This is a genomic window from Chloroflexota bacterium (genome assembly GCA_009840355.1).
In the GTDB taxonomy this organism is placed as follows: Bacteria; Chloroflexota; Dehalococcoidia; order Lucifugimonadales; family JADFKI01; genus Bin90.
The window spans coordinates 1-89,969 of the sequence record VXNZ01000003.1 but is presented as its reverse complement, the minus strand read 5'-3'; the positions used below and the strand labels follow the sequence as shown (position 1 = coordinate 89,969).

Genomic DNA, 89,969 nt, shown 5'->3' with positions numbered 1-89,969 from the left:
GTGGTGAACACCGAGACCTACACCGACGAATATATCCTGCCGGAGGGCAGCAGCCTGATGGTGGACGACGGCGACCTCGTGAGCATCGGCGACACGCTGGCGGCGTTGGACTTCGACGAAGATTCCGACGAAGCCGCGCTCGCGCAGAACACGCCGCACGACATTCTGGCGCGTGTGTCCGGCATGGTGCACATAGACGGCGACTTGCTCTCCATCAGCTGGACTGACGACGACAAGCGCGAGTACCAGATTCCGGCGGCGTCGGCATTGATAGTCAACTCGGGCGACGAGGTTGCGGCCGGCGATCCGCTGACGGCAGGTCCGAAGAGTCCGCAGCGCATCCTGAGTTTGCAGGGACGCGAAGCAGTTCAGCAATATCTCATAGACGAAGTGCAGAATGTGTATCGCTCGCAAGGTGTTACCATCCACGACAAGCACATCGAGGTGATAATCTCGCAGATGCTGCGCAAGGTTCAGGTGGAAGACTCCGGCGACACAAACCTGCTGCCGGAAGACCAGATAGACCGCAAGCAGTTCGAAGAGCAGAACGCCGCGGTGCTGGCAGAGGGTGGCGAGCCTGCGACGGCAAGCCCTGTACTGCTGGGCATCACGCGCGCATCGCTGAAGATGGACAGCTTCCTTTCCGCGGCGTCGTTCCAAGAGACGACACGCGTGCTGACCGAGGCCGCCGTCAACAGCGACATCGACTACCTGCGCGGGCTGAAGGAAAACGTCATCATCGGCAGGCTCATACCCGCGCGGCTCGACCTGACCGAAGAGGGCAGAGCATTCCTGGACATCCCGGAAGACGAAGAAGTCGTCGATCCTTTCAGCATGCTGAAGGGGCCGGTTGACGAATTCGAGACTGAGATGGCGCAGGGACCGTTCGGGCTGGGCGTGGAAAACGCGTCAGAAGATGTGGTAGCGACGGGTGCGATGTCCACAGAGGAATTGGTGGAGGCGCAGGCGACAGTCGGCGACGACTAGATAAACCTGACGACATAAACGGATAAGATATGCAGGATGGGCGGGATGCTGTGGAAAGATGGCGTCCCGCCCATTTTGCTTGCTTAAGAGATGATTTCACAAATTCCTAATGTTGTCATTCCTCACTTCGTTCGGAATCTGAAATCGTTGCATGCAAATCTGTTTCCGACTTTAGATTTCGAGCGAAGCGAGAAATAATAGGTGTAAATTGCATTTGTGAAATCGTCTCGATTAACGAAAGAACAAGGGGCGGAATGTCCATCAGAAAATGGGCTGTCTTGAATACATTGCTGCTTGTCGGGCTGCTGGCATGCGGCAGCAATGAAAACGCGATAGCGCCTTCCGATGCTGTGACGCTATTAGCGGATGCTTCCAACAAGGTAGCCGCGGGTAAGTTTTCGTATCATTCACGCAGCATGTTCATAGTGGATACAGGTGACGGCGAGCAAGAGCAAATTTACTCTACTGCCGACTCCTACATAGACCCTGACAAGGGCTGGTTTTCTGACGGCGAAACGAATGACTTAGTTTCTGAGCCGCAGCGCATTAGCATTGTCAGGATTGGGCACAGAGCCTATCATTTCGTAGAGACGCGAAGCTGCTATGTAGATAATCCTGCCATTAGCTATAACCCTCTCTCTTTCTTTACGCTTGAAGAACTTCGTGCACGGCAAGACTACATCAGCGGAGAGCGAATCATTGCAGACGGTAAGAATACGGAAAGGATTACTCTGGAGTTACCGAAAGAGACGATGACTATGACGATTCAGGACGGCTTGCTAGTCGAGCAGACTGCCTATTCGGACGAATTTCACTACGGAGGGGCAGTCGGCGACAGTTTTGAAGGCAAAATCATCGCCAACAAAATCACGGCGCGCATATACGACATCGGTGTGGAGAAAGAACTGCCCACTCCGGAGCCGATTTGCCGCTAAATTAGGAATTACCGCTGTTCACTGCGGACAGCGATGCCTTGTTCCACAACTCTTTTAGACGCGACTTGATTGACTTGATTAGGGGATGTGCATAAATGACTGCAAAAGTACACGACTTTCATGACGGAAACCTGCATTTCCAAGAGCGGTTCGGCACGGTGAAATTGGCAGAACGGGTAGCGCAGCGGGCATCCGAGCAGTTGAGCAAGGAACAGCGCGAGTTCATCGAGCAGGCGGACATGTTCTTCATGGCGACCTGCGACCATCGTGGGCTGCCCACCTGCTCGTACAAAGGCGGCGATCCCGGCTTCGTAACGGTCGTGGACGACACCTGCATCGCATTCCCCAACTACGACGGCAACGGCAAATACCAAAGCATGGGCAACCTGCTGAAGAATGCCAACATCGGTCTGCTGTTTATCGACTTTGTTGGGCAGGCGAGGCTGCGGCTGCAAGGCGTGGTGTCAATAGACCCCGATGACGCGCTAATGGCAAAATACCCCGGCGCGCAATTCATAGTGCGAGTATCGCTCACCGAAGTGTATCCAAACTGTGCGCGCTATGTGCACAAATACGAGCTAGTAGAGCGGTCGGTGTATGTGCCCCGCGAAAACGCCACCGTCCCCACCCCCGAATGGAAGCGGGAGTTGCGAGAATACCTGCCCACAAACGACCCGGCGCGGAGTGGCGACTGACAAGATGAACGGGATTGTGAGAGCGGGTAGGTGGTTCGTGTAAGCGATGTCGTGGTTGATTATTCATTCTGTGGTCGTTAAAGTGGGAGTGCGCCAAGCGTGCAATTCAACTGGGACAATAACGGGTGATTCATGACAACGACAGAAGAACGACTTAGCCACTTGGAAGGTGGCTACAATCACTTGGCAACTAAAGCCGATGTGCAGGCGCTCGAAACCCGCATGACACAACAGATTGCGGAATCGGAAGCGCGCTCCGCTAAGCAAAGAGCGGACATGGAAACGCGCCTGACAAAGCAGATTGCAGAATCAGAGACGCGCATGGTGAAGTGGATGGTAGGCGCGCTGACCGGCGGGATAGTCGCCGGAGCCGCGATTGTTACCGCTGTTGTGAACATTGTCGGGTGAGGTTATGAACATACAATTGACGGCGATCATCGAGCGTGAAGGGGATGGTTATGTTTCGCTTTGCCCTGAATTGGACATAGCCAGCCAAGGGGATAGTGTGCCTGAGGCTCGGGATAACTTGAGAGAAGCATTGGAGTTGTTCTTTGAGGTGGCGTCGGATACCGAGATTGAGCGCCGCTTGCGTGGGGAAGTGTACATAACACAGGTACAGATTGCAGTTGGCTAGGCTTCGAGTGCTATCGGGGCGAGAAGTATGCCGAATACTTGCAAATCATGGTTTTGCTGAGGTTCGTCGCAAGGGCAGCCACATCATAATGCGGAAAGTGGAGAGCGATGACACCGCAAGCATTCCAGTTCCCGATTACAGAGAACTGCGACTTGGAACACTTCGAGCAATCATCAGGCAATCGGGATTGCCCAGAGAACTGTTTGAGTGATGCCTTTAGTTTGGGGCGCCGAATGAAGCGAGCCGCCTGAAACCGTCCTCAACAGTGTGTGGAGTCAGGAATACAGGCGGCGCAGCTTCGCTAAATCCTCTTCGCGCGGTTGCTCGTTACGGTGGCGTACCAGCTGGCGTCGCGCTCGCGGGATGCGACATATTGCGCGTCCGCTTCTTGCAGATCCTCCGAGATTGGTCCCGCGAATGGCGGCAGTTCAAACCTTGGCGGAGACTCCGTAAGGCGCGGGTCGCCCTGCTCGGTCAGCACGGACATCAGGCGGGCGTTCAGGTCGGCGCGAATCTGCTCGTATTCGCCGTCGTAGGCGACGTTCTGCATATAGTCCGGGTCTTTGCGCAGGTCGTAAAGTTCTTCTTGCGGCCTCTTTCCAAAGCCCAGCTGGAATAGCGGCCGCACGTCTTCCCTCGCCCTGTTGACAATCATCCAAGTCTTGGTGGGCCCGTGGTCTATATCGCCGTATATCGTGCGCGTCGGCGTCTGGTAGTCTGCCACCAGCGCCGGCGGCTCGGCATTCTCATCGTCCATTCCGCCCGGATCGCCGGCAGGCCAGCGATCAGGCTCGAAATTGTATATGTACAGATAATCGTCCGTGCGGATACCTCGCATAGGGTAGGGCAGCGCGCCCGCTCTTGACAGCACATGCCGTTCCCGTCCGGTAACAACGAAGTCCCTGTTTTCCTGAATGCGCCCGCTCTCGGCGGATTCGAGCAGAGGCATAAGGCTGGTGGCGGTCATGCCCTCAGGCTGCTCCACGCCGGCGGCATCAAGGAATGTCGGCGCGATGTCCATCATGTTCACGAAGTCGTTTATGACGCGGCCCGGCGCAACATGCCCATGCCAGCGAACCGCCAACGCCACTTCCTGACCGATGTCATACACGTTGCACTTTGCCCTGGGGAATCCGGGGATGCCATGGTCACCGCTGACGACTATCAGCGTGTTGTCCAGCTCGCCGATTTCTTCCAATCGGTCGATTAGCACGCCCAATCCCGTATCGAAGGCGAGACATTCGCCCAGATAGTCGGCAAAGTCTTCACGGATGTCGTGTTCGTCTGGCAGGAACGCCGGCATTCGCCCTTTCAGGTCGTCGGGTTCAAGACCCCACAGATTCTTGCCGGAGCCGCGCTCCCATGTGCGGTGAGTGTTGGTAGGTCCCCACCAGTAGCAGAACGGCGTGTCGTCGGGTCTGGCGTCTAGGAAACTGTTGAAGTTGGCGCGCACCTCGTCGAATAGTTCTTGCTTCGCATCGGCAACCGACAGCGTGTCCAGCCGCGAAGTAACCTCTTCGGAGAAGTAGTCGAACCGGATGCCGCCCGACTCATACGCGGCGCGGTCTCCCCCGTACGGCGCGTTGTAATAATGCCCCGGCGACCAGACCTTGTAAGTGTATCCGATGTGGTAGCCGGCTTGTTCCAGTACCAGCGGGTATGTCGGAATAGACTCATCCCACGCAGCGCCGAACAGAATCGCGCCCTGCCCGGTCTGCCAGAAATACCTACCCGAGAGCACCGAGCTCCGGCAAGGCGTGCAGCTCGGCGCGGGCACATGCGCATTAAGAAACAGAGCGCCTTCATTAGCGATTCTATCGAAGTTAGGCGTCTCGATGAGTTCGTGAATAGTGCTTTCGCCGGGCTGGTTGCGGTAAGCGCTGGCATACCTGCCCCAGTCATCCGCGAACGCGAAAACGATGTTTGGTCGCAAAATTATCCTCCTATAATTATGTCGTATCAACCAGCCGCAACTGTATGATATTGGTGCAAGTCGGTCAAACTGCCGAAACACGCGGCGCCCGCCGCCGCCCTGCTAATTCGGCGCGCTTGTCAGCAAGAAACCGCCGTCAACGGGCAGCGTTATACCAGTAATGAAGCGCGCCTCGTCGCTGGCTAGGAACAGCGCGGCGTTGCCAATGTCCCAGCTTTGCCCTTCGACGGGCAGGGGCGTGGAACTCCGGCGCACTTCGCGGGTGTCCGATGCGGCGGCGCTTTCCAGTCGCGGCGTCCACATCAGCCCCGGCATAATGCAGTTCGCGCGGATGTTGTCGGCTGCGTGGTCGAGCGCAAGCGCGCGCGTGAGACCGACAACGGCAGATTTGTTCACGGTGTACTGCGCGGACGACCTGCCCGGCTTGGGACGCAGCGCCGTAACCGACGACACATTGATTATCGCTCCGCCGCCTGCGTTCTGCATGTGCGGCACGGCGTATCGGCACATATTGACCATGCTCATCAGGTTGACGGACGCGCTGCGATACCAGTCTTCGTCGGTCGCCTCGACCACGCTGCCACCCATACCACCGCCACCGACATTGTTGTGCAATATGTGCAGTGCGCCGTATCGCTCTATCGCCGCCGCGACGACTTGTTGGCAGTCATCCGGATTCGTAACATCGGCGGTCGCCGTGGACGCCTCGCCGCCCTCTTCGGTGATGATGCGCGCCGTAGCTTCTGCCCACTCGCTCACGGCGTCAACCAGCACGACCTTCGCGCCATTGCGGGCGAACAGTATCGCCGCCGCCGCGCCGTTGCCCACTCCGCTGCCGCCAAATGTACCAGCGCCGCTGACAATTGCGACCTTACCGCTGAGTCTCATTTGTTGCCCTCTCATCTGCTGCCCTCCGCAGGGGAACTTAACAAGATGTACAGGAAATTACAGGATAGGGATGGATTGCCGATGCGCGATTGCCTAGCGAGATTTTTGTCCGTCGGCTTCGTCTAGGATGTGCAGATACAGGAACGCGCCGGTGAAGGTTGTGGCTTCTTCGCAGTGCCCGCCAATCATCTCACCGGACGGACGCGCCGCCGCGATGTGGATGTGCGCGCGAATGCCGGATTCCGAGTCGGGCAGCGGCTGAATGTAGCCCTCCGCGCTGACGAGTTCCAGGTTCTCGTTCAGGCTGCTGCGCTCGAACTCCGGATTGCCCTCATCGTATCGGCACAAATTGCGTAAATTCAACTGCCGCAAACTGCCGATGCACGATGTGACAGCCGCCTCGCGGATGCCGTGCTCAAGCGCGAACTGCTCCAGCCCCGCAACGAACGCCTCGCCGGGCCCGAACTGATGATAGACCATACGGGTTGCGTCAATGTTCCAAGATTTGTCCCTCATAAGGCTGCACCTCGCAACTTCATTCCCGATTGGCATAATCGTGATTCATAGAGTCCCTCCCATATCAAGGGGAAGGCTTGGATGGGGGCGTCTAATCATGCGCCACATGACATCCCAGTAAACCAAGTCTCAATACGGCAATCCCGCGCGCCAGGATCGCAGTAGAACCGCAGCGTGCCGTTGTGCATTATCAGCCCGTGCAGCTCCAGATCCGGCACATCCATCTGGTCCACGATTTCTCCGCTGCGTACCTGCGCATTCTAACATGCTCACATAGAAGCGGGACGGACATGACGGAGACATGACGGATAGGAGAATACTACAAGACAATTTCAAAAGTCCCTTCCCCCTCGATGGGGGAAGGTTAGGATGGGGGCGAAATATGTGTCCACCACCACCTTTTGCAAATGTCTCGATACCACAAGCGATAATAGACAGAATATGCTAGATTTGTTAGACTGAAATCTACCACCTGATTGGAATATGGGCGGTTAGCTCAGTTGGCAAGAGCGCTACGTTGACATCGTAGAGGTCATAAGTTCAAGTCTTATACCGCCCACCATTTCCATTCAACGCCTAACGCAGAAGAGAGCGTGTTACCTTGGCAAACGAACCACACGACCGCATTACGCATGTTGACTTGCTCAATTTCTTCGACAGCAAGATAGAGCGCAGCATTAACGAAATGCGTACCGAAATGCGTGAATTGCGAAATGAAATGCGCTGGCTGATAGGCATTAGCCTTGCGCTGATGATGCTATTCATGGCATTCGTAACTCTATTTGTCAGGTAAATCGCCAAGTTAGGCGCGGCATTCATTGATATTGACATAGAAACAGAGAGGAGAGGCGATGCGAGAGCAACCCAGCGAGAAGTCCATGAACCGAATGCGGGTCTTCGTGGAGAAGTATTGCCAGAAGTCCGGCACCTTCACTCATCCCGGCGAGGGCGTTACGGACGCCGTGATTCTCGGGCTTGCGGAGAATATCGATACGATAGGCAGGCCGCTCTGTCCGTGCCGTTTCTACCCGGACAAAGAAGAAGAGAAGAAGTATCGCACATGGATGTGCGCATGCGACGACATGCAGATTTACAAATACTGCCACTGCCTGCTCTTCGTGACCGAGGACGGATTGCCGATTACCGAATATCTGCCCGAAGGCCATGAAGGACTTGAGATGTACGGGCTGGTGAAGGATCCTACCCCGGACCAGGGACGCCCGCTGCGCCACAAGGCAGAAGAGCGCGAGATCGAGCGCAAGGAACGACCGAGCTAGTTCGCCACAAGCAAGTCCGCCGCGAGCAAGTCCATAGGTCAGCGTGCGCGATGAACGCGCCAATTCAATTTGCCAATGAATTCATATTCAAGCATAGATTTGGAGGAACAGATTTAGATGTCAAAGCCATTTGCGGTAACAGACGGCAGCTTCGATCAGGATGTTTTGAACTCGGACACGCCCGTAGTCGTGGACTTCTGGGCAGACTGGTGCGGACCCTGCAAGGCAATCGCGCCGGTGGTGGACGAGCTCGCCGCCGAGTACGACGGCAAGGTGAAGTTCGCCAAGCTGGACGTGGACACCAATCCCAAGACGGCGATCAACTACGGCATCCGCGGCATCCCCGCGCTGCTAATCTTCGACGGCGGGCAAGTCGCCAAGCAAGTCGTAGGCGCCGTGCCAAAGGCTACCCTGAAGAAGAGCATCGAAGAAGCCATCAGCTAGCCCACATACAATAGACCCACAATAGAAGCCAACACGCCGCCCTCTATGTAGATAGAGGGCGGCGCTTTTGTGCGCCTGAAATACAGAATGTCCCTTTGGCGAGATATAGACAGGATAGGTAAGGTGCCCGGATAAGCACCTTCCCCCTCAGGGACAAGGTTAGGATGAAAGCAATATCACCGTCATCTATCACCGCATACACAGCCAAAATACTGACAAGCGTCTAAATCGTTCAGGTAGCATTTCCTTATAGGTGGTTTTGCGGCATAATGCCGCTGGATTCCTGCGAAAGCAGGAATGACGAAAGAAAGACGACCACTTACTTGGAAACGCTATCAACCGTTCCAGGGCTGAGCATAATTCCCCCAATATCTTCCCCTTGACAACACCGCCGTCCATACCTATAATCAGAACATATGATTGCCACACATGACACTACAACTCAAAACCAACAACTCGGCTTCCTAGAATCGGTTCAATCCGCCATCGTCGAACAAACCGACAACGGCAGAACCATCGTCGAGTTCCTCATCTCCGTCATGGAAGGCGACCTCACGGACTTCAAAGAATGCCACCGCATCGACGCCGCAAGACTGCTGCAAAAGTTCGGCTACGGCGAAACACGCGCCCTAGCCAGCGCCACCAGCCCAGCTACCAAGCGGGAAAGCCTCAACGCAGACAAGCGCATCCAATCCGAACTCGCTCAAATCATCCAAGAAGAGACCGACAACGGCAGAATCATCGTCACCTTCCTAGTGCAAGCTATGAACGGCGAACTCCCCGACTTCAAACCCTGCCACAGAATGTCAGCCTGCAAAGAACTACTGCGGCTCGGCACACAACCCACCGCCGAGACCGAAACAGCCTCCTCATCCGCAAGCTCTGACACCGTTGAGGAACCCGACCCCGAAAAACAGGCGAGGCAGCATCTTCTCAACGAAGCAAAAAGGTTCAGCCTGCACGGACCGTTGTACTACGACGTTTACCCGTTCCCCTGCCCCTGCGAAACCCGCAGGACGGACTGCAAAGGCAACGAACTAAGCGAAGAGGAGCGCAAGGAAGTCCTCCAAAAAGCGCCCGGCCTCGAAGCCACAATAAGCGACCCTGCCGAACAAGAAGCGTTCAAGAAGGAATTCGCAGACTTCATGGCGCGCCTCAACCCCGACAAACCGCCCATAGACATCAACAGCATCCGCTGGCGCAAACTCACCAACGACCCCTGACGCAACCCACCCCGAACAATCGCAACCCGCCCCGAACAACCGCCGGGCATAATTGCCGCAATATATCCCCCTTCCCCCTCCGGGTGAAGTTACAGCCTGCGCCCGCAATAGCGGGTGATGGTCGATGCAATGAAATATGCCCAGCTCTAAATCGTTCAAAAAAAGGTTGACCTCCACGCGCATTCAGGCTAACATCATAAGACAGTCGTTCAGCGATGACGCCTTTGCAGCGTAATCTCGCTGTCCGATCTTGCTTTATGCGGCCCCGTGGTGTAGCGGTTTAACATACTGGCCTGTCAAGCCAGAGATCGCCGGTTCAAATCCGGTCGGGGTCGCCACTCGAACGCTTGAAGCGCGATCATTTGTAAGCCTTGCGTCGCTTCCTGTCTGTCCCGCGTCCTTTCTGCCGTAATGTCGTTGCCGCGCGTTATCACGCGCCATTAGCGCACCGCATTCTTCACTCAACTATCGTCGCAGGAGCGTATCACCGTGCTGGAAGAGCAAGCTCGAGTCAATCAAGCCAATTGGAACGAGCGCACGCCCATACACGCCGCGTCCGAACTGTACGATGTTGAGGGTTTCAAGGCGGGGCGTATGATGTTGCACGAGTTGGAATTGCGCGAAGTCGGCGATGTATCGGGCAAGACGCTGCTACATTTGCAGTGCCATTTCGGACTGGACACCATGTCGTGGACGCGGCTTGGCGCAAGGGCGACGGGCGTTGACCTGTCCGACGCCGCAATCGATCTAGCGCGTTCGCTGAGCGCCGAACTAGGGTTGGACACACGCTTCATCTGCTCCAACATCTACGACCTGCCGGATGTGCTTGACGAACAGTTCGACATCGTGTTTACCTCATACGGCGTGCTCTGCTGGCTGCCGAACATGGACAAGTGGGCAGAAGTTGTCGCCAACCACCTCAAGCCCGGCGGCATTTTCTACATCGCAGACGGACACCCCATGATGAACGTATTCGAGATGTCCGAAGCTGGCAATCTAATCCCCACATACTCATATCTCAACGAAGAATGGCTATGGGAAGGCGGCGAGCCAAGCTACGCCGGCGAAGGCATAATCGAAAGCCCTGTGTACGAGTGGCAGCACAGCCTAGGCGAAATCGTAACCGCGCTGGCAAAGGCAGGCTTGCATATAGAATACCTGCACGAGTTCACACACTGCTTCTTCCGCTTCTTCCCCACAATGGTGCAAGGCGAAGACGGCGGCTGGCGTCTCCCCGAATACAACGAATCCTACCCGCAGATATTTTCCATCAGAGCAACGAAATGATGCGATTAGTGGCTGTGCTGATATTCGCGACGACGGCGATGACCGCGATGAATGCATGCGCATCCCTTGCCGGCCAACCGCCATGCCCGGATGGGACGGAGCGGTACGACGAATACCGCCTTTTCTTCGGGCGGAACATCGGCGACGCCGAGGGCGTGAGCGACGAGGACTGGCGGGCGTTCCTGGCGGACACGGTAACGCCCCGCTTTCCTGACGGGCTGTCGGTGTTTGACGCGGCGGGACAGTGGCGCGACTCGCAGGGGAGCATCGCGCGCGAGCGTTCCAAGGCGCTTCTGATTCTAGCCGAGCCGGAATCGGACGCCGGGCGGAAGTTGGACGAGATAGCGGAGGAGTACAAGCGGCGGTTCAGCCAGGAATCGGTGCTGCGAGTTGCGGATTCTGCGTGCGTGGCGTTCTGATGAGAGACGCGCTCCGGCTCAAACGGGCTCGTAACGCTCAATTGATATTTCGTCTGCTCGCGCCCGCATCAGGGAGGCGTCGTGCCAGGCCTGCATTCGCAGCAGCATGTCCATTTTCACGCCGAACGCCTTCTCCAATCTCAAAGCCATTTCGGGCGAGAGCGCCGACTTGCAGCGCAGCAAATTGGAGAGCGTAGCTCGTCGGACGTCCAATATATCTGCGGCCTTCGTTACCGTCAGACCTAATTCTTCGATAATCTCGGTACGAATGAAGTCTCCCGGGTGAGAGGGCGTCATGTTGACTTTGATGCCGTCGGTAGCCATCAGTGATAGTCCTCCAGATTCAATCTATCGACAAAGCCATTCCACTCCGTGAATGTGATACGCCAGTTGCCGGATACTGAAACGCTCCATTCGCCTTGCCTGTCCCCCGCGAGCCTGTGGACCCTCCAACCAGGAGGCGAATCAGCGATGAAACTGTCAATGTCGTCAGCCAGGATTAACACTGTCAGGATTCTTCTTATCCGCCCTGCTAGTTCAGGGTTCAAGAAACGCGGGTTGTCGTTTTCAAGGAGCCTGTGGAGTCCTCTATGGCGGACTGAGCGGATTATCATATCGCCAAGTGTACGGCATGACAGTACATTGAACAAGGTGGATTTTTACGATGGCGGCATGCTGTGAGACACTAGAACCAAAATCGCATCCCAACTTCGTTCAGCCGCTTGCGGCGCGCGCGGTGGTCAGGCAGCACGCGCTCCACATGCGCCCAATAGCGAGGCGAATGGTCCATCACTTCAAGGTGCGCCAGCTCGTGGACAACCAGATAATCGATGAGCGCAGGCTCCGCCATTACGATGCGCCAGTTCAGGCGAATGCTTCCGTCCGACGAGCAGCTGCCCCACCGCTTGCGTTGGCTGCGTATTAGAACGCGCGAAGGCTTATGACGGCTTACCTTGCTTTGCCAATTCGCGACCATATCGGGCAGCAGACGCTCGGCTTCTTGGCGATACCACTGCTCGAAAGCCTCGCGCGACGCGTAGATTCGCTCTTCTTCGCCGATGTGTCCCGGCACCGAAATGTGAAACACGCCGTCAACAAGGTTGATAGTTAACGCATTATCCGCTGTGAGCGCGTTGAAAATCTGATATTCGCTGCCTAGGAAAAGCATCGTCTCGCCATCGGCGAAGCGGCGTGCGCTAGGCGGCTCTGCCGCTTCCGCAGACCTGCGTAAAATCCAGCCGGCGCGGCGATGCACCAGCGTGGCGATTTCTTCGCGCGGTGTGCGCGCCGGCGAGCGCACCAGCACGCCAATCTCCGGGTCAATAGTGATTTCGAGCGTCTTCTTGCGGCGCGCGCTGCGAACTATCGTGTAATCAATGCGCTTGCCATCGGACTCGATGCTCGCGGTTTCGTTTTGTGACATAGGCATGCTGCTATTGTCTCGGCGAAGAGTATTGGGGCTGTGTTTGGCAGTGTCATTACTAGAGTTTTCGCCCCATTCCTAACCTTCCCCATAGGGGAGGGGACATTAGGAATGGGAAATGTGAGCGTTGGTTTTTCACCGCCTTTGTCAACGACTCTGCGCTAATCGGACGATGGAGACGCCTCGGCTTCGGCGGTGGGGCTGGACGTGTGGCGTATAAGACCGCTGATTTTGGCGAAAAGGGCGGGGATGGATACATTGAATATCCAGTACACGGATGGTATTACCAGCAGCGTCAGGAAGGTCGAACTTACTAAGCCACCTATTACGACTGTCGCCAGTTCTGCGCCGATGATGCCGCTTTGGGTTGTGCTCAGCGCGAGCGGGATTAGCGCGAATGTGGTCGTGAAAGCGGTCATCAGGATGGGTCGTAGCCGAACGCGACCGCCCTGTATTAGCGCGTCATACACACTGTAACCGCGCGCTCGTAGCTGCTCCACGAAGGTCAGCAGCACGATGGCGTTCGTAACCACGATACCTACCAGCAGCAGGAATCCCATCATCGCGGACAGGCTCAGCGTGCGCCCGGTTACCAGCAGCGCGACGAGTGCGCCCACGATGGCGAGCGGCAGGCTCAGCACGATGATGAACGGCGTTCGCAGCGCACCCAGAGTCGCCACCATCACCAGATACACCAGCACGATGCCCACAGCCATCGCCAAGAACACATCCTGGAAGCCCTCGGTTATCTGCGAGAATATGCCACCGATTTTCACCTCGACACCCGGCGGCACATATACGTCCGCGATTGCGCGGCGCACCGCCACTCCGACCGCCTGCGTGTCTTCCGCGGTTATGATGCCCGTTATCGTGGCGGATCGATCGTTGTCGAAGCGGCTGATGCTCAGCGGCGCGATCTTGATGGCTATATCCGCGATCGCGCCCAACTTGACCTGCCCAAGTTGGCTCTCGATTGGCAAGCTCCGCAGCTTCTCGATGTCGTCCACATACTCACGCTTGCCACGAAGGATGATGCCCAGCGTATCGCCGCCGATGTCCATCTCCGACACTTCCCTGCCGGTTATATACTGCGTAACCTGCGAGCCGACGAACAGGGCGTTCAAGCCATATTCGCCTGCGCGAACGGGGTCAACATCCACGACCACCTCTTCGCGCCCCGTTGATATGCTGCTAGCGACATTGATGATGCCGTCGATATTGGCAACTTCATGCTCGATGCGCCGCGTAACATCGGATATGTCGTTGAAGTCGCTGCCCACGATGTTGATTTCCATCTGATCGGACGGAGGTCCCCCGCTTAAGCCCTGTACCGTGATGGACACATCCTCGCCTCTGTCGGGCATCGCGTTTCTGACGAGTTCAACGATGTCCGGCGGCACATCTTCGTGCAGTCGCGCGAACACGCCGCTGATATGGAACCCACCCGCGCCCGATGAGCCGAATTCGTCCGCCGGCGCGCCAAGTGTGCCGCGATACACCATGATGTACTCTTGCTGTACAAATCCGTTCAGAACTTCTTCCACGGCGAGCATCTCTTGGTACGCGCGGTCAACAGATGTGCCGACGGGAAGTTCTATGTTAATCGTCATGTATTCCGGAGTAGCGCTGGGGAAGAATGTTATCGGGATTACCGTCAGCAGCCCTAGGCTTGCGCCGACCGCGAGTATCGCCGCCACAATCGTGACGAACTTGTGCCGCAGCGACCAGCGCAATACCGGCAAGTACAGCCGCTGCAAGAACCGCGAGCTTGCCGTGGAGCCGCCTACGGACGCGATGTCGCCCTGCCGCAGCAACACCGCGCCAAGCACCGGCACGGCGGTTATCGCCACCAACGTAGACGCCAGCAGCGCAAGGCTAACGGATATGGCGAACGGGCTGAAGAACTCGCCCACAATGCCCGGTATGAACGCCAGTGGTATGAACACTGCAACCGTCGTGAGCGTGGACGATATAATAGCCGCGCCAACTTCGCGCGTGGCGGTCAGCGCGGCGCTGACACGCTCCTCGCCCACTTCGATGTGCCGATACATGTTTTCCAGCACCACGATGCTGTCGTCCACGACCCTGCCCACAGCGATAGCCAAGCCCGCGAGCGACATGAAGTTCAGCGATATATCAGTGAACGACATCAGTAGTACGCCGGTGATGACGCTGAGCGGAATCGACACTGCCATGATTGCCGTAGGACGCAGCGCGAGCGTCACACCGCGGAAGAACGACGGGCTGATGTTCAGCAGGAACAAGAACACGACCAACACCGCAAACACGAAACCGAGCGTGCCCTCACGCAGCAAGTTATCCAGCGACTCACGCACGATGGGCCCGTCGTTCGACAATTCACCGATTTCCACATACTCCGGCAGCACACCGGATTCCAGTATTTCGTCCATCACGGCGGTCGCCGCTTCCGTTACATCAACAGTGTTGGCGTCCGGATCCTTGATGACGACGATGCCGAGCGCAGGATTGCCGTTGGTGCGTGTTATCGTCTGCTGCCGCGATGTGGTCAGTTCAACTTCCGCGACATCCGACAGGAATATCGGGCGCTTGCCGAGCGGCGACTGCCCTTGCGGCTGTGCGACGCCCGTCTGCTCGAAACCGACAGTCAGGTCGCGCAAGTCCTGAAGCGAGCCGAACCTACCGTCCGAGCGCACGGTGTACGTCGTGCCGCGTGTGTCTATGCTGCCCGCCGGCAGGTTGGTATTATTACCGCTTATCGCGTCTGATATGGCACCCAGGGATATGCCGAAATCTTCGACCTTTTCCGCATCCACATAGACATCAATCTGCTCGTAAGACCGCCCCAGAACACTCACATCCGCAACGCCATCGACCTGATTCAGGCGCGGCACGATGATGTCGTCCGCGATGCGCTGCAGCGTAACGATGTCCGAGTCGCCGGACATCGTGAACTGTATGGCGGGGAAAACATCGCTGTTGATACGATTGATCGTGGTGAAAGCATCGTCCGGTAGCGTAATTCCGTTGATAGCGCTTTCGAGATCGCGCTTGGCTTCATCCATATCCACATCAAAGTCGAATGTGGCGATGGTGACGGACTGCGTATCGGTCGAAGTGGACTGAATCTCATTCAAGCCCGTCATGCCGGTGATGGCATCTTCGATGGGAACGGTAATCTCGCGCATCACCGTCTCCGGGTCAGAGTTTGGCAGGAAGGAAACGATGAATATGTTGGGAAACTCGATAGCTGGGAAGAGTTCCCGCTGCATGTTGGTGTAGGTGTATATGCCAGCCGCGAAGACGAGGATGATGCTCAGTATGGTTACGGATCGCCTGCTAAGCGCGAGCCTAGTAATGAAACTCAAAGGTGGGGCTCCTTACGAGTGGAGTAAGTCAACATTGCACCCATCAACTATAACAAATCTCAGTCTCATGTGTGGTGCGCTCTGCCCACTTACTTACACCGATGGACAGGATATGCGGCATGATGTGCGGTGATTTAATCCTGTCTATCTTGTATATCGATGTCAATTATGCCTTTTAGACGATGCCCAATAGGTATAGAATATCCTGAACAAAATTTGACGCTAATTTCAAGTATGGAGCTTCAGCCTTGCAAAGACGCATGCCGCGAAGAATCCACACATTCGACGCCTTCCTGAACCCCAACTATCGCCTGCTGTGGGTGAGCAACTTCTTCGCGTACATCTCGCGCTGGATGCAGATGACGATGCTCGGCTGGTTCGTGTTCGAGGAGACGGGAAGCGCCTTTCTGGTTACGCTCGTCGGATTTTCGGGGATGGGTCCTCTGGTGGCGCTGGGCGTGTTCGGCGGTGTGCTCGCGGAGCGGCTGGACAAGCGCAAGCTGCTGCTTGGAACGCTATTCGCAAATCTGCTCGCGGCTGTGGGGATGGCGGCGCTTATCTTCTCGGACCTCATCTTTTCCACGAGCAATGTTCAGTATTGGCATGCGTACCTGGTGATGCTGGTCGGCGGCATAGGCTGGGGACTGGATATGCCCTCGCGCCGCACCATCGTGCTGGATGTGCTCGGCAGGGCGCGCGTGAACAACGCTATTGCGCTCGACTCGGTGGGCATGCACTCAAGCCGCATGATGGGGCCATTGATTGGCGGCGGTCTGATAACCATAAGCCAGCTCTTGTTCAGCGAGGGCTACGGTTTAGAAGCCGGTTACGCCATGACTCTGATATTCTTCATCACATCGGCGATAATGATGCTGAATGTGAAGACGCCGGCACATGAAGGCACGACCGCCCTACAAACCGTCAAGGACATTTTCAGCAACACGGTTGTGTTCAAAGAACTGGTCGAGGGCGTTCGCTATGTTTGCAGCGAGGCGACGCTGCTAGCGGTGGTGTTGATAACCGTATTTATGAACCTGCTGCTGTTCCCATACCAGCAGCTCATCCCCGTCATGGCGTCGGAAGTGCTGCATGTAGGACCAACGCTGATGGGGTTGCTGCTTGCGTTTGAAGGGCTGGGCGCCCTGACGGGTTCAATTGCGATAGCCTCGGCATCCAACCTTACGCACCATGGTCGGGTATATCTATTCGGCTCGATGGCGGGACTGACAATGCTGCTGGCGTTCTCGTTCTCACAGTGGTACGGCGTGTCGCTCGCGCTGATGCTGCTGCTGGGATTGGGGACGGCGGGGTTCGGCGCAATGCAGGCTACGATAATCCTGCTGGTGGCGCGCGACGACATGCGCGGCAGAGGATTGGGCGTAATCACGCTCGCAATCGGAGCGGGGCCTATTGGCGGGCTGATTCTCGGCAGGATGGCGGACGCGATAGGCGCGCCAATGGCGATAACGATAAACGCCGTGCTGGGACTGATTACGGTAGGACTTGTAGGCTTGCTAGTGCCGTCGCTGCGAGGGCGGATGACATCGGATTCGGAGGCTGAGAGCGCGGAGGCGTCGAGGGCGCAGCCTGCAACCGCTGGTGGGGGGAATTGATACACATTCAAGTAACTCTGTGCGAACTGCGGGAAACTACGCACAGTATCAGATATTGACATTTGTGCACAATTGTTACATACTTACCGTGTAATCGTGAAGTGTCAAATCTTGTACACTACTGATAGTCGTTGGGAATTAGTGGAAAAATCCATGATTGGTTCCTTTGAAAATAGAGCTACTGAAGATCTTTATCATGGGCGCCCATCCAGCAGAATACGACGTTTCCCACCTGACATACAAAAGACTGCCCTGAGAAAACTGGACTTGATAAATACTGCAAGTGGATTTGAAGATTTAAGAGTTCCGCCAGGAAACCGACTTGAAGCACTGCGTGGAGACTTAGAAGGCTATTATTCCATTAGAGTCAACGACCAGTGGCGGATAGTGTTTCGCTGGGAAGGAAAAGTTGCTGACGATGTATCGTTAGTCGATTACCATTGAGTTGCTTGATTGTCTGAGGTGAAGTCATGACTTTGATTCCTGAAAATCGTATCCCTACACATCCGGGCGAGATGCTTCTTGAAGAATTTTTGAATCCTATGGGGCTAACTCAGGTTGTTCTCGCGAAGCACATGGGTGTTTCGGTACAGAGAGTAAATGAGATTGTGCGCGGCAAGCGGGGAGTTACAGCCGAGACTGCGTGGCTACTCAGCGATACCTTTGGCACGACGCCTGAGTTCTGGATGAACTTGCAAAGTGGATATGACCTCGCACACAATCGACAGGGGAGACGTGCAGAGCCTTTGTACGCACAGGCGGTCTAGTCATTTCTACAAGACGGTATGTATGTTAGGTGGATGATTCGCTAAGAATAATCGCGCTCTCATCCAGCAGCATGACATACGGCTCGCCGAACTGCTCCGAGTTGTCGATGCTCCACTCTGCAGCGGAATTGGCGGGCTTCATTCGGATGCCCCAGTCGCCGCCAAAGACTAAGTGCACAACCGCCTGCCCGGAGTCTGACACCGGGCAGTACATCGCCGCGCAGGGCGTGCCACCGTTGTCGCTACTCCAGCCGGTTACCTGATATTCACCGGGCGCTCTGCCGGGTTCGTCAAGCACGACGCGCGTCACCGGCACGGCGTCAGCGTGCGGTTCGTACAGCATCAGAGGCATGTACTCGCAGTTGTCGTTCTCATCGACTTCGATGTAGATGGATTCCGGCATGCGCGGCTACTCGAAAGTCTTGCGGAAATTATACAGCGTCATCTCCGGCTCCACAGGCGCTACGGGCAGGTATTCCCGCTCTTCAATCTTCGCCACGATGAGCCACGGGCCGTCTTCATCCAACGCCTGCCGGAACACCGTGGCGAACGCCTCTTCGTCCTCGACAGTCGCTGTCTTCGGGATGTTGCAGCTTCGCCCGACCTGCTCCAAGTCCGTGCCGAACGCAGTGTGCGTGGGCTGCGCGCCCGTTTGCCCCCACATCTCGTTGTCATAGACGATGACTATCAGGTTGCGCGGCTGCTCCCTGCCGATAGTGGCGAGCGTGCCCATGTTCATCAGCAGGCTGCCGTCGCCATCCAGCGATACGACCTTTTCGCCGGTGGAAAGTGCCATTCCCAGCGCCATGGAAGAGCATAGCCCCATCGACCCATAGCCGTAGAAGTTGCGGTGGCGTTCGGGCGCGATGTGCCACAGTTCGTCAGATGTCGGGCCTAGATTGGTGACTATCGGCAAGTCGCCCGCGTTTTCAAGCAGCATTTTCGTGGCGGAAAGCCTGTGCAATTTCGTTGCCTCCGAAGTGAGCGTTTATCCGTGATTTTAAGCCTTAACAACCGCGTAAATCTCACTGAGCATAGTGTACTGGACGAAATGCCTTACGCCATCTTGCCGCCGTGCAGGAGCGGGGTCATGCACAGCGCAAGTGGCTGTCGCGAGGCGTAGCAAAGCGTGAGCGTGCCGCTGATTCGCCTGTACAGCCTGTCGTCGCTGTCGTATGTGTAGTGCGGGATGCCCAGCACATCGAGAATCGGGCGCGTGGTGCGTCCCATAGTGACCTGGGCAAGATTGAACTCATCGACCTCGCCGCGCAGGTTGATGAACATAGGCAGCGGGATGCGATACGGAATGCACAAAGACGCGATGGCGTTGATGCAATTGCCGAACCCGCTGGACTGCATAAACACCGCCGCCCGCCGTCCCGCCGCGTAAGCGCCGGACGCAATGCCGATAGCCTCTTCCTCGCGCGTTGCCGCCACGACATGAAAGTAGTCGTCCTCTTCCAGCAACTGCGTAACCTGATGAATGCTAATATCCGGCACAAACGCGATCAGCGAAATCTCCGCATCCTTGAGCGCTTGCACAATAGTCTCAGCCCAGTTCATGGTGATTAGTCTCTCAGTTTTTCAGTCGATAGGTCTGTTTGTCAGGAGGCCGCCTGATTAAGTTGATTAAGGTTGTCGTCTTCATAATCTTTGGCTATTGTCTCAGCGAGCCTCAATACTTCCTGCTCAATTTCCTCTGGTGCAGGAAGAGTGACCTTATGGCGATTCCGTGCGATTGTGTCGAATTGCGGCTCAAACTCGGTCCGGACGAACTCGATGAGAGCGTCGTCATTGTCGGCTTTATTTGTCTCCTTGTACATTCGGCGCAACCATTTCTGATTTACGGTATCCTTGATTTCTGAGACGATGCGTTCAATTTCATCCTTCGTAAGTAGGTACTCAAACGCGAGCAACTGCACTTCCTGTTCAATTGCCACGACGAGACGCTTTGAATCGTCATCGACTACCATATCGACAGCAGCCTTAGTTGCGAAGTGTCCCCCTGTTCCAGCCACTAGCCCGCATAAGAGTCCACCCACAATTCCGCCTACAGTTGTGCCAACGCCGGGCATTATAGCAGTTCCGACTGTCGCACCCACACCTGCGCCTGCCATCCAACCTCCAACTCCACAGACAACTCCGGTAACGTTGACAGTAGTATTCTTTATGAACTGCCGCCAAGATATTGAACCGGCAAAAGCAGCTCTGTAAAAGTCAGGAGTACACGCTGCAACGGTTGCAACCGTTGCGGTTATTGTGTTAGTTCGAAGTAACTTTGAAACATGGTTTACCGCCGCAGCCCCATAGACCGATTTCCCTAATGAACCAGCGGCTATACGATGGATAGCCGCTCGTCCCATGGTTGTGTGCGATACAACCTTCACTCCGCTGCGAACCGATACGACTCCGACTGCAGCAACCTTCGTCCTTAGCACCTGCGCCGCGACGACGCCAGTAATAAACGAATTGGCACCAGACGCTAGTCCAGATTGTATAGAGACTTTGACTGCCTCTTTTACACTGGAGCCATTCCATAGACTCCAAGCGAAGTTAATCGCAAACGAAAGCCCGAATGCCGCCGAAGATGTTACGGCTTGAGTCTTAGCATCAAATATCAGCGAATCAACATTGCCCGCCCGTGCGATGTTTCTCGCCTGCTTGTAAGTTACCGTCCCGGGCTTAACTAATTTCTCCGCGTCTGAAGGATTAGTAATCCCTGGCACTTTGCCCTGCGCGATACGATCACGCATCAGATTTAGGCAATCTTCATACTGGTCTTTCGGAACTTCAAGAACTTGTCTCGCATATCGGTAATTCCCAGATTTTGAGTCGAATGCAGCTGCGATAGTTTCGGATGCGTTCTGAAAATACTTTGACTGAATGGACGTTCCATTCACTACACGGTCTGCACCGTTCAGTTCGTTCGACTTCCCTACAACTTCGGCTTTTTTGCCACGTAGTTGGTCGGCGAAGTTATTCGCATCTTCCGCCACAAAACCATGTCCGCCCTTGGTATGATACTTGGAGATTTGCGTCTTCTCCAAAGACTGCGCCGTAAGCGGCGCAGATAGCACTTCATTTACAGTATTTTTGTTAGTGTTTTTGGATGTGGATTTATCCATTTAACTCACCATGACCTCTAGCATCGAAAGTGGGCATTATTACAGATGGGTTCATGGATTATATCCCCATGATATTGTACCCCGTGTCCACATGCAGCACTTCGCCGGTGATGCCGCCGGAGAGGTCGCTGCACAGGAACAGTGCCGCCTTCGCCACCTCGTCGGTGGTGATGTTGCGCCGCATTGGAGAGCGCTCGGCGTGGATGCGCTTCATGTCGCGGTAGTGGCTGATGACACGCGAAGACAGCGTGTCGAGCGGGCCGGCGGATATGGCATTGACGCGCACATTCTGCTGCCCGAGATCGGACGCCAATTGCTTGACTTCGTTCTCCAGCGCCGCCTTCGCCGTACCCATGATGTTATAGCCGGGGAAGACGCGGCTCGCCGCCTGGAATGTGAGCGTCAGGATGCTGCCACCATTCTGCTGCATCAGCGGCGAGCCGTAGCGCGCAATCGGCAGCAGCGAATACGCGCTGATGTCTAGCGCAAGCCGAAAGCCTTCTCTGTCGGTGTCCACGAAGGGACCGCCGAGGTCTTTGCGGTTGGCGAACGCGATGCTGTGCACGATGATGTCGAGCGAGCCGAACTTGTCCCCCACCGTGTCGAACGCCGCCTTTACGTTGTCATCGTCGCTAACATCGCATTCGATAAGCGGCGTATCGTCCCAATCTGCCACGAGTTTGGCAACGCTGTTCTTCACGCGCTCGTTCTGATACGCGATGGCAAGATTCGCGCCTGCTTCGTGCAATATCTGCGCTATCGCCCAGGCGATGCTGCGGTGGTTGGCGATGCCGAAGACGATGCCGTGCTTGTCCGAAAGGTCGATTGGGTACATGCTTGCGCTCCGATATTATTATTTCTTATCTTATTTCTACGCTGGACGCGCCCGAGTCGATTGACAAGTATATTCTATTTGCCAACACTTCGAAATCCGGTGAAAGGTAAAAGTCTCCCTGCTTCCGAAAGCGACCCTGGTCGATGGACAGGGAGCCGGCGGCGGTGTCGGCATCTATCCTTGCGCCCACGCCTTCGGGGATGATTATAATCAAGTCGGCGGCGCCAATGTCTATGTCGGCGTTGACATTGCCGGTGTCTGAAGGCATGACGATTTCGATGTCAGCAGCGCCTGCGTCAATCGATAGGTCGTGCACTTTCAGCCTGCTGAGGTCAAGTGTCATTTCAGACGCGCCGGCGTTCAGGTCCAGGAACATGGTGGGGCTAGGCGATAGTGACACGTCCCAGATGGCACGGTCGTTAATTCGGAGAAAGCCGAAGTCGAAATCTCCATTGGAGATGTCCAAGGCTGCCGAGCGTTCAAAGCGATTCACCGAGACTTCCGCTTCTCGTCCTTGAAAGTCAGCCTCGACCAAATTCGGCGAACCCGGCGGCAGCGAGTCCAATCTGAGTTCGCCCGCGCCGAAGTTTATGTTCACGCCAACGCTTTCCGTCTCACCCAACAATTCATGAAAAGAGCCGATCTCTTCAGTACCGTTTCGGAATCCGTTGATTGTGAACGCGCCGGAGAATGCTGCCAAAGCTATACCTACTGCCAGTACAGCCGCAATGAGTACACTCGCGACCCAAGGCATGCGCGCGCCGAGAATGATGTTTATGCCTATGGCGATGAGCAGAATGGGCCACAGACGCCAGATGATTGCCCACAAGTTCCACGAAAGAACTCCGGTTGTTTGCATAAGGAGCAGGCCGCCGAGCGCGATGAGCAGCACGGCGAACAGGGGGAAGCCGCCTGTCCATCGCCGGCTAGTCATCGCCCCCTCCCATGAAGCGCCCGAATATAAGCGCCGCGCCGATGCCGATGAGTATCAAGGGCCAGAACACATCCCATCGCCACCAGCTGAAGATGCCCAGATTGGACAGCAGGAAGATGCCGCCAAGCGCGATTAGCATTAAGCCCAGCAGCTTGCGGCCCGCAGTCCATCGTCCTTCGTCGCGGTTGCGCGGAACGACTTCTGCCGCGTCTTCCGGCAAATCATCCGTGTTCTCATCTGCCGCCTGCGAGGAATGACCGGATGCCGTTTCATGCTTGGGCATGATTATCGCCAGGGCGATGTAGGCGATAAGCGCCGTTCCGGCCGACGCCAGCACTAAGATTACCCATACCGCCCTCACCAGTGTCGGGTCTATGTCGAAGTATTCCGCCATGCCGCCTGCAACGCCGAACAGTATGGAGTCCCTTTCGCTTATCCGCAGCCTCTTGGTATTCGTTTTCATAAGGACCTCCTTTCGCTCGCGTGCCTAGTCCGTGACTTGCAGGCTGCCCATTGTTACACTGCCACTGATGATGAGGTCGGGATTGCCGCTTTCATTTCGCTGGGAGCGCGTGTCTTTCACCTCGCCCATCGTTGCGGCGTTTGCAACCTGTACACTCCAATCTATGGGGATACGAACCTTAACCTCACCCATAACGACAGAAACTTCAAGGGTTGCGGGCTTGTCCACGATTCTGGCATCACGCATATCAAGGGTGCCGCTGCCCATGACTACATTGATGCTACCACCATGAAAATCGCCGGAGATAATTCTGTCCTGAGAGCCGACTACCGCGTGTAGCGTGGCGTCATCTGCGTCCTGTGAAGTGGATACATCAACATCGATTATTCTTGATGAGGAGTTGTGAGGATTGGAAGAGTTGCGCCGTCTGCGCCTTCTCCTTTGCAAGCCGCCGCCAAAAATGAGGATGCCGACTGCGATGAGTGCGACGGGCCAGTACCGGTTCCAGCTGATGTCAAATCCGAGTTGGCCCAGTTGAAGGAAGGCACCGATTGCAATCAGCGCGATTGGCCAGAACAGGCTGCGGAATCTATTCGCAATGAGACGCCAAACGCCATAAAGAATAATCAGCGAGGGCCACCAGTCCAGCAAGCGGTTCAGATCTGCCACGCCTGTGCTGTTCAGCAAGAACAGCAAGCCTATGCCAATAACTATTATCCCGAAGAGAAGGCGGTTTGTATTCATAGTAGTTTCCTGGTAGTTTCCTGAAAGACCTGGCGATAAGGACTACATTGCCTGCCAGTAGCGCTTGCCTTCAACCCGCACGAGCGTGCCGAATCCGGGCGCGGGGAAGTGCCCGGATATGAGCATAGCACTCTCGCTCTCGATGCGCTCAAGCAGGATGCGCCGAGACTCTGCGGAAATATCGGGCTTGGAGTCGGCTTGCGGGCTCCAGTGTGTCTCTTGCGCCTGAGCGCGCGCGTGGATGGCGTCGCCGGTGATGACGGCGCGCTCACCCTGCGACGATATTAGGAAACTTGTGTGTCCGGGTGTATGCCCGGGTGTGGGCAGCGTGGATATTTCGCTTGTTATCTGCCGCTCGCCCTCGAACAGTTCCAAGATGCCCTGTTCCTGTAGTGGCAGCACTTGCGCGGAGATGTACGGTCGCCTGCGAAGCGCGCCGCGAGTGAACACGCGCCAGTCGAGGTTGTTCACCCAGTATCGCGCGTTGGCGAAGGTGGCTTGCGCCGCGCCGCTGCGCTCGACTTCGCTGTCCTGTTCACCGTCGTCGTCGTACATGAAGTTCCAGCCCACATGGTCGATGTGCAAGTGCGTGATTCCGACGACATCCACATCGTCGCGGCTGATGCCCTTCTCCTGCATGTCGGTGAGCAGCCTGCCCATTTCGAGCGTGTCCAAGTGTCCGCTGTCCAAGCCCAAGCCGGTGTCGATGAGCACCGTCTTGCCCTCTGAGCGCAACAGGAAGCAGCCGAGGTTCATCACCATTTCGCCGTCGGGCGTTAGGTCGGCACTGTACGGCTCCCACGCTTCTTTCGGAATGCTGGGAAAGAAATCGGTCGGCGCAAAGCGAATGCTGCCGTCGGACAGCGCGAGTATTTCGACATTGCCGATTGTCGTCGTGTAATCAGGCATAGACCTTGACCTCCGCGCCTTCGATGGCGGTGTGATAGTGCGGAACGATTTCGTTGCCCAGGATTTCGAGCTGCTCTTGCATCATTTCGGGCGGGCACGCCGGCCGCATGACGAACTTCTCCGCACCCGCATCGATGTACTCGTCTATAAGCTCGCGTATGACCTCAGGCTTGCCGAATGACGAGAACTCGCGCCAGTGCACATCCTCGCGGCGGCGCAGCATGTAAGGCGTGGCGATGCGCTCCGCTTCATAAGCGTCGTCCGCGATGTAGAAGCTTGTCAGGACGCCGTAGTGGTCTTCTTCGATGTCGTTGCCGTATTCGTCCGCCCAAGTGGAGATCTTATCCACGCCGACTTTGACCTCATCAGGCGTCGCCTGCGAGACGAGCCATCCGTCGCCGATGCGTGCGGTGCGCCGGAGCGCGGGTTCGCTGCGACCGCCAATCCATATCGGCGGCATGCCGTCGGGCGGGAAGACGGGCTTGGGCTGAATGGTTACATTGTTGAGCGTAAAGTGCTTGCCGTGGAATGTAACATTGTCTTCCTGCCAAAGCAGGCGCATCACCTGGATCGCCTCTTCGGTGCGGCTGACGCGGCGGCTGCGAGTCGTGCCGCACGCTTCATACTCGGTAGCGTCTTCCGTGCCCAACCCGACGGCAGGCAGGCTGCGACCGCCCGAAAGGAAGTCGAGCGTGGCGATTTCTTTCGCGAGTATGGTCGGATTACGCAGAGGTAGCGCGATGACGCTCGTGCCGAACTTTAGATTCTTCGTGCGCGCGGCGGCAAAAGAAAGCGCGACTATCGCTTCCATATTCATAAGCGGCGAGACGATGCGGTCGCTAAGCCAGACGGAGTCGATGTCCAGCGCTTCACAGGTATCCACATATCGCCAAAGATGTTCAGGGTCGTCGCTCGGAAACGGCCACCCGCCAAATCCGACGCCAATCTTAATGGACATAATGCGCCTCTACTTGTGCCGTGTGTGGGTTAGTCGGTTAATCAGTGAAGTAGTCTATCTGTCAGATTGCTAGCTCATGTATCGATTATTTGCGCGCGGTAGGTTCTTATGCCGTGTTATGTGTGTTATGACTGCGCCACGAGCGCCATCCAGACGATTGTTAGCACAAATATGAGACCTAGACACCACGCCCACCATGTCCGCGCGACCGTCAGTATCGATATGCGGTCGTCCTGATTTTCGTCCGCGCGGTCTTTGTGATCGTGAGCATCGCCGCTCGGCTGAATATCACTCATTTGAGATTATATGAGATTATACTACTTTCCATAAATCTTATTCGCCTCCACGCAATTTGCTGGGGTAGGGCACAATTACCGTTTCTCCGCTCCCTTTACCCATCAAGGGGCGATGGTTATGCTGAGGGTGATCTGGCGTAGGCTGAACTATGCCCTACCCTAAAATTGCATGCTGGATATAAGCATCTCCAAGTTCACACCATCCGACTGAACCGCGTCGGGCTGAAATGATCGATAAGCTCCGGCTCTTCGCCGGTGATATGCTCTGCCATCAGCTTACCCGTTATGGCGCTTAGCAGGATGCCGCTGCGGAAGTGCCCGGTGGCGATGTGCAGCCCCTGCCAGCCCGGCACCGCGCCAAGCATCGGAGCGTCGTCGGGCGAGCCGGGACGCAGTCCGGACAGCGCCCAGTTCAGGCTGGCGTCTCGCAGCGAAGGTATTATCAGCTCGCACATGTTCATTATGCTCTGAACCGCACCGGCAGTAACGCGATTGTCGAAACCCGCTTCTTCCACGGTCGCGCCAACCACCACCGTGCCGTCGTTTCGCGGCGCGAGCAAGCCCCAACCGCCGTGAACGACCGCGTTGATGTTCCCACTGACCGGCTTCAGGTTCAGGTTGACACCGCGCACGGGACGCACAGGCACATCGCTGCCCAGCACTTCCGCGATGGATGCTGTCCACGGGCCAGCCGCGATAATCACATGGTCTGCGGACAGTTCTCCGCTGTGGAGGCGGACGCCGCTGATCCGCAGACGGCTGCGCACCAAGCCGATGACCTCCGTGTGTTCGCGCACGGACGCGCCAAGCCGCTGAGCGGAACGGGCGTATGCCGTACTCAGCCGCTGGTTGTTCACGCGGCACACCTCTGGCATGAATAGCGCGCCGGCAATGTCTTCACTGACCAGCGGCTCCATCTCGCGCACCTTCTGCGCATCCAACCACTGCGCTCCGTTGACGAACCAGCCTAGCTCTGCCGCTACTGCCTGCTCGTAATGCGCCTGCTCTTCGTTAAGCGCGAGTTGGAGTTCGCCACACTGCGCGAGTTCGATGTCCACGCCGGACGCCTCCGCGAGTTCCGGCGCGAGTTCGTGGAACATGCTCAAGCCCGTGTTCACCAGGCGCGTGTACGGGTCGTCAGGGTTGCCGTAGGAATGTGACAGCACGCCTGTCGCGGCATTCGTCGCTTCCATGCCAATTTCGCCTCGCTCTAGGATGGTCGTGGCGACACCTGCCTTGGCGAGGTAATACCCTATGGCGCAGCCGATGACGCCGCCGCCGACTATGATTGCGTCGGTAGTCGTGGTCGTCATAGCCTTATTCCTCCTTGTACGGCAGTGTGTCGGGCAGCGTGGGCGCGACGCCGTCGATGAGGTAGTCGGCGAGCTGCCCGAAGTCAACGGTCACGATGTCCGGCTGATGCGGCGTCTCTTCCATCGGCAGCCCGTAGCGGTTCACATAGGCGGCGCGGTAGCCGCACGCGCGCGCGCCCATAATGTCGAACGAGTGCGAGGCGACCATCATCAGCTCGCCAACCTCGGCGTCAAGTATCTGTGCGGCTTTACGATACACGCCCGGATGCGGCTTGAACGCGCCTGCCTCTTCGACCGATATTACGGCATCGAAGTCGAACTTGATGCGGTTCTTCGCCAAATGGTCGAGATACCACGGCTCGCCGTTGGACAGTCCGACGAGCCGATAATGCCCCTTCAGACGGCTCAAGCCGTTCACCGCGTCCTCGAAGGGCTTGAGCCGCTGCCAGACCTGCATAAAATCGTCGGCTTCCTCGCGCGTGAACGCGATGTTGTTGGCGCGCAGTGTGTACATGAAGGCGTACTTGCAGGCGGTCAGGTAGCCGCTGTGTCCGAGCATCAGAATCGTATCCTGATACTGCTCGACGCGCTGACGCAGCCGCCATTGCGCCCAAAAGCCGGCGGCGTCAACCGGCGATTCTCGCTGCGCCAAAAACTCCTCGATGCGCGGCGTCAAGCTGCCGGCAAGGTCAAGCACCGTGCCGAACAGGTCGAAGGTCAGCGTGTTCACGCCGTCAATGGGTTTGATGCTCATGGCGAATTTCTCCTCTATTGCGAATGATACGAAAGTCGTGAGAGTGTTGATTTCCCTTCAAGGATGACACCCTGTTAGTGAGAAAACGATAGGAGTGGGAAACTGTGCCATAAATCCCTTCCTTCTTGATTGGGAGGGGAAGGTTGGGGATAGGTATTAATGCCTGTGTGAAGACTGGCTTGACCGCCTAAACCTCGTGGTAGCGCCAGAGCCTGAAAGCGTAGTACGCGCCACTGAACAGCGTGGCGCACAGCGTGGACAATATGACAGCGTATGACCATATCGCCGTAGATTCTGCGGAGCCGCGACCGATGAGCATCACATTGCGCACTTGAATATCGTTCACGCCGGCATAAATGTACCCCGCGAACGAGCCGACAATCGCTATGCCGAATGCAAGTACGAATGCAACCACGATTACGCCGCGCGAAGACTCCGGCTTGAACCACGACAAAAACACGGCGAAGCCGGTGCACAGCCCGACGCACAACGCGGTGATAGTCAGCCGTTCGCTCCAGGTGTAAGGGATAATCGAAGAAAACAGGGCCAACCCGACCAATCCGGCGCCCAACCCAAGCAGAAAGGACAGCCCTCCCCGCAAAAACATGGCGAAAAACTTTTCCACACGAACCTCCAGCATTCATCGGTAAGAGACAAAGAATAGGCACTTATCACCTTATATTATAAGGTATGAAGCACAAGGCGCGGGCGGACAGCACGAAAAAAGGGCAGGCTGAATAACCTGCCCCAAAGCATGTATGTTTATGTCGTCTGCAGAAGCCTCTTCCCCAAAAGGACATCGGGGCATCACGGAGTCTAATGGACGATAGAGCTAACGACGATAGGGCTAACGACGATAGGGCTGGGCAGGATTGCCGTTCCTATCATGCCCAGCCCTACACCACCATCTAAAGCGCTTATCTATAGCGCCGCCGTTCTAGTCGTCGCCCTGCGCCACGGCTAGTTTGCCGATGCCAATCTGAGACATGCGCGCCAGCACATCGGCTTGCTGAGGGGCTGTTAGGGGCAGTCCCGGCGGGCGCGGGCTGCCGCAGTCAATGCCCAGACGCTCGCTGAGGATGAACTTCGCGGTCGGGTGCAAGCCGTATTCGCGCGCCAGCAGCGTCGCGTCGCTCGCCCTGTCTTGCGCCGCTTCTGCGCGCTCCCAGTCGCCATCCTGATAGGCGTTCCAGATGTCCACCCACAGCTCCGGCGCGTAGTTCGGCGGACCGTCAACGCAGCCGGTCGCGCCGATGGTCATCGCGGGCAGCATCAGCATGCTGTTGCCGATGAGGCAGTCCAAGCCCATTTTGGCGAACGCTCGCACATTGACGAAGGTGATAGCCGAGTGCTTCAACCCCTTGAGCTGCGGCACGCGGTCTTGGATTTTCTGCATTAGCTCGGGCGTGATTTCTACGCCGGTGGACTGCGGCAGGTTATACACGAACAACGGCAAGTCCGCTGCCGCCGCGACTACCCTATAATGCTCGACAATCGCGTCGTCGCTCTGGCGGTAGAAGAACGGAGGCACGCAGCATATCGCCTCGTTGCCCATCTTCGCCGCGTGCTCGGCGAGCGCCGCCGCGCGTTCGGTAGTCGCCGCTCCCACATGCATGATGTTGTTCACACGCCCGCGGTTCTGGTCAGCCGAGATCTCGGCTATCTTCATATTTTCTTCGTCGTCCAGCAGCACGCTCTCACCCGTGCCGCCGGCAATCCAGAAGCCGTGAACGCCCGCCTGAATGTTGTACTCCATCACCTCGCGGAACGCCGCCTCGTCAAGCCTGCCGTCCTCACCCATGGGCGTGATAATTGCGGGCAATATGCCCTCGAAGTCTGCCATCGAAATCCTCCTGAACATAATGGTGTGCAAAGTGCCTGTCGCATCAGGCTACTTCGGATTCTATCATAGTTGCCCTCTTGCGCCCGCAAATTGCCGTATTTTTGGCTCAATCGCTTGACTTGCCCTCTGAATATGTGATAAGTATCCTGAAACTCATAGATGAACTATGAGACTGGCCCCAACCAGAGAGGTAAAATAAAATCAGGAGGGATCATATGAAACCTAAGTGGTTAGGAAAGAAGCTACTATTCGGGGCGGTAGCGGCTACCGCGCTGATAGGCGCTATTGCTTGTGGCGGTTCCGCGCCTGCACCGGCAGCGGCACCCGCTGCACCCCAGGCACCGGCGGCGCCCGCTGCACCGGCAGCGCCTCAGGCAGCTGCACCTGCAGCGCCCGCAATGCAGGCTACCACGGCCCCGGCGCCACAGGCACCCGCACCCGCAGCTGCGCCAACAGCCGCACCAAGCGGCGGGATGATGGAAGAGCATGACCACGACGAGCCGCATGGCAAGCTGACCATAGCGACCTCGTTCGTTGGTGCGCCCAACGGCCTCCCCCGCTTCTGCTCCGCCTCTGCCGGCGGTTGCGCGGAAATCATCTACATGTCCGGTCAGACGGAGACGCTCTTCAACTCCATCCTAGACGACACGGGAACACCGGTGATCGAGCCTATGCTCGCAACTGAGTTCACGCTGGACCCGGGCCTTGAGCACGGCGACTTCACATTGCGCGAAGGCGTGATGTTCCATCACGGCATTGGCGAGATGACATCCGAAGATGTGGCGTTCTCCTTCAACGACGCGAACTCGGTAACCAACCCAGAGAGCGTTCACGGGCAGGCTGGCGACTTCGCACCGCTAATCCAGAACATGGAGCCCATCGACACTTACACAGTTCGCTTGAACTACCGCAACTATGACAGCCGCGGCATGCTGCACCGCTTCAGCCAGTTCTGGCAGACGGCAGGCATAGTCAGCAAAAAGGTCTTCGATGAAAAGGGCGTTGAAGGCATGCAGGACGACTACACAGGCGTAGGTCCCTTCGTAGTGGACGAGTGGACACAGCAGAAGGGCATCTTCCTGTCCGCGTTCGACGGCTACTACGGGACTGCCGAAGACAAAGGCCCCTATGTAGAGACGGTTGAGTGGATTGACATCCCGGACGGCGCGTCTAGGCGCGCAGCCCTAGAGGGCGACACCGCGCAGATTGCGCGCGTCAACCTTGCCGACCTGCCCGGTCTGCTGTCTGATGGCTTCGAGGCGCAGCGCGGCACCGCTCACAACGCTATGTTCAACATATCGATGTCGGGCAACTACTGGGAGAGCCACAGCGCGCTTGGCGGCGATGCGCTTGAGCGCGACTTGTCCGACGCAGGAACCGCAGCGTACCCGTACATTGGTAACCCGTTTGAGAACGGCGACTTCGACGAAAACACCCCTTCCATGCAGTCCTCCCGCCTAGTCCGCAACGGCTTGGCGTGGAGCATCCCGCGTGAAGACCTGCTGGAGAATGTTATCGCCGGATTGGGCGTGGTCAACCATCAGCCCTACCTGTCCGTCAATAACCCCAACTACAACGACGACTGGAGCTGGGGCACGGACTACGACATGGGCAAGAGTCTCATCACAGAAGCTGGCTATCCAGACGGTTTCGAGATGGACCTGTGGATCGGTACATCCGAGCTCAACTCTGACGTTGGTGAAGCGGTTGGTGCCGCTTGGGACCAGAACCTCGGCGTAAAGGTCAATTTCGTTAAGACCGAGTACGGCACATTCCGCCCGGGTCTGGTTGCCCGCACTAACAGGACTCCGTTCACAGGCTGCGGCGACGAGAACCACTCCAACTTCCCGTTTGACTGGGCGCATGGCTTCGTTATGAGCTCCATCAGCGCGGGCGGTTACGGCGTGGGGATGGAAATCCCCTGGGCAGCGCAGACCTACCTGCAGATGGCAGGCGAACCTGACAAGGCTGCCCGTGAAGAGCTTGCGAATGAGTTCTACACGAACAACCGCCGCGAGGCGCTGTGCGTGGGTGTCTTCGAGTTCCCGATTTGGCCTGCATACGACCCATCCGATATTGAGACTTGGGACCAGCGTCCCACCGCTCTTGGCAACATGGGCGGCATCAACAACATCCGGAGTGTCAAACTGGCGCATTAAGCCCACTGACGGGCTAATCCGTCGCCTGTGAGATTGCGCGCAGACGCCTCTGTTAGTTCAGGTGCGTCTGCGCCACCAACTCTAAATTAAGACATTCTTAGACAAACCACTTTTTGAAATCGACCCTCGACGCTTGCTTCGCCTATCGTGATGTGGTCAATGCATTTTCCCGCTTTGACACAATCCGATAACCCGCGATAACCCGATAACGTTTTTCGCAATGTTGGCGAAGATATTCAACTAACTTGAAGGTGTGTTAGATGCTGCAATTCCTAGCAAGACGGATTGTATTCGCCTTTCTGGCACTAGTTGGCGCGACTTTGTTGACTTTCAGCTTGTCCAGAGCAGCGGGAGACCCCCGCTATCTTTACGCGCAGGAAGGCGGCTATGGCATTACCCAAGAACGCTGGGACGCGCTCGGCGTGGAGCTTGGCCTCGACAAGCCGCTCATCTGGCAGTATGGCGTATGGCTAGGCAACATGCTCAAGGGCAACTGGCAGGACAGCCTCATCGACCGCAAGAGCGTGTTCAACAAGGTGGTAACCAGCCTGCCCGTAACGCTCCGACTCGCGTTCACATCGTTCCTGTTCGCCTCCGTAGTGGGGATACCTCTGGGAGTACTGTCCGCTGTCAAGCGGGGCACGACATTCGACATCCTAGGTAGAGGGTTCGCCCTATTCGGCCAAGCGCTGCCCGTGTTCTGGGTGGGCATTATGGGCATACTCGTATTCTCCGTGCAGTTGGACTGGCTGCCCAGCGCCACATTAGGCGAGCGCGATCAGGGTATCTTCCAGTGGGAGTACTATGTGCTGCCAACCGTAACTCTGGGTTGGATAGCAGCTGCCAGCTACCTTCGACTCGTGCGCTCCGCAATGCTGGAGATATTCGACTCGGAGTTCATCAAGTTGGCGCGCGCCAAGGGCGTATCCAACAACTCCGTTATATGGAAGCACGGCTTCCGAAATGCGCTGATTGCTCCGCTCACCTTCTCATCCTTGCTGCTTACCGGATTCATCACCGGCGCAGTGGTAACCGAATCAATCTTCGCGATTCCCGGTCTGGGCAGATTGGCGTTCGGCTCCATTCAGGACAACGACTTCCCTGTAATGGTGTCCGTGGTTATGGTGTTCACAACGATGTATGTGGTGATGAACTTCATCACCGACATGCTGTACGCACTCATCGACCCGCGCATTCGCTATTCCTAGCCGGCGGGCAGATTGACGAAGACCTGTGAGTGATTAGTAAGATAAGGTAGCGATTTTATGGCACAAGCAGAACTTTCGGCGGACATAACCCGAGAACTCGCCACTCCTACTTCTGGGATAGCGGGATTTTGGAACAAGATTAATCGCTTGCCGCTGGTGTCCATCATAGTGCTGACATTGCTGGTGCTCACGGCGGTTTTCGCCAATTTCCTAGCGCCGCACGCCCCTACACACGCCGATCCTGACGACACAACACTCGCTCCGTTCTGGTACGCCCCCGAGCTGATTACAGTTCAAGATTTGCCGCTCATCGTGGCGATAGACGGCGAAACCGCTGTTTCCGGCGTTACTGAATCGGCGGCGCAGTACGGTGTTGACCTAACAGATGTTGACATCGGCGACTCTCGTGACATTCGAGGCGCGTTCAATGACCAAGCCGGCGTCCGCGCCACCGTCATGGAACTGGCAACCATCACCGAAGTGAAGAATGTGGACGCCCCAGACGAGCCGCAATACTGGGTTCCCGTCGGCCTCAACATCATTGACGCCGCCGAAGCTTATGATGTGGAAATATCGCTTGAGCAGCTCGCCGACCCACTTTATGGCGGCACGGTCGTCGCAAGCGCTTTCGCCGGTCAAGCAGGCTTGGATGTTAAGGTTCAGGACGCCGCAGTGCCGCGTCCCATCCTACAAAATGTGGAAGATGCCGCAGTTCGCTTCGGTGTAACCATCCCGCCCGAAGACCTTGAAAACGAAGAGGCAATCGTAGCAGCATTCCTCGACCAAGCCAACCTGCGCGCCAAGGTGCGCATCCCGACCACCGACCACATCCTAGGCGGTGACAACATCGGGCGCGACCTGCTTAGCCGCATCATCCACGGCGCGCGCGTGTCCATCGTAGTGGTGGCAATCGCGCTCAGCAGCGGCTTGCTAGTGGGCGTGTCCATGGGGCTTGTCGCCGGCTGGTTCGGCGGACTAATTGACGAGATCATTATGCGCATAACCGATGTCTGGCTCGGTATGCCGTTCATTCTCGTCGCCATCGTGGTCGTCATCGCCATCGGGCAGACTTTTATCATCCTGATTGGTTTGTTGGCGTTATTATCGTGGACGCCATTCGTGCGTAATGTGCGCGGCGAAGTGCTGTCGCTCAAGACGCGCGACTATGTGAGCCTCGCGCAGGTGGCGGGCGCGTCCACATTCCGCATTATGATCTGGCACTTGCTGCCCGGTGTAATCAATACGGTTATAGTCATCGCAACCCTTCGTGTCGGTCAGCTCATCCTCACAGAGGCTATCTTGAGCTACCTCGGCGCTGGCATACCGCCGCCCACACCGGCTTGGGGAGCGATGGTCAACGACGGACGCAACTACATTCAGGATGCCTGGTGGATTTCGTTCTTCCCCGGCGTGTGCATATTCCTAGTCGTGATGTCGCTGAACTTCCTCGGCGACTGGATGCGAGACCGCTTCGACCCGCGTCTGCGCCAGCTCTAGGCATTGCACCTAACCTGAATCTTGAATCTAACAGACGCAACATAATTTAGAATTAGAAACGAATGGCGCTCCGCAGGCTTGACCTTACGCGGAGCGCCATTATAATCTAGGCACACGCAAATCAATAATCAATCAGCATCAGATCTCAAGGCGCTTCTGGCGTGGCAAACATCCGGCTTGACACAAAAGGCTACCCATTCTGAAAGGAATCACTGACGAGGACGACTATGAAGAACAAGGTACAACGACTCCATCTGGCGCAATTCGCCCTAGTCTTTATCGTTGTGGGGAGCATGATTGCGCTCGCGTGCGGCGTGGAATCCGGCAACCGCCGTCCCGCCAGATCTGACGAAGACAAGACTGGCGAGTTCCACCGCTCGCCGGTGGCATCCTTGGAGCAGTTCCGCATCGATGTGGAAAAGACCGACGACGGCTGCACGGCAGACCCTGCGGACATCGTCGTGGGTGATGGGCAGCGTGTCCGCCTTGCCGTGCAGTTGCAGGGCGGCGGCGAAATTACCACATCCGGCGGCACAGGCTCCACCCAGTTCGTAGGTGAACGCGACAGCGCCGTGTACAGCGTGGATGGCTTGACTATAAGCAGCTCCGGCGGTGCGCTAGGCTCCGGCGTAACCGCGCTGAACCTCGAACTGGAATCCGGCAGACGGCTCAGCTACGACTTCAACGCATCGGGCGCGGGTGCCTTCGACATCCTCTGCGACGGCGACAAAGTCGGCACATTCACGGTGAACTAGGTATTAGCGATGAAGCTGAATTATTACCCAGAAACGGACAGCGCCTATATTGAATTCGGCGAACGCGCAGGGTCCAAAACCTTGAAGTCGCCGATGGTGTGAATATTGGCATGGGCGCTCTTGGCAAGCTCGTTGGTATCGAACTTGAACGGGTTTCCAAACACCTTGATCCTCTTACGCTCAATGAAGCCAAAAGAGAACCTCAATCATTGTGAGTCCGGGTACATTATTGAATAAAGAGAGAGGGGCGGTCACTGATGACCGCCCCTTTTGCGCTATTGATGTCGCCTATTGCCGCCCTATTCCACCAAGGTGGTCAGATCAACGCCCTGTTCCTGCGCGTTGCCGATGGTGCTCCATGGGGTTTCGACTACCCAGTGGTCGGGCTCGATTTCAATGAGTGGGGGGCGAGACTTGGCATACTCGTGGTTGGGATCGACCTCAAGCGGCGTGCGCGTCATAAATACATCGCCTTCGGGCGGGTCCACCGGCGATACGACTTCGCCCGGCAACACAATTTCTTCGCGTTGAATGTCCGGGTGTGATGGTAGCGCCGCCGAAAGCAGCGCGTTCGTGTACAGGTGCACCGGGTTGTTGAAGATGCTCTCCGTGTCGCCCATCTCCTGCACTACGCCGAGATACATCACCGCCATGCGGTCGCACATGTAACGCACAGTCGCGAGATTGTGCGCGACCATGATATACGCCAGTCCGTGCTCCTGCTGCAAGTCCACGAGCAGGTTCATTATCTGCGCGCGAATGGACACATCCAGCGCGGACACCGGCTCGTCAAGCGCGATGATCTTCGGGTTCAGCGATAGCGCGCGCGCCACGCCTATGCGCTGCCGCTGTCCGCCGCTGAACTCGTGAGGAAAGAGCGAAGCCTGATACGCTGGCAAGCCCACCTCTTCCAGCAGTTCCTGTACGCGGGAGGCAATCTGCTGCTTGGTCATCGTAGTGTTGACCTCGAGCGGTTCGCCGATAATGCTGCCGACGCGCATACGAGGGTTCAGCGATGCCCACGGGTCCTGGAACACGGCTTGAAGCGAGCTGCGCAATTCGCGCTTTCCGGCGCGGCTGAGCGTCGCCACATCCTCGCCCTCGAAGAACACCTGACCCGAAGTCGGCTCCTCAAGACCCAGCATGACCTTTAGTGTAGTCGTCTTGCCGCAACCTGATTCGCCTACGAGTCCCATCGTCTTACCGCGCTCGATGTCGAAGCTGACATCGTCCACCGCCTTCAAGAGGCTCTTGTTGCGGCTGAGGAATGAGTTGCCCACGGGGAACCACTTGCGAAGGTGTCGCACAGATATGATGGCGTCGGAGCTTGAGTCCACGCCAGGGGCATTGGCGACCCCGTAGCGATTCGCCGCCCCGTTGGAAGAAGTGCCGTTAGTCGTCATGTCTTAACACCAGCCTTGTAGTATGTGATGTGTCCCGCTTCAAGCGCGAAAGCGGTTATCCGAGATTGCCCAAGTGTTTGGGTTGCGTTGTCGTCTAGTATTCTGCGCCGTAGGGGACTAAGTGCTTGTACTTGTCGAACTCTTCCACCGACGAGTGGGAGAGCTGCACCCAATGTTCAGGCTCGATTTCAACCAGCTCGGGGCGAATCTCGAGGTCCTTTTCGAGCACAGGCAGCGGCGACCGTTCTGCGAAGGCGTCGCCCGGAGGCAGGTTGTACAGCAGCGGCGGCTGCCCTTCGATCTGCGCCAAGCGGCCCGTCTTCTCTTCGAGCTTCGGCACCGAGTTGATGAGCGCCTTGGTGTACTCGTGCTTCGGGTTGTTGAAAATCGTGCGAACATCGGCGTGCTCGACGATGCGCCCGGCGTACATCACCGCAACGCGGTCGCACATCTTGGCGACGATGCCGAAGTCGTGTGTGATGAACATAATCGCCACGCCGGTATCTGCCTGCAAGTCCTTCAGCAGCCGCAGATACTGCGCCTGAATGGTTACATCGAGCGATGTCGTCGGCTCGTCGGCGATGAGAACTTCGGGGTCGCAGGAAATGCCGATAGCGCCAACGACGCGCTGTCGCATGCCGCCGGAAAGCTGGTGCGGATAGTCGCGAATTCGCACCTCCGGCGCGGGGATGCGCACCTTGCGGAGCATGTCGATGACCTGATCGCGCAGGGCGTTGCCCTTCATGCTGCGGTGAATCTTCAGCGCCTCGCCCACCTGGTCGTCGATGTCGAACACAGGGTTGAGCGCCGTCATCGGGTCCTGCAGCACCATAGCGATACGGTCGCCGCGAATGCGCTCCATCTCCTTCTCGTCGAGCTGAAGGACATCTTCGTCGTTCAGCAGCACTCGTCCGCCGACGATATGCCCCGGAGGCGAGGGAACCAGTCGCATAATGGAGAGCGAAGTAACGGACTTGCCGGAACCGGATTCGCCAACGATGCCGAGAGTCTCGCCGCGTCGTAGATTGAAGCTTACGCCGTCCACCGCCTTCACCACGCCCCAGCGTGTAACGAAATAAGTTCTCAGGTCGTCAACTTCGAGAACAACATCGTTATTTGAGCCGTTCGCTGTAGCCATGCTCTATCTCCTCTGTATAGTTTCTGCCCCACAGCAAGCCCGAAAAGGTGCGCAAAGCCGCAAGTGGGCACATCGCCTAATTTATCCTAAATTGGTATGCAAACTATAGCCAATAACTATAGAAAACGCAAGCCTGCCCGCCGAATATCGCGACATTCCGAGAAATCCCTTTCCCTTTGACTGCGGAAGGCTAGGATGGGGAGAGAGAACCGCAAGACGCCCGCTACCACAGTCTAACCGTATGACCAATTTCCACCCCGTCAAATCCGCCTTCCCTGCTGATATACTGAAGACCCATAATCAACAATCCTTGGAGAAGGAGGCAACACCATGCAGCGCGCTACCAAAGACATCCTCTACTTCGAGACAGGCCCCGACAATGCGCCTACAATGTGGGTCGACCCCGGCGAAGAATTCGAGGTCGAGACGCAGATGAACCGCGGTCCGTGGCTCGACGACCACCCGGATGGCGAGCGTCTGCGCGAACTGCTGCGCGGTGGCAATCCGTCGAGCGGCTGCATCTATGTCAACGGCGCGGAGCCGGGGATGGCGCTCGTGGTGCATGTCGGCGAGATCGATGTCGATCCCATCGGCTTCACCAACTTTCGCGGCAGCACAAGCGCAATGCCCGGCTGGATGGGCGATAGCGGCATCGGGCGGCATCATAAGGTCGTGGAGATTCGCGACGGCAATATCTTGTGGAACGACACGCTGCAGATTCCCATCGCGCCGATGCTGGGCTGCGTCGCAGTCGCGCCAAAGCACACGCGCTGGACGAATGCGTGGGCAGGCGAGTGGGGTGGCAACTTCGACATCCAAGAGGTTACGACCGGCGCGTCCGTGTGGCTGCCGGTAAACGTGCCCGGCGCGCTGCTGCATGTAGGCGATATGCACGCGCGACAGGGCGACGGTGAAATATGCGGCGCAGGCGGCATCGAGACGGGCGGCAGAGTCCGGTTACGCTGTGAGCTTGTGCCGCTGCCCGCGGCGATGACCTGGCCGCGCATCACCAACGACACGCACATAATGACCACCGCGATGGCGCGCCCAGCCGAGGACGCCTTCCGCATGGCGCTGTCCGAGATGATCCTGTGGCTGCAGCACGACTACGGCTTCACACGCGGCGAGGCGTACCTGTTCCTTGGACAAGTGCTAGAAGCCCGCTGCACCCAATTCGTCAACCCCACCTTCAGCTACATCGCGAAAGTCAACCGCGAGTACCTGCCGTCGTAGCGTGTCCGCGCGCTAGTGTCGGGCGTCGTTTGTCCCTTCCCCACAGGATCACCACAGGCGGAAGGGACTTGAGACGGCAGTACATCATGCCATGCTCAATTTCAGGTTGACCTGCTGCACTTATTGCGGCCCCGGGAAGAAGTCCGCGCCCTGCATCATCATGTCTTGCTGGCGGATTGCCAAGCCACGCACGCGCGGCATGTATTCGCCCTCCCAGCGCGGGTCGGAGCGCACCTGGTCGCGCGCCTTCTCGAAGTGTGTGTAGTCTTCGTACGCCCAGATGTGCACGATGCGGTTCAGTGGACCGATGTCCGTGTAGTACCAGCCAGCGAGCTTCACACCATAGTCGTCGCGTATCTTGATGGCGACCTCTTCCACCGCCTTCATATACTGCGGCACGGAGCCGGGCTGCAAGTCGTAAATTCGCATGTCGTAAATCATTTCACACCTCTTTCAATCCAATTTATCATAAGTCAAATTTATCCTACTCATCCTGTATATCGATGTTAAGTCTCGTGTCAAGTCCCGCCTTCCGACACGCGCCGCCGCTCGCCTATGATACCGTTTGGGCGAAGCATTATCACCAGCACCAGCAGGAAGCCGATTAGGAAGAAGCGCAGGTTTGGATTGTTGATTTCCGCCGGCAGGAACTGCGTGCCGCTCCATATTCCCCAAACTACGAACGCTCCCAGCAACGCACCCAGGTTGTTGCCGCTACCGCCTACCATCAGCATCACCCAAACGATGAATGTCGCCAGCAGCGGGTCGAAGACCTCCGGGTCCACATAGCGAAAGCCGTGCGCGTACAACGCGCCGCCTATGCCCATCACCGCCGCGCCCAGAATGAACGCTTGCAGCTTGAATCGGAACACGTTCTTGCCCGCTGCCGCCGTCGCCTCTTCGTCCTCGCGGATGGCGCGCAGCACTCGTCCCCAAGGCGAGTTTATCGCGCGCTGTATGATGAAGTACAGCACCACCAGCGTGACGATTACCACCGCGAAGTACAGCAGGTCGTACTGCTCCGGAGTTACCAGGTCTCCGAGGAACTTGGGGATGTTGTACAGCCCGCGCGACCCGTTCGCCAGCCACTTCTCGTTCAAGAACATCAGCCGCACGCTCTCCGCGATGCCGAGCGTAGATATGGCGAGGTAGTCGTCGCGCAGCCGCAACGTTATCGCGCCAACGACCAGCGCGACCACACCGCTCACTATGGCGGCGCATGCCAGCGCGACGAAGAACCACAGGTCGATACCTAACTGGAGCGTGTTCGCCAGATTGCCGCCGAAGACGAAGTCCTCAAACAGTTCCGGCGATGGCGGAGCGGTCGTCAGCAGCGCGGCGGTGTATGCGCCAAGCGCGAAGAAGCCCGCCACGCCGATGTTGAACAGCCCCGTGTACCCCCAGTGCACATTCAGCCCAAGCGTGAACACGCCGTAAATGCCGGCGAGTATGCCGAAGCCCACGAGGAAGTAGATGATGTCCATAATTATGCGTCCCTGTCGCCGAACAGCCCACGAGGACGCACCAGCAGCACAACCAGCATTATGGCGAATGACACGGCAGGCTTGTACGCAGGCGAAACCCACTCGGTCGAAACTTCCATCGACACGCCGATGAGCAGCCCGCCCACGAGCGCACCCCAAGGCTTGCCTACGCCACCCAACATCACCGCCGCGAACATCGGTATCAGCGTCGCCCAGCCCGCATTGGGATGCAGCTGCGCCTGCGCCACCGCAACAAGCGTGCCGGCTATGGCTGCATAAGCGGCGGCGATTGCCCATGTCCAGTGAACGATGCGCGTCGTGTCGATGCCCGTAATTCGAGCGAGGTCTATGTTGTCCGCCGTGGCGCGCATCGCCTTGCCGGTGCGCGTGCGATTCAGGAACAGATACAGCGCGGCGACCAGCACGATAGCAGTCAGACCGAGGAAGATATTGTCCGGCGGCACGCGAATGTCGAATGGCAACGCACCGCCTGTGGGTAGGGCTATCTCAAAGTCGATGTGGTAGAAAGACCGTGTCTCGCGTGGCAGGCGAATCGGTCCGGTGCCCCAGAGCAGCTGTATCGCGCCGCGCAGGGCGATAGCGATGCCCAGCGATACCATCGCTATGGTGATAAGCCCGGTGCCGCGCGCGCGCAGCGGCTGATACACCGAGTTGTCAATTCCGATGGCGATGGCGCAGCATACCAAGACGGTTATAGGCAGCGCAATCAGCAGCGGATAGCCGAATGTGAACGGACCAAAGCCCGTGCCAACAATGCCGATTGCAGGGAACACGACCGTAAGCAGGAAGAACGATATGTATGCGCCGAGCGTCATGTAGTCGCCGTGCGCGATGTGCGCGAAGCGCAGAATGCTGTAAATCAGCGTGATCCCGATAGCGCCGAGCGCGATCATACTACCGAGCAGAATGCCGTTGACAACCTTGCCCGGCGCCGCCACGAACACAACGACGCAAAGCAACACCAGCGCCGCCGACCAGCCCCATTCGCCCAGCGCCGCCGACCTAGCTCGTACACCTATCCCCTGCCCAATCATCAGCCGAATCTATCCACTATATACTGCGCATCCTGTATATCTATGTATGTTCACTTTCCGCCCAAGTACAGCCTGCCAATGTCCGGATTGTTCAGCAATCCCGCCGCGCTGCCGTCCAGCCGATTCTCACCGTCCGCGAGCACATAGCCCCTGTCGGACATTGCCAGCGCCGTGCGGATGTTGTGCTCGACGATGAGTAGCGCCACGCCGGTGCCGCGTATGACGCGCAGCCTGTCGAATATCAGCTGCGCCATAATGGGTGACAATCCCGCGCTAGGCTCATCGAGCAGCAGCAGGCTCGGCTTGAGCATCATCGCGCGCGCGAACGCGAGCATCTGCCGCTGACCTCCGGACAAACTGCCCGCGCGCTGTCGTCTGCTGCGCCGCAAATCCGGGAACATACGGTACATTGCCGCAATCTGCGCGGGCATGTCCGTATCGTCCGCGAACGCGCCCATCTCTAAGTTTTCTTCGATGGTAAGCGACGGGAATATGTTTCCGACCTGCGGCACATACGACATTCCCATCCGTATGAGCCTATCCGTCTGCATGCTCGTGATGTCCGTGTTCTCGAATACGATGCTGCCTTGCCTTGGCGTCAGCAAGCCGAATATCGTCTTCATCAGCGTTGACTTGCCGCAGCCGTTCGGCCCAAACATCGTAACCGCCTCGCCCGGCTCAACACGCAGCGAAACGCCGTGAAGAATCTCGGTCTCGCCATACCCCGCGAATATGCCGTCCACGCTCAGGATGCTCATGCGCCCGCCTTCGTCTCACCGGGACCCGCTTCATTCGGCGCTGTTTCTTGCGCCGTATTCTCGCCCGCCGCCGCACTCGCTTCGCCGCTGAAGCCGAGATATGCTCGCAGCACCTCTTCGTTGCGCTGCACCTCTTCGGGCGTGCCTTCCATCAGCTTCCGTCCCTCGCTTATCACGATTACCGGATCGCACAGGCTCATCACCACGCGCATATTGTGCTCGATGATGAGGATGGTTATGCCGGTCTCTTCCTGCGTGCGGCGTATGTCTTCCATCAGCAGTTCGGTGAGCGCGGGACTGACGCCTGCGCTCGGCTCGTCCAGCAGGATCATCTTCGGCTTTGCCATAAGCGTCCTGCCAAGCTCGAGCAGTTTCTTCTGCCCGCCGGATAGGTTCGCCGCATATTCGTCCTTCAGATGGTCGAGGTTCAGAAACTCCAGCGTTTCGAGCGCTTGCCGTTCTATGGCGCGTTCCTGCGGTCCGATGCGCCAAGGCATAAACCACGACGCCCAGATGCGCTCGCCCGCCTGATTCGCAGGCACGAGCATAAGGTTTTCAAGCACGGTCATATACTTGAACTCGCGCGGTATCTGGAATGTGCGAACAAGCCCAGTATGAAAAGTCTCATGCGCCTCCATGCCGTCAATGCGCTTGCCAAGAAATGTAATCGTGCCAGCCGTAAGCTTGTGAAAGCCGCTGATAAGGTTGAACAGCGTAGTCTTTCCCGCGCCATTCGGGCCAATTAGCCCCGTAATGGTGCCCGACATCACATCCAGCGAGCAATGATCAACCGCACGCACACCGCCAAAATCCTTGACCACATCCCGCACTTCAAGAATGGGCTGCGCGGTTGCCGTTTGTGCCTGTGTCGTCTGCCCGATTGATTGCATATCACCCCGCCAAACCGCCATTGCCTTCGTCCAAGTAGATGGTGTCGCCCACATGGGATATGGTGATGTGCTGATTGTACACGCCTGCGCCGGTGTCTCGCTTTGCGCGGTGCGTGGTCGTCTGCCACTTGACGGGTTTGCCGTCTGCCAGCGATTCCGTCAGCACTCTGCCGTGCATCGTGTCGGCGCCGCTGACGCCGAGCAGGTGCAGGACTGTCGGCGCGAGGTCGGTGTTGCCTGTCGGGCTATCGATGCGGACGCCGCGCTTAAAGCTGCCGCCACGCGCGAACAGCGAACAACGCATCTCGGAGCGTCCCATCGAGCCGTGCTGCCCAAGACCGGCCGCGCCGCCTGTGGAATACACATAGCCCTCATAGCCCGATGCGTTCAGACGGTCATCCCAGCGGAACGACACCGCCAGATCGGGCGCGCGCAAGCCCTCTGCGCCGACCAGCGACGCGGGCAGCGTGCCTTCTATCTGCCCCAGCGAATCGGACGCGACCAGCGCGCCACACCACGCCTGCCGCATCATCCACGACGCCAGCCTGTCCACCGTCGCCGCGTCCCTGTCGTGCGCGTAGAACAGCGCCGCGCCGCCGTTTCCGGCGACCGTTACGCCGCCCGGCTCGTCCCCCGCCGGAAATCCCGCGTCTCGCAGCAGCGCCTCGATCTCGACAATGTCGATGATAGTGGAATAGCCGTGATCCGATATGACCAGCACATCGGTGTCCACACCGGCGGCGTCCAGCCACTCCAGCAGCCTGCCGAACTGCTCGTCCGTCTCGCGCAGTGCGCGGTTGCTCATCTTCGCGCCGACGCCGTGCGCGTGCTGCGCCTTGTCCGGCTCCGTGAACCAGACGAATGTAACCGCGGGCTGCCGCTCGGTAAGCACATACTCGGTCGTGATGTCCACGGCATGCGCGAGCTTGTCAGCGTTCGTCTCGCCTTCGGGAGGCCATTCGCCGAACCGCGCGATGATGTCCTCGTGCAGCGGATAGGGCAGGCAGAACTCCGGATGTATCGTCGCGCCGCCGGCAGTGGCTGCATCGGGATTGTGCACATACGCATTTCCGCTAGTGCCGGTGCCCACCGCGACATATTCCAGACCGTGCCGCGACATTATGTCGGCGAGTGTCGGCGCGAGCAGAACCGGCGTCTTGCGCGCGACTTCGGCGAGCGTCGGTTCGAGCGCGGAGAACGCCGTATGCGGATCGAAGTCGCGCATCACCAGCATATTCGCCGCCAAGCCATGCCTGCCCGGATAGCATCCCGTCGTCATAGTCGCCGCGTTCGAGCGCGTTACCGACGGAAAAGAAGGATGGTGATTGTCGAACGCCACGCCTTCGGCGACGAACGCCGCCAGATTGGGCGTCAGCGCGGGCGTAACCTGCGCGGGCTGCAAGCCGTCGAATGCTACCAACAGGATGTTTCGTGGATTGTCTCGCATCGCTGCCTCACTGCTTGTCATCGGGGTCGTGCCAGTGCGCCCATGTTAGACCCGCCAATGCCGATGTTCAAGTCGCGTCCCCCAATTCCAGCCAGTGCCTTCTTCACAAGTGCCGCGTGTAATCAGCCCTTCACATTGCAGTGTGTAATGGATATTCTATAAGAACATTCCCATATGCTATGGGCAGCGGACTTGCGAATAGCCGCTATCGCCACCACGCTAAGATACAGCATATCCAACTGGGATACCAATATACGAGACGATTTCACTCAGATAAGTGGCAGTGAGGCGAAGTTATGACGACCATAGAGACAATCGACGACCTGCTGCGCCCGCCCGCGAGAACGCGGAGTTCCGCGAGGCGTTCAGGCGCAAGGCACCGGCGGCATAGACGACGAGTCGCAGGATAGATTCGCGAACGCAGATGCCGTAGCGGTAGAGGACTTAGGACGCCTGAGGCGAGCCGACACAGCCCGCTTCGGTGATGCCGGGGCAGGATAGCGACGCCTGCGTGTCGCGTCCGGTAGCCGAAATCCTGCCATGCGGCGATGTTATCGGCATCGTTCCAGTCAATGCCAGTCAGCGCGCAGACGGGAGAGGCGTTTCAGGCACGACGAGAGTGTCCGCTCTGATGGCGGCTCGTCGCCGGATGCGCGAAAGGCGGATTTGTCAATGTCGCCGAGGCTGACGACGGCTATGGAGTCGGCGTCTTCGCCATCCGGTAGCCGACTCGAGGTTCGGTGAATATGTACTTGGAGTTGGAGACATCGTCGCCAATCTTGCGGCGAAGCCTCTTCACCACTTCCCTCAAGAGCCACGCATCGCCGATCCTCTCCGGGCCCCAGACCCGATGGAGCAGCACGCTGTGGGTCAGCACGCGGGGAGAATGCACCGCAAGTTCATACAGCACCGCGAACTCCGTGCTCGTCAGGTTCACCAGCTCCCCGTCCACAGCCACTTGGCGCTTGGCAAAGTCGATGCTCAAGCCTTCTTCGGCATAGACTTCCGACGGCTCGACCTCCGGAGAAGCCAGCCGTTTCCTGAGTGCCGCCCTGATTCTGGCGGCAAGCTCGGTCGGCGAGAAGGGCTTGACTAGGTAGTCGGAAGCGCCCATGTCGAATGCACGGGCTATGGTCTCGTCCTGACCGTACACCGACAGGAAGATTACCGGCACGTCCGCCATCCTCAGAATGTCGTTCATCAGCTCGATGCCATCTTTGCCGGGCAGCACCAGGTCCAGCAGGACCAGGTGGGGCCTCTCCTCCGCCATGAGGCGGGGCACATCGTCCGGGTCGCCGGTCACGATGGGCGCGTAGCCCTCCCTGCGAAGGGCGTCCCGAACATACCGCAGCGCATGGGGGTCGTCGTCCACGGCAAGAACACGGAGCGGAGTCCGGCTTATCTGCCGTGGTATCGCACGAGGAGTTGGGGGAGCGGCAGCCACCCCTTCAGCCATTGGCAGCGTGAATATGAACCGTGATCCCATGCCGGGGCCGTCGCTCTCAGCCCAGATGCGGCCCCCGTGGGTCTCCACGATGCCCTTGCAGATGGCGAGACCCAGCCCTGAGCCGTCAACGCCGGATGCAGTGTTAGCGGTGTTGGCGCGCGAGAACTTGCGGAACAGTTCAGGCATGAGTTCCGCAGGTATGCCCCGCCCCCGGTCTGCCACGGAGAGCGCGACATGGAATCCTTCCCGCCTTGCGCTAACCACAATCGGCGAGTCGTCGGGCGAGTACCCGGTGGCATTGGAGAGCAGGTTGCTCAGCACTTGGACGATTCGCAGCCGGTCTGCCATCACAAGAGGCAGGTCATCCGACAGTTCCAACTCCAGGGGATTCACGGCGGCGCCGCTCAGAAACCTGCTCCGTGCCTCTTCCACCAGCAGGCGCACGTCCGATGGCTCCGGAGTGACCGGCAAGGTGGCAGTCTCGATGCGGGCTACGTCCATCAGGTCGCCTATCAGGTTGCGCATCTGGTCGGACTGGTCCCGGATGATGCGGAAGAACTGGATCATCTCAGCCGGATGCAGCTCGTTTGCCGTTTCCAGGAGCGTGGTAATCGAGCCTTTGACCGCCGCCAGAGGCGTCCTCAGCTCGTGGCTCACCATTGCCAGAAACTCGGCGCGCAGCCGTTCCATATCCTTCAGGGGCGTCATGTCCTGCAAGGTCGCCACAAAAGTCGTCAAGCCATCTTTGCCGTAGATGGGCGTGGCATTGAGCAGGACGCTCACGCTCCGCCCGTCGGGAACGCGCAGCTCTATCTCCTCGGCGCGGACCGTCTCGCCTGCCGTGAGCGCCTCCGCCAGCGGCAGCTCCATGAGGGCAATCTCCCTTCCGTCGCCGCGCACACAGGTCACTAACTTCAGAAGGTCCTCCACCGACTGCTCGCCTTCTCCCAGCATATTCGCGATGCGCCTTGCTTCGCGGTTGACGGACACCGGCGCTCCCGTTTGGCCGTCCAGAACGACTACACCCACAGGCGAGGTATTCACCAGCGTTTCCAGGTCGTCCCTGGCGCGCCGCTCCTCCCGGTATCTGCGCGCGTTGGCGATCACCAGCGCCGCCTGAGAGGCGAACATCACCAGCGTTTCCTCGTCGGCGCGGCTGAACTCCTCGCCGCCATCCTTGTCGCCCACGAAGACATTGCCCACCCGTGCGCCCCGGTGGAACATCGGCGCCGCCAGGAAGGGGAAGTCTCCTCCCGTCGGGACGGGTGCGCTGAACTCGGCGAAGCCCAGCGACCGGATGTGCTCCATCACGTTGGGGAGTCGCAGGGTTTCGGAGATACCGGTCAGCGACTCGAAGATGCGAAGCCCTTCCGGCGTCAGCCACAGCTCTTCGGCTTCCTGGGCGGTCATTCCGGAAGCCAGAAAGTCCTCCATCCCGCCCTCGTCGTCCAGCAGCGTCATCACGCCGTAGCGCGCGTCCGTCAGAGCGCGCGCGGAGTCCAGAACATCCTGCAGCACGGTATCGAATTCCAGGCTCTCATTGATGCGCAGGCTGGCTTCGCTCAGGCGGGACAGGCGCTGCCGCAGGACATCTATCTCGCGGTCCGGTTGGTCTGGCTGGGTCATTTTTCCTCCGTTCAGCCCCGATGGTGGGAAGTTAAGGAAGCGGTAGCATGGAATAGCAAATCGCTTATACATCAATTCATACGACATAGTACGCCATTGATACGCTATTCTCAAGAGATACGGGGCATATATATAACAAATGCAGGAGTGGCAGCGCCGGTCAGACCGATAGCCACCTGCCGGATTGCGTGTTGCTGCGCCAATCAGGTCTGTGAAATCCGTACACGCGAGGGCAGGGAGGGTGAGGACTGGGGCTGCTCATACTGTGGCGACAAAAGAGTGCCGCAGGGGGCTTAGGAAGCTGCGCAGAGGGATAACGTGGGAACATGTGCGGTAGATTCGGTCTGTCAGCTGAGCCGGATACGCTTGCGGAGCAGTCCAACTTCGATCCGTCCATAACGCGGGACATCTAATCTCCGCGCTGGAACATTCCGACGACGACGGCGGCGCTGAGTGTGCACCACAGCCGTTGCGAAAAGGCTGACGATAGCAGCAACCTCTTCTGAATCATCCCGCGCCGCCGCCCCGACAGTAGTGACGCCGCCCGCCCGGGTCTCTTACCCGGTTATGAGAATCGATTTCTCTACCCGCGGAGGTACAGGGATATGAGGATATTCATATCGGAGGCTGGAAGGTCTCCGGCAAGGTAGTCCCCAATAGCCGTATTGAGATCAGAAGCGTCGATGGCGCCATCGCCGTCCGCATCGTATATGCGAAGCAGCCTCGCCTCATCAGACGATTCTTCACGAGTCACCACGACCGTGTAGGTCATCGTCGTCGTCCCGTCCGCAGCCGTCACCTCAACCTCAACGGTGTTGTTGCCCTCGGACAGGCTCATCGCTCCGGTGCCCGTCACAGCAGCGTTCTCATCCGTCGCAGTCGCCATGACGTCTATCATGTCAACAGCGTTGTCAACGGCAGCGTAGTACGCCGTGACGTCGGACGCGAAGTCCACCACATTGCCGTCCACGTCCGTCAGGGCGATTGCCATGCCTTCGCCGTCCGTCAGGCTCAGCGACGACAGGCTGGCGTCAGTTGCGGTAGGAACGGACGTGGGCGCGGCTACGGTTACCCTGGTTGCACCGCCTACCGTCCGCTGATCCAATCCCGCGTCAAGGAATACCCCGCTGAATGTGTACTGCCCGGGCGTCGTGGGCGCTCTCAGCCGGTAGGTGAACTCGTACTCGTTGTTTCTGGCGACCACGATAAAGCTGACGGTCTGACCGTCCTGTCTGACGGCATCGGCGGGCAGTCCCCGGACGCCGAGATAGCTAAATCGGTTCGGGATGGTTTCGATCACTCTGCCGATAGTACCGTAGTTGGCGACCTCGACGGTTACTTGCAGCTCGCCGCCGGGCTGTACGGTGGACGGCGAAATACTGCGGACCGCGCTGTGACCGCTCGCCTCCGTCAGATTGTAGTACGCCAGGCCGATGGTCAAGGCGGCGACCGCCAGCAACGGGATCACCGCCTTGACGACAACTTCTTTCATCACTATCCGTCCTCCAATTTCATCGCGGGCCGATTAGTTGCCCTGCGAAAAGTAGAAGTCCAGCAGGATATACAGCTCGGTCTTGTTGGTGAGCGCGTTTGGGCCAGAGATGGCGTTGTTGGCTTCAGCAAGGCTGAGTACGCCGTTTCTGTCGGTGTCGAACACAGCCATGAGTTGCTGCAGTGTGCGCGTCGTCGTAGGCGTAGGCGGCGTGGTCGTCCCTGTGCCACGGGTCGTGACTTCGACCACATTGGAAGGATCGGCTTGACGACCGAACTGCGCCACAGCGATTACCCGCACCAGGTAGGCGGTGTTAGGTTGCAGTCCACCAATCCCGGCGGAGCGGACTTCGCTGCTAACTCTCGACTCATAATCGGGATGGCCGAAACTACCGGAGTCAGCAGTGGCCCACTGGATTATGTATTCGGCGGCCCTGTGCGCACTTCCCCATGCCACGTTGATTCCTCCCTGGTTGGCGACATTGGGGTCAGCAATTCCGGTAGCCGTCAGATTAGGTACGCCCGGCTTCTCCTCGATCCCAAGCGAAGAAATCGTGCGAGAGGGAGTCCCTTCATGCCCTTGCGGTGATTCGGGGACTATCCGCGCCTGGTACTCGCCGATACCGTTGTCGGGCCAGATGGTGGCGATTGAGCATTGCCTGTTTCTTCTCGTGATTTCGGGGTCATTGTTGGGATTTTCCACGTTTACGGGGCATGGGTGGGATGTGTTTGTGTATCCCACGTATAACAGCCAATCGGAAAAGTTGGAGTTACTGTCTCTGCGATACCGCGTGTCGATGCGGTAGGATCCGACGAGTTTCTCACCATCCGCATCCGTATCCGAGTTGAAGTTAAAATCCAATTTCAACCCCGCCAGCCCGCTGGGGCTGCTGTAATCGATCCAGGCATCCACTCCGGTCACGGCGGGGACGGGGTGATCGGCGCTTACCCGCTCCGACGCGAAGGAGACGACGAATAAAAGCAGGGCCGCCGCAAGCGCAGTTAAGGGAAGTGCGAAGCGGAGGGCCCTGCTATTCGGAGATGCCTTGTATAAGTGACGTCTTATGCTATGGAGGGGGGGGGTATTAGGCATATTGAGTCGCATCGTCATGCTCCTGCATATCTGAAATCGAATTTTATGGTCGGTAGAACCCCACTATACCATGCCATTATATGATGCACAACAATGTATAATACTAAATTATATGTTAATTCTCTTACTAATGGCACGAATTTTTATACCCGTGAAGTCTCGGAGGTCTCGTGGGCATCGGGGGATAAGCGGCGGTGAGGCGAAGTTATGACGACCTTAGAGACGACCGACGACCTGCTGCGCCCTGCTCGTCAGTGTGCAGCTCCTCTTGTGGTAGGATGGAGACGATTTCACAAATACCTAATGTTCGAATCGGATAGACCGTATGCCATGAATCCAATAGCGGGAGCAGGTTGCCATCTACCCATTTCGCACAGAATCGTCTTGTTAGGCTTGTTGCTCGTGTCCCTTGCCGCCTGCTCGCCCGATGGTGCCGCGCCCGAATCGTGTACCGACGCGGACCGTGTTCTGAATGTTGGTTTCTACGCCTTCTTCGCGCCCATGAGCTACAGCGCCGATCCCGATCCGGCATCGCCGGGATTCAACACGCATCTGGGCTACGAGGCAGACCTGCTGACCGCCTTGGAGGCGCTGGAAGGCGCGGGGCTGTCCTTTTCCCGTCGCGGCATCGGACCATGGGACAACATCTGGCTGCGGTCGGCGGAGCCTGAGTACGACATCGCGGGCGGCGGCATCACCATCCTCGACTCGCGCACACGCAACGCGGCGGACGAGCAGGTCGTCTCGTTCACCTCCGGCCATGTGAGCTTTCGACAGTCTCTGCTGGTCCGGGCAGAGGACGCTGAGCGCTTGGCTTCCCCTGCCGACCTGACCGCTGATGTGCGCGTGGGAGCGCTCGCAGGCACCACGGGAGAGCACCGCCTGCTGGAGCGGACAGGCTTGGTGAATGCCGACGGCCGGCTTGCCACAGGCACGCGCGTCGAGACCGACACGGGCACGGTAACGGCAGACGGAGGCGCCGGCTACACCATCAACGCAGCCGGCGAGTCTCCCGTTCTGGAGGGCAGGCGACGCCTGTACCCGCCGTCGGAGGATATGCCCCAAGTGGTCTATCTGGGCGACGATGCCGGTGAATCCGAGCTTCTTGAAGCCCTGCGAGCAGGCAGCATCGACGCGCTGGCGAGGGGCGAAATCGGCAACCTTGACGCCGCTAATGTCTCCGGCGGCGCTTTCGCCGTCACCGCGCTGGACGATGCGGTCGAATTGGGCGGTTTCACCCTTGCCGTGCAAGACGCCGAACTGCGAGCCTGCCTCGACGAGAAGATAGACTACCTGACCGACGATAGACGCATCGGCTACGCGGAGTGGGCGGCTGATCCGCAGGTATTCATGCGCCGCGCCATCAATGCCGACTGACCCGGCGCGGTGCCCGTTATAGGCGATAAGTATTGTTCTTCACGCCGCGATATATGTATAAAATTCGCAGCCCTCACGGGGTTGACAGCAATCCGGGGCACTCGATTACTCTATGCTGGACAATGTGAAGAATGCGGTGCCGTCCCCAATGACAATCTACACTCGAAAAAACACTCTGAGCATTAGGAGCCACAAATGAGCAGGAATGGCGATATAGAGGCAACCTTGGTTGAATTCCTCCGAGAGCGCGCTGAGAAGTTCGGTGACCGAGATGCGCTGCTATTCAAGCCCGGATTTCGCTACCAGCGCTGGTCCTACAACGATGTCTGGAATGGCTCCGAGCGTATCGCCGCGCTGCTGCAGGCACGCGGCCTGTCCAAGGGCGACCGCGTCATAATCTGGGGGCCGAACTGTCCTCAATGGGTCATCTGCCTGTTTGGATGCTTGCGCGCCGGCGTTATTGTGGTGCCGCTAGACGTACGCAGTCCGCGCGAATTCGTGGAGAATGTCACTTCCAGGGTTGATGCCAAGCTCTCTTTTGTTTCCCGGGCGACGCCAAGCTACCATGCGGAACTCGGCGTTCCGGAGATAGACTTCGAGGATCTGGAAGCGTTGTCAGAGGACCTGCCCTCACCGGCTCACGTTGACATTGAACCGGACGACCTTGCAGAGGTGATGTTTACTTCCGGAACTACGGGCGATCCAAAGGGTGTAATGCTGACGCATCGCAACATTACCGCGAACATAAGCTCCGTCGTCCAGGTAGCTCCCGGCAAGGAATCCGACCGCCTGATGTCTATTCTGCCCCTCAGCCATATGCTGGAGCAGATGGGAGGTCTATTCGTACCTATGAACGCCGGGGCAAACATCACCTACCCGATAGCGCGCCAGGCAACGGTTCTATTCAGGACGATGCAGGAGCGCCGCGTCACGATGATGGTGCTCGTGCCTCAACTCCTTGACCTGTTCATGAAAGGAATAGAACGGGAGGTACGGAGGCAGGGAAAAGAGGCACTCTGGGCAAGGCTGTTGAAGGTCGCCGCAGGCGCTCCGTTCCCTCTGCGGCGGGTCCTTTTCAGACGAGTGCACAAGACATTCGGAGGACGGCTCGCCTTCATTTTCGCCGGAGGCGCTCCGCTGCCCGGGGATCTCGGCGTCAAGTGGAACCTCCTCGGCATTAACGTCATCCAGGGCTATGGCGCAACCGAGACGTCCCCCGTAATCACCTGTCATCTGCAATCGAAGCCACGCCACGATTCCCCCGGTCCTCCGGTGCCCGGTGTGGAAGTGAAGATCGCACCTGACGGCGAAGTGCTCGTCCGAGGCGAAAACGTTACTCCGGGCTACTGGAACGCGCCGGACGCAACAGCCGCCGCCTTCCAGGACGAATGGTACAAGACGGGTGATCAGGGAGAATTCGACAGCGACGGCAACCTTCACCTTAAGGGGCGAAAGAAGGACATGATTGTCCTCGGCAGCGGCCTTAACGTCTATCCTGAGGATATCGAAGCCATGTTGGTCAGGCACGATGCCGTTGATGACGCCGCTGTCGTCGGTCTGCCAGGCTCGACCGGCCCGGAGGTGCATGCTGCGCTGCTGGTACGGGACATCGCGCTGGTATCTGATGCCGTATCTTGGGCAAATAATCGGCTGGCAGAACATCAGCGTGTGCGCGGATTTACAGTCTGGAAAGAGGAAGACTTTCCTCGCACTCATACCCTCAAAGTCAAGAAGAACCTCCTCACGGAAATACTGCTCAACGATGCTGAGGCGACGTCTGACTTGCCGGCGCGTCAGCCAGCGATTTCAGAAGAGGTGACGCTGGAGCAATTGGTCGCCGAGATTGCCGAGATGCCTGTCGCCCAGATTACCGCGGACAAGACACTCGACGGTGACCTGGACATGGACTCTCTCAAGCGCGTGGAACTCCTGTCAGCCATTGAAGAGCAGTTCGGGGTTTATTTGGATGAGTCCGTCATCGAGCGCGGCACTACCATCGACTACCTGGCAAGAATGGTCGATCAGGGACCACGGAGCGTAGAGCGGAGAAAGTTCGTACGATGGGGTATGAGCTGGTGGTGCAGACCCCTTAGGGGCGCCATCCAACGAGCAGCCATATTTCCTGTTCTCAGGCTGCTGTATAAGTTTAGTGTAGTGGGGGCTTCGGAAATAGAGGGCATGAAGGGTCCGATACTTTTCGCCGCGAACCACTGCCTGCGACTTGACAACGGCCTCCTCATCAAGGCAATGCCACTGCGTCATCGCAGGCGACTTGCCATCGCGGCGTGGGAGGAATTATGGCGTAATCCTGCATATCGCATTACACACCCGCTCATCGGAAACGGCTTTCCCTTCTCAAAAGAAGGTGCGGTTCGAGCGAGCCTGGACAATATGGGCCGAATTCTTGACGACGGCTGGTCCGTGCTAATCTACCCTGAGGGGGAGCTCACCGTCGGAGGCCCAATGCAGTCCTTCAGGGGAGGAACTGGGCTGGTGGCGGTAGAATCAGGCATACCTGTCGTTCCCGTGAAGTTGGACATATTGAAACTCGGATCACCCAGTGATTTTCCGGTACTTGGTAGAGGAGAAGTTGAGGTACGTTTCGGCTCTCCTATCACCTTTTCGCGGGCCACATCTTACGAAGACGCCACAGACAGAATAGAGCAGGCGGTGAGGTCGCTCTAGCTTTTATTGGCATCGGATCTGATGGAGAAGGCTCGACAGTCATTCTTGCCCCTGATTCTCTCCTGATGCCATTCGGTAGCCGACTCGAGGCTCGGTGAAGATGTAAGTGGGGTTATCGGTCTCGTCCTCCAGCCTGCGGCGCAGCGTGCTTATGACGGTACGAATCGGCCGCACGTCCCCGTCCTCGTCCACTCCCCATACCCGCCTCAGCAGATGCGCGTATGGCAACACACGGCCCGCGTTGAGCGACAACTCGACAAGTGTGCGGTACTCGATATAGGTCAGCCGCACCTGCTGGCACCCAAGGGTCACCCGGCGCTCAGCGTAGTCGATGGTCAGGTCCCCTAACACGTAGGGCAACATCGGCTCCGGCGTCATCTTTCGCCGCAATGCCGCCCTGATCCTTGCCGCGAGCTCTGTCGGAGAGAAGGGCTTGACAACATAATCGGCGGCTCCCTGGTCGAATGCCCTTGCCACAAGTTGGTCCTGCCCATAAGCCGACAGGAAGATGACCGGAATGTCGTACGCCTCCTGTATCTCCCGCATCATCTCGATCCCGTCGACGCCGGGCAGCACAAGGTCGAGCAGCACAAGATCGGGCCTCGACTCCTCGACCAACCGCAGCACCTCCCTCGCGTTTCCCGTAGCGACCGTCAGGTAGCCTGCGTTCGACAGCGTCTCTCTGACGTACCTGAGGGCTTGGGGGTCGTCGTCAACTGCGAGTACGCAGATCCTTTCCTCCGTTCTCTTCTGTCGCGAGGAGCGAGTTGCAGGAGCGACGGGAGATATGAACCCGGCTTCCTCGACCACTGGGACAGTGAATGTGAAGCGTGCTCCCAGCCCCGGCCCGTCACTCTCTGCCCAGATTCGGCCCCCATGTGCCTCCACGATCCCCTTGCAGATGGCGAGGCCTAGGCCGGTGTCGCCTCTGTCCTCGCCCTGGCGCTGCGAAAATTTCCGGAAAAGGTGCGGCAGGCTGTCCGCCGGTATGCCTCTACCCTTGTCAGACACGGAGACGGCAACGTGAACCCCATCCCGCGTTGCGCTCACCTCAATGGGCGACGACTCCGGCGAGTGTCGGGCCGCGTTGGCGAGCAGGTTACCCAATATCTGCACCATTCGGGGCCTGTCTGCCATGACCCAGGGTAGCTCTGGGGCAAGTTCGACGCGCATGGTGTGCTTGCCGCCGCTGCTCAAGAAGGAGTGCCTCGCCTCGTTCACCACCACCGCCACATCGTTGGGTTCGGGATAGACAGATAGCGCTCCCGTCTCAATGTGAGCCACGTCGAGAAGGTCGCTTATCAGCATACGCATGCGCTCGGACTGAGCGTCTATAATCCGGTAAAGATGGTCTATCTCGGTAGGGTTCAGCCCGGCGCCAGGATCCAGCAGAGTAGCGACAGATCCTTTGATCGAAGTCAGCGGAGTGCGCAACTCGTGGCTCACCATCGCCAGAAACTCCGCCCGCAGACGCTCTGTCTCCTGCAACGGGGTCAAGTCTTGCATCGTGACCACCACAGACTCCACGTCGCCGCCATGCGCGCGGATGGGGGTTACATTCAGCAGGATAGCAACCGACCTGCCATCCGGTACCGCGATGACCACCTCCTCAGCGCGTATGGTCTCGGCGTCGCTGAGAGTCTCTACCAGGGGAAACTCCTGAAGGGACACCTCTCTCCCGTCGGCACGCCGGACGGTCAGAACCCCGATTATCTCTTCAAGGGGACGGCCCGGGTCTATGAGGTCCTCAACAATCCTGACCGCCTCCCTGTTGAATGAAACCAGCCCTCCGGTCTGGGCATCGAAGACCACCACCCCTATTGGAGAAGTTTCTATCAGAGTCTCAAGGTGAGACCTGGCTTGCAACTCGTCGCGGTAGCGACTGGCGTTCGCGATAACCAGCGCCGCCTGGGAGGCGAACATCACCAGAGTCTCCTCGTCTTCGCTGCAGAACTCTTGCCCTCCTTTATCCCTGGCTAGGAATATGTTGCCCACACGCTGGCTCCCGCGCCGTATGGGAGCACCCAGAAACGCGCCCACTGACGAGGAACGCAGTTCCGGCAACCCCTGTTCGCGCAGGTGGCAAATGAAGTCCGGCACTCTCAGCGGATCTTCGATCCGTCCCAGATAGTCGAGAAAGCGTATTGCATCTGGCATGCTCCACATCCCATTCGCCTCTTCGACACTCAGTCCTGACGACAGGAAGTCTTCTATCATGCCAGTGTCATCGAGGAGGACGATTGCCCCGTAACGACCTTCTGTTAGTTCCCGCGCGGAGTCCAGCACCTCCTGCAACACCGTGTCCATGTCCAGACTCTCGCTAATCCGCAGGCTGGCGTCCCTCAGGCGGGACAGACGGTCACGCAGCGCCTTGATGTCCAGGTCACGCCGGTCTTTTTTCGTCACATTTCCACCTCTCTTCGGAACACGGAAGCACTTCCGTCTCGCCCTCGGGGGCCGGGACAAACGACAGGAATCTGCGTCTTCGGGGGCGATTGCATCGGAATAACAATATCATATAAAAACTTATGGAAACGCATTAATCATTATTGCAATCATGTCCCAGACATCCGGCAGACATCCGTCTTGCCGTTTGAGTGCAGGATTTCGTGCGAACCTCATATGATAACAGGACAGTCAAAGAGAGCGCATTCAACGCCATTAATTTGTAACGCAGATGCCTCGTAATTTGCAATGAGTATTGCCCCGTAGAGTGGTATAAGAGAGACGGTGGACTGGAAGAGCCGAAGCATTTTCAGAATCTTCCCGGTCCTCCGAATGACATGCCGTATAAATACCCTTAGCGGCTTCCTTTATGTCAGGGCAGTGTCCCATGCAGCCTGCCATCGAAGTAGCAGCTGCTACTTGTGGTTCCATCTGAGCAGACTGTGTCATCGAAGATGGCTTTATTGGCGTTGAGGACACCTGAGAAGTTCGCGCCCGTGAGGTTCGCTCCGCCAAATCTAGCGTCTTCGATGTTCGCGCCCTGGAAGCTGGCGCTAGTCAAGTCTGACTCGCTGAAGTTCGCATCGCTGACATCTGCGTTGTTGAAACGCGCTCCCTGTGCGACGGCGTCTTTCATCTCAGATTCGTTCAGGTTAGCGTTGACAAATATAGTGCCGTTTAATTCGGTCTTGTTGAACTTAACCTCGTCCAGGCGCGCGTCTGAGAAATCGACTCCATTCAGGACTGCCTTGTTGAAGCTCGCATTTCTCAGGTCCGCCCCTCTGAAGTCGGGATTGCTGTCAAACGCCGTGTCACTGAAGTCGGCAGAGGCGAGATTCGCCCCTTGCAGATTCGCGCTATCCAAGGTTGCGTCGTCTAGGTTAGCCCCTCTGAAGTTCGCCTTCACAAGAACAACGCCCGTTAAATCGGCGCGATAGAGATTTGCCTCAGTGAAGTCGGTGGATTCGAGGTTTGCGCCAACCAGTGAGCTATGGGAAAGGTCCGCATCCACGAAGGTTACTCCTGCCAACCCTACCGCGTTCGGAAATACAGCCCTTTGAAGCTTCGCGTTATTGAAGGACTCTATCGCGCTAATCGTGGTCGAGCTGAGATTGACGCGGGTGAGAACGATGCCTTCCACCGACGCGCCGGTTAAGTCAGCGTCTGCCAGAACCGCGCCCGTGAAGTCCGCATTCGTCAAGTTCGCGCCGGTGAGATTTGCGCCCGTGAGCACGGCGTCTTTGAGGTCTGTACCGGCGAGGTTCGCATATCTGAGATCGACGCCCGTCAGGTCGTAGCCGCGCAGGTCATTTCCCCTCAAGTCGCACCTGTTTAGGTTAGACCCCGGTATATCCGGTCTGCACGGCATCGGAGTATGCGTGGGTGTGGGCAGGGGCGTGTGTGTCGCCGTTGGAATCAGTGTAGGCGTATGAGTTGGAAGGGGAGTTGGCGTACTGGTAGGCACAGGCGTATGAGTAGCAGTAGGCGATGGCGTATGCGTCGCCGTAGATGTCGGGGAAGGAGTGAAGGTTGGCAACGGTGTGGGCGTTTCCGTGGGCGCTGGAGTATGAGTTAGAGTGCTGCTGGTCGGTATGGGGATGTTCGTGGGAACGACTGCGGCAGCGAGGGGCATGTCCGGTGGTTCGGGCGAATGGGTAGGCGTGGGCGACGGCTCGGACGCGGCAAATGAGACAGTCGTATCGATTATTATGAACTCTTCATCCTGATTCACATCCATTCTCAATACTCTGTGATTTTCGCTTATCCAAGCCTCCATTGCACTCCGTCCCTCACCGGCGCTTCGCGCGTTCGTGAACATCCCCACATACAAGAGGTCAAGCGTGTTGTTTTCGGAGCTTGCGGACCAGACCAGAGCATAATTCAAGCAATTGTGCGCGACGCAGCCATCGGTACTCGTCCACGCTCGGACGACTTGATCCGCCTCGCCCAGCGCGCGCGTTATCGAAGCATTCAGCCTCAATTCGCTCCCGCCTTCCTTCACCGTTCCAAGAATGAGTTTCACCAGCGCTTCATCGCCGATTATGATGTACCCATCCTCCAGAACAGCCACGGCATCAACATTATGCTGATACTTCGCGTCATCTACACACGCTTGCGCGGATGCCCACAGTTCGGAGCCTTGATACAGGACCTTTGCAAACCCGCGGGCATTGAGCCTGTCCGAGACATCGCTACGCGAGAACTTGCCTGAGACGATGGTCAAGGTGCCGCCGGGAACATGCGGGTGAGCCAAAATGTCCACTTCATCTATTGATACCCCTACATCGTTCAGACAGTTCCTATAATCGCCTGTAACTTCATGCGCGTAACCTTCCGGTAGGTTTTTCGCAACGAAAATCTTTTTGAAGGCGAGCATATCCAAATTGTCGAAATCTGACGGCACAAGGTTGAGCGCGGATATGTCGGTAGGGCTTGACGCGATTGGCGCGAGAATCGGTGTGCTTGTAGGTTCAGGGGTATAGGTAGGCGCAGGCGTAGGCGTGGGAATCAGCGAAATCAACCCTGCCTCAACTGTATTCCGTGCCTGTTCTATAACCAATGTCATTAAGATTATCGGTATAGTCAATACAATCCACATTACGCTCACCAGAAGTACCCTTAGCCATAAAGGTCTTCTGTTGCCGGGCGTTCCCCACAGAAAAGCGACTGCCGCAGCGCCAAATGAACCCAGATGTGAGGGCAGAAGCTGATGCAGAAGAGAACTTACACGTCCCCGCCAAAACATAGTTACGAATAGTAAGCCAGCTAACGCTAAGTAAAGGGGGATTTCTGCGATGAATGAAAGATTATCGTCTCCGAAAAACAGTTGTATCGCCAACCACCCCATGCCTAACAACATCACCCAAGGGGGAATCCCTGCAGCGCGCGAACCCGGAAGCTGAGGCCCGCCGCCTGTAGCTGGCGGCGGCGCAGGCGGCATAGGGGGCGGCAGTGCGGGAGCCGTAGGCGGCGGCGTGGGTGGTGGTGGTTGAGCTGCCTGCATCGGCGGGACGAATATTTGCGCGCCCGGATGGTCCGGGAACGACTCTATGCCGATATTCGCCGTTCGCTCGCACCATGTACACGCCGCGCTCCCTGAAGCGGACGCCTGCTTGTCGAAGTACCAGTGGCTGGCGTTTCGGGCGCACTGCCTGAGCGTCCGCATCGCCTCGTCCAGCGCGTCAACCCAGTCTCTCGGCGCGGGGCGAGACTGCGGGTCCGTATGGCCATCGTCGAAGCACTTGCGGAAGAGCACCCGAATGTCTTCGTGCAGCGTATCCCATTCCACGGCAGTCGGCATGGGATTCAGCGGGACGCTTCTGCTCGCAGTGTGCAGGAAGTAGCCGCGCGAGATGCAAGTCTCTACCTGCGGTTTCTCGCCCGCGCCGGTGTATATACCTCTGAACGGGTGCGTGCCCTCCATTAGAAGCTGGTATATGACTACCGCCAGCGCGAAGTTGTCGTGGTGTACGTTTCTGTCCACCTGAGCGAAACTCACGCCTTGCAGCTCGGGCGGGGTATATTCCGGCTTGCCCACCACACAGCGATATATCGTGGGCGGTGTCGTGCGGCTATCGGTTACCTGGAACGAATCAGCGTCTATCAGCGTTACATGCTCATCCTCGGTGATGTAGGCGTTGGATTCGTTGATGTCGCCTACGAGATAGGTGTAGTTAATGCCGTGCAGTCTGTCAAGGGCGACGGCGAGGCTTTTGGCGACAGAGCACAGGTTCGCGTAATTGATGTGCGGCGCGTGTCTGCGCCTCAACGCGGGGTTGTAGTACTCGAAAAGGCTGTGCGTCTTTTCGACTTTCGGCATCAGGAAGCCGATGACTTCGCTCGCCGTATCATAGACGAGCTGCCGGGGCCATGCGACGAACAGGTGTCCCGTTAGGTCGTCCTCGGTGCGCGGCGGATAGTTTATCATCACATCGAGTTTGTTGATGACCGCATCCGTGCGCCTGTCGGAATGGTATATCTTCGCCACGAGGTCGGGATGGCTTCCGAGGCTGTAAACCGCGCCCTCGCCGCCGCTCCCCAGCACATCCGATTGCGACAGCGTGATTCGGTTCGTCGCGCTGCTCCAAACGGATATGTTGCCTTGATTAACCATCCTTGCCGTCTTCCTAACGCGCCGCCATCACCCCCGAACCGCGAGCAACAGCGTCAAGTCGTCGTCCGCGCGGGCGGCTACCCTGGGCGATGACAGGAAGGCTGCGAGACTGTTCCCGGCAGCATCCGTATCTTCCTGTTTTTCCGCCCAGCCAAAGAGTGGGTCGAAGAAGGGCGCATGCGGCGCGTTGCCGGAGGTCGCGTTCAGAGCGATGGATTGTATGCCGTCGGTGAACATCGCCAAACGGCTGATGCCGCCGTACTGCATACTCGTATCGAGAGAGTCTTGCCAGTTGTCGGATGTGATGAAGTTGGTGGCGTTCGCATACTCGCCGCGCTGCGGGGCACTGAACAGGGTGTAGCCGCCACTGTCGTCCTCGGATATGCCCGCGCCGGTCGTTATCATAGCGCCGTCGCCTATCTGCGCCGCGCCGGTGATTTCGGGAGCGCAGATTGCGACTATCAGGGTGGTGGCGAAGTCCCTGAGAGGTCTCTTCTGCCTATGGGATTCGGCTTCCAGTTCCTTCCTTGCGGCGCGGACGGATTCTCGGAGGATTTCTTCTAGCACGCCTTCGTAGAGGGGATGCACATGATAGTGCAACAGTCCGGTTGCCCTTTTGGTCGCGGCGCAAGCGGCGATGCGCGAGCCGTCGGCAGAAAGTTCGGCGGACCCCGCGCCGTCGGCTACGGCGGCTACCAGAAAGCCGGCGGGCACGTTTTTGCCCACGCTTGTACTGTCCTGGCAGGGCTGCCCTGTCTTCGCGTGGCTCGTGCCTTGCACGGACGCGCGTATAACGCGCCAACGAGACGCGGAATTGACGACATCCATTATATCGCCGCCCAGTCCTGCAAGCCGTCGGTGTCGAGCGTAATCTCGTCGTCTGTGCGCGACCGCGAAACGCGCGACATAGACTGCGACAGCCAGACGAACATGCTGGAGAACTCCAGCCCTTTCAGCATAAGAGGACGGCGCGGGCTTATATCGGTGAGCAAGTCCATGTTCGCGCCCTCAACACCTACGGAGAAGGCGGCGACCCTCTTCTCGCTCTCCGCATCATGCAGCCTTTGGGACGCCGTGCTCACCACTTCCTGCGATTCGGACGGCGCGCCATCAGTCAGAAGGAACAGCCAGGGGCGATAGTAATCGATGCCGTTGTCCCTGTACATCTGCTTGCGCTCTTCGATCTTGTCCAGCGCGAGATTAATGCCCGCGCCCATCATCGTCGCGCCGTTCGCCACCAGCGTGGGAGGCTGAAATTGGTCGGCGGTAACGAATTCCTGAACCATCTCCGCAGTGCTGCCGAAGGTAACGATGGCGACTTCGGTCCGCAGCGAAGCGAGTTGGTCTGCCTTAAGTTCCTGCGCGAAAGTGGCAATGCCGCTATTCAGCTCATTCATCGGCGGTCCGTACATAGATGAGGATACATCCACGAGCAGCACGCAAGGACATCGGGGTTCGGGGTTTTCGGCGAACTGTATTTCGTCAGGTATGAGTTCGGTGGTCATCTTTTCCTCCTTGCTTGCGCCGGATTATCTATCTGCGCCGAGTCTGTCAAATCGCCGCCCAGTCTTTCAGCCCGTCGGTGTCCAGCGTTATCTCGTCGTCGGTGCGGGAGCGGGACACGCGCGACATGGAATGAGACAGCCAGACGAACATGCTGGAGAACGCCAGCCCTTTGAGCATTAGGGGGCGGCGCGGGCTTATCCGGGCGAGCACATCCATATCCGCGCCCTCGACTCCCACCGAAAACGCCGCGACCTTCTTCTGACTGTCGGCTTCCTTCAGCCTCCTTGCAATGTGGTCAACGACTTCTTGAGGTTCGGTAGGCTCTCCGTCCGTTATCAGAAATAGCCAGGGGCGATAGTAGTCTATGCCGCTGTCCCTGTAAGTCTGCTTGCGCTTTTCTATCTCGTCGAGCGCGAGGCTGATGCCTTCGCTCGTATTCGTGCCGCCGAGCAGCCTGAACGGGGCCCTATAGCAATACAGGCCGTCCTCCGACATGTAGTCCGGCTTCTGCTCATTCGTTCCGTCTCCAAATGAGAGGGGGTTAGGATAGCATTGGTCCTCGGTTATCATGACGCCTTCATCCACATTCAGAGGCTGAGGCTCGAACCTATCGGCGGTAACGAATTCCTGCGCCATCTCCGCGCTGCCGGCAAAGGTAATGATAGCCACTTCTGTCCGCAGCGAGGCGAGCGAGTCGGATTTCAGCTCTTGCGCGAAAGTGGCGATGCCGTTATTCAGCTGCTCCATCTTGTTCCCAAGCATAGAATTGGAAACATCCACGAGCAGCACGCAAGGACATCGCGGCTCCGGATTTTCGGCGAACCGAATTTCGTCGGGTATGAGTTCGATGGTCATGCATTCCCCGCTTTTCATACAGTATGCAGAACATTATACACCTGCAGATACACCTATAGCCTCGCTAGTTACACAGAATTGTTCTCAGTCCTGTCTACTCGCACTGTGGGGCGAGACGGCGACATACAGCAGAAACTCTCGGACCCAACTGCCAGATGTTGAAAGCTATTGCCAAAGCCGCTACCAGGAGAACAGTGCTTACGAAGAATTCATGGGCAATAAAACGGTCTCCATGATTGTTTCCAGCAGCAGGAAAAGTGCAAGGAAGCCAAGCCCGATGAGCAGCCCCCGGAGAAAGTTGTCCCTCGATCTCTTTTCGCCCCGGCTCTCCAGGCGACTATATAACTCGCTCGCGGGCAGATCGACGTACCTGCCGCATGAGCAATCGCGTCTGCTTTGCCTGTAACACGCAGCCTCATCTAACACAATTCAAGGTCAATTGCCTGACAATTGGGTCTGTGGCATTATACGGCAAAGCCACCGTGCAGCGTCGGCTTTGCCTGCCCCTGCCGGTGCTTCGGCAGCCGGTTGAGCACGTTGATCACCTTGTGGTTCCAGCGCCTCTGCTTCCATTACATCTGATCGACTTAACAGCGCCGAGACGTCCCCCGAATGTGGATGTGTAATAAGGGGGATTGAACCCAATGGATACTTCCCATAGAATCGCATAAAGCATAAAGGAGGTTGAGACATGGGAACAATATCTGTGAACCGGCTAGCGGGGCTGTCCCTCATATTCGGCCCGATAATCGCCTTCGTCTTCTTTCTCATAGAGCCGGGCGGACTATTGATAGATAGTGCCGCCGTGTCAGACGCTATTGGCTCAATAACGGCCAAGAGCGCCAACGCCGCGCTGACCAACATAACCAACATCGCGATAATCCTTGGCCTGACCCTAATCCTCTCAGGCCTCTATGCTCTAATGCGGAACGTAACCTTGCAAGGCAACGGCAAGGCATTCGTCCAAATGGGCTTCTTCGTGATATTCGTCGGCCTGACCGGCTGGATTCTATCCAGCGGCATGGACTTCATTCTGGCCGATGCCCAAACCGGTGACCGGATCAGGGAAAGCGTTCCCGTCTACTACGTCGGCTCCGCTTTCCTCTACGCCGGTGGGATTGCGCTCGGGTTTGGCGGCTTCATATTCGCGCTGGGACTATCCACGAGAGAGGACTTCAACCGGATAATTTCCCTGTTGGCCGCTCTTGTCAGCCTGGCAGTAATGGTTTTCTTCGTGCTAGCCGTACTCAGCAATGCCGGCCATGATACCTTCATCACCCTGGCCCGGGGCTGCTACGTGCTACTGGTTATCTGGTATGGATATCTGGGCTTCGGACTGATGAACCGACCAGATCCCGACCTGTGGCAATAGACAGAGTCCAGGACTTGTTGGATGCCGTCCTAAGGTCAGGGGACGGTGGCTTCACACGAGCCGATGCTAAAGCGAAGCCTGGGGACAGGGCAACTCCGGCGGCTCAAGTCCAGTGCGTACCTGTGTAATGAGGCGGCGTCACAAGATGGGAGACGCCGCCGGCAGCCCGGAATACATCCTTTCCGACGGGCTGTGTAAGACTGAATTGTGCCAGTGGCGGGCTTACCCCCACAAGAGGTCAGCGGCGGACGAAGAGGTGACGCACGACTTCGCCAGAGTTACTGAACTGTCCCCATCTACCCCTCCCCCTTCGGCATTCGGAAGCCGATGCGGGACTCGGTGAAGATGTAGGTGGGGTTGCCGGCATCGTCGCCCAGCTTGCGGCGGAGCTTGCTTATCATGGTGTGCATCGGCCGCACATTGCCGTCGCTCCTATTCATCCAGACACGTTCTAACAGGTGATCGTAGGTCAGCACCCTTCCGGCGTGGGACGACAGCTCCACCAGCATCCGGTACTCCGTCGGGGTCAACCCCACTCGACGGCCGGCCACGGTCACCATGTGCTGGTCGTAGTCGATGGTCAGGTCGCCCAGAACGTATGGCTCCGACGGCTCGACGGTCTCCCGCCTGCGCAGAGCAGCCCTGATCCTAGCGGAAAGCTCGGTGGGAGAGAACGGCTTGACCACGTAATCGACCGCCCCCATCTCGAATGCCCTGGCGACGACTTCGTCCCGCCCGTATGCGGACAGGAATATGACCGGCACATCCGCCACATCCAGGATGTCCCTCATCAGCTCTATCCCGTCAATATACGGAAGCATCAGGTCCAGCAGCACCAGATCGGGCATCTCATCCTCCACGAGACGGACCGCCTCCTCCGGGTCTCCGGTCACCACCGGCGCATAGACTGACACGGTGAGGGTATCGCGGATGTATCGCAGGTCGTTGGGATCGTCGTCCACCACGAGCACCCGGACCCGTTCCCCTGAGTCCGGCCCGCCTTCCCGCGACCCGGCTGAGACTTGCCGGAGTGCGCCTGCCATGCCGCGCGCCGACTCCTCCACCGTCGGCAGAGTGAAGGTAAAGCGCGCGCCCAGTCCCGCGGTCCGTCGCTCTCAGCCCAGATGCGGCCCCGTGCGCCTCCACAATACCCTTGCAGATGGCAAGTCCCAGTCCCGTGTCTCCTCCCCCTTCGTCGAACTGCGTCCCTGAGAACTTGCGGAACAGGTGGGGCAGGCGGGCTGCCGCGCTTCCTGTTCGCTGACGCCGGAGAAGAAGACATCCTGGAGTCCGAGCGAGTCGTCCACGAGGGTTATCGCGCCGTAGCGAGCGCCGGTGAGAAAGCGGGCGGAGTCGAGCACGCCTTGGAGCACGGTGTTGAAGTCGAAGTCTTCGGTGATGCGCAGGCTTGCGCTGCTCAGGCGCGATAGGCGCTCTTCCAGCTCTTGTATCCGCAGGTCTCGCTCGTCGGGTTATGCCATCTCGTCACCTCTATACATCTATGGTAATCTATGGTAATCGGCGTCAGCGAGGTCAATTATGCCGCATTCTGCGGATAGTTACAGGAAGTTATGAAAATTTGTCCGTGCGGTTATGCAACGGAAACACCTTTGCCGCCTTGTTTGTTGTACACTATTTCCCTCGCCAGCGGGCGATACGAATTTGTCTCTCGAATGGACCCGGACCGGCCACATTCATGCATGACGCCGGCGGCGAATGCTTCAGAGCAGAGTTAGAAGACGATGAATAGCAGCAGACTTCCATTTCATCCATTCCTGCCCCTGACCTTTGAAAATCGTGTAAGGGCTGTTACGGGAGCGCATGAACAGCGGGGCAGGCGATTCCGTCCCGGCGGCACCGGGCCAGAGGGGACCATCAGAGAATAGTCAGCGGCTTTCAACCACGTTAATCGGCAGCAAGTGGCTGAAAGGAATACATATGTTGAAGCTCGGAGATACTTCGCCCGATTTCACGGGACCCAAGGTGTTAGGGGGCGAATTTACCCTCTCGGACTACCGGGGACAAACGTCGTTCTCTACTTTTTTGTAAAGGCTTTCACCTGGGGATGAACCATGCAGACAAGGGAGTTCGTGAAACTCCAGGATCAGTTCGAATTGACCGATACCTTAATCGTTGGCATCAGCACTGACAGCGTAGAGCGCTTGCAGATATTCGGAGAGACTCACAGTGTCAAGTTTCCGCTGATCAGCGATTCGGGAGGCAGCATCGCTCGATTGTATGACGTGAGGCGATGGTTCGGACTGGGTACATCGAGAGTGACATATCTGATAGACAAGGATGGCTTGATCCGGGACGTTCATCATGACGAGGTATTTGCCGCTGGGCACGCACACAGAGCGTTGACACGGCTGCAAGACAGCCCAGACTCGGACTGATGGCGACGAATAGCCAACGATGCTTGAGGTAACGAAGCTATGAGACTTAACACTTTAGCGAGAATATGCATGCTGGCGATGGCTGTCGCCATATTCACTGCACTCTCATTGATACCATCTCCCCAAGTCAGTGCGGACGGAAACGGTACCGGGAGTGCCACAGTCTTGGTCCTTAACCTTAATGACGGCGATGTCGGTTCTGACATTACGACCATTACGGCAACTTGGACCGACAGCCAGGAGTGCAGCGCCGGCTACAACGTGTATTTGGACGGCGTGGAGATTAGCTCGATCGGCTTGCCAGAAGGGACAACTGTTGACGATTCCGGGCGCATCCACTTGGAGTCCGCGGCATCATCAGCCACTCAGGTCACTGCCTCGTTCGCTGCTCTCTTCGCGGCTTCAGGCGCTTCGGCTCTGACCGTTTCCGTGTACTGCGGAAACGACGATGGCTCGGGGCGCGCGGTTGCCGCAGTGGATAATGTCGAAGTGGACGCGGAAACCCGCAGGCCGGTGCAGGGCGCATACTCCAGCGCGCAGACGGTGACAGGGCTTCAAGGCGTCGGCATTTCAGGCGCGATTAGCGGCTCCGGTTTAGTAGTCACCGACCGAAAGGGAAACATCTTCCAAGATCCCAGTCTTGACGACCCGGATTACACCAGACTCTTCGACGCAACGGGCACTCGCAGCTTAGTCCCCATGTCCGACGATGGGGATACTCACAGCTCCATCTCTACAACCATCGCCAACAATGGCGCCACAGGTTCGACATTTACCATAAGCTGGGTTGATGCCGAGACATGCGCCGGCAACTACAATCTGTACCTGGACAACATCGACTCCAATGGCGTCGGCCTGCCGACGGGCGCCACTCAGGACTCGGACGGTCGCGTCCACCTCGGTGCTGTTGCCGCGACCACGGATCCCCTTCAGAAAGTCTCCACATTCTCCACGGTTAAGGCGGTTTCGGACGGCGACCACTTGGCGCTCAAGATATACTGCGGCGACGACGACACGGGCAGCAAGGTAGAAAGCGACGAGCTCCCCGTTGACTCGACCTCGCTCAGGCCCGTTGCCGGAACCTATTCCAGCGCGCCCGGAATCACTGAGTTTCAGATCAACGGAACTGCCCAAAGCGACTTTGATCCATACAAGACGCAAGAGGAGTACGATTACACATGGAACGCCGGAGATGCTGACGTAGCAACGATCAAGGCGGTGCTGAAAGACGGATATTCTGCTACTTACCATGGCTCGACGAAGACTGTGTATTCCATCACCGTTAACGGCGTGGAAATTGCCAAGTTCGCCACATGGTCCTTAAACGACACAGTGACCGTCACCGACGACGACGACATGGAGGACGACTTCCAGTTCCGGTTTGACGACAATGATCCCAACGGCACCGATATGTTCTGGTTGACTGTTAGTCGTGGAGACTATCACACCGGTCACCAGTACGAATTCTTCGTTATTCGCAAGGCAGCCGTAACCGGTACTGCGACGCTGGACTATGCGGAGAACGGCACCGACGCCATAGGCACATATTCCATTTCCGACCCTGACAAGGACTATTACTGGCAGTTGGCATCGAGAACCGGGGAAGACGAAGAAGACGACAAGGACGACTTCTCCATAACGAATAACGATGACGGAAATGGCGTGCTCTCTTTTGCCTCCTCGCCGGACTACGAAGCGCCCACGGACAGCAGCTCGCCGGCCAACAACGTCTATCACACAGACGTATTGGGCTGGGAGGTGAATCCGACACTGGGACTCTGGTACGGGAACTACTTCGGTCGCCAGCATGTGCAGGTAACCGTAACGGATGTGGATCCCGAATAGGCGGCAGCGCTAGTTGATGTCGGGCACAAGTATCGCCGCTCTTGAAGCTTCAAGAGCGGCGATTGACTGGATAGACTCCCATTACAGTTCAAATCACAGGAGTTCACCCTGCGAGCGTCCCGATTCTGCTTACCGTAAGTGAATATCCACACATTTGAGAGCCAAGAATGACTAACCGTTGATCTGTTAACTTATCTTTGTGTCGATAGCTGTATCCATATTGTGAAGTTAGGGACGGAGAAAATGAGACCGAAAGCCAGTGTCGTGGCAACCATAGTTATCGGAGCATTTGCCCTCGCAGTATTTGCAGGCATCCTGCCAATGGGATTTCTCCCATTGGAGAACTCAGGAAATGTCGAAGCGAGCAGCCGCGAATTGCGGCTCTTCAATAGGGATAGTGGCGCATCGCCTCAGACCGAAGTCGATCCACTCGAAGCGACCAAAGCCTACGTGAATGACGCCATCGCCTCGTACCGAGAAGACCCTGAAGCGGCATTGGCTTACTATCGATCTGGGGGAAGCATCGTCAACGACCCGCCCGGCCTGTACCTCACTTTGCTGGACGGCGACACCATCAAGGTAAACCCTGTATTCCGTGGCGCTGAGGGATTGGGTATCTCTTGGCGCGAAGACCCTCTGGGGAACAGATATGGAGCAAAGTTGGCAGCCGCTGACGAAGATGGCATCGTAGTGGAATATCTACTTCCGATTTCCAGCCAGGACTACACTTTCCGCAAGAAGACCGCTTGGGCAATTCGCGCTAACGTCCCTGATATCGATAACCCTGGTGAAATGGAAGACCTGGTGTTCTCAGCGGGCTGGCTGGACTTGGAAGGAGAGGTCGAATCCACATTCAATGAAGCGCAGAAAGCCGTCGGAGCCGTCATCGAAGCCAGGGCGCGCATGCAGGTTGAAGTAACAGTCCCAACAGTTGGAACAGCTGTCCCAACATTTAACTATTACAAGTCAACCGACAGCATCGACGGTGAGATTTACGTCTGGTTGGCATTTCCAGACGGTCTAATTACCGCGGACGCTACCATGCCCGAACTGGTGGGACAGAATATAGCCGACGTCTATCCGGATGTTGGCGAGCGTATGCTGGCGGTGCAACCTCAGCAAGCACGTTGGATTACACACATGTGGACGAATCCTCAAACGAATCAAGTGGAAACAAAGCATTCCTACGTGACCAATTTCATCGGCATCTATATCGTCTCCGGCTACTACGGCGAGATGCCACCGCCGGCGCTGCCCGGTCCGTGCTTCATGCCTATTGACGGCGCAGGCACGTACACAGGTGAATGGGACGATACCTGCAAATCCGAGAAAAGACCCGACGACAGCGACAACGGAGGGCAGGCCGGCGAAGACTACTACGCCCGATTCTACACCTTCACGCTGGACGCGGCGGCGAGCGTCACTATAACCCTGACTTCAGATGACGAACCGCCGGTGGATACTTTCCTGTATCTCAGGCACGGAGAAGAAAAGGACGGCGAAGCAGTGGCGGTGAACGATGATATTTCATCGAGCAACCGCAACTCACACATTGAGGACCATCCCCTGGAGCCGGGCACATACACAATCGAAGCGACAACCTATAACGCTGCGGAATTCGGCGAATTCACGCTCATCGTGGACATAGGACCGACTGGCGAACCGCCTGAGCCACCCGCGCCCGATATGAAGTACATATCCATCGGCAGCGGTGCCAACCACGTCTGCGCCATTGCGGACGAAGGCTCGATAATGTGTTGGGGCGACGACAGCGAAGGGCAGGTCTCAGACAGGCCCACGCGCGGGCGTTTCACAGCGATAAGCAGCGGCGACAATCACACCTGCGCGCTGCGTAACGACGGCGCAGTCGTATGCTGGGGCAGTATCGACATTCCCTAGGAGTCAATTCATTGGGCGTCAGATTTCAACGACGCCAAGTCATGGAAAGCCGATGAGAATTCCTTGATGGATGCTGAGTAATCTTGGAACTTCCGAGCAAGGTCGCCTGGGCGATTTTGCTGCGCACCATACGGGAGGCGCAGTCGTACGAGAGGGACGCCTGCATGCACTGGCTGGCTATCAGTGCGGAGGGCGACGACGCGATTGTAGGCGAGTGGGACGTGGACTGCCTCTCGGCAAAAGCAGCGCCCGGAAAGTCAGGTGAGCGGCGCGCGCTTCTACGCATTCACCCTCACTGAGGACGCGACCGTAACGGTCACGCTGACATCCAAGGACGACACATACCTGTACCTTCTTTCGGGCGCGGACAGAGACAGCGATGCGCTTGCCGAAAACGACAACAATGATGGCTGGCAAGCGGCGAGGTCGGAAGGGCAGGAAGAAGCGCTATGGGCACAAGGTGCGCGGTCGCAGCGTGCAGACACTGTAGTGGATTATTGTGGAGAGGGCGTAGGCGGAGCGGGCGCGGGAGAGTAAGTCAATAGAATGGTAAGTAGAAATCACAGAAAGGAAACGCGCACATGGCTGAAGGTGACTTGACGCACTTAGAAGCGTGATTGCTCAGACACGGAGCGTCGAAGGCCGATCTGAATAACCTATTCGATGAATCCATTTTGACGTGGCGTGTAGGAAGTAATGACAAGCTCTCAGATACCTGTGTTTACTCAATGGAGTTCATGTTAAGCGCTGCGCGAAGTACCCAGGCGGCTCTCAGAGTAATTGATTGCATTCAGGTCGCGAATGAGCTAGACACAGATCTCATGGCGGATCTAAAGAGATATGTGGAGGACACTAGCGAAGCTATCAAGAAAGTGGACGATAAGTTAAAGGAAGTCGGAACAAGTCTAGCAGCACTGCTCTTTGAATTACCAGACAAAACCTCGGCAAACGAAGCTTCGTGGAGGAATCTTATTGGTCGCCGTATTATCTTGGCGCATAAACTTCTGACCATTGACGACAGTCAAGTCTACGGAGAAGCGATACGTGATTTCGGTCCTTTGAATGAATTAATTTCTAGCGTGAATTTCGTACCAGTCAAGACAGACTTAGCTTCAGGAAGAGGCTTCTCTCCAATGATACGGGCTCATACCTTGAGGGCACTTTCCCCTTCAGCACCTGGAGAAACGCCAACAATAGGCAGTAGCCTGATCTTCATCCCCGAAGACAAACAGAAGGGATTTGTTGCACTTCGCTACAGAAGGGCTTCCACAGTCTGGAGAGAGGTGGGAATGTGAAAAAGACGACCGTAGCGGCCTGTGGTCAGCGGCCGAAGACCGAAACAGGCAAAGAGAGCGCCTCAAGCCATTCGCTTCGTCTGAGGATGTCAGGGAATTCCTTGCAGCCCATCATAATGACAGTGGGTCAGGCTTGCGTGAGCCCGACCGGGAGGAACACCTCAAGACGCTAGACGAGTCAAAGATGGCAGGGCTTCCGACACATGATTTTCCTCGATACCAATGTGTTCATGTATGCGGTGGGCCGCCTCATTCGCTGCAATCCGAAGCGCAGGACTTCTTTGCCGAATCCGCCGACAATCAGACAATCACTTGAGGCTTTTCACTTCGGCGGAAGTCTTGCAGGAGCTCTTTCACGTCTATGAGGCTACGAGGCGAATGGACACCTTCGCCGTTGCAATGGAACTCGTCCACAAGTCCATTGCTGAGGTGTGGCTGCCGCTGGAAAGAGAGACATTGAGCTGGCTCGGCAGATGTACGTGCAGCATCCTACGCTGAGTGCGCGGGACTTGTGCCACTGGGCAAGCTGCCGTACGCGCGGGATAAGGTGAGTAAAGACCTTCGACCGGGACTTCCTTCAGTTGTCGGTTAGCCCCTGTGGAAGCGGCACTGCCGGGCACTCACTACCTCGTATCATGCCGCGGTTGTCAATCACCCTTGTCCCGAAAGTATCGCAGCCGCCCCCAGGCGTTATACAGCCACCGCTGAATTGCCACGTGGAGCCTTGCTGTCGGGTTGAACTGAAGAACGATGAGTAAGAACAGAAAGATTATCGCCAAGAGTTCCACACTTGGGATACTGCGCCTGATCGCGAAGCATATAAGCACAAATACCAGGTAATAGACTGCCCAAGCGACGTGAATCAATCGGCGGCGTAATGACAGGCCAAGAAATATGCGATCCTGCAAAGGCTCATCCCTCTTTTCTTAAGGTCTTCTTCTTCCTACGCCGATGAGCATTTCGCCGAGTTCAGAACGTTGGTCCTGGCGGCGGACGCTAAAATACTTCCCTATCCTTCTCCAAGAATCACGATGGTAGTCGATTGAGCGTGGTCTTTCAGGAGATTACTCAGGGCACGAAGATAGCTCAGGGATCCCTCCTGCCCTTAGTCCACACAAGTTTACACGCTCATATAGCGTATCATTAGTGCTTCTGATTTGCCATCAGGACCTGCCATTGTCGCTTCGTACATCCATGCAAATCACCACTAGTACAGGCATACATCTGTGCCAACAACCAACACACCCTAAGGAATCCAATAGAACGCTATAAAATTTGATAGTATGACCTTACGCACTCGGACATCTACACAGCATATCAACAGACAGGAGGCGCAGACATGCCTATCGAGAAACTATCTCCCGCGCTCGACGACATTATCGATTCTGATTCGGTCTCTTTGATTGATTCCCAAGGCTACAGTTTCGGAGGTGCGGAAGGTCCTGCTGAAGGCCCGCTCTGGTGGGCTGACCCTGGTGAGAACTACGGTGGCCATCTGCTCTTCAGTGACATCCACAACGACCGGCGCATGCGCTTCACCATTGATGATGGAATAGCCGAGGATGGTCATAAGTCCTTGGGTTCGCTCACCGTTGAAGCCGAGCCTGTCAACCGTCACAACGGACTGACAAGAGACCTGCAGGGACGCCTCATTGCCGCAGAGCACGATGGACGTCGCGTCAGTCGCCTAGAGCACGACGGGTCCACCACTGTGCTCGCCAACCAGTTCCAGGGTCGCCAGCTCAACCGCCCGAACGACGTCGTGGTAAAATCCGACGGCAGCATCTACTTCACCGACCCCTGGACCTTTCGGCGTCCGCGGGAGCAGTGGGAGCAGACCATCTCCGGCGTCTTCCGCCTTTCAGCGGACCTGGGCACTCTGACTCTGCTGGTGAGCGATTTTGTCGTGCCTAACGGCCTGGCCTTCTCGCCCGATGAGAGCATCCTGTATATCAACGACTCCCGCAAGGGCATCATCAGGGCCTTCGATGTGCAGGACGACGGCACGCTGGCTTTGGCATCAGACCGGCTGTTTGCCGACATGCTTTCTGATGCAAGAGAAGGCATACCGGACGGCATGAAGGTGGACACCGAAGGCAATGTCTATTGCGGTGGTTCCGGTGGTATTCACATCCTAAATCCCGGCGGCGATCGTCTGGGCATCGTGGTTCACGGGGAGCCCGCCACCACAAACGTCTGCTTTGGGGACAGCGACTGGAAATCGGTGTTCTTCACCACCCGTGGCAGGATCGGCACCTTTAGGGTCAAGATCCCCGGTGTTCCCGTGCCTGTGAAGTAGTGCGGTGGCGGGTTGTGTACAGATGACAGGTTTGGCAATGGGCGTCGAGATTTATCAGCCCTATCCCGGACTTATGGAAGGGGAATTATACGGCAAAGTAACCATGCGCCGTCCCTCACCTACAATTATACCTCCACGCCTTAACCACGCCAAGGAAGTCTGTGGTATTTTACGAATATCGACCTCAGAGCCGTTAAACTCTGAGGTCAATAAAGCAGGAAAGGACGGAAGGTAACGGACAGCGGACTTAGAAATCGATTTGGGCTTCCTCTTCGTATTCTAAAGTACGCGCCATGACGCGGATTGCGTCTGACAGCGCCAACGCCTCAGAGCGATTGATGTATGCGTAGGTTGATTGGGTGTCGGTTGTGAGTCCTGCCCTTATCAGCAATTCACGCTCGCCGTATCGCCTGACCAATATGCCTCTTTCACTTCCACCTGCTTCACCTCTCAAACCAGTCATTTCAAATGTCGCTTCCATCGGCGTTCTCCTTCGCTTCAACGCCATTCCCTCTCCTTAATCAAAGTCTATCAGCGCAATCTCGCAATTATCATTCCTAACCCAATAGGCGGCTGTGCGTTTTACCCTGAGTCCTTCATCAGTTTTGACGGTGAATTCCACTCTTGCAACATGCTCTTCGTGGTCGCTCCACGGGTCGCCGTAACGTCCCCGCTCCACAAAAACGGAGTGGTATTCACTACCTAATGGGTATATCTCGAACTCAACCATTTTCAAACTTGCAGGGTCATAGCCAAACCATCTGTCACTAATAGGCTGCTGCATTCCGAATTGCAAGTCTGCCTTTGAGAGCTTCTTCAACTCCGACATACAATGCTTGCCCGCTATGCGGTCTTCTTCACTCACCCCTTTAAGAGATATTGTCGGTTTGGGAATAAAAGTCGGAACCAATGAGATACTAGAAGCACTCACTTCAGGCTTAGGAGTGGCTGTCGGTTCAAGGGTTACGGACGGTCTTTGAGTTGAGGCTGATTCGGGAGACTGCGCTTTCGCTGTTTCCGTATCGCCGTCGCCGTTTAACTGTATGGTTAGAATCAACACGCCCGACTCCAACTCATAGGCGATTTCAGCATTCTTGTATGTAGCCTTTACTGGACTGTTGCCGTTCGCCAAATCCTCTCCGCTCCTCACCAACCATTCAGCACCTTCCTCTCCCCACTCTGGCAGAACAAGTTCCATGAAGGCGGAGAGCATTCCAACACTAAGAACAATGGTGTCTTCCGCGCCTAGTATCTTCCCGCCTTCTATGGTGTCAATACGAGCTTCAAACTTCTCTATCTCACCTTTCGATTCCTCTATGCGTAAGGTAGCTGGAAATCTGTTGTCTCCAATTGTTCCTGTAATGACTGCCGTTTCATCGTGAACCGAAATCATTCTGTTGAAGCTGAAGTTCCATGTACCCACTAACTCAATCCTAATGTCATTGAAGGACACGCCTGGACTTTGTTCGGAACTCTCGGCTACTGACTCACCTGCGCTGTCTTCATCAACCTGTTCAGGATTCGCATTATCAGACTCGGAGACGATTTGAGTTGTCGGCTCTGTTGATACGCTGGCAGTTTCTTCATCTTCAACAGGCTCTGCCAAAGCCGCTCCTACACACACCAGAAACAGGAATCCTACCACCATTCCCCAAAGTATCTTCTTGCGCCTGCTCCAACCCTGAATTCACTTTAGATTAGATTACACACACCCTTACCCTGCTCCTCTGATTGCGCCTGTGGCTGTTCTGGCGGCTCCTGAGCGGTCATCCAGGGATGATGTACTTGTGGTTGAGGTTCGGCAGATTGAGCAACTAGCTCTTTGCCGCAGCTTGAGCAGAAATTGGCGTTATCGGGATTCTGCACACCACAATACGTGCAATACACGGATACCTCCCTCGTGGCTAGGATTTCGGCTTCCTCACCACAGGTTGCCAAGGTATCCACGTTCACGCCGCAAGGGAGGCACGAATGCCTTGTCCCATCCAAGCGTGAACAGACTTGTGGATTTTTATGACTTAACCTGTGGTGAGGTTAGGAGAATGGTAGCGTGGTCGGGGGGGGGCCTGGCAAGCCTAGGATGGAGAAATCGTAGCGGCGTTTTCTATGGCGCTCAAAATCAGCACGGCTTATAATAGAACAGATGCGAACAACGGCAGAGTGATGAAAGGATTCACGATGGCATTAACTGACAGCGAATTGCTTTACACCGAACTGAAAACCAATAATATGCTGCTCCGCAGACTCATTAAACTTCAGGAATTAAGCATCCTTATGCCTCTCGTAATCGCACGAGACGATGCGGAGATTACGCAAGAACAGTACGAGAAATACGCCAACATAGTGGAGGGAAAAGGGCGCTGATCTCCGTAGTCTTTACGATTATCCTGTGGTTTGCACTCAATTAGTCTGAACGAAAGGACACAGGCCTGACAACTTAAACACAGCAACAAGTTAACTGGATAGGCAAGTCGGGTCTCTCGTACACCTACACCGTGTATGAGCTAAGCGCCGTCTGGCTTGACGTACCAGGCAATTGCATATTTGCCAAGCTGGAACAGGATGGATTCTGGTCGGCTATCTATGTCGGCGAAACTGGAAGTTTCAAGACTCGCCTAGTTGACAGTCATGGAAAAACTACTTTGCGCTCAACAGTATGGATTTACGCATATTCATGCTCGTACAAATTACGACGGTGAATCTGCTAGACTTACCGAAGAAAAAGATTTACGAGAGGGCTTGTGTCCTCCGTGCAACCTTGAGTGAACCACGTCCCATCAATCCACATAATCACCGAATTCAATGCTAGTTCTGCAACGAATCTCGGAAAGCGCAATCCTGCCCGGTGCGAAATCAGTATGAACGCTCACTCTAAGTAAGGCAACGGCCTCCATCTGTACCGAAGTTCTACGCCGCCGTACCGTATGATAGATCACCGCTTATGCCAGTCCGGAGTCGAATCTGGGTGTATCGTCTTATCGTCGCAGAGCGTTTATTCGTCGACTCCTGCGACCTCATAATATCGGGCTGCGCGCAGCGGATTGACGTTGGATTGGCCCTCATGGTGTTCACGAACCTCTCGAAGGAGTGCCGGAATGAGACCCTGTGGTATGATTTGCAGGATAGGCTTAACAGGGAGATAGGATGCTATACCAGAGCGGAAAGTATCTTCTCGGACAGACCGTCGTCGCTTCGGTTGGTTGGCGCCGCGCTCGCCGTGCAGAACGTTGAGTGAATACTCGGTCGCAGGTGCGTAACGCCGGCATGAGAGACTTACACCGAAGCCCCGCCGTGGGTACAGCTCACAGAGTAGATTGCGGGGCAAGAGGAGTGTCGAACTCCTATATCGCTTGACGGGACGCTATTCTTCGGTCATTCCCAATCTGTCGAGTATTATGGGTATGAATTCTCCCAGAAAACGAAAGCTGGACAGCCGGGAATCTTAACTGGAGCAGGTCATTACGAATGAAACCTGTCTAGCCCAGGAATCATATGTATACAATGAGCCCGGCAAGTTTCCATCTGCCTGAACACGCCGGGTCAACTCTGAGATGTGGACAAGGTGAAACTGAAATCTTAAACTACAGGGCTTGCCGTGTTCGATATATGGAGGAACCACGCTTGTCTTCCAAGGAGAACTCACAGGAAGCTGTTCGCTTTGAGCCAGAGGAGAACTGCCCTCCTTTGACCTCAGCGATTACTGGCCTTCAACTCGCTGTGGTGGTGGTCGCCCTTGTAGTAGTGCCAGTCGTCATCATAGTCCGAAGCTCTGAAAAACCAGAAAGTTACCTGACCTAGTCGGTATTTGCATCGCTTGTCATATGTGGCTTCGCTACCCTGTTCCAGGCTTCGAAGGTTGGACGCCTGGGTACCGGCCATATTGTCATCATAGGGACTGCTGAACCGGCGATCGCCATCTGCATCACTGCTCTGATAGAAGGCGGCCCGTCAATGATGGCTATTCTCGTCGTACTCTAGTCACTGCTAAAATTCTTCGTAGCGGCTCGTCTATCCCTTCTGAGACGCGTGATCACTCCTGTCGTATCAGACACAATGCTTATGCTGATAGCAGCAACCGTCATTCTGGCAGTGTTTCGAATTCTTACATATGCACCAGACGGGAAAATAATATCCCCCTTGGCGGCTCCTCTGGCTTCCATTGTTACGCTTGCGACTATTGCCGTGCTGCTGCTCAGGGCGCCACGTGGCATTCGACTCTGGTCGCCAATCATAGGGATAGTAGTGGGTTGTATTGTCGCGTTGCCTTTTGGGCTTTACGATTCGAGTCTGGTGGTTGAATCCCCATGGATAGGGTTCCCTGAAATTACATGGCCAGGTCTGGAACTGACACCCAGCCTCAAATTCTGGGCTGTCGCCGATGTTGCCGCCGTATAACGTGCGTCTCGTCGTCAGCCGATAGCGAGTGACTTCAGAGAAATCCAAGGTGGGCTTAACGTAAATGGAATGAGCAACTTGCTGTCAGGGATAGCCGGCACTATGCCGACAATGACGGGGTCTCCGAGTGTAGCGATGATCAAGCTCACGGGAGTTGCATCTCGCAGTGTTGGGGTATGGGCCGGTGCCATATTTGTCGCGTTAGCACTGCTTCCGAAAGTGACCGCGATCCTGCTCGCGATTCCGGCTCCCGTAGCGGCAGCTTACATAATGATAATCATGGGGCTGGTGTACATAGAAGGTGTTCAGACGGTGATGCAAGATGGGATGGATCATCGCAAGGCAATAGTCGTCGCCGTTTCCTTCTAGGTCGGCATAGGATTCCAAAACCATGCAATATTTGCAGACCTACTGTCCGGGACTTGGAGTTCACTGCTAAGTAACAGTGTAACTTCGGGGGATTAGCCGCAGCTTTAATGCTTGCTTCTGTCGAAATTACGGCGGCTCGCCGAAAGCGCATGGAAGTGTCTTTGGATCTCGATTCGATGCCGGCGGTGGACACGTTCCTGCGGGGCGTCGCCTTAGACAGGCACTGGGACGAATTCTCAATACAGAGTGTGAGGGCAGGTGGTGAGGAAACTCTGACAATTATGGTCCAGTATGAAGATGAAGAGCAATTCGAACGTAAGCGCCGCCTAATGATCAATGCGCATCCCGTTGATGACGACATAGAGTTGGAGTTCCTGTCGACAGCTTATGATGTCGAAAACCTAGAAGACAGGCTCGCATATCTCGACATGCAGCCTGAAGTTCCAGACGAAGCAGAAATTTCTTACAGGCTGCTTCGCCATTACGCCTCTTCCGTGAAACATCAGAAGTTCCATAACATGGATGTGATAACGGTTCGCGTGGAAGGCAAAAGGGTGAGAGAGGTACAATAGTGACTGGGATCCGGATAATATTCCAACGTATATCTCCGATGATTCCATTAGCTTTGTCGTGCAGCCTCATCGAGTGTCTTCGTGGACCTTGGGATGGCTGAGTAGGCTTCTCCAGCTATACTACCTCAGAAATAACGAATGATGTCGCGGTCAGTTCATTCAAATTAATCGTCTTGGCCACCGAGGCGATGTACGTCAGCACCACCGATCTGATAGAATCTGTGCCGATGGCTGGGTTACGGCTCGATTCAGATAACCTTAACCTAATTGGAGCTTGTGCCGGACCCGACCAGGATCCTGGCGATGGTGCCATAGGCCACCCTCTACGACTCGCTCAGTACCTCGAAGATTCCCTGATCACAGTACATACGGTTTCTGCGTCCATCTCCAACAGTCGAGACTGCGCCTGGGCTCACAAGCTGGTTGATGGCTTGCTACGCGGACGAACAAACCATTTCCATCCGTTCAGGAGGCGTCTCCACGCTCCAAAAACGGATTGGCGCAAAACTGCTCAAGCACCCTCTCGGGAAACCGCGAGCGCTCACGCAGAGGCTCCTGTTTCCAGCCTGACAGCAGATTGTCGATACGGAGCTTAATTTGCTCTCGCTATTGCCGCTAGCCTGACGAAGTGTGGGTTTTCATCAAGTGGCTGGAGCGCCGATGCTCCTCTACAGCAAATGCATTTTTCTTGTTGGGCTCTGTGGACAATTGAGATATATGCAATGTTGAGTGGATGTCAAACACGAGATTAACGACAGTCAATTGGAGACGGATACTGGAGATTCTTCGTTCGGACAGCAGCGTATATGTCAAAGACGAAGCCGAGTGCAGGAAGTTCATAGAGGCGATAGTCTGGATAAACAGAACGGGAGCGCCTTGGAGAGACCTGCCTGAGAAGTTCTGCCAGTCTAAAGCGTATTTAGGCGATTCACGCGCTGGAAGCAAAGCGGAGTCTGGGAGCGGATGTATGAGCACTTCATAGAAGACCCGGATATGGAAAATCTACTGATAGACAGCACGATAGCAAGAGGGCATCCTTGTGCTGCGGGCGCGTCGGCTGAAAAGGGGGCACGCCGCCCAAGCGTTAGGCAGAAGTCGGGGTGGGTTCAGCACGAAGGTACACGCGAGTGTTGACGCTCTGGGCAATCCGTTGAGGTTCATTCTAACGGCGGGGCAAGAAGCTGACATTACTCAGGCAGAGGCGCTGATATAGGATGCGGAGTGCGAGCGGGTCATAGCAGACAAAGGGCGCAATTCGGATGCGTTCCGCGAGTATATCGCGCTAAGTGGCGCAACGTCTACAATGTCTCCTAAGTCGAGCCGCAAGAGGCAGTATCGATATGATGAACACACATACGGAGAGCGCCACTTGGTTGAGTGTTTTTTCAACAAGATGAATCGATTTCGTAGAGTGTTCTCTGGCTACGGCAAGTTAGCCTACTCTTACCTGAGCTTCATCCATATCGCGGGTACGCTCATCTGGCTGCAATGAATTGTCCACACAACTTAGGTCGGCAGTCAGAGACATAGGGCTTCTATGACGGTTTCCAATGTTGCCATTACCGTACATTGAACAAGGGGGCGTGGCGGAATCATGGTGTAGGACGTTTGCCGCTATAATGAGGTTATAGGAGTTCCACTTCGGGAACCTTGGAGCGGGAGGCTGCCGGATGTCCGATATTGGCACAATTCTGGTTACAGGGGCAACGGGGTACATCGGCGGAAGGCTGGTTTCCCGACTGCTTGAGGAAGGATGCAGGGTTCGCGTCCTCGTCCGCAGCGAGGCCCGGGTGCTCTCCCGTCCCTGGATAGGGCAGGTCGAGGTGGTTGTCGGAGATGCCCTTGACTCTGAGAGCCTCGCCGAGGCACTGGACGGTGTGGACACCGCCTATTACCTGATTCACAGCATGTCCAGCGGCGCCGCCTTCCATGAGCTGGACATGCAGGTCGCCCGCGCCTTCGGTCAAGCTGCCAGTAAAGCAAGCGTTAGACATATCGTTTATCTGGGCGGGCTGGGAGACCCAAAAGCCAACCTTTCCACTCACCTGCGCTCCCGCCAGGAAACGGGACAGGCGCTGCGCGAAAGCGGCGTGCCGGTTACTGAGTTCCGCGCTGCCGTGATTGTTGGCGCCGGCAGTGTTTCGTTCGAGATGATTCGCTACCTAGTTGAGCGCCTGCCGGTCATGGTATGCCCAAGGTGGATTTACTCCAGCATTCAGCCAATCGCAATCGACGACTTACTCGATTATCTGGTCGCCGCACCGAGGGTTCCCCGCTGCAAGGGGCGCACAATCGAGATCGGAGGGTCGGATATGACGACCTACCGAGGGCTGATGCTCGGGTATGCCAGGGCAAGGAGACTGCGACGGCTGATGATTCCGGTCCCGGTTCTGACACCTCGTCTATCGTCATATTGGGTGCATTGGATGACGCCTATCCCCTCCTCTATCGCGGTGCCGCTGGTGGAGGGACTTCGCAACGATGTCGTCGTTACCGACAATCTTGCACACACCCTCTTCCCTAGCGTCGTGCCGCAGGACTACGCCTCAGCTATTGGCAATGTTGTGAAGGATATGGATGCGGGGCTGATAGACACTTCGTGGAGCGATGCCGCCGGCAGCGCCACAGCGCCACAAGAGCTTGTCTATCTGGAGTCGCGCGAGGGGCTGATTATCGAGCGCCGCCGCCGTAGTGTCGCCGCTCCCATGCAGAATGTATTCCGAGTCTGCACCGGCATTGGTGCAGACCGCGGATGGTACTTTGCGAACTGGGCGTGGAGATTGCGGGGAATGCTCGACCGGCTGCTGGGTGGCGCCGGTCTGCGTAGGGGACGGCGACATCCCGACGACCTGCGTGTCGGCGATGCACTGGACTTCTGGCGAGTAGAGGCGCTGGAGACAAACTGCGTGGTGCGGCTGAGGGCCGAGATGAAACTTCCGGGCAAGGCGTGGCTTCAGTTCGACGTGCTTGAAGGCGCTGACGGTACGACTCAACTGGAGCAGACGGCTGTTTTCAGCCCCAAGGGGGTGGCGGGTATGCTCTACTGGTATGCTCTGTATCCTTTCCACACATGGATATTTCGGGGATTGATCAGGTCCATTGCCCGGCGAGCGGAGCGAATGGCCGCCTCCGCATACGAGGAAGAACCCCAAGGTCAAGTCGGCGGCGACTAGATTAGTGCGGGTGGCTCATGAACCCTTGGCAGCCCTGACTTTCTCCAGCATCACGGGCGGCAGGGGGAAGACCCAGCCCCTGTTGCTGATAATCTCTCTTGCAAGCGCAGGTGGGATTGCGACGATAATCTCCGGCTCGATGGAGAACTTGCCATCGAAGCCGCCCATCGCGCTTCGGGCATGGATTCCGGCAAACCCGCCCGGGTCAACGCCGTCCTCCGCGTAGTCGCTTCGAGGTCCGCCAAAGACCGAGTGCCACCTGAATGAGAACCCGTTGGTCACGGCAGGCGCAGCACCGCTCGCTCCACCGCCCGGTGAAACTACCATGCCCAGCGCCTTCACGGTGTACAGCACATCGTTCAGGTCGCCTTCGTCGCCGCAACTCAGGGTCCAGTGCAGCCTGCGAATCAGCCTGTCAGCCGTATCCTGCGCCGCCTGAAACCCGTGCTCGATACGCACCGCATCGTCGTTCATCGGATACGTCCCGGCGGAAGTGCCGGACAGATACACGAGGCCGCTCTCTTGCACGACCGCCGCCGCTATTCCCGCGCCTTCCAATGATATGACATCCTCATCGAAGCTGCCCAATGGGATGCCAAGCTCCCTAATCCTGTCGTACACGTCGTAACCGCGCCGCAGTTCGTCGGGTAGCAGCGCCTCGTCATAGAACTTGCCCATTCTCAACACCTCACCAATTCGATTCAGGGAGTATTCCCCCCCATCCTAACCTTCCCCCATCAAGGGGGAAGGGACTTCTGCCCTCACACGCGCACGTACTTGTCCACGCTCTGGCTCGTCGTCAGGCCGACATAGATGTCGCCCCGCGAGTCCACCCATATCCCATGAGCGTGTCGTATTCCCCAGCGCGCCAGCACTTCGCCTTCACCATCGCGGATAGTAACATACGGAGGGTTGCCGTCAGCCTCCTGCTCGCAGATGTAGAACAAGCCATCCGCGCCTTGCGCGATGTCGTTAGGCCCGCCCATGCCGGTCCACTCGGTGATGAACTCGCCTTCGCTGTCGAAAATCTGGATGCGGCGGTTGGTCCGGTCGCATACATAGACCTTTTCATCATCATCGACCATCAGGCTATGCGGCAGGTGGAACTCGCCCGGCTCCGAACTTCCCGGAGTTCCCCATGAGTTGACGAGTTCGCCCCCATCCGTGAACTTGTGAATCCTGCTGTTCCGATAGCCGTCAGCAACATAGATACTGCCGGACGGGCCCTTCACAATCTCGGTCGGGTAGTTGAACGGACCGGCGGCGCGAGGGACCAGGTCACCCGGCTTTTCGCAGCCCGTGTCGGAGTGAACACCGCGCTCTCCAAGCACCATGAGAGGGCTGCCCTCCAGCGTGAATGCCACAGCGACGGAGTCATCGCGGTCAGTCAGATAGACGACATCGCCGTTGATGCTCATGCCGTGCGGCGAGTTGAACGCGCCATGCCCCCAGGCGTTCAAGTAGTTGCCGTTGCTGTCGAAGACGACGACGGGCGGGTCTTTCCGCTGGAAGACGTAGAGATTGTTCTGTGAATCGGTGGCCACAGTGCTGACTACCGCGAAATCTTCGCCGTCCGGAAGTTTCGGGAAGTCCTGAGCGAGTTCATAAGTGAGTTTGTCTGTGCCCACGGTTGCTGTCGCCATAATCAATCCTCCAGTAGGTTCGTCGCCTCTTTGCCATTCAATCAAAGGGTGCCCTTGATGGGCACCGCCGTTTCAACCAATCTCTCGGCAAAACTGCCCCGCTTCGCAAGCCTGATGCCATAGGCTATGTCTTCCTCGTCCGCATCGGCGGTGACCTCGAACTCGGACAGCACCTCAGTTACGCCACTGTGCACCGTTCCCACCAGTACAGAGCCGGCCAAGTAGTAGTCCATCTCGACGTGGACGCGCGCTCTGTCGATAACGATTTTTCTCATTGTAGCGTATCGCTTCAACTGGGTGAACAGTCAGAAGCCGATGCCGGATGTGATGTATGTCAATGGCCGCGGATAGGCATCCTCACCGCCCATACGCTCCGGCTCGTCGCAGTAGATGACGAAGTGCTCGCGAGTGCCCTTGTGGAGCATCTTCTCGACATGCTCGCAGTCAATCGCGAGGGTGCGGTGCGAAACGCCGAGTGGAAGATCGTCTCCATGTACTTCGTGAGGTATATCAGTAGTCATATCAACTCACCTAGTTGTTTGATAGATTGGTGATTGCCGCTTCAAGTGTAACCAACGGCAGCGGCTGTGAGTGTAGCAGGCTCGCATGAAAGGTCAAGGAAGGCGGATCGCATGGTAGCGTTTTCTTCAAGGGGGAGCAGGAACTTCTTATCCTGCAATTTCCTGAGCGACCTACCGTGCAACTCAGCATAGAAAAATCGTAGCGAGCAGCGTACATCAGCACCGCTCAACCCCTATGGATTCCGGCCTGCGCGGGAACGATAGGTGAAAGTCTGAATTGTCCACGGAACCTAGAATGTGCGCAATACACCGTGATGTAAATAGGGCTGGGCAAAATAGGGTCACCGTCCAAACCGCTGACTAACCCTTATTGAGACTTATTGCGCCTTGTCGATGTTATTGATACTGCACAAGCTCGCATAGTTCAGCGCATGAGTCCGAAACGGCGGTATTTCGCCGATTTCACATCAAGCCCACTCACAGGCGAGTCCATCCGCAACTTTGTTTCTGTTCGCATACCACCTCCATCCGCCAAAGAGCAGAGGCTAATCGCCGGAACTCGGCTGTGCGGTTTCATTGGGACTGGTGCCTGAAGAGCAGTCGGTCCTGATACAATCAGAATGATACGTGGCTCTCCATCGCTTCAAAGACGGCGCGCCACTATTTAGCCATGGATGGGAGAATTGGGTTCCCAAGCCCGATTGGCCGATTCCCAAGCTTCCTTCGGAACGGGATAGGCACGAGAAGAAGACCCAGTAAACTCGCATCATCTCGCTTCAACCCTATAAGCGACCCACGACGGATCCTCTTGAAAGGGAATATTAATGGAAGCCGACTCGCCAATTTTGATTCTATTCGATGTGGACCAGACGCTCGTCAGTCTACCCGGTTGCGGCACTACAGCCCTTAACAGCGCCTTTGAGGAGGTTCATGGCGTCCCGCATGCGTTTACTGGGATGGCCTTTGCTGGCGGCTTGGACTTGCCTCTTATGAAAGAGGTGTACCTCAAGTGGGATTTGACACCTGGGGGCTCGGGTACCCCGCCTGATCTGTCCGATCTTAAATCAGTGTACTTCAGGCATCTAGGCGAATTACTGGAGACGTGGACCGATGGCAATGCCTGCCAAGGCGTTCCGTCCCTTCTGGTGGAATCGCTCGCTTCTGAGCCGAATGTGCAGTTGGGGCTGGAGACTGGCAACTTCAGAGAATCGGCCTTCATCAAGTTACGAAGATTTGGCCTGGATTCCTATTTTCAGGATGGTGGATTCGGAGGAGAGCACATGGATAGGGCTGATGTTGTGACTAGTGCAATTGACGCATGTCAGGAAAGGTCCGGGCGTACCTACTCCAATGATCAAATTTTCGTAGTCGGTGACACGCCATCAGACATACGGGCAGGCCACGCCAATCATGTGCGGACGCTGGCGGTAGCAACCGGTCAATACACCACAGATGAGCTTAGCGAGCACCATCCCAGTCACATTATTCAAGACCTTTCAGACACTGCAAGAGTGGTCAACCTGCTGCTGAATCGATAGATGCCGTCAGACCAGAATCGTCACGAGGTCATTTAGGTCCCGGATTGCTAAGTCCGGGGTAACTTGCGTCTCGTTTTTCAGGCATTGTCGGTTCATCCATGCGCTAAGCAGCCCGCTGTTGTTCGCGCCCGCAACATCGTCACTCAGAGAATCTCCGACGTGGAGAACTTCCTCGGGCTCACAACTGCTGGCAGTGAGAGCTAACCTGAAGATGTGAGGATCAGGCTTAGAAAAGCCGCAGTCTTGCGCGAACACTGTGAAGTCGAACTTTACTGGAATCCGAGTCACCACGGGCTTGCTGTTCCCGTTGGTAATCAGCCCTATGCGGTATGCACCCTCAAGACGGCTCAACGCGGCTGGAACCTCAGTGTATAGCTTAGTGCCTCTCAGTCTGGCGTCCATATAGAAGCGAAATAGATTTCCTGCAATTTCCTCGCTGGGCGCGCCCACATATTCAAGCGTTCGAACGAATGCCGCATGCCTGATCTCATCTAGGTTTACGGCGGTGCCCAGCTCATACGCCACTCTATCCCTTATCACAATCATCTCTTGCACGGTCAAACGTTGAGTCGCATCACTTTCTACGACCTTTCGAAGTTGCCGCAGCGTCAGTCCCAGCGCATTTTCCATCGCTGACCGGAAGTCCCACAGCGTATCGTCACCATCGAACGAGATAGTCGTGATCCGGGACAGATCTGACCCTGATCTGACATTGATCATTTTCATCTAATCACCGCTGCCAACGACTTGGATTTCGTCAACTCCGTCAGTAGTATCCCACAACATAGTGCAAAAGGGAGGGCTGTATAGAGACAAACCATCGCTTCATCCTTATCACCGTAAGTGAACATATCCGAAGTAAGTAGAACGACGATGGTCAAGGACAGCATGAACCCTCTGGATGTATTACACAAGAGGGGTGCGAACGCCGGATGTTCGTGACATTTTACGACGCCAACATGTCCCCTTCAACCCGAGCTTTTTCAACAGTTCGGCTAAAATGGGCGAAATCGCCAAGTTGGAATTGTGGACATACTCTTTCCATCGTCCGCAAGCTCCGCGGCATACCCGGCCGGAACCTCAGATTGCGCCGGAAGAGGAGAGTAGCCCTCCTGCTCGCACCAGCTTCTGAATTTCCCAAACTGGCTGGCATAGCTCTTGCGAGTGTTTTCTGACTGTGCGCTCTCAAGTGCGTCCGCCACTCGCCCGACGTTGTTCGTCTTTGAGAATTGCCGGCGCATTTTCGGATGTCGTCTGCTGTGTCCGGAGGGTCATTTCCGGCACTTTCCAAATGCGTTATCATCGCCGTTATAAAACATTGCGCAGAGCGTCGACACTCTGGAACTCGCTCTATAGTGGGAAGCTCACGGTGCCAGGACAGATCTCGTGAAAGGACGTTGAACGGCTGGTGAATGCACGCTGAATCCTTCGCGACAGCGGTTCCCGCAACAGCGAGGGTCGCGCGGAGCGACGGCGAAACCGGCGTTTTCAAGCTGATTTAGAGAAAACCATCTCTGTAGAATCACCGTAGAGCGCCTGAATTTTCGTCAGAGGTGCGCCCCGGTATCTCTCGTCACCAGAATGGACACGCCGCAAGCGCCAGGGAGAGCGATTGGCTGAAAATCAGCCCGGTGTCCCACCAGTAAGTCTCCTCTCATCGAGGATTCGCTGGGCCGCGGCAAGGTCGTCGCCCTTCAGTTCCCCAGCTTCAGCAAAGTCGGGGGTGTCCGGCACGAAGTACGCGAGCGAACCGGCGTGGTACTTGCAGATGGTCGCCAACCGGCCACTCGTCGCCTCCGGCAGTTCGTCCACCCTCTACGCGTAACGCTTGCACTCCTGCCTGAGAACCGACACCGACATCCAGAGCCTGCACCAGGCCATGCAGTCATCGTCTGTGTTTCTGCGGCAGTGTGAACAGTTTCTCATAGCCTAGTGCGAAAGCGGCGGCGCGTGAGCTGGTATGTGCTTCTTGGGAAACGGATTGCCCCGCTCTGTGGGACGCCCGCAATACATGGTATTGGGCGGGTGCCGGCTGCCCCTCTACCTGCTGCGCTGTATCCTCTTGATGCTTTTGCATATTGAAGGTGTTTCCTTTAGATGGACAGCAGCCACATGGCGTTTCCCGACAGCAAATGGCCCTGCTACTTCCGCCATTCCAATGGCGAGACGACGCGCGTGGTCACCTCGAATAGAGTTTGGTAATGCGGCCCGCACCCATTGACAGCCCACTTCTGCGCGAATACGATGCAGCCCTTAATCTATCATGACTGAAACCCCGCCTCTCATCGAATTAAGCTGGTAAATCTGAACAAGCCGATTCCTGGGAATTTGAAGCAAGGAGACAGCATTGACCCGTCCCCGGACTCTGATGCCGCCCGTTGCCGACCAACGACCGCACACCTATACTCAACACGGAGTCATGAT

The 89,969-nt window shown here is 56.9% G+C and carries 80 protein-coding genes, 2 tRNA genes and 3 pseudogenes; 38 read left to right on the top strand and 47 right to left on the bottom strand.

Annotated elements, in window-relative coordinates; translation table 11 throughout:
• The 6 genes from F4X57_00640 to F4X57_00615 form a co-directional block, all read left to right on the top strand.
• On the top strand, positions 1–987 hold a 987-nt coding region (locus F4X57_00640; protein MYC05685.1), incomplete at its 5' end, for a DNA-directed RNA polymerase subunit beta'.
• A gap of 254 nt (positions 988–1,241) precedes the next feature.
• Positions 1,242–1,922 carry a hypothetical protein gene (locus tag F4X57_00635; protein MYC05684.1) on the top strand — a complete coding sequence of 227 codons (681 nt, stop codon included), beginning with the start codon at positions 1,242–1,244 and terminating at the stop codon, positions 1,920–1,922.
• A gap of 95 nt (positions 1,923–2,017) precedes the next feature.
• Complete coding sequence (locus F4X57_00630; GenBank protein MYC05683.1) at positions 2,018–2,617, top strand: pyridoxamine 5'-phosphate oxidase family protein; 600 nt, start codon at positions 2,018–2,020, stop codon at positions 2,615–2,617.
• A gap of 132 nt (positions 2,618–2,749) precedes the next feature.
• Positions 2,750–3,025: a hypothetical protein gene (locus F4X57_00625; GenBank protein MYC05682.1), complete on the top strand. Its 276-nt coding sequence runs from the start codon at positions 2,750–2,752 to the stop codon at positions 3,023–3,025.
• A 4-nt stretch (positions 3,026–3,029) separates the two neighbouring features.
• Positions 3,030–3,251 carry a type II toxin-antitoxin system HicB family antitoxin gene (locus F4X57_00620; protein MYC05681.1) on the top strand — a complete coding sequence of 74 codons (222 nt, stop codon included), beginning with the start codon at positions 3,030–3,032 and terminating at the stop codon, positions 3,249–3,251.
• A complete protein-coding gene (locus F4X57_00615; protein MYC05680.1) occupies positions 3,244–3,462 on the top strand; it encodes a type II toxin-antitoxin system HicA family toxin in 219 nt (72 codons plus the stop codon). The genes F4X57_00620 and F4X57_00615 overlap by 8 nt, the downstream gene beginning before the upstream one ends.
• 90 nt (positions 3,463–3,552) lie before the next feature.
• Here F4X57_00615 and F4X57_00610 read toward each other — a convergent pair whose 3' ends face one another.
• The 3 genes from F4X57_00610 to F4X57_00600 all read right to left on the bottom strand — a co-directional run bounded on the left by F4X57_00610 (position 3,553) and on the right by F4X57_00600 (position 6,588).
• Complete coding sequence (locus F4X57_00610; protein MYC05679.1) at positions 3,553–5,265, bottom strand: sulfatase; 1,713 nt, start codon at positions 5,263–5,265, stop codon at positions 3,553–3,555.
• Between the two features lie 21 nt (positions 5,266–5,286).
• A complete protein-coding gene (locus tag F4X57_00605) occupies positions 5,287–6,087 on the bottom strand; it encodes an SDR family oxidoreductase (protein MYC05678.1) in 801 nt (266 codons plus the stop codon).
• Between the two features lie 78 nt (positions 6,088–6,165).
• Positions 6,166–6,588, bottom strand: coding sequence for a DNA-binding protein (locus F4X57_00600; GenBank protein ID MYC05677.1), 423 nt, complete (start codon positions 6,586–6,588; stop codon positions 6,166–6,168).
• Positions 6,589–7,073: 485 nt separating this feature from the next.
• Here F4X57_00600 and F4X57_00595 point away from each other — a divergent pair.
• From F4X57_00595 to F4X57_00560, 8 genes are all read left to right on the top strand, one after another.
• A tRNA-Val gene (locus F4X57_00595) sits at positions 7,074–7,150 on the top strand.
• A gap of 39 nt (positions 7,151–7,189) precedes the next feature.
• A complete protein-coding gene (locus F4X57_00590) occupies positions 7,190–7,381 on the top strand; it encodes a hypothetical protein (GenBank protein ID MYC05676.1) in 192 nt (63 codons plus the stop codon).
• Between the two features lie 58 nt (positions 7,382–7,439).
• Positions 7,440–7,865: a ferredoxin:thioredoxin reductase gene (locus F4X57_00585; protein ID MYC05675.1), complete on the top strand. Its 426-nt coding sequence runs from the start codon at positions 7,440–7,442 to the stop codon at positions 7,863–7,865.
• Positions 7,866–7,982: 117 nt separating this feature from the next.
• On the top strand, positions 7,983–8,309 hold the full coding sequence (trxA, locus tag F4X57_00580) for a thioredoxin (protein ID MYC05674.1): 327 nt from the start codon (positions 7,983–7,985) through the stop codon (positions 8,307–8,309).
• A 416-nt stretch (positions 8,310–8,725) separates the two neighbouring features.
• Positions 8,726–9,532 carry a hypothetical protein gene (locus F4X57_00575; GenBank protein ID MYC05673.1) on the top strand — a complete coding sequence of 269 codons (807 nt, stop codon included), beginning with the start codon at positions 8,726–8,728 and terminating at the stop codon, positions 9,530–9,532.
• 261 nt (positions 9,533–9,793) lie between these two features.
• Positions 9,794–9,870, top strand: a tRNA-Asp gene (locus F4X57_00570).
• Positions 9,871–10,126: 256 nt separating this feature from the next.
• The gene (locus F4X57_00565) at positions 10,127–10,819 is read left to right on the top strand and encodes a class I SAM-dependent methyltransferase (protein MYC05672.1); all 693 of its coding nucleotides are present in this window, start codon (positions 10,127–10,129) and stop codon (positions 10,817–10,819) included.
• The gene (locus tag F4X57_00560; GenBank protein MYC05671.1) at positions 10,816–11,238 is read left to right on the top strand and encodes a DUF3574 domain-containing protein; all 423 of its coding nucleotides are present in this window, start codon (positions 10,816–10,818) and stop codon (positions 11,236–11,238) included. Before F4X57_00565 ends, F4X57_00560 begins: the two co-directional genes overlap by 4 nt.
• An 18-nt stretch (positions 11,239–11,256) precedes the next feature.
• On the opposite strand, the gene F4X57_00555 is transcribed toward F4X57_00560, so the two are convergent.
• The 4 genes from F4X57_00555 to F4X57_00540 form a co-directional block, all read right to left on the bottom strand.
• Positions 11,257–11,562, bottom strand: coding sequence for a HigA family addiction module antidote protein (locus tag F4X57_00555; protein ID MYC05670.1), 306 nt, complete (start codon positions 11,560–11,562; stop codon positions 11,257–11,259).
• A complete protein-coding gene (locus F4X57_00550) occupies positions 11,562–11,852 on the bottom strand; it encodes a plasmid maintenance system killer (GenBank protein ID MYC05669.1) in 291 nt (96 codons plus the stop codon). The genes F4X57_00555 and F4X57_00550 overlap by 1 nt, the downstream gene beginning before the upstream one ends.
• Before the next feature lie 71 nt (positions 11,853–11,923).
• Complete coding sequence (locus F4X57_00545) at positions 11,924–12,667, bottom strand: M48 family metallopeptidase (protein ID MYC05668.1); 744 nt, start codon at positions 12,665–12,667, stop codon at positions 11,924–11,926.
• Positions 12,668–12,822: 155 nt separating this feature from the next.
• Complete coding sequence (locus F4X57_00540; protein MYC05667.1) at positions 12,823–16,008, bottom strand: efflux RND transporter permease subunit; 3,186 nt, start codon at positions 16,006–16,008, stop codon at positions 12,823–12,825.
• A gap of 260 nt (positions 16,009–16,268) precedes the next feature.
• Here F4X57_00540 and F4X57_00535 point away from each other — a divergent pair, with 260 nt between their 5' ends.
• The 3 genes from F4X57_00535 to F4X57_00525 all read left to right on the top strand — a co-directional run bounded on the left by F4X57_00535 (position 16,269) and on the right by F4X57_00525 (position 18,388).
• Positions 16,269–17,621 carry an MFS transporter gene (locus F4X57_00535; protein ID MYC05666.1) on the top strand — a complete coding sequence of 451 codons (1,353 nt, stop codon included), beginning with the start codon at positions 16,269–16,271 and terminating at the stop codon, positions 17,619–17,621.
• A 153-nt stretch (positions 17,622–17,774) separates the two neighbouring features.
• The gene (locus F4X57_00530) at positions 17,775–18,065 is read left to right on the top strand and encodes a type II toxin-antitoxin system RelE/ParE family toxin (GenBank protein MYC05665.1); all 291 of its coding nucleotides are present in this window, start codon (positions 17,775–17,777) and stop codon (positions 18,063–18,065) included.
• Positions 18,066–18,091: 26 nt separating this feature from the next.
• Positions 18,092–18,388: a HigA family addiction module antidote protein gene (locus F4X57_00525; GenBank protein ID MYC05664.1), complete on the top strand. Its 297-nt coding sequence runs from the start codon at positions 18,092–18,094 to the stop codon at positions 18,386–18,388.
• A gap of 25 nt (positions 18,389–18,413) precedes the next feature.
• Here the strand turns inward: F4X57_00525 and F4X57_00520 are convergent, their stop codons facing one another.
• The 14 genes and pseudogenes from F4X57_00520 to F4X57_00455 all read right to left on the bottom strand — a co-directional run bounded on the left by F4X57_00520 (position 18,414) and on the right by F4X57_00455 (position 30,580).
• On the bottom strand, positions 18,414–18,791 hold the full coding sequence (locus F4X57_00520; GenBank protein MYC05663.1) for a hypothetical protein: 378 nt from the start codon (positions 18,789–18,791) through the stop codon (positions 18,414–18,416).
• Between the two features lie 6 nt (positions 18,792–18,797).
• Positions 18,798–19,352, bottom strand: a complete 555-nt coding sequence (locus F4X57_00515) for a sulfopyruvate decarboxylase subunit beta (protein ID MYC05662.1) — start codon at positions 19,350–19,352, stop codon at positions 18,798–18,800.
• 92 nt (positions 19,353–19,444) lie between these two features.
• Positions 19,445–19,951 carry a sulfopyruvate decarboxylase subunit alpha gene (gene comD, locus F4X57_00510; protein MYC05661.1) on the bottom strand — a complete coding sequence of 169 codons (507 nt, stop codon included), beginning with the start codon at positions 19,949–19,951 and terminating at the stop codon, positions 19,445–19,447.
• Positions 19,952–20,094: 143 nt separating this feature from the next.
• Positions 20,095–21,513 (bottom strand): annotated as a pseudogene (locus F4X57_00505) (hypothetical protein).
• A 58-nt stretch (positions 21,514–21,571) separates the two neighbouring features.
• The gene (locus tag F4X57_00500; protein ID MYC05660.1) at positions 21,572–22,348 is read right to left on the bottom strand and encodes an enoyl-ACP reductase; all 777 of its coding nucleotides are present in this window, start codon (positions 22,346–22,348) and stop codon (positions 21,572–21,574) included.
• Positions 22,349–22,373: 25 nt separating this feature from the next.
• Positions 22,374–23,282, bottom strand: a complete 909-nt coding sequence (locus F4X57_00495; protein ID MYC05659.1) for a hypothetical protein — start codon at positions 23,280–23,282, stop codon at positions 22,374–22,376.
• The gene (locus F4X57_00490) at positions 23,275–23,745 is read right to left on the bottom strand and encodes a PspC domain-containing protein (protein ID MYC05658.1); all 471 of its coding nucleotides are present in this window, start codon (positions 23,743–23,745) and stop codon (positions 23,275–23,277) included. The genes F4X57_00495 and F4X57_00490 overlap by 8 nt, the downstream gene beginning before the upstream one ends.
• Positions 23,746–23,769: 24 nt before the next feature.
• On the bottom strand, positions 23,770–24,489 hold the full coding sequence (locus F4X57_00485; GenBank protein ID MYC05657.1) for a hypothetical protein: 720 nt from the start codon (positions 24,487–24,489) through the stop codon (positions 23,770–23,772).
• Between the two features lie 42 nt (positions 24,490–24,531).
• Positions 24,532–25,398, bottom strand: a complete 867-nt coding sequence (locus F4X57_00480) for an MBL fold metallo-hydrolase (GenBank protein MYC05656.1) — start codon at positions 25,396–25,398, stop codon at positions 24,532–24,534.
• A complete protein-coding gene (locus F4X57_00475; GenBank protein ID MYC05655.1) occupies positions 25,391–26,356 on the bottom strand; it encodes an LLM class flavin-dependent oxidoreductase in 966 nt (321 codons plus the stop codon). The genes F4X57_00480 and F4X57_00475 overlap by 8 nt, the downstream gene beginning before the upstream one ends.
• A gap of 490 nt (positions 26,357–26,846) precedes the next feature.
• Entirely contained in the window at positions 26,847–27,965 is a 1,119-nt protein-coding gene (gene thiO / locus F4X57_00470; protein ID MYC05654.1) for a glycine oxidase ThiO, read from the bottom strand.
• A 4-nt stretch (positions 27,966–27,969) separates the two neighbouring features.
• Positions 27,970–28,719: a haloacid dehalogenase type II gene (locus tag F4X57_00465; GenBank protein ID MYC05653.1), complete on the bottom strand. Its 750-nt coding sequence runs from the start codon at positions 28,717–28,719 to the stop codon at positions 27,970–27,972.
• Between the two features lie 187 nt (positions 28,720–28,906).
• Positions 28,907–29,344 carry a hypothetical protein gene (locus tag F4X57_00460; protein ID MYC05652.1) on the bottom strand — a complete coding sequence of 146 codons (438 nt, stop codon included), beginning with the start codon at positions 29,342–29,344 and terminating at the stop codon, positions 28,907–28,909.
• A gap of 312 nt (positions 29,345–29,656) precedes the next feature.
• The gene (locus tag F4X57_00455; GenBank protein ID MYC05651.1) at positions 29,657–30,580 is read right to left on the bottom strand and encodes a dihydrodipicolinate synthase family protein; all 924 of its coding nucleotides are present in this window, start codon (positions 30,578–30,580) and stop codon (positions 29,657–29,659) included.
• A 197-nt stretch (positions 30,581–30,777) separates the two neighbouring features.
• On the opposite strand from F4X57_00455, the gene F4X57_00450 reads away from it, so the two are divergent.
• The 4 genes from F4X57_00450 (at position 30,778) to F4X57_00435 (ending at position 36,181) form a co-directional block, all read left to right on the top strand.
• Complete coding sequence (locus F4X57_00450) at positions 30,778–32,721, top strand: ABC transporter substrate-binding protein (protein ID MYC05650.1); 1,944 nt, start codon at positions 30,778–30,780, stop codon at positions 32,719–32,721.
• A 260-nt stretch (positions 32,722–32,981) separates the two neighbouring features.
• A complete protein-coding gene (locus F4X57_00445) occupies positions 32,982–33,929 on the top strand; it encodes an ABC transporter permease (protein ID MYC05649.1) in 948 nt (315 codons plus the stop codon).
• A 57-nt stretch (positions 33,930–33,986) separates the two neighbouring features.
• Positions 33,987–35,426: an ABC transporter permease gene (locus F4X57_00440; protein MYC05648.1), complete on the top strand. Its 1,440-nt coding sequence runs from the start codon at positions 33,987–33,989 to the stop codon at positions 35,424–35,426.
• A 227-nt stretch (positions 35,427–35,653) separates the two neighbouring features.
• Positions 35,654–36,181, top strand: a complete 528-nt coding sequence (locus F4X57_00435; protein MYC05647.1) for a hypothetical protein — start codon at positions 35,654–35,656, stop codon at positions 36,179–36,181.
• Between the two features lie 299 nt (positions 36,182–36,480).
• Here the strand turns inward: F4X57_00435 and F4X57_00430 are convergent, their stop codons facing one another.
• The gene (locus tag F4X57_00430) at positions 36,481–37,584 is read right to left on the bottom strand and encodes an ATP-binding cassette domain-containing protein (protein MYC05646.1); all 1,104 of its coding nucleotides are present in this window, start codon (positions 37,582–37,584) and stop codon (positions 36,481–36,483) included.
• Between the two features lie 94 nt (positions 37,585–37,678).
• Positions 37,679–38,722: an ABC transporter ATP-binding protein gene (locus F4X57_00425; GenBank protein ID MYC05645.1), complete on the bottom strand. Its 1,044-nt coding sequence runs from the start codon at positions 38,720–38,722 to the stop codon at positions 37,679–37,681.
• A 330-nt stretch (positions 38,723–39,052) separates the two neighbouring features.
• On the opposite strand from F4X57_00425, the gene F4X57_00420 reads away from it, so the two are divergent.
• On the top strand, positions 39,053–39,955 hold the full coding sequence (locus F4X57_00420; protein MYC05644.1) for an acetamidase: 903 nt from the start codon (positions 39,053–39,055) through the stop codon (positions 39,953–39,955).
• A gap of 120 nt (positions 39,956–40,075) precedes the next feature.
• Here the strand turns inward: F4X57_00420 and F4X57_00415 are convergent, their stop codons facing one another.
• The 9 genes from F4X57_00415 to F4X57_00375 all read right to left on the bottom strand — a co-directional run bounded on the left by F4X57_00415 (position 40,076) and on the right by F4X57_00375 (position 51,015).
• A complete protein-coding gene (locus F4X57_00415; protein MYC05643.1) occupies positions 40,076–40,396 on the bottom strand; it encodes an NIPSNAP family protein in 321 nt (106 codons plus the stop codon).
• A gap of 77 nt (positions 40,397–40,473) precedes the next feature.
• Positions 40,474–41,433, bottom strand: coding sequence for a branched-chain amino acid ABC transporter permease (locus F4X57_00410; GenBank protein MYC05642.1), 960 nt, complete (start codon positions 41,431–41,433; stop codon positions 40,474–40,476).
• A gap of 8 nt (positions 41,434–41,441) precedes the next feature.
• The gene (locus tag F4X57_00405) at positions 41,442–42,494 is read right to left on the bottom strand and encodes a branched-chain amino acid ABC transporter permease (protein ID MYC05641.1); all 1,053 of its coding nucleotides are present in this window, start codon (positions 42,492–42,494) and stop codon (positions 41,442–41,444) included.
• 50 nt (positions 42,495–42,544) lie between these two features.
• Positions 42,545–43,252 (bottom strand): ABC transporter ATP-binding protein, encoded by a 708-nt coding sequence (locus tag F4X57_00400; protein ID MYC05640.1) that lies wholly within the window; start codon positions 43,250–43,252, stop codon positions 42,545–42,547.
• Positions 43,249–44,091 carry an ABC transporter ATP-binding protein gene (locus F4X57_00395; GenBank protein MYC05639.1) on the bottom strand — a complete coding sequence of 281 codons (843 nt, stop codon included), beginning with the start codon at positions 44,089–44,091 and terminating at the stop codon, positions 43,249–43,251. Before F4X57_00395 ends, F4X57_00400 begins: the two co-directional genes overlap by 4 nt.
• A 52-nt stretch (positions 44,092–44,143) precedes the next feature.
• The gene (locus tag F4X57_00390; GenBank protein MYC05638.1) at positions 44,144–45,610 is read right to left on the bottom strand and encodes a sulfatase-like hydrolase/transferase; all 1,467 of its coding nucleotides are present in this window, start codon (positions 45,608–45,610) and stop codon (positions 44,144–44,146) included.
• 673 nt (positions 45,611–46,283) lie between these two features.
• The gene (locus tag F4X57_00385) at positions 46,284–48,749 is read right to left on the bottom strand and encodes a response regulator (protein ID MYC05637.1); all 2,466 of its coding nucleotides are present in this window, start codon (positions 48,747–48,749) and stop codon (positions 46,284–46,286) included.
• A 496-nt stretch (positions 48,750–49,245) separates the two neighbouring features.
• A complete protein-coding gene (locus tag F4X57_00380; protein MYC05636.1) occupies positions 49,246–50,154 on the bottom strand; it encodes a cadherin-like beta sandwich domain-containing protein in 909 nt (302 codons plus the stop codon).
• A gap of 33 nt (positions 50,155–50,187) precedes the next feature.
• Positions 50,188–51,015, bottom strand: coding sequence for a fibronectin type III domain-containing protein (locus tag F4X57_00375; GenBank protein ID MYC05635.1), 828 nt, complete (start codon positions 51,013–51,015; stop codon positions 50,188–50,190).
• 438 nt (positions 51,016–51,453) lie between these two features.
• Here F4X57_00375 and F4X57_00370 point away from each other — a divergent pair, with 438 nt between their 5' ends.
• Positions 51,454–52,623 (top strand): amino acid ABC transporter substrate-binding protein, encoded by a 1,170-nt coding sequence (locus F4X57_00370; protein MYC05634.1) that lies wholly within the window; start codon positions 51,454–51,456, stop codon positions 52,621–52,623.
• Positions 52,624–52,818: 195 nt separating this feature from the next.
• Complete coding sequence (locus tag F4X57_00365) at positions 52,819–55,308, top strand: AMP-binding protein (GenBank protein MYC05633.1); 2,490 nt, start codon at positions 52,819–52,821, stop codon at positions 55,306–55,308.
• 39 nt (positions 55,309–55,347) lie between these two features.
• Here the strand turns inward: F4X57_00365 and F4X57_00360 are convergent, their stop codons facing one another.
• The 5 genes from F4X57_00360 to F4X57_00340 all read right to left on the bottom strand — a co-directional run bounded on the left by F4X57_00360 (position 55,348) and on the right by F4X57_00340 (position 64,246).
• Positions 55,348–57,714, bottom strand: a complete 2,367-nt coding sequence (locus tag F4X57_00360) for a response regulator (GenBank protein ID MYC05632.1) — start codon at positions 57,712–57,714, stop codon at positions 55,348–55,350.
• Positions 57,715–58,126: 412 nt separating this feature from the next.
• Positions 58,127–61,867 (bottom strand): hypothetical protein, encoded by a 3,741-nt coding sequence (locus F4X57_00355; GenBank protein MYC05631.1) that lies wholly within the window; start codon positions 61,865–61,867, stop codon positions 58,127–58,129.
• Positions 61,868–61,894: 27 nt separating this feature from the next.
• The gene (locus F4X57_00350; protein MYC05630.1) at positions 61,895–62,695 is read right to left on the bottom strand and encodes a protein phosphatase 2C domain-containing protein; all 801 of its coding nucleotides are present in this window, start codon (positions 62,693–62,695) and stop codon (positions 61,895–61,897) included.
• Positions 62,695–63,372: a VWA domain-containing protein gene (locus tag F4X57_00345; GenBank protein ID MYC05629.1), complete on the bottom strand. Its 678-nt coding sequence runs from the start codon at positions 63,370–63,372 to the stop codon at positions 62,695–62,697. Before F4X57_00345 ends, F4X57_00350 begins: the two co-directional genes overlap by 1 nt.
• Positions 63,373–63,418: 46 nt before the next feature.
• Positions 63,419–64,246, bottom strand: a complete 828-nt coding sequence (locus F4X57_00340) for a VWA domain-containing protein (protein ID MYC05628.1) — start codon at positions 64,244–64,246, stop codon at positions 63,419–63,421.
• Between the two features lie 673 nt (positions 64,247–64,919).
• On the opposite strand from F4X57_00340, the gene F4X57_00335 reads away from it, so the two are divergent.
• Positions 64,920–65,600 (top strand): hypothetical protein, encoded by a 681-nt coding sequence (locus F4X57_00335; protein ID MYC05627.1) that lies wholly within the window; start codon positions 64,920–64,922, stop codon positions 65,598–65,600.
• Between the two features lie 296 nt (positions 65,601–65,896).
• On the opposite strand, the gene F4X57_00330 is transcribed toward F4X57_00335, so the two are convergent.
• Together F4X57_00330 and F4X57_00325 are read right to left on the bottom strand one after the other, a co-directional pair.
• Positions 65,897–66,643, bottom strand: coding sequence for a response regulator transcription factor (locus F4X57_00330; GenBank protein ID MYC05626.1), 747 nt, complete (start codon positions 66,641–66,643; stop codon positions 65,897–65,899).
• A gap of 49 nt (positions 66,644–66,692) precedes the next feature.
• Positions 66,693–67,076 (bottom strand): annotated as a pseudogene (locus F4X57_00325) (sensor histidine kinase).
• 596 nt (positions 67,077–67,672) lie between these two features.
• Between F4X57_00325 and F4X57_00320 the strand changes: the two are divergent.
• The 6 genes from F4X57_00320 (at position 67,673) to F4X57_00295 (ending at position 75,334) form a co-directional block, all read left to right on the top strand.
• Entirely contained in the window at positions 67,673–67,996 is a 324-nt protein-coding gene (locus F4X57_00320; GenBank protein ID MYC05625.1) for a redoxin domain-containing protein, read from the top strand.
• Between the two features lie 165 nt (positions 67,997–68,161).
• The gene (locus tag F4X57_00315) at positions 68,162–69,841 is read left to right on the top strand and encodes a hypothetical protein (protein ID MYC05624.1); all 1,680 of its coding nucleotides are present in this window, start codon (positions 68,162–68,164) and stop codon (positions 69,839–69,841) included.
• A 243-nt stretch (positions 69,842–70,084) separates the two neighbouring features.
• Positions 70,085–71,740, top strand: a complete 1,656-nt coding sequence (locus F4X57_00310) for a hypothetical protein (protein MYC05623.1) — start codon at positions 70,085–70,087, stop codon at positions 71,738–71,740.
• A gap of 261 nt (positions 71,741–72,001) precedes the next feature.
• Positions 72,002–72,277 (top strand): hypothetical protein, encoded by a 276-nt coding sequence (locus F4X57_00305; protein MYC05622.1) that lies wholly within the window; start codon positions 72,002–72,004, stop codon positions 72,275–72,277.
• Between the two features lie 80 nt (positions 72,278–72,357).
• On the top strand, positions 72,358–73,035 hold the full coding sequence (locus F4X57_00300; protein ID MYC05621.1) for a hypothetical protein: 678 nt from the start codon (positions 72,358–72,360) through the stop codon (positions 73,033–73,035).
• A 1,339-nt stretch (positions 73,036–74,374) separates the two neighbouring features.
• The gene (locus F4X57_00295; GenBank protein ID MYC05620.1) at positions 74,375–75,334 is read left to right on the top strand and encodes an SMP-30/gluconolactonase/LRE family protein; all 960 of its coding nucleotides are present in this window, start codon (positions 74,375–74,377) and stop codon (positions 75,332–75,334) included.
• 247 nt (positions 75,335–75,581) lie between these two features.
• On the opposite strand, the gene F4X57_00290 is transcribed toward F4X57_00295, so the two are convergent.
• The 3 genes from F4X57_00290 to F4X57_00280 all read right to left on the bottom strand — a co-directional run bounded on the left by F4X57_00290 (position 75,582) and on the right by F4X57_00280 (position 77,323).
• Positions 75,582–75,815, bottom strand: coding sequence for a hypothetical protein (locus F4X57_00290; GenBank protein MYC05619.1), 234 nt, complete (start codon positions 75,813–75,815; stop codon positions 75,582–75,584).
• Between the two features lie 36 nt (positions 75,816–75,851).
• Entirely contained in the window at positions 75,852–76,940 is a 1,089-nt protein-coding gene (locus tag F4X57_00285) for a hypothetical protein (GenBank protein MYC05618.1), read from the bottom strand.
• Between the two features lie 86 nt (positions 76,941–77,026).
• Positions 77,027–77,323, bottom strand: coding sequence for a zinc-ribbon domain-containing protein (locus tag F4X57_00280; protein MYC05617.1), 297 nt, complete (start codon positions 77,321–77,323; stop codon positions 77,027–77,029).
• A gap of 117 nt (positions 77,324–77,440) precedes the next feature.
• Here F4X57_00280 and F4X57_00275 point away from each other — a divergent pair, with 117 nt between their 5' ends.
• From F4X57_00275 to F4X57_00250, 6 genes and pseudogenes are all read left to right on the top strand, one after another.
• Positions 77,441–77,698 (top strand): hypothetical protein, encoded by a 258-nt coding sequence (locus F4X57_00275; GenBank protein MYC05616.1) that lies wholly within the window; start codon positions 77,441–77,443, stop codon positions 77,696–77,698.
• A 1,689-nt stretch (positions 77,699–79,387) separates the two neighbouring features.
• The gene (locus F4X57_00270) at positions 79,388–79,729 is read left to right on the top strand and encodes a hypothetical protein (GenBank protein MYC05615.1); all 342 of its coding nucleotides are present in this window, start codon (positions 79,388–79,390) and stop codon (positions 79,727–79,729) included.
• Positions 79,730–79,798: 69 nt separating this feature from the next.
• A complete protein-coding gene (locus F4X57_00265) occupies positions 79,799–80,098 on the top strand; it encodes a hypothetical protein (protein ID MYC05614.1) in 300 nt (99 codons plus the stop codon).
• Between the two features lie 161 nt (positions 80,099–80,259).
• Positions 80,260–80,670, top strand: a complete 411-nt coding sequence (locus F4X57_00260) for a hypothetical protein (protein MYC05613.1) — start codon at positions 80,260–80,262, stop codon at positions 80,668–80,670.
• Between the two features lie 733 nt (positions 80,671–81,403).
• Positions 81,404–82,162 (top strand): annotated as a pseudogene (locus tag F4X57_00255) (IS5 family transposase).
• A 178-nt stretch (positions 82,163–82,340) separates the two neighbouring features.
• Entirely contained in the window at positions 82,341–83,843 is a 1,503-nt protein-coding gene (locus tag F4X57_00250; GenBank protein ID MYC05612.1) for an SDR family oxidoreductase, read from the top strand.
• Between the two features lie 15 nt (positions 83,844–83,858).
• Here F4X57_00250 and F4X57_00245 read toward each other — a convergent pair whose 3' ends face one another.
• The 4 genes from F4X57_00245 to F4X57_00230 all read right to left on the bottom strand — a co-directional run bounded on the left by F4X57_00245 (position 83,859) and on the right by F4X57_00230 (position 86,007).
• Positions 83,859–84,521 (bottom strand): hypothetical protein, encoded by a 663-nt coding sequence (locus F4X57_00245; GenBank protein MYC05611.1) that lies wholly within the window; start codon positions 84,519–84,521, stop codon positions 83,859–83,861.
• A gap of 83 nt (positions 84,522–84,604) precedes the next feature.
• Positions 84,605–85,486, bottom strand: coding sequence for a hypothetical protein (locus tag F4X57_00240; GenBank protein MYC05610.1), 882 nt, complete (start codon positions 85,484–85,486; stop codon positions 84,605–84,607).
• 41 nt (positions 85,487–85,527) lie between these two features.
• Positions 85,528–85,761: a hypothetical protein gene (locus tag F4X57_00235; protein MYC05609.1), complete on the bottom strand. Its 234-nt coding sequence runs from the start codon at positions 85,759–85,761 to the stop codon at positions 85,528–85,530.
• 30 nt (positions 85,762–85,791) lie between these two features.
• On the bottom strand, positions 85,792–86,007 hold the full coding sequence (locus F4X57_00230; GenBank protein MYC05608.1) for a hypothetical protein: 216 nt from the start codon (positions 86,005–86,007) through the stop codon (positions 85,792–85,794).
• An 824-nt stretch (positions 86,008–86,831) separates the two neighbouring features.
• Here F4X57_00230 and F4X57_00225 point away from each other — a divergent pair.
• Positions 86,832–87,545, top strand: a complete 714-nt coding sequence (locus F4X57_00225) for an HAD hydrolase-like protein (GenBank protein MYC05607.1) — start codon at positions 86,832–86,834, stop codon at positions 87,543–87,545.
• 6 nt (positions 87,546–87,551) lie between these two features.
• Here F4X57_00225 and F4X57_00220 read toward each other — a convergent pair whose 3' ends face one another.
• Entirely contained in the window at positions 87,552–88,271 is a 720-nt protein-coding gene (locus tag F4X57_00220) for an HAD family hydrolase (protein MYC05606.1), read from the bottom strand.
• Positions 88,272–89,969 lie beyond the last annotated feature (1,698 nt).

Excerpts from the sequence above, each read along its gene's own strand:
- F4X57_00240 (MYC05610.1), bottom strand. The coding sequence starts at position 85,486 with ATGGCGACAGCAACCGTGGGCACAGACAAACTCACTTATGAACTCGCT.
- F4X57_00425 (MYC05645.1), bottom strand. The coding sequence starts at position 38,722 with ATGGCTACAGCGAACGGCTCAAATAACGATGTTGTTCTCGAAGTTGAC.
- comD (MYC05661.1), bottom strand. The coding sequence starts at position 19,951 with ATGAACTGGGCTGAGACTATTGTGCAAGCGCTCAAGGATGCGGAGATT.
- F4X57_00535 (MYC05666.1), top strand. The coding sequence starts at position 16,269 with ATGCCGCGAAGAATCCACACATTCGACGCCTTCCTGAACCCCAACTAT.
- F4X57_00480 (MYC05656.1), bottom strand. The coding sequence starts at position 25,398 with ATGCCTGATTACACGACGACAATCGGCAATGTCGAAATACTCGCGCTG.
- F4X57_00605 (MYC05678.1), bottom strand. The coding sequence starts at position 6,087 with ATGAGAGGGCAACAAATGAGACTCAGCGGTAAGGTCGCAATTGTCAGC.
- F4X57_00620 (MYC05681.1), top strand. The coding sequence starts at position 3,030 with ATGAACATACAATTGACGGCGATCATCGAGCGTGAAGGGGATGGTTAT.
- F4X57_00265 (MYC05614.1), top strand. The coding sequence starts at position 79,799 with ATGAGCAACTTGCTGTCAGGGATAGCCGGCACTATGCCGACAATGACG.
- F4X57_00565 (MYC05672.1), top strand. The coding sequence starts at position 10,127 with ATGATGTTGCACGAGTTGGAATTGCGCGAAGTCGGCGATGTATCGGGC.
- F4X57_00415 (MYC05643.1), bottom strand. The coding sequence starts at position 40,396 with ATGATTTACGACATGCGAATTTACGACTTGCAGCCCGGCTCCGTGCCG.
- F4X57_00345 (MYC05629.1), bottom strand. The coding sequence starts at position 63,372 with ATGACCACCGAACTCATACCTGACGAAATACAGTTCGCCGAAAACCCC.
- F4X57_00220 (MYC05606.1), bottom strand. The coding sequence starts at position 88,271 with ATGAAAATGATCAATGTCAGATCAGGGTCAGATCTGTCCCGGATCACG.
- F4X57_00465 (MYC05653.1), bottom strand. The coding sequence starts at position 28,719 with ATGAGCATCAAACCCATTGACGGCGTGAACACGCTGACCTTCGACCTG.
- F4X57_00245 (MYC05611.1), bottom strand. The coding sequence starts at position 84,521 with ATGGGCAAGTTCTATGACGAGGCGCTGCTACCCGACGAACTGCGGCGC.
- F4X57_00250 (MYC05612.1), top strand. The coding sequence starts at position 82,341 with ATGTCCGATATTGGCACAATTCTGGTTACAGGGGCAACGGGGTACATC.
- F4X57_00290 (MYC05619.1), bottom strand. The coding sequence starts at position 75,815 with ATGGAAGCGACATTTGAAATGACTGGTTTGAGAGGTGAAGCAGGTGGA.
- F4X57_00475 (MYC05655.1), bottom strand. The coding sequence starts at position 26,356 with ATGTCCATTAAGATTGGCGTCGGATTTGGCGGGTGGCCGTTTCCGAGC.
- F4X57_00585 (MYC05675.1), top strand. The coding sequence starts at position 7,440 with ATGCGAGAGCAACCCAGCGAGAAGTCCATGAACCGAATGCGGGTCTTC.
- F4X57_00500 (MYC05660.1), bottom strand. The coding sequence starts at position 22,348 with ATGTACCCAATCGACCTTTCGGACAAGCACGGCATCGTCTTCGGCATC.
- F4X57_00635 (MYC05684.1), top strand. The coding sequence starts at position 1,242 with ATGTCCATCAGAAAATGGGCTGTCTTGAATACATTGCTGCTTGTCGGG.
- F4X57_00440 (MYC05648.1), top strand. The coding sequence starts at position 33,987 with ATGGCACAAGCAGAACTTTCGGCGGACATAACCCGAGAACTCGCCACT.
- F4X57_00435 (MYC05647.1), top strand. The coding sequence starts at position 35,654 with ATGAAGAACAAGGTACAACGACTCCATCTGGCGCAATTCGCCCTAGTC.
- F4X57_00560 (MYC05671.1), top strand. The coding sequence starts at position 10,816 with ATGATGCGATTAGTGGCTGTGCTGATATTCGCGACGACGGCGATGACC.
- F4X57_00370 (MYC05634.1), top strand. The coding sequence starts at position 51,454 with ATGACGACCTTAGAGACGACCGACGACCTGCTGCGCCCTGCTCGTCAG.
- F4X57_00275 (MYC05616.1), top strand. The coding sequence starts at position 77,441 with ATGGCGCTCAAAATCAGCACGGCTTATAATAGAACAGATGCGAACAAC.
- F4X57_00340 (MYC05628.1), bottom strand. The coding sequence starts at position 64,246 with ATGAAAAGCGGGGAATGCATGACCATCGAACTCATACCCGACGAAATT.
- F4X57_00400 (MYC05640.1), bottom strand. The coding sequence starts at position 43,252 with ATGAGCATCCTGAGCGTGGACGGCATATTCGCGGGGTATGGCGAGACC.
- F4X57_00420 (MYC05644.1), top strand. The coding sequence starts at position 39,053 with ATGCAGCGCGCTACCAAAGACATCCTCTACTTCGAGACAGGCCCCGAC.
- F4X57_00525 (MYC05664.1), top strand. The coding sequence starts at position 18,092 with ATGACTTTGATTCCTGAAAATCGTATCCCTACACATCCGGGCGAGATG.
- F4X57_00520 (MYC05663.1), bottom strand. The coding sequence starts at position 18,791 with ATGCCGGAATCCATCTACATCGAAGTCGATGAGAACGACAACTGCGAG.
- F4X57_00455 (MYC05651.1), bottom strand. The coding sequence starts at position 30,580 with ATGTTCAGGAGGATTTCGATGGCAGACTTCGAGGGCATATTGCCCGCA.
- F4X57_00355 (MYC05631.1), bottom strand. The coding sequence starts at position 61,867 with ATGGTTAATCAAGGCAACATATCCGTTTGGAGCAGCGCGACGAACCGA.
- F4X57_00335 (MYC05627.1), top strand. The coding sequence starts at position 64,920 with ATGGGAACAATATCTGTGAACCGGCTAGCGGGGCTGTCCCTCATATTC.
- F4X57_00225 (MYC05607.1), top strand. The coding sequence starts at position 86,832 with ATGGAAGCCGACTCGCCAATTTTGATTCTATTCGATGTGGACCAGACG.
- F4X57_00405 (MYC05641.1), bottom strand. The coding sequence starts at position 42,494 with ATGATTGGGCAGGGGATAGGTGTACGAGCTAGGTCGGCGGCGCTGGGC.
- F4X57_00490 (MYC05658.1), bottom strand. The coding sequence starts at position 23,745 with ATGAAAACGAATACCAAGAGGCTGCGGATAAGCGAAAGGGACTCCATA.
- F4X57_00545 (MYC05668.1), bottom strand. The coding sequence starts at position 12,667 with ATGCCTATGTCACAAAACGAAACCGCGAGCATCGAGTCCGATGGCAAG.
- F4X57_00235 (MYC05609.1), bottom strand. The coding sequence starts at position 85,761 with ATGAGAAAAATCGTTATCGACAGAGCGCGCGTCCACGTCGAGATGGAC.
- F4X57_00230 (MYC05608.1), bottom strand. The coding sequence starts at position 86,007 with ATGACTACTGATATACCTCACGAAGTACATGGAGACGATCTTCCACTC.
- thiO (MYC05654.1), bottom strand. The coding sequence starts at position 27,965 with ATGACGACCACGACTACCGACGCAATCATAGTCGGCGGCGGCGTCATC.
- F4X57_00350 (MYC05630.1), bottom strand. The coding sequence starts at position 62,695 with ATGGATGTCGTCAATTCCGCGTCTCGTTGGCGCGTTATACGCGCGTCC.
- F4X57_00600 (MYC05677.1), bottom strand. The coding sequence starts at position 6,588 with ATGAGGGACAAATCTTGGAACATTGACGCAACCCGTATGGTCTATCAT.
- F4X57_00365 (MYC05633.1), top strand. The coding sequence starts at position 52,819 with ATGAGCAGGAATGGCGATATAGAGGCAACCTTGGTTGAATTCCTCCGA.
- F4X57_00495 (MYC05659.1), bottom strand. The coding sequence starts at position 23,282 with ATGACTAGCCGGCGATGGACAGGCGGCTTCCCCCTGTTCGCCGTGCTG.
- F4X57_00530 (MYC05665.1), top strand. The coding sequence starts at position 17,775 with ATGATTGGTTCCTTTGAAAATAGAGCTACTGAAGATCTTTATCATGGG.
- F4X57_00550 (MYC05669.1), bottom strand. The coding sequence starts at position 11,852 with ATGATAATCCGCTCAGTCCGCCATAGAGGACTCCACAGGCTCCTTGAA.
- F4X57_00485 (MYC05657.1), bottom strand. The coding sequence starts at position 24,489 with ATGAATACAAACCGCCTTCTCTTCGGGATAATAGTTATTGGCATAGGC.
- F4X57_00385 (MYC05637.1), bottom strand. The coding sequence starts at position 48,749 with ATGTCGTATGAATTGATGTATAAGCGATTTGCTATTCCATGCTACCGC.
- F4X57_00320 (MYC05625.1), top strand. The coding sequence starts at position 67,673 with ATGCAGACAAGGGAGTTCGTGAAACTCCAGGATCAGTTCGAATTGACC.
- F4X57_00295 (MYC05620.1), top strand. The coding sequence starts at position 74,375 with ATGCCTATCGAGAAACTATCTCCCGCGCTCGACGACATTATCGATTCT.
- F4X57_00390 (MYC05638.1), bottom strand. The coding sequence starts at position 45,610 with ATGACAAGCAGTGAGGCAGCGATGCGAGACAATCCACGAAACATCCTG.
- F4X57_00630 (MYC05683.1), top strand. The coding sequence starts at position 2,018 with ATGACTGCAAAAGTACACGACTTTCATGACGGAAACCTGCATTTCCAA.
- F4X57_00330 (MYC05626.1), bottom strand. The coding sequence starts at position 66,643 with ATGGCAGGCGCACTCCGGCAAGTCTCAGCCGGGTCGCGGGAAGGCGGG.
- F4X57_00380 (MYC05636.1), bottom strand. The coding sequence starts at position 50,154 with ATGAAAGAAGTTGTCGTCAAGGCGGTGATCCCGTTGCTGGCGGTCGCC.
- F4X57_00450 (MYC05650.1), top strand. The coding sequence starts at position 30,778 with ATGAAACCTAAGTGGTTAGGAAAGAAGCTACTATTCGGGGCGGTAGCG.
- F4X57_00270 (MYC05615.1), top strand. The coding sequence starts at position 79,388 with ATGCTTATGCTGATAGCAGCAACCGTCATTCTGGCAGTGTTTCGAATT.
- F4X57_00625 (MYC05682.1), top strand. The coding sequence starts at position 2,750 with ATGACAACGACAGAAGAACGACTTAGCCACTTGGAAGGTGGCTACAAT.
- F4X57_00555 (MYC05670.1), bottom strand. The coding sequence starts at position 11,562 with ATGGCTACCGACGGCATCAAAGTCAACATGACGCCCTCTCACCCGGGA.
- trxA (MYC05674.1), top strand. The coding sequence starts at position 7,983 with ATGTCAAAGCCATTTGCGGTAACAGACGGCAGCTTCGATCAGGATGTT.
- F4X57_00445 (MYC05649.1), top strand. The coding sequence starts at position 32,982 with ATGCTGCAATTCCTAGCAAGACGGATTGTATTCGCCTTTCTGGCACTA.
- F4X57_00430 (MYC05646.1), bottom strand. The coding sequence starts at position 37,584 with ATGACGACTAACGGCACTTCTTCCAACGGGGCGGCGAATCGCTACGGG.
- F4X57_00310 (MYC05623.1), top strand. The coding sequence starts at position 70,085 with ATGAGACCGAAAGCCAGTGTCGTGGCAACCATAGTTATCGGAGCATTT.
- F4X57_00575 (MYC05673.1), top strand. The coding sequence starts at position 8,726 with ATGATTGCCACACATGACACTACAACTCAAAACCAACAACTCGGCTTC.